Origin of the sequence: Citrobacter sp. RHBSTW-00017 (genome assembly GCF_013797615.1) — a bacterium.
In the GTDB taxonomy this organism is placed as follows: Bacteria; Pseudomonadota; Gammaproteobacteria; order Enterobacterales; family Enterobacteriaceae; genus Citrobacter; species Citrobacter braakii.
On record NZ_CP056899.1, the window covers coordinates 749731 to 865073 of the forward strand.

At 51.8% G+C, this 115343-nt stretch carries 114 protein-coding genes, 1 tRNA gene, 7 pseudogenes and 1 riboswitch (2 of these 123 only partly in view); of the genes and pseudogenes, 76 read left to right on the top strand and 46 right to left on the bottom strand.

The features are described from left to right. From HV037_RS03580 to HV037_RS03635, 12 genes are all read left to right on the top strand, one after another. Positions 1–146: the final stretch of a GTPase family protein gene (locus HV037_RS03580; RefSeq protein ID WP_103798308.1), read on the top strand. 718 nt of this gene lie to the left of the window's left edge; 146 of the gene's 864 nt are visible here — the last part of the coding sequence; its start codon lies off the left edge, out of view; the stop codon is at positions 144–146. A 91-nt stretch (positions 147–237) separates the two neighbouring features. Continuing rightward, a complete protein-coding gene (locus HV037_RS03585; RefSeq protein ID WP_172748778.1) occupies positions 238–1071 on the top strand; it encodes a DUF932 domain-containing protein in 834 nt (277 codons plus the stop codon). A gap of 201 nt (positions 1072–1272) precedes the next feature. Then, entirely contained in the window at positions 1273–1977 is a 705-nt protein-coding gene (locus HV037_RS03590; RefSeq protein WP_046495813.1) for a WYL domain-containing protein, read from the top strand. Then, positions 1974–2588, top strand: a complete 615-nt coding sequence (locus HV037_RS03595) for a hypothetical protein (protein WP_046495819.1) — start codon at positions 1974–1976, stop codon at positions 2586–2588. Before HV037_RS03590 ends, HV037_RS03595 begins: the two co-directional genes overlap by 4 nt. Before the next feature lie 88 nt (positions 2589–2676). Continuing rightward, complete coding sequence (locus HV037_RS03600) at positions 2677–3087, top strand: hypothetical protein (protein ID WP_046495825.1); 411 nt, start codon at positions 2677–2679, stop codon at positions 3085–3087. A gap of 77 nt (positions 3088–3164) precedes the next feature. Then, positions 3165–3401 carry a DUF905 domain-containing protein gene (locus HV037_RS03605; protein WP_046495830.1) on the top strand — a complete coding sequence of 79 codons (237 nt, stop codon included), beginning with the start codon at positions 3165–3167 and terminating at the stop codon, positions 3399–3401. A 78-nt stretch (positions 3402–3479) separates the two neighbouring features. Next, positions 3480–3938, top strand: a complete 459-nt coding sequence (locus HV037_RS03610; RefSeq protein WP_046495834.1) for an antirestriction protein — start codon at positions 3480–3482, stop codon at positions 3936–3938. A gap of 15 nt (positions 3939–3953) precedes the next feature. Further along, a complete protein-coding gene (locus HV037_RS03615; protein WP_046495838.1) occupies positions 3954–4430 on the top strand; it encodes a RadC family protein in 477 nt (158 codons plus the stop codon). Positions 4431–4438: 8 nt separating this feature from the next. Continuing rightward, positions 4439–4660, top strand: coding sequence for a DUF987 domain-containing protein (locus HV037_RS03620; protein ID WP_000691995.1), 222 nt, complete (start codon positions 4439–4441; stop codon positions 4658–4660). A gap of 18 nt (positions 4661–4678) precedes the next feature. Further along, positions 4679–4996, top strand: a complete 318-nt coding sequence (locus tag HV037_RS03625) for a type IV toxin-antitoxin system YeeU family antitoxin (RefSeq protein WP_181545588.1) — start codon at positions 4679–4681, stop codon at positions 4994–4996. Between the two features lie 20 nt (positions 4997–5016). After that, positions 5017–5358, top strand: a complete 342-nt coding sequence (locus tag HV037_RS03630) for a TA system toxin CbtA family protein (RefSeq protein ID WP_048215514.1) — start codon at positions 5017–5019, stop codon at positions 5356–5358. Positions 5359–5473: 115 nt separating this feature from the next. After that, positions 5474–6307, top strand: coding sequence for a DUF4942 domain-containing protein (locus HV037_RS03635; protein WP_046495848.1), 834 nt, complete (start codon positions 5474–5476; stop codon positions 6305–6307). Between the two features lie 102 nt (positions 6308–6409). Here the strand turns inward: HV037_RS03635 and HV037_RS03640 are convergent. Then, positions 6410–6485: transfer RNA gene (locus HV037_RS03640), tRNA-Ile, on the bottom strand. Positions 6486–6610: 125 nt separating this feature from the next. Here HV037_RS03640 and mug point away from each other — a divergent pair. Further along, on the top strand, positions 6611–7117 hold the full coding sequence (gene mug, locus HV037_RS03645) for a G/U mismatch-specific DNA glycosylase (RefSeq protein WP_103284247.1): 507 nt from the start codon (positions 6611–6613) through the stop codon (positions 7115–7117). Positions 7118–7162: 45 nt separating this feature from the next. On the opposite strand, the gene rpoD is transcribed toward mug, so the two are convergent. The 3 genes from rpoD to rpsU all read right to left on the bottom strand — a co-directional run bounded on the left by rpoD (position 7163) and on the right by rpsU (position 11373). Then, entirely contained in the window at positions 7163–9007 is a 1845-nt protein-coding gene (rpoD, locus tag HV037_RS03650; protein ID WP_016154549.1) for an RNA polymerase sigma factor RpoD, read from the bottom strand. 164 nt (positions 9008–9171) lie between these two features. Then, a complete protein-coding gene (gene dnaG / locus HV037_RS03655; protein WP_103284246.1) occupies positions 9172–10917 on the bottom strand; it encodes a DNA primase in 1746 nt (581 codons plus the stop codon). A gap of 240 nt (positions 10918–11157) precedes the next feature. Continuing rightward, positions 11158–11373: a 30S ribosomal protein S21 gene (gene rpsU, locus HV037_RS03660; RefSeq protein ID WP_001144069.1), complete on the bottom strand. Its 216-nt coding sequence runs from the start codon at positions 11371–11373 to the stop codon at positions 11158–11160. 235 nt (positions 11374–11608) lie between these two features. Here rpsU and tsaD point away from each other — a divergent pair, with 235 nt between their 5' ends. After that, on the top strand, positions 11609–12622 hold the full coding sequence (gene tsaD, locus HV037_RS03665; RefSeq protein WP_049259813.1) for a tRNA (adenosine(37)-N6)-threonylcarbamoyltransferase complex transferase subunit TsaD: 1014 nt from the start codon (positions 11609–11611) through the stop codon (positions 12620–12622). Positions 12623–12670: 48 nt separating this feature from the next. On the opposite strand, the gene ureG is transcribed toward tsaD, so the two are convergent. The 10 genes from ureG to ttdA form a co-directional block, all read right to left on the bottom strand. Beyond that, on the bottom strand, positions 12671–13288 hold the full coding sequence (gene ureG / locus HV037_RS03670) for an urease accessory protein UreG (protein WP_016154547.1): 618 nt from the start codon (positions 13286–13288) through the stop codon (positions 12671–12673). Between the two features lie 9 nt (positions 13289–13297). After that, complete coding sequence (locus tag HV037_RS03675; protein ID WP_047358659.1) at positions 13298–13969, bottom strand: urease accessory protein UreF; 672 nt, start codon at positions 13967–13969, stop codon at positions 13298–13300. Continuing rightward, positions 13969–14427 (bottom strand): urease accessory protein UreE, encoded by a 459-nt coding sequence (gene ureE, locus HV037_RS03680; protein ID WP_103284245.1) that lies wholly within the window; start codon positions 14425–14427, stop codon positions 13969–13971. Before ureE ends, HV037_RS03675 begins: the two co-directional genes overlap by 1 nt. Before the next feature lie 9 nt (positions 14428–14436). Next, a complete protein-coding gene (ureC, locus tag HV037_RS03685) occupies positions 14437–16140 on the bottom strand; it encodes an urease subunit alpha (RefSeq protein WP_146053245.1) in 1704 nt (567 codons plus the stop codon). Continuing rightward, a complete protein-coding gene (locus HV037_RS03690; protein WP_016154543.1) occupies positions 16133–16453 on the bottom strand; it encodes an urease subunit beta in 321 nt (106 codons plus the stop codon). The genes ureC and HV037_RS03690 overlap by 8 nt, the downstream gene beginning before the upstream one ends. Positions 16454–16462: 9 nt before the next feature. Then, a complete protein-coding gene (locus tag HV037_RS03695) occupies positions 16463–16765 on the bottom strand; it encodes an urease subunit gamma (RefSeq protein ID WP_016154542.1) in 303 nt (100 codons plus the stop codon). Positions 16766–16775: 10 nt separating this feature from the next. Beyond that, positions 16776–17600: an urease accessory protein UreD gene (locus tag HV037_RS03700; protein ID WP_196808778.1), complete on the bottom strand. Its 825-nt coding sequence runs from the start codon at positions 17598–17600 to the stop codon at positions 16776–16778. A 123-nt stretch (positions 17601–17723) separates the two neighbouring features. Further along, positions 17724–19187 carry an anion permease gene (locus HV037_RS03705; RefSeq protein WP_181500187.1) on the bottom strand — a complete coding sequence of 488 codons (1464 nt, stop codon included), beginning with the start codon at positions 19185–19187 and terminating at the stop codon, positions 17724–17726. 48 nt (positions 19188–19235) lie between these two features. Continuing rightward, positions 19236–19841, bottom strand: a complete 606-nt coding sequence (ttdB, locus tag HV037_RS03710; RefSeq protein ID WP_016154539.1) for a L(+)-tartrate dehydratase subunit beta — start codon at positions 19839–19841, stop codon at positions 19236–19238. Then, positions 19838–20746 carry a L(+)-tartrate dehydratase subunit alpha gene (gene ttdA / locus HV037_RS03715; protein WP_047358656.1) on the bottom strand — a complete coding sequence of 303 codons (909 nt, stop codon included), beginning with the start codon at positions 20744–20746 and terminating at the stop codon, positions 19838–19840. Before ttdA ends, ttdB begins: the two co-directional genes overlap by 4 nt. A gap of 212 nt (positions 20747–20958) precedes the next feature. Between ttdA and HV037_RS03720 the strand changes: the two genes are divergently transcribed. After that, positions 20959–21900: a LysR family transcriptional regulator gene (locus HV037_RS03720; RefSeq protein WP_016157496.1), complete on the top strand. Its 942-nt coding sequence runs from the start codon at positions 20959–20961 to the stop codon at positions 21898–21900. Between the two features lie 31 nt (positions 21901–21931). Here HV037_RS03720 and plsY read toward each other — a convergent pair whose 3' ends face one another. Continuing rightward, entirely contained in the window at positions 21932–22549 is a 618-nt protein-coding gene (gene plsY / locus HV037_RS03725; RefSeq protein WP_016154536.1) for a glycerol-3-phosphate 1-O-acyltransferase PlsY, read from the bottom strand. 106 nt (positions 22550–22655) lie between these two features. Between plsY and folB the strand changes: the two genes are divergently transcribed. Both folB and bacA read left to right on the top strand, forming a co-directional pair. After that, positions 22656–23024: a bifunctional dihydroneopterin aldolase/7,8-dihydroneopterin epimerase gene (gene folB, locus HV037_RS03730; protein ID WP_003828442.1), complete on the top strand. Its 369-nt coding sequence runs from the start codon at positions 22656–22658 to the stop codon at positions 23022–23024. Between the two features lie 86 nt (positions 23025–23110). Further along, on the top strand, positions 23111–23929 hold the full coding sequence (gene bacA / locus HV037_RS03735) for an undecaprenyl-diphosphate phosphatase (RefSeq protein WP_016154535.1): 819 nt from the start codon (positions 23111–23113) through the stop codon (positions 23927–23929). Positions 23930–23981: 52 nt separating this feature from the next. Here the strand turns inward: bacA and HV037_RS03740 are convergent, their stop codons facing one another. Further along, on the bottom strand, positions 23982–25217 hold the full coding sequence (locus tag HV037_RS03740) for a multifunctional CCA addition/repair protein (protein ID WP_049041397.1): 1236 nt from the start codon (positions 25215–25217) through the stop codon (positions 23982–23984). Positions 25218–25278: 61 nt separating this feature from the next. After that, positions 25279–25899: a TIGR04211 family SH3 domain-containing protein gene (locus tag HV037_RS03745; RefSeq protein WP_016154533.1), complete on the bottom strand. Its 621-nt coding sequence runs from the start codon at positions 25897–25899 to the stop codon at positions 25279–25281. Between the two features lie 241 nt (positions 25900–26140). Here HV037_RS03745 and HV037_RS03750 point away from each other — a divergent pair, with 241 nt between their 5' ends. From HV037_RS03750 to glgS, 4 genes are all read left to right on the top strand, one after another. Then, positions 26141–27442 carry an inorganic triphosphatase gene (locus HV037_RS03750; protein WP_181500188.1) on the top strand — a complete coding sequence of 434 codons (1302 nt, stop codon included), beginning with the start codon at positions 26141–26143 and terminating at the stop codon, positions 27440–27442. A 125-nt stretch (positions 27443–27567) separates the two neighbouring features. After that, a complete protein-coding gene (glnE, locus tag HV037_RS03755) occupies positions 27568–30408 on the top strand; it encodes a bifunctional [glutamate--ammonia ligase]-adenylyl-L-tyrosine phosphorylase/[glutamate--ammonia-ligase] adenylyltransferase (RefSeq protein ID WP_049041399.1) in 2841 nt (946 codons plus the stop codon). Positions 30409–30467: 59 nt separating this feature from the next. Next, entirely contained in the window at positions 30468–31901 is a 1434-nt protein-coding gene (hldE, locus tag HV037_RS03760) for a bifunctional D-glycero-beta-D-manno-heptose-7-phosphate kinase/D-glycero-beta-D-manno-heptose 1-phosphate adenylyltransferase HldE (RefSeq protein WP_016157492.1), read from the top strand. A gap of 307 nt (positions 31902–32208) precedes the next feature. Next, the gene (glgS, locus tag HV037_RS03765) at positions 32209–32415 is read left to right on the top strand and encodes a cell surface composition regulator GlgS (protein WP_019077704.1); all 207 of its coding nucleotides are present in this window, start codon (positions 32209–32211) and stop codon (positions 32413–32415) included. Between the two features lie 34 nt (positions 32416–32449). Here glgS and ubiK read toward each other — a convergent pair whose 3' ends face one another. Next, positions 32450–32746, bottom strand: a complete 297-nt coding sequence (ubiK, locus tag HV037_RS03770) for a ubiquinone biosynthesis accessory factor UbiK (protein WP_003024618.1) — start codon at positions 32744–32746, stop codon at positions 32450–32452. Between the two features lie 132 nt (positions 32747–32878). Beyond that, positions 32879–33028: riboswitch (FMN riboswitch) on the top strand. Between the two features lie 106 nt (positions 33029–33134). On the opposite strand from ubiK, the gene ribB reads away from it, so the two are divergent. Continuing rightward, positions 33135–33788, top strand: coding sequence for a 3,4-dihydroxy-2-butanone-4-phosphate synthase (gene ribB / locus HV037_RS03775; protein ID WP_016154529.1), 654 nt, complete (start codon positions 33135–33137; stop codon positions 33786–33788). 83 nt (positions 33789–33871) lie between these two features. On the opposite strand, the gene dsbI is transcribed toward ribB, so the two are convergent. The 3 genes and pseudogenes from dsbI to HV037_RS03790 all read right to left on the bottom strand — a co-directional run. Beyond that, positions 33872–34549: a protein-disulfide oxidoreductase DsbI gene (gene dsbI, locus HV037_RS03780; RefSeq protein ID WP_103284243.1), complete on the bottom strand. Its 678-nt coding sequence runs from the start codon at positions 34547–34549 to the stop codon at positions 33872–33874. 14 nt (positions 34550–34563) lie between these two features. Next, positions 34564–35232, bottom strand: a complete 669-nt coding sequence (locus HV037_RS03785) for a thiol:disulfide interchange protein DsbA/DsbL (protein ID WP_019077701.1) — start codon at positions 35230–35232, stop codon at positions 34564–34566. A 23-nt stretch (positions 35233–35255) separates the two neighbouring features. Next, positions 35256–36755, bottom strand: a pseudogene (locus HV037_RS03790) (aryl-sulfate sulfotransferase); the annotation flags it as partial. 57 nt (positions 36756–36812) lie between these two features. Between HV037_RS03790 and HV037_RS03795 the strand changes: the two are divergent. Continuing rightward, a protein-coding gene (locus tag HV037_RS03795; protein ID WP_223274117.1) for an IS1 family transposase occupies positions 36813–37510 on the top strand; the annotation gives its coding sequence in 2 pieces (ribosomal slippage) (positions 36813–37062 and positions 37062–37510; 699 coding nt in all). A 13-nt stretch (positions 37511–37523) separates the two neighbouring features. Here the strand turns inward: HV037_RS03795 and HV037_RS03800 are convergent. Then, positions 37524–37829, bottom strand: a pseudogene (locus tag HV037_RS03800) (aryl-sulfate sulfotransferase N-terminal domain-containing protein); the annotation flags it as partial. Between the two features lie 397 nt (positions 37830–38226). Here HV037_RS03800 and HV037_RS03805 point away from each other — a divergent pair. After that, positions 38227–38403, top strand: coding sequence for a hypothetical protein (locus HV037_RS03805; protein ID WP_016154525.1), 177 nt, complete (start codon positions 38227–38229; stop codon positions 38401–38403). A gap of 65 nt (positions 38404–38468) precedes the next feature. Here HV037_RS03805 and zupT read toward each other — a convergent pair whose 3' ends face one another. Further along, the gene (gene zupT, locus HV037_RS03810) at positions 38469–39242 is read right to left on the bottom strand and encodes a zinc transporter ZupT (protein ID WP_016157488.1); all 774 of its coding nucleotides are present in this window, start codon (positions 39240–39242) and stop codon (positions 38469–38471) included. A gap of 147 nt (positions 39243–39389) precedes the next feature. Between zupT and ygiD the strand changes: the two genes are divergently transcribed. Then, positions 39390–40178, top strand: a complete 789-nt coding sequence (ygiD, locus tag HV037_RS03815) for a 4,5-DOPA dioxygenase extradiol (RefSeq protein ID WP_016154523.1) — start codon at positions 39390–39392, stop codon at positions 40176–40178. A gap of 87 nt (positions 40179–40265) precedes the next feature. On the opposite strand, the gene HV037_RS03820 is transcribed toward ygiD, so the two are convergent. The 3 genes from HV037_RS03820 to tolC all read right to left on the bottom strand — a co-directional run bounded on the left by HV037_RS03820 (position 40266) and on the right by tolC (position 43738). Continuing rightward, complete coding sequence (locus HV037_RS03820) at positions 40266–41426, bottom strand: glutathionylspermidine synthase family protein (protein ID WP_019077698.1); 1161 nt, start codon at positions 41424–41426, stop codon at positions 40266–40268. Between the two features lie 5 nt (positions 41427–41431). Further along, entirely contained in the window at positions 41432–42109 is a 678-nt protein-coding gene (locus tag HV037_RS03825) for a DUF1190 family protein (RefSeq protein ID WP_016154521.1), read from the bottom strand. Between the two features lie 147 nt (positions 42110–42256). Then, positions 42257–43738 (bottom strand): outer membrane channel protein TolC, encoded by a 1482-nt coding sequence (gene tolC / locus HV037_RS03830; protein WP_181022927.1) that lies wholly within the window; start codon positions 43736–43738, stop codon positions 42257–42259. 205 nt (positions 43739–43943) lie between these two features. Here tolC and nudF point away from each other — a divergent pair, with 205 nt between their 5' ends. Genes nudF through parE form a run of 5 tightly spaced genes read left to right on the top strand, consistent with a single transcriptional unit; the run spans position 43944 to position 48349 of the window. Next, a complete protein-coding gene (nudF, locus tag HV037_RS03835; protein ID WP_016154519.1) occupies positions 43944–44576 on the top strand; it encodes an ADP-ribose diphosphatase in 633 nt (210 codons plus the stop codon). Continuing rightward, entirely contained in the window at positions 44573–44995 is a 423-nt protein-coding gene (locus HV037_RS03840; protein ID WP_016154518.1) for a DUF1249 family protein, read from the top strand. Before nudF ends, HV037_RS03840 begins: the two co-directional genes overlap by 4 nt. Before the next feature lie 24 nt (positions 44996–45019). Then, positions 45020–45847, top strand: a complete 828-nt coding sequence (gene cpdA / locus HV037_RS03845) for a 3',5'-cyclic-AMP phosphodiesterase (protein ID WP_016154517.1) — start codon at positions 45020–45022, stop codon at positions 45845–45847. Continuing rightward, on the top strand, positions 45847–46428 hold the full coding sequence (yqiA, locus tag HV037_RS03850; RefSeq protein WP_003024575.1) for an esterase YqiA: 582 nt from the start codon (positions 45847–45849) through the stop codon (positions 46426–46428). Before cpdA ends, yqiA begins: the two co-directional genes overlap by 1 nt. Before the next feature lie 28 nt (positions 46429–46456). Next, positions 46457–48349 (top strand): DNA topoisomerase IV subunit B, encoded by a 1893-nt coding sequence (gene parE / locus HV037_RS03855; protein WP_003024571.1) that lies wholly within the window; start codon positions 46457–46459, stop codon positions 48347–48349. Positions 48350–48449: 100 nt separating this feature from the next. Here the strand turns inward: parE and HV037_RS03860 are convergent, their stop codons facing one another. The 4 genes from HV037_RS03860 to qseB form a co-directional block, all read right to left on the bottom strand. Next, positions 48450–48764, bottom strand: coding sequence for a putative quinol monooxygenase (locus tag HV037_RS03860; RefSeq protein ID WP_016154515.1), 315 nt, complete (start codon positions 48762–48764; stop codon positions 48450–48452). Between the two features lie 30 nt (positions 48765–48794). Beyond that, positions 48795–49376 (bottom strand): NAD(P)H-dependent oxidoreductase, encoded by a 582-nt coding sequence (locus HV037_RS03865; protein ID WP_075848578.1) that lies wholly within the window; start codon positions 49374–49376, stop codon positions 48795–48797. Between the two features lie 109 nt (positions 49377–49485). Continuing rightward, on the bottom strand, positions 49486–50835 hold the full coding sequence (gene qseC / locus HV037_RS03870) for a quorum sensing histidine kinase QseC (protein ID WP_103284241.1): 1350 nt from the start codon (positions 50833–50835) through the stop codon (positions 49486–49488). Continuing rightward, positions 50832–51491, bottom strand: a complete 660-nt coding sequence (qseB, locus tag HV037_RS03875; RefSeq protein WP_016157480.1) for a quorum sensing response regulator transcription factor QseB — start codon at positions 51489–51491, stop codon at positions 50832–50834. Before qseB ends, qseC begins: the two co-directional genes overlap by 4 nt. A 152-nt stretch (positions 51492–51643) precedes the next feature. On the opposite strand from qseB, the gene HV037_RS03880 reads away from it, so the two are divergent. The 4 genes from HV037_RS03880 to ftsP all read left to right on the top strand — a co-directional run bounded on the left by HV037_RS03880 (position 51644) and on the right by ftsP (position 56833). Beyond that, positions 51644–52039 carry a YgiW/YdeI family stress tolerance OB fold protein gene (locus HV037_RS03880; RefSeq protein WP_016154511.1) on the top strand — a complete coding sequence of 132 codons (396 nt, stop codon included), beginning with the start codon at positions 51644–51646 and terminating at the stop codon, positions 52037–52039. Between the two features lie 118 nt (positions 52040–52157). Beyond that, positions 52158–54416, top strand: coding sequence for a DNA topoisomerase IV subunit A (gene parC / locus HV037_RS03885; RefSeq protein ID WP_181545589.1), 2259 nt, complete (start codon positions 52158–52160; stop codon positions 54414–54416). A gap of 195 nt (positions 54417–54611) precedes the next feature. Further along, positions 54612–55349 (top strand): 1-acylglycerol-3-phosphate O-acyltransferase, encoded by a 738-nt coding sequence (gene plsC, locus HV037_RS03890; RefSeq protein ID WP_016154509.1) that lies wholly within the window; start codon positions 54612–54614, stop codon positions 55347–55349. Positions 55350–55420: 71 nt separating this feature from the next. Then, a complete protein-coding gene (gene ftsP / locus HV037_RS03895; protein WP_046276172.1) occupies positions 55421–56833 on the top strand; it encodes a cell division protein FtsP in 1413 nt (470 codons plus the stop codon). Positions 56834–56849: 16 nt separating this feature from the next. On the opposite strand, the gene HV037_RS03900 is transcribed toward ftsP, so the two are convergent. After that, complete coding sequence (locus HV037_RS03900) at positions 56850–58325, bottom strand: TrkH family potassium uptake protein (RefSeq protein WP_103284239.1); 1476 nt, start codon at positions 58323–58325, stop codon at positions 56850–56852. A 199-nt stretch (positions 58326–58524) separates the two neighbouring features. Between HV037_RS03900 and HV037_RS03905 the strand changes: the two genes are divergently transcribed. Further along, a complete protein-coding gene (locus HV037_RS03905) occupies positions 58525–60696 on the top strand; it encodes a YgiQ family radical SAM protein (RefSeq protein ID WP_003024532.1) in 2172 nt (723 codons plus the stop codon). 85 nt (positions 60697–60781) lie between these two features. On the opposite strand, the pseudogene HV037_RS03910 reads toward HV037_RS03905, so the two are convergent. The 3 genes and pseudogenes from HV037_RS03910 to yqhD form a co-directional block, all read right to left on the bottom strand. Further along, positions 60782–60962 (bottom strand): annotated as a pseudogene (locus HV037_RS03910) (hypothetical protein); the annotation flags it as partial. A gap of 48 nt (positions 60963–61010) precedes the next feature. Next, positions 61011–61838, bottom strand: a complete 828-nt coding sequence (gene dkgA, locus HV037_RS03915; RefSeq protein ID WP_016154506.1) for a 2,5-didehydrogluconate reductase DkgA — start codon at positions 61836–61838, stop codon at positions 61011–61013. Between the two features lie 306 nt (positions 61839–62144). Continuing rightward, a complete protein-coding gene (yqhD, locus tag HV037_RS03920; RefSeq protein WP_003838168.1) occupies positions 62145–63308 on the bottom strand; it encodes an alcohol dehydrogenase in 1164 nt (387 codons plus the stop codon). 194 nt (positions 63309–63502) lie between these two features. Here yqhD and HV037_RS03925 point away from each other — a divergent pair, with 194 nt between their 5' ends. After that, complete coding sequence (locus HV037_RS03925; RefSeq protein WP_029139662.1) at positions 63503–64402, top strand: AraC family transcriptional regulator; 900 nt, start codon at positions 63503–63505, stop codon at positions 64400–64402. A 77-nt stretch (positions 64403–64479) separates the two neighbouring features. Here HV037_RS03925 and yghB read toward each other — a convergent pair whose 3' ends face one another. Together yghB and metC are read right to left on the bottom strand one after the other, a co-directional pair. Beyond that, positions 64480–65139: a DedA family general envelope maintenance protein YghB gene (gene yghB / locus HV037_RS03930; RefSeq protein WP_016154504.1), complete on the bottom strand. Its 660-nt coding sequence runs from the start codon at positions 65137–65139 to the stop codon at positions 64480–64482. A gap of 131 nt (positions 65140–65270) precedes the next feature. Then, positions 65271–66458 (bottom strand): cystathionine beta-lyase, encoded by a 1188-nt coding sequence (gene metC / locus HV037_RS03935; RefSeq protein WP_016157474.1) that lies wholly within the window; start codon positions 66456–66458, stop codon positions 65271–65273. A gap of 250 nt (positions 66459–66708) precedes the next feature. Between metC and exbB the strand changes: the two genes are divergently transcribed. Together exbB and exbD are read left to right on the top strand one after the other, a co-directional pair. Beyond that, positions 66709–67443, top strand: coding sequence for a tol-pal system-associated acyl-CoA thioesterase (gene exbB, locus HV037_RS03940; protein WP_016154502.1), 735 nt, complete (start codon positions 66709–66711; stop codon positions 67441–67443). Between the two features lie 6 nt (positions 67444–67449). After that, entirely contained in the window at positions 67450–67875 is a 426-nt protein-coding gene (exbD, locus tag HV037_RS03945; protein ID WP_016154501.1) for a TonB system transport protein ExbD, read from the top strand. 71 nt (positions 67876–67946) lie between these two features. On the opposite strand, the gene HV037_RS03950 is transcribed toward exbD, so the two are convergent. Next, positions 67947–68354: a cytoplasmic protein gene (locus HV037_RS03950; RefSeq protein WP_103284238.1), complete on the bottom strand. Its 408-nt coding sequence runs from the start codon at positions 68352–68354 to the stop codon at positions 67947–67949. Between the two features lies 1 nt (position 68355). Next, complete coding sequence (locus HV037_RS03955) at positions 68356–68760, bottom strand: hypothetical protein (protein ID WP_103284237.1); 405 nt, start codon at positions 68758–68760, stop codon at positions 68356–68358. A 104-nt stretch (positions 68761–68864) separates the two neighbouring features. On the opposite strand from HV037_RS03955, the gene HV037_RS03960 reads away from it, so the two are divergent. After that, positions 68865–69368, top strand: coding sequence for an RNA helicase (locus tag HV037_RS03960; RefSeq protein WP_103284236.1), 504 nt, complete (start codon positions 68865–68867; stop codon positions 69366–69368). 68 nt (positions 69369–69436) lie between these two features. Here the strand turns inward: HV037_RS03960 and HV037_RS03965 are convergent, their stop codons facing one another. Then, positions 69437–70477 (bottom strand): aldo/keto reductase, encoded by a 1041-nt coding sequence (locus HV037_RS03965; protein ID WP_053388758.1) that lies wholly within the window; start codon positions 70475–70477, stop codon positions 69437–69439. A gap of 155 nt (positions 70478–70632) precedes the next feature. On the opposite strand from HV037_RS03965, the gene yghX reads away from it, so the two are divergent. From yghX to hybG, 11 genes are all read left to right on the top strand, one after another. Then, the gene (gene yghX, locus HV037_RS03970; RefSeq protein ID WP_049268743.1) at positions 70633–71520 is read left to right on the top strand and encodes a YghX family hydrolase; all 888 of its coding nucleotides are present in this window, start codon (positions 70633–70635) and stop codon (positions 71518–71520) included. A 214-nt stretch (positions 71521–71734) separates the two neighbouring features. Further along, the gene (locus HV037_RS03975) at positions 71735–73375 is read left to right on the top strand and encodes a methyl-accepting chemotaxis protein (RefSeq protein ID WP_103284235.1); all 1641 of its coding nucleotides are present in this window, start codon (positions 71735–71737) and stop codon (positions 73373–73375) included. An 85-nt stretch (positions 73376–73460) separates the two neighbouring features. Continuing rightward, complete coding sequence (locus HV037_RS03980) at positions 73461–73748, top strand: DUF2623 family protein (RefSeq protein WP_016154494.1); 288 nt, start codon at positions 73461–73463, stop codon at positions 73746–73748. 189 nt (positions 73749–73937) lie between these two features. Continuing rightward, positions 73938–75056 carry a hydrogenase 2 small subunit gene (hybO, locus tag HV037_RS03985; protein ID WP_016154493.1) on the top strand — a complete coding sequence of 373 codons (1119 nt, stop codon included), beginning with the start codon at positions 73938–73940 and terminating at the stop codon, positions 75054–75056. A 2-nt stretch (positions 75057–75058) separates the two neighbouring features. Beyond that, positions 75059–76045: a hydrogenase 2 operon protein HybA gene (hybA, locus tag HV037_RS03990; RefSeq protein ID WP_003828357.1), complete on the top strand. Its 987-nt coding sequence runs from the start codon at positions 75059–75061 to the stop codon at positions 76043–76045. Beyond that, positions 76035–77213: a Ni/Fe-hydrogenase cytochrome b subunit gene (gene hybB / locus HV037_RS03995; RefSeq protein ID WP_016154492.1), complete on the top strand. Its 1179-nt coding sequence runs from the start codon at positions 76035–76037 to the stop codon at positions 77211–77213. Before hybA ends, hybB begins: the two co-directional genes overlap by 11 nt. Beyond that, positions 77210–78913: a hydrogenase 2 large subunit gene (hybC, locus tag HV037_RS04000; RefSeq protein WP_003024476.1), complete on the top strand. Its 1704-nt coding sequence runs from the start codon at positions 77210–77212 to the stop codon at positions 78911–78913. The genes hybB and hybC overlap by 4 nt, the downstream gene beginning before the upstream one ends. After that, positions 78913–79407 (top strand): HyaD/HybD family hydrogenase maturation endopeptidase, encoded by a 495-nt coding sequence (locus HV037_RS04005; protein WP_016157468.1) that lies wholly within the window; start codon positions 78913–78915, stop codon positions 79405–79407. The genes hybC and HV037_RS04005 overlap by 1 nt, the downstream gene beginning before the upstream one ends. Further along, entirely contained in the window at positions 79400–79888 is a 489-nt protein-coding gene (hybE, locus tag HV037_RS04010; protein WP_016154490.1) for a hydrogenase-2 assembly chaperone, read from the top strand. The genes HV037_RS04005 and hybE overlap by 8 nt, the downstream gene beginning before the upstream one ends. Continuing rightward, positions 79881–80222 (top strand): hydrogenase maturation nickel metallochaperone HypA, encoded by a 342-nt coding sequence (gene hypA, locus HV037_RS04015; protein ID WP_049041438.1) that lies wholly within the window; start codon positions 79881–79883, stop codon positions 80220–80222. Before hybE ends, hypA begins: the two co-directional genes overlap by 8 nt. Before the next feature lie 30 nt (positions 80223–80252). Continuing rightward, positions 80253–80501: a hydrogenase maturation factor HybG gene (hybG, locus tag HV037_RS04020; protein WP_003024459.1), complete on the top strand. Its 249-nt coding sequence runs from the start codon at positions 80253–80255 to the stop codon at positions 80499–80501. 50 nt (positions 80502–80551) lie between these two features. Here hybG and yghU read toward each other — a convergent pair whose 3' ends face one another. Further along, complete coding sequence (gene yghU, locus HV037_RS04025; RefSeq protein WP_016154488.1) at positions 80552–81418, bottom strand: glutathione-dependent disulfide-bond oxidoreductase; 867 nt, start codon at positions 81416–81418, stop codon at positions 80552–80554. A 218-nt stretch (positions 81419–81636) separates the two neighbouring features. On the opposite strand from yghU, the gene HV037_RS04030 reads away from it, so the two are divergent. From HV037_RS04030 to HV037_RS04120, 20 genes and pseudogenes are all read left to right on the top strand, one after another. Next, the gene (locus HV037_RS04030; protein WP_103284234.1) at positions 81637–83925 is read left to right on the top strand and encodes an FdhF/YdeP family oxidoreductase; all 2289 of its coding nucleotides are present in this window, start codon (positions 81637–81639) and stop codon (positions 83923–83925) included. Positions 83926–84078: 153 nt separating this feature from the next. Next, positions 84079–85941, top strand: coding sequence for a bifunctional glutathionylspermidine amidase/synthase (gene gss / locus HV037_RS04035; RefSeq protein WP_103284233.1), 1863 nt, complete (start codon positions 84079–84081; stop codon positions 85939–85941). 471 nt (positions 85942–86412) lie between these two features. Further along, on the top strand, positions 86413–86910 hold the full coding sequence (tssB, locus tag HV037_RS04040; RefSeq protein WP_181500190.1) for a type VI secretion system contractile sheath small subunit: 498 nt from the start codon (positions 86413–86415) through the stop codon (positions 86908–86910). A gap of 65 nt (positions 86911–86975) precedes the next feature. Beyond that, a complete protein-coding gene (gene tssC / locus HV037_RS04045; protein ID WP_049041445.1) occupies positions 86976–88505 on the top strand; it encodes a type VI secretion system contractile sheath large subunit in 1530 nt (509 codons plus the stop codon). A 23-nt stretch (positions 88506–88528) separates the two neighbouring features. Next, positions 88529–89866: a type VI secretion system baseplate subunit TssK gene (gene tssK, locus HV037_RS04050; RefSeq protein WP_016157463.1), complete on the top strand. Its 1338-nt coding sequence runs from the start codon at positions 88529–88531 to the stop codon at positions 89864–89866. Positions 89867–89871: 5 nt separating this feature from the next. Continuing rightward, positions 89872–90513, top strand: coding sequence for a type VI secretion system protein TssL, short form (tssL, locus tag HV037_RS04055; RefSeq protein WP_016157462.1), 642 nt, complete (start codon positions 89872–89874; stop codon positions 90511–90513). Positions 90514–90516: 3 nt separating this feature from the next. After that, positions 90517–92181: an OmpA family protein gene (locus HV037_RS04060; protein ID WP_016157461.1), complete on the top strand. Its 1665-nt coding sequence runs from the start codon at positions 90517–90519 to the stop codon at positions 92179–92181. Positions 92182–92197: 16 nt separating this feature from the next. Next, positions 92198–92689 (top strand): type VI secretion system tube protein TssD, encoded by a 492-nt coding sequence (gene tssD, locus HV037_RS04065; protein WP_003024437.1) that lies wholly within the window; start codon positions 92198–92200, stop codon positions 92687–92689. Between the two features lie 161 nt (positions 92690–92850). Beyond that, a complete protein-coding gene (gene tssH / locus HV037_RS04070; protein WP_103284232.1) occupies positions 92851–95472 on the top strand; it encodes a type VI secretion system ATPase TssH in 2622 nt (873 codons plus the stop codon). An 86-nt stretch (positions 95473–95558) separates the two neighbouring features. After that, positions 95559–96205, top strand: a pseudogene (locus HV037_RS04075) (hypothetical protein). Between the two features lie 470 nt (positions 96206–96675). After that, entirely contained in the window at positions 96676–97368 is a 693-nt protein-coding gene (locus HV037_RS04080; protein ID WP_049268749.1) for a hypothetical protein, read from the top strand. Positions 97369–97374: 6 nt separating this feature from the next. Next, positions 97375–97776, top strand: coding sequence for a hypothetical protein (locus HV037_RS04085; RefSeq protein ID WP_016157455.1), 402 nt, complete (start codon positions 97375–97377; stop codon positions 97774–97776). Positions 97777–97831: 55 nt separating this feature from the next. Next, positions 97832–100225, top strand: coding sequence for a type VI secretion system Vgr family protein (vgrG, locus tag HV037_RS04090; RefSeq protein WP_103284231.1), 2394 nt, complete (start codon positions 97832–97834; stop codon positions 100223–100225). A 10-nt stretch (positions 100226–100235) separates the two neighbouring features. Continuing rightward, a complete protein-coding gene (locus HV037_RS04095; protein ID WP_249414958.1) occupies positions 100236–100787 on the top strand; it encodes a DUF4123 domain-containing protein in 552 nt (183 codons plus the stop codon). Between the two features lie 45 nt (positions 100788–100832). Next, complete coding sequence (locus HV037_RS04100) at positions 100833–101813, top strand: IS5-like element ISKpn26 family transposase (protein WP_000019445.1); 981 nt, start codon at positions 100833–100835, stop codon at positions 101811–101813. Continuing rightward, on the top strand, positions 101795–101974 hold the full coding sequence (locus HV037_RS24790; RefSeq protein ID WP_326926174.1) for a hypothetical protein: 180 nt from the start codon (positions 101795–101797) through the stop codon (positions 101972–101974). The genes HV037_RS04100 and HV037_RS24790 overlap by 19 nt, the downstream gene beginning before the upstream one ends. After that, positions 101913–102404, top strand: coding sequence for a hypothetical protein (locus HV037_RS04105; RefSeq protein WP_326926203.1), 492 nt, complete (start codon positions 101913–101915; stop codon positions 102402–102404). Before HV037_RS24790 ends, HV037_RS04105 begins: the two co-directional genes overlap by 62 nt. Positions 102405–102442: 38 nt before the next feature. Further along, the gene (locus HV037_RS04110; RefSeq protein WP_181500191.1) at positions 102443–105148 is read left to right on the top strand and encodes a T6SS effector BTH_I2691 family protein; all 2706 of its coding nucleotides are present in this window, start codon (positions 102443–102445) and stop codon (positions 105146–105148) included. 75 nt (positions 105149–105223) lie between these two features. Next, positions 105224–106258: a putative type VI secretion system effector gene (locus HV037_RS04115; protein ID WP_103284229.1), complete on the top strand. Its 1035-nt coding sequence runs from the start codon at positions 105224–105226 to the stop codon at positions 106256–106258. Between the two features lie 38 nt (positions 106259–106296). Beyond that, positions 106297–107241, top strand: coding sequence for a putative type VI secretion system effector (locus HV037_RS04120; RefSeq protein WP_103284228.1), 945 nt, complete (start codon positions 106297–106299; stop codon positions 107239–107241). 10 nt (positions 107242–107251) lie between these two features. On the opposite strand, the gene HV037_RS04125 is transcribed toward HV037_RS04120, so the two are convergent. Further along, positions 107252–107949 (bottom strand): IS1 family transposase gene (locus HV037_RS04125; RefSeq protein WP_223274117.1). Its coding sequence is split into 2 segments (ribosomal slippage): positions 107252–107700 and positions 107700–107949, totalling 699 coding nucleotides; the frame shifts between segments, so codons are not numbered across the junction. 55 nt (positions 107950–108004) lie between these two features. On the opposite strand from HV037_RS04125, the pseudogene HV037_RS04130 reads away from it, so the two are divergent. The 3 genes and pseudogenes from HV037_RS04130 to HV037_RS04140 form a co-directional block, all read left to right on the top strand. Then, a pseudogene (locus HV037_RS04130) lies at positions 108005–108172 on the top strand (type VI secretion system lipoprotein TssJ); the annotation flags it as partial. After that, positions 108172–108615 carry a type VI secretion system baseplate subunit TssE gene (gene tssE, locus HV037_RS04135; RefSeq protein ID WP_047414982.1) on the top strand — a complete coding sequence of 148 codons (444 nt, stop codon included), beginning with the start codon at positions 108172–108174 and terminating at the stop codon, positions 108613–108615. The pseudogene HV037_RS04130 and the gene tssE, both read left to right, overlap by 1 nt. A 1-nt stretch (position 108616) precedes the next feature. After that, on the top strand, positions 108617–109957 hold the full coding sequence (locus HV037_RS04140) for a VasL domain-containing protein (RefSeq protein WP_103284227.1): 1341 nt from the start codon (positions 108617–108619) through the stop codon (positions 109955–109957). A 159-nt stretch (positions 109958–110116) separates the two neighbouring features. On the opposite strand, the gene HV037_RS04145 is transcribed toward HV037_RS04140, so the two are convergent. The 3 genes from HV037_RS04145 to HV037_RS04155 are packed head-to-tail and all read right to left on the bottom strand — an operon-like array spanning position 110117 to position 111683. Further along, complete coding sequence (locus tag HV037_RS04145) at positions 110117–110653, bottom strand: redoxin domain-containing protein (protein ID WP_103284226.1); 537 nt, start codon at positions 110651–110653, stop codon at positions 110117–110119. A 41-nt stretch (positions 110654–110694) separates the two neighbouring features. Then, entirely contained in the window at positions 110695–111435 is a 741-nt protein-coding gene (locus HV037_RS04150; RefSeq protein ID WP_109018349.1) for a hypothetical protein, read from the bottom strand. 8 nt (positions 111436–111443) lie between these two features. Beyond that, positions 111444–111683 (bottom strand): hypothetical protein, encoded by a 240-nt coding sequence (locus tag HV037_RS04155; protein ID WP_016154483.1) that lies wholly within the window; start codon positions 111681–111683, stop codon positions 111444–111446. A gap of 465 nt (positions 111684–112148) precedes the next feature. Here HV037_RS04155 and HV037_RS04160 point away from each other — a divergent pair, with 465 nt between their 5' ends. The 3 genes and pseudogenes from HV037_RS04160 to HV037_RS04170 all read left to right on the top strand — a co-directional run. Then, the gene (locus tag HV037_RS04160; RefSeq protein WP_220131381.1) at positions 112149–113129 is read left to right on the top strand and encodes an IS5-like element IS5 family transposase; all 981 of its coding nucleotides are present in this window, start codon (positions 112149–112151) and stop codon (positions 113127–113129) included. A 650-nt stretch (positions 113130–113779) separates the two neighbouring features. Beyond that, positions 113780–113944: pseudogene (locus HV037_RS04165) on the top strand (IS3 family transposase); the annotation flags it as partial. Positions 113945–114109: 165 nt separating this feature from the next. Beyond that, a pseudogene (locus HV037_RS04170) lies at positions 114110–114274 on the top strand (VasL domain-containing protein); the annotation flags it as partial. 55 nt (positions 114275–114329) lie between these two features. Here HV037_RS04170 and HV037_RS04175 read toward each other — a convergent pair. Beyond that, positions 114330–114926, bottom strand: coding sequence for a dienelactone hydrolase family protein (locus HV037_RS04175; RefSeq protein WP_181545590.1), 597 nt, complete (start codon positions 114924–114926; stop codon positions 114330–114332). Positions 114927–114974: 48 nt separating this feature from the next. Continuing rightward, positions 114975–115343, bottom strand: the end of a protein-coding gene (locus HV037_RS04180; RefSeq protein WP_103284223.1) for a methyl-accepting chemotaxis protein. 708 nt of this gene lie beyond the right edge of the window; 369 of the gene's 1077 nt are visible here — the last part of the coding sequence; its start codon lies off the right edge, out of view — the gene reads right to left on this strand; it ends in the stop codon at positions 114975–114977.

Below are 115343 nucleotides of genomic sequence, written 5' to 3' on the forward strand. Positions count from 1 at the left end.
GTAGCGATTTTGGTGAAACCGTCGGTGCCGTACTCGATAGCATCAGTGCCTTTCCCCTGATACCCGCCCCGGTGCGGGCCGTCATTCAGGCCGTGCGCACCACCGTGGTGTCAGTGGCCCGCGCCGTCTGGGATTTCTTCTTCTGAGCGTTTAATTCTTACCTGTTACTCCCTGAGCCCTGTCGCCTGTGCGACGGGGCTTTCTTTTATTGTTTTTCCCGTTATGAGGAGTCTGCTTATGACCCGTCTGGCTTCGCGCTTTGGCGCAGCAAACCTTATCCGTCGTGATCGTCCGTTAACCCGTGAAGAGCTGTTTCGCGTGGTGCCCAGCGTGTTCAGTGAGGACAAACACGAATCCCGCAGTCAACGTTATACCTATATTCCGACCATCTCCCTGCTGGACAGCCTGCAACGGGAAGGCTTCCAGCCGTTCTTTGCCTGTCAGACCCGGGTGCGTGACCCGGGTCGTCGTGAACATACGAAGCATATGCTGCGCCTGCGTCGGGAGGGGCAGATCACCGGTAAACAGGTGCCGGAAATCATTCTTCTCAACTCCCATGATGGCACCAGCTCGTACCAGATGTTGCCAGGATTATTTAGAGCCGTGTGTCAGAACGGCCTCGTCTGCGGCGAGTCGTTTGGTGAGGTCAGGGTGCCGCACAAGGGGGACGTGGTGAGTCAGGTGATTGAAGGCGCGTATGAAGTGCTGGGCATTTTTGACCGGGTGGAGGAGAAGCGGGATGCGATGCAGTCGTTGCGGTTGCCGCCACCTGCGCAGCAGGCACTGGCAAAAGCCGCGCTTACGTATCGCTTTGGTGAGGACCACCAGCCTGTTACTGAATCGCAGATACTTTCCCCGCGCCGCTGGCAGGATGAGAGTAACGACCTGTGGACTACCTACCAGCGTATTCAGGAAAATCTGATTAAAGGCGGGCTCAGCGGACGTAGTGCAAAAGGCGGGCGAACGCATACCCGTGCCGTGCGCGGCATTGACGGCGACGTTAAGCTCAACCGGGCGCTATGGGTGATGGCGGAAGCTATGCTCTCCAGATTTGAGGCAAACGGATGTTAGCTCCGGCAGCATACGGACACCTCCTGTCCGTTCGTTGATCGATTTCCAGGCATTTTTTCCTCAAAAAGACGATGAAGCCGCATTCTGATTGCATTCATCCTGCAGAAAAAATACCGCTTCCGCTGTCCGTATCCTGTCCGACCCTCTCGTTACACTAATCACTTAATTTTCAGTCCATTAACAGGGTGGAGAACGCCTCTCATGTCTCAGTCTGAGCGCCGCCATGAGCGCCTCGCGGTCCGGCTGTCGCTGATTATCAGCCGTCTTGTGGCGGGAGAAACGCTGATCATACAGACACTGGCCGCCGAATTTGGCGTGTCAGTGCGCACATTGCGTCGGGATTTTCGCGAGCGTCTGGCCTATCTCGATCTGGAATTCCGTAACGGGCAATGTCGTCTGCTGTCCGGCAGCCGTCAGAGGGAGCTGACGGTGCAGACCTTTGTCCGTCAGTCCGGTGTGGAGGCGCTTTTTCCGGATATAGACAACCAACTGGTCAACTCTCTGTTGAGCGCCAGCGAGTCTCCTTGCCTTATCTGGCACAGCACCAACGTCAGGACGCAAGCACGGCCTGAAGTGTTTACGCGACTTATTCGCGCCATCACAGAACACCGTCGGGTAACGCTACTGGCAGAGGGTCATCGTTGCACTGGTCTGGCTCCCTATCGACTGGTGTGCAGCGACGGCTGCTGGTACCTGACCGGTGAACATGAGGGACATATAACGGTTTTCACGCTGGGTGATATTCACACGGTCACATTCAACCCTGCGCTTTTTGTCCCGGATACACAGGTACGTAACCTGTTGTCACACCCAGATTTTCTTCGGGTTTTACCTCACTTTCAAACTTTCCATTCACTTTTCGTTGTCGGTGACGACGGTTTTTCACCCTTTAAGGAGCAAAAATGAAATTACTCACTGCCACCACGCTGGCGCTCAGCCTGTGCGTCGGAACAGTTTTACCAGTAGCCGCTGAAAATATCGTGGGTACGGTTAAGGCCTGGCAGTACATGCAGGCAGATGGCTGGAAATCAGCTGATGGTCTGGACAACCATACCCTTAGCAACGCGCTGTATGGTGCCAGAGTGATCGATAATTATCCCTGGACCCGGCAATTCCTGCTACGTCAGGGATACAATGGAGGCTATTTTCTGGCCGATAAAAATACTAAAACGGTACGCAAACTGGCGCTCAAAACAGCCAGTGGTTCTTCCTCCGATTTGACATCTGTCTACCAGGGTGAGGGAAAGGCATGTGGTTTCGTTCTGATTGATACACAGGCTGCATTGCTTGACGAGGCGCAGCAGCGAGCGAGTGGAACTGATGACCCGGCAGAGACAGTGCGACTAGCCCGGACAAAATTTAAACCAAACACCCTGATGGTCGTGCCTGATAACTGCGTCAATCCCAAACAACAGGCCGCGCTGGAGGCTAAGCGTTCTCAAAAAGATAGGGAGCTGCAGCAATGGGTGGCAAAGCAGAGTATGGCTGAACTCTGCCGCCGAACCGGTAACTGTTGAGGATCTGGTTACAGATGTTTTAACCGCGCCAGATGGCTTGCAGGTATATCTGGCGCAATCCGGTTCGCATTTATTCAGGAAGAAGACCATGCTAAAAATAGTGACCTCTGTTATCCCGGCTTTAATTCTCTCGCTCGCGGCTTTCAGCGCCGGTGCCGCGCAACTTCCGGAAAGTCTGATGGATAAAGACAATCCCGGCCAGGAATACTGGTGCCAGGGTAATGACATCAACACTACAGTCTGCTCAATGGCCGATGTCAGTGATGACCGTAAGTTTGCCCTGATTCAGGACATGCCCGGTCCAGCCTGTGAAGATTTAAGTTTCGGGCTTATTGACCTGGTATTTAACACCGGACTTAACATCCCTTTTGACGGCGGCGACTGCAAAGGGGATGTGAAGGCCGGGTTTGTGCGTGGCACAAAAGATAATGCCCTGTATGTAAAGATTGTCCGGGGCAGCAAAACTTTGCGCTTGTATAAGGTGCAAACGGGTTTCTGACTGAATCCGCACAACAACACTCTCTCAAAGCCCCTGACGCGTCTGCGTCAGGGGCTTTGTCTTTAAAGGTTATCAGAATGTCTGAACTTCAATTACTGCCAACGGGACCTTTCACCCGACAGCAGGCCGAAGCTGTTACCAGCCGGTATCAAAACATCTCTATTGAAGATGACCAGCGCAGTCACTTCCGCCTGGTGGTTCGTGACGCTGAAGGTCGAATGGTCTGGCGGGCGTGGTGTTTTGAACCTGATGCCGGTGAAGGACTTAACCGCTATATCCGGCAGTATGGCATCCTCAGAGCATCCTCCTGCTGACCACACCCATTCATCATTCCTGCATACCCCCATACGCCAGCCATCGTCGCTGGCGTTTTTTATTGACGGAGAATATCCATGACGACAGAAACTCAATGCGAATTGATATCCGCTAATGAACCTCAATTAGACCTTACTGCAACACCAGTACCTGACGAACAACGCATCCGCTTCTGGCCACTGCACTTTGGCGCTATCCCGCAGTGGATAACGCTGGAACCCCGTATTTTCGCCTGGATGGATCGCTTCTGTTCGACCTACAGCGGTGGTATCTGGTCCTTTTACACCCTCAGCAATGGCGGGGCGTTTATGGCTCCCGAGTCTGACAATGATGAGATATGGCGTCTGTTTAATTGCCTGAACGGCAACGATGCCCAAATGAGTGCAGAAGCCGCAGGTATTGCTGTCTGCCTGATTGCGTACAGCCATCACGCCTGTCGCACCCAATGCGATGCCATGACTGAACACTATTACCGCCTGCGGGACTACGCCCTGCAGCATCCAGAGGCCCACGCCATTCTGCGTATTATCGACTGACCGAAGGAGCAACAGATGAAACAGCTTTCCTTTTTACCCGGCGAGATGACGCCACAGGACCGGCGTCTCATTCAGCGGGCGCTCAGGGCTCTGGACCGCCACCTGCATGAGCCCGGCGTGGCCTTCACCTCTACCCACGCCGTACGTGAATGGCTGCGACTGCATATGGCCGCGCTTGAGCGGGAAGAGTTCCGTGTGTTGTATCTGGACAACCAGAATCAGTTGATTGCCCATGAGACGCTCTTCACAGGCACGATTAACCGTACCGAGGTGCATCCCCGGGAAGTGGTAAAACGTGCCCTATACTTCAACGCGGCGGCGGTGATACTCGCGCACAACCATCCCTCTGGTGAGACAACACCCAGCCAGGCTGACAAAACCCTCACGCAGCGACTGGTGCAGGTGCTTCAGCTGGTGGATATCCGCGTCCCTGACCACTTGATTGTCGGCGGCAGGCAAATCTATTCGTTCGCAGAACACGGTCTGCTGTGAGGTATGACATGAAAATTATCAGTAAACGCCGGGCAATGACGATATACCGCCAGCATCCTGAGTCCCGAATCTTTCGCTACTGCACCGGAAAATATCAGTGGCACGGTAGCGTCTGCCATTACACCGGCAGGGACGTTCCGGATATCACAGGAGTCCTGGCTGTGTACGCCGAACGCCGCCAGGACCGCAACGGGCCTTATGCCTGCCTGATGAGCATCACCCTAAACTGACAATAGTGGAGAACTGTAATGAGCAACATCACTTGGGGCTTGCAGCGCGATATCACGCCGCTCCTGGGAACACGTCTGGTGCAGGAGGGCAACCGGCTGCACTACCTAGCTGACCGGGCCAGTATCACCGGTAAGTTCAGTGACGCCGAATGCCAGAAGCTGGATGAAACATTCCCGCACTTTATCAGCCAGATGGAATCGATGCTGACCTCCGGTGAACTGAATCCCCTACACGTTCATTGCGTCACCCTGTACCACACCGGTTTTACCTGCGAAGCCGACACCCTCGGCAGTTGCGGCTACGTATACATCGCCATTTACCCCACTAAGCGCTAATTACTTTCACGAGAGCAAGCATGAAACCTCAATCTGCAGCAACTTCGCGGGCGGTAAAACCCTGCCTGTCACCCGTGGCTATCTGGCAAATTCTACTGACACGCCTGCTGGAACAACACTACGGCCTGACCCTGAACGACACGCCGTTCAGGGATGAATCCGTTATACAGGAACATATCGATGCAGGTATCACGCTGGCCAATGCCGTTAACTTTCTGGTGGAAAAATACGAGCTTGTTCGTATCGATCGCAGAAGGTTTAGTTGGCAGGAACAATCACCTTATCTTCGGGCAGCAGATATTCTGCGAGCACGGCAGGCAACTGGCTTGTTGCGGCAAAGCCGTAACAACGTAGTACGGTGAATATTGCGTACAACCTTCCTGATTTAAATTTCTGAGCTTTCTCCCTTGTTTACATATTGCATAATGCGCCTGCCATTACCCGGCGGGCGCGTTTGCTTTTTAAGGACAAAATGTCATGCAAACTAAAGCTGAAGTATTAACCGATCATAGCGAGCTGATTTGCTCGACCAGTATTGAACGCATAGTGACTGGCCGCGATGCCGCACTGAAACAGATAGAACAACTCATTCAGCAGCTTGATGCCATTTCACGGCTAACCTCAGAAATTGGCGGTGGCACAGCGCAAGACTGGGCGATGAAGGCCGGGCACCGTTACGATAGCTGGATGACCGAAAAGGTAGACAAAGCGCTGCCTTCCGTTACCCGCAATATTGACCGTAGTATCTGGCGAGACTTGATGTTGAAGTCTGGCATGATGGCCTTGATGGATGCTCAGGCCCGTGACCAGTGGCATAAGAACCTGGAGGAGGGGGATCTGCCCGCCATCAGCGAGGCAAATATCCTCAGTACTTTTGAGCAGCTACATCTGAACAAAATGGATGTGTTTGAGCGTGGCATTATCAATGTCTTCAAAGGGCTGTCGTGGGATTACAAAACCAATAGTCCCTGCAGCTTTGGTAAAAAGATCATCGTCAACAATCTGGTGACGCATAGCCGCTGGGGATTTAGTTTGAACTGGGGATGGCGGCGGGATCAATTAGCGGACCTGGAACGAATGTTATTTCTGCTGGATGGTAAACCGATACCCGATAACCGTGGCGATGTTACTACTCGATTGATGGAACATATTCGGGATAACCCTTCGAAGGATATTTACGAAGATGATTTTTTCAGTATACGTTACTTCCAGAAAGGAACCGCGCACATCACTTTTAAACGTATCGACCTGACAGAAAAGATGAATGATATCGTGGCGAAGCACTATCCGGGGATGCTGGCAGCGAGATGAAGAGGGCAGGGAGGCAATTCCTTACCTGACCCATTACCTGACCCGATTCGTATAAAACGAAAAAGGAGTCAGATGATTTCTCATCTAACTCCTTGTTTTATTTGGTGGCCCCTGTTGGGTTTGAACCAACGACCAAGCGATTATGAGTCGCCTGCTCTAACCACTGAGCTAAGGGGCCGTGGCGGTGGATTATAAAGTAACTCCGCGTTGCAATCCAGACATAAGCGTACGGATGCTGTTTTTATAAACAATGTATTTTCAGTCCGTTATACTTGTTCCTCTGATGTATTGATGGGAGTAATTATGGTTAAGGACATACTGGTGCCGGGGCTGCGGGTGGTGTTTTGCGGCATCAATCCGGGGTTGTCTTCCGCAGGTACAGGATTCCCCTTTGCACATCCCGCTAATCGCTTCTGGAAGGTCATCCATCAGGCGGGATTTACCGATCGCCAGCTCAAACCCGAAGAGGCACAACACCTGCTGGACTTCCGTTGCGGCGTGACTAAATTTGTCGACAGACCGACGGTGCAAGCCAATGAAGTGAAGTTACAGGAGATGCGCAACGGCGGTCGTAAGCTCATTGAGAAAATAGAAGAGTATCAGCCCGCCGCACTCGCAATCCTTGGGAAGCAGGCATTTGAGCAGGGCCTCAGCCAGCGTGGGGCGCAGTGGGGAAAACAAACGCTGACTATTGGCGCGACGCAAATATGGGTTTTGCCGAATCCCAGCGGGTTAAGCCGGATTACGTTGGATAAACTGGTGGAGGCGTATCGGGAAGTGAATGACGCCCTGGCCAGGCGGGGACTATAAAGAAAAACGCCACCTTGCGGTGGCGTTTATGCTTATGCGGCGAGATTAATCGTCGAGGAAGCTACGCAGCACTTCAGAGCGGCTCGGGTGGCGCAGTTTACGCAGCGCTTTCGCTTCGATCTGACGGATACGTTCGCGGGTAACGTCGAACTGTTTACCGACTTCTTCCAGCGTGTGGTCGGTATTCATATCGATACCGAAACGCATACGCAGAACTTTCGCTTCACGGGCGGTCAGGCCAGCCAGAACGTCGTGCGTTGCGGCACGCAGGCTCTCGGTGGTAGCAGAATCCAGCGGCAGCTCGAGGGTGGTATCCTCGATGAAATCACCCAGATGCGAATCTTCATCGTCGCCGATCGGCGTTTCCATGGAGATAGGCTCTTTAGCGATCTTCAGCACTTTACGGATCTTGTCTTCCGGCATCAGCATGCGTTCAGCCAGCTCTTCCGGCGTCGGCTCGCGGCCCATCTCTTGCAGCATCTGACGGGAGATACGGTTGAGCTTGTTGATGGTCTCAATCATATGTACCGGGATACGGATGGTACGTGCCTGATCCGCGATCGAGCGGGTGATCGCCTGACGGATCCACCAGGTTGCATAGGTAGAGAACTTGTAACCACGACGGTATTCAAACTTATCAACCGCTTTCATCAGACCGATGTTACCTTCCTGAATCAAATCCAGGAACTGCAGACCACGGTTGGTGTATTTCTTGGCGATAGAGATAACCAGACGTAAGTTCGCTTCAACCATCTCTTTTTTCGCACGGCGGGCTTTCGCTTCACCGATGGACATGCGACGGTTGATGTCTTTAACCTGCTCGATGGTCAGGCCGGTTTCTTCTTCAATCTGCTGCAGTTTCTGCAGTCCGCGGTGAACGTCATCTGCCACGTCGTGCAGTTTTTCAGACCACGGTTTGTTCATCGCGATTGCCGCGTTGAACCAGGTTTCGCTGGTTTCGTTGCCAGTGAACAGGGTGATGAAGTTTTTCTTCGGCATTTTGCACTGCTCAACGCAGAGCTTCATGATCAGACGTTCCTGAGTACGCACGCGGTCCATCATGACGCGCATGCTGTTTACCAGGTAGTCGAACTGCTTCGGCACCAGGCGGAACTGTTTGAACACTTCAGACAGCTTCTGAATTTCTTCCTGTGCGGCAGCATGGCTGCGGCCTTTCGCTTTGATGGTGTCGCGAGTGATTTCGTACTGAGTACGCAGTTCACCGAATTTTTCACGCGCTAATTCAGGGTCGATGCTGTTGTCGTCATCGCTGCTGTCGTCGTCATCTTCTTCATCTTCGTCTGCATCGTCATCCATCTCTTCCTGAGAGAGTTCAGAACCGACGTGTGTCGCCGTTGGCGCCATGTCTTCTTCCGCGTTCGGATCGACAAAGCCGGTGATCAGATCGGAAAGACGCGCTTCTTCAGCTTCTACACGATCGTATTGCTCAAGCAGGTAGGTGATGGCTTCCGGGTATTCGGCAACGGAGCATTGAACCTGGTTAATCCCGTCTTCGATGCGTTTAGCGATGTCGATTTCGCCTTCACGGGTTAACAGTTCAACGGTACCCATTTCACGCATGTACATGCGGACCGGGTCAGTTGTACGACCGATTTCGGACTCAACGCTGGACAGAACCTGGGCAGCCGCTTCTTCCGCGTCTTCATCGGTGCTGTTGGAGGTTTCAGCAAGCAGCAGATCATCGGCATCAGGTGCTTCTTCCATCACCTGAATACCCATGTCATTGATCATTTGGATGATGTCTTCGATTTGATCTGAATCGACGATATCTTCCGGCAGATGGTCATTGACCTCGGCATAGGTCAGATAGCCTTGCTCCTTACCACGTTGGACAAGTAGCTTCAGCTGTGACTGCGGGTTTTGCTCCATAAGACGGTATCCACACTTAATTCGTTTGATTGGTGTTGGGCGGTAAAACCGCCAACGGCAAAACGAGGGCATACTTATATTTTGCCGCTGCCTCTCCGTGCGGCTGTCGGGGGCTTCCCGAGCGATATTCGGCAGTTAAGCCGTTAAATACTTTTGTCTTTCTGTTATTTCTTGGCCAGTTCCTGGTTCAGCGTCCAGAGTTCCCGGCGTTCTTCGCTGCTTAAACCGTGTGTGCGCTCACGAGCTATCAACTCTTCCTGGCGCAGCTCAAGCATCGAATCAAACATATGGTTGAGTGAGTCGGTGAAGGTTTTTTCTGCGATATCTTTATCTGCTATATCGTCCCACATCGACAGTTTTTCAAGGGTCGCAGCATCATTTGTGCCACGATAGTGTTCTAAAAGTTGTCCGGTGGTCAGACCTGGCTGAGCCAGACAAGTGTTGACCAGTTCTCTGAATAAGCCAAGTCCAGGCAGTTTATTGCTATCCAGTGCGCCTAACGGCGGAACCAGCGGGGCGAGACCCGGGTTCTGTACCAGCAACCCTATAAGTATACGCATGGTCGTACGTTTTAGCTGTGGAACAGGGCGGGAAGCCCCATTTTCTGCCAGTTTTGGCATTAAACGTTCAAGCTGACTGTCATCCAGAATGCCGAGCTTGTTTCCCAACTCCTGTCGCAGATAAATGCGTAACGTTTCGCCTGGTACCTGAGTAATCAGCGGTAATGCCAGCGTGCTGAGCTGTGCGCGTCCGTCCGGGGTACTCAAATCCACCTGCGGCAACAGGCTGTTAAATAAAAACGCGGAGAGCGGCAGCGCCTGCTCCATCCGGGCTTCAAAGGCCTCTTTCCCTTCTTTACGCACCAGCGTATCGGGGTCTTCGCCGTCAGGTAAAAACATAAAGCGTAGCTGGCGTCCGTCTGTCATATAGGGCAGTGCGGTTTCCAGCGCGCGCCATGCTGCGTCGCGTCCGGCACGGTCACCGTCGTAACAGCAAATTACGTTGTTCGTCGCGCGGAACAACAACTGGATGTGATCGGCGGTGGTTGACGTCCCAAGGGATGCCACTGCGTAGTTAATGCCGTATTGCGCCAGCGCCACCACATCCATATAGCCTTCTACCACTAACAGGCGCTGCGGATCGGCGTTATCCTGCTGGGCTTCATAAAGGCCATACAGCTGGCGACCTTTATGGAAAATATCGGTTTCCGGGGAGTTGAGATACTTCGGCAGGGCATCGCCCAGCACGCGTCCACCAAAACCAATGACTCGACCACGTTTGTCGCGGATGGGGAACATCACCCGTTCGCGGAAGCGATCGTAACTGCGTCCCTGATCGTTGGTGACCAACATTCCCGCATCGACCAGCGATTTACGATTCTCAGCATTGCTGCCAAACCGTTTCAGGACGTTGTCCCAGCCGGGGGGCGCAAAACCAATAGCAAAACGGGTGATCACGTCGCTACTTAATCCTCGCTTTTCCAGGTACTGGCGCGCGGGGGTAGCGGCGGGTTGCATCAAAGACTGTTGATAAAAAGTGTTCAGGCCGTCCATCAATTGATAAAGGCTTTGCCGTTGATGGCGCTCTATCTGACTAGGGCCACTGCCTGCTTCATAGGGCACTTCAAGGTTGTGCATTGCGGCCAGTTCTTCGACGGTTTCCACAAACTCGAGCTTGTCGTAGTTCATGAGAAAGTCGACGGCGTTGCCATGTGCGCCACACCCAAAGCAGTGATAAAACTGTTTCTCACCGTTTACGGTGAAAGAGGGGGTTTTTTCGTTATGGAACGGACAGCACGCGTGATAATTTTTGCCCTGCTTCTTCAGCTTTACCCGCGCGTCGATGAGATCGACAATGTCGGTTCTTGCCAGCAGGTCATTTATAAATACGCGTGGAATTCGTCCAGCCATATGCCCCGTTTATTTTTTTATGACTTATATACACAAAATCATTCAAGATGCATCAAGACGGCAAGGGAGCGAATCCTCAGGAGCGTACATCAGTACGTGACTGGAGGGAACGACTGCAGCCAACGCAGAGGCAGCTTGAATGATGACGCGTATAAACGAAAACAAGCCGCGCATTCCTTCCGGAAGCACGGCCTTACAACTACAACTCTGTCTGAATTGAGAGCCTTGGCTCTCAATGGATTAGTACAGACGAGTACGGCGTGCGTTTTCGCGAGCCAGTTTCTTCGCGTGACGTTTCACAGCAGAAGCTTTAGCGCGCTTACGTTCAGTAGTCGGTTTTTCATAGAACTCACGACGACGAACTTCCGCCAGAACACCTGCTTTTTCGCATGAACGCTTGAAGCGACGCAGTGCTACGTCGAACGGCTCGTTTTCACGTACTTTAATTACCGGCATGTAACTCTCACCTTTATAAATTCGGTTTGCCGCTGGCATCAACGCCAGCTTATTTCAAAATGGTGCGGAATTTTACTGCAATTGCTGCTGCTTTGTAAAGCACCGACGCGATTTTGAAAGGGACTTTTATAAGGATAAGGAGTATACACGAGCGGAACTCCTGGGGCGAACAAAGTTTTACATCAACCCGCATTGGTCCTACACTGCGCGGTAATAGAGCGAGGTAAAACAAGTCATGCGTGTACTGGGTATTGAAACATCCTGCGATGAAACCGGCATCGCCATTTACGACGATGAAAAAGGTCTTTTAGCCAACCAATTGTATAGTCAGGTGAAATTACACGCTGACTACGGCGGCGTAGTGCCAGAACTGGCCTCGCGCGATCACGTACGTAAAACCGTACCGCTGATCCAGGCCGCGCTGAAAGAAGCGGGACTGACGGCAAAAGAGATTGATGCGGTGGCGTATACCGCAGGTCCTGGTCTGGTTGGCGCGCTGCTGGTCGGCGCAACCGTAGGACGTTCGCTGGCGTTCGCCTGGGGCGTACCGGCAATTCCTGTGCACCATATGGAAGGGCATCTGCTGGCGCCGATGCTGGAAGATAATCCCCCTGCTTTCCCGTTCGTTGCGCTGCTGGTTTCCGGCGGTCACACGCAGCTGATCAGCGTCACCGGTATTGGGCAGTATGAATTACTGGGTGAATCGATAGATGATGCCGCTGGTGAAGCGTTCGATAAAACGGCCAAGCTGCTGGGGCTGGATTATCCTGGCGGCCCAATGCTGTCAAAGCTTGCATCGCAAGGCGTTGAAAAACGCTTTGTCTTCCCGCGCCCGATGACCGACCGTCCGGGTCTGGATTTCAGCTTCTCCGGCCTGAAAACCTTCGCCGCGAATACCATTCGTAATAATGAAAATGACGATCAGACGCGTGCAGATATCGCTCGTGCGTTTGAAGATGCTGTGGTTGATACGCTGATGATCAAGTGTAAACGCGCGCTGGATCAAACCGGTTTTAAACGTCTGGTGATGGCGGGGGGCGTGAGCGCTAACCGTACGCTGCGCGCAAAACTGGCCGAGATGATGCAAAAACGTCGTGGCGAAGTGTTTTACGCACGTCCGGAATTTTGCACCGATAACGGGGCGATGATCGCCTACGCGGGCATGGTGCGTTTTAGAGCGGGTGCAACGGCGGATCTTGGCGTGACCGTGCGTCCTCGCTGGCCGCTGGCGGAATTACCGGCGGCATAAGCACATAATATTGTAGGCCCGGTAAGCGTAGCGCCACCGGGCAACTCTCTACTCCCGCAGCATCCCTTTCTCTTCCAGAAACGCGATAATTTTTTCCAGACCCTCTCCGGATTTTAAATTACTAAACGTCCACGGACGCTCGCCGCGCATGCGTAGGGTATCGCGCTCCATCACCTCCAGCGAGGCGCCCACGTAAGGGGCCAGATCGGTTTTATTGATCACCAGAAAATCAGATTTGGTGATCCCCGGGCCACCCTTACGCGGGATCTTCTCACCTTCGGCAACGTCGATCACATAGATCGTCAGATCCGCTAATTCCGGGCTGAAGGTGGCGCTCAGGTTATCGCCGCCGCTTTCCACAAAAATCAGATCCAGATTGCCGAATTTCTCGCTCAGCGCCTCTACGGCGGCCAGATTCATCGACGCATCTTCACGGATAGCGGTGTGCGGGCAACCGCCGGTTTCCACGCCGACGATCCTGTCTGGCTCCAGTGCGCCTGCTTCGGTGAGAATGCGCTGATCTTCTTTGGTATAGATATCGTTGGTTACCACCGCCAGTTGATAGCTGCTGCGCATGGATTTGCATAACGCTTCCAGCAGCGCCGTTTTGCCGGAGCCAACCGGGCCGCCAACGCCCACGCGCAGGGGATGCTTGTTGTTACTCATTTTTTCTCCTCAGGAGCGGAATAATCGGGAATATTGGGTTTCATGCCGGGCAGATGCGATGGCCGCCAACGGGGTTGCTGAGCCGAGGCTGGCGTCAGGACACGCCAGCGCCTGTGCCAGACCTTGTGCATACCGGTTGCAGAGCGCAATGATCAAACGCTGGGCCGCCTGCTGCCCAAATGGAACCAGTTTGACGCCAGCCATCACTGCGCTCTCAATCCAGCTGTAGCCGAGGCTTAATGCCAGCTCCGTCAGGGGGATTTTCCAGCGCACGCCCAGCCAGGCCATACCGCAGAGTTGGCTGTCGACAAAGAGCGCGCGCCACTCCCGCGAGCAATCTGCTTCCCAGTCGGTGACCAGCCGCGTAAACGCCGCGCCCCGACTGCGTTCTTCATCCCGTAGTTCGCGGGTTTCCCGACAGGCCAACAGGTAAGCGATCCAGCGGCGTGCTGCAGCGAGATCGTCTTGCTCGCAGGCGCGATACAGTCTCGCCAGTAGCGGTAGGTCGACGGTAAAGAAGTTCTGCTCCATCTGCTGGATTTGCCAGTCAGAGAAGTCATCGGCGCTTTTCACCCAGCCGATTTCAACCGCCCACTCCAGACCCTGGGACCAGGTAAACGACCCCACCGGGAGAGCGCTGCTGGCGAGCTGCATCAGACGCAGCTGTTGGATGTTATGCATCAGTGCGCATGGGCGTGATGATGCCCGTGTGATTCACTGGCATAAGCGCCTGCTTCCGGTTCAAACGGTAGTTGAGCAAACGTCACCTCCAGGCTGAACTGGCGCAACATGGCGTCCAGCACATGATCGTGATGGTAGCGCAACTCATCCGGCAGAATTTGCAGCGGAACGTGGCGATTGCCGAGGTGATAACAGGCTTTGGCGAGCAGGAAAGGATCGGCGCAGCGCACCACGGAAACTGACTCCGGCGCGGCGATCACTTCGATCACCTCGCTGCCATCTTCGTTGGTCAGCAGGTCACCACTGCGTAACAGCAAACCGCGCGGAAGCATTAGCCCGGCTTCGCGACCGTCGTTCAGCGTCACTCTGGCACGGCTTTTTACTCGAATATCAATGGGTAGCGTGACGCTTGCGGTGACGCGGTGGGCGTGGTCAAGGCGTTGGGTCAGGTAGATCATCGTCACTCCTCAAAACAGGAAATAGCGTTGCGCCATCGGCAAAACGTCTGCCGGTTCGCTGGTGATAAGTTCGCCATCAATGCGCACCTCATAAGTCTGAGCATCGACGGTGATATTGGGTTGCAGGCCGTTGTGGATCATGTCGGCCTTTTTCACCGTCCGACAGCCTTTGACGACGGCGATGGCGCTTTGCAAATTGAGCTGCTGCGGGATGTTTTGCGCGTTAGCGGCCTGCGAAATAAAGGTCAGCCGAGTACGATGCCGCGCCGCGCCAAGTGCACCGAACATCATGCGGTAATGCACCGGCTGCGGGGTGGGGATCGAGGCGTTGATATCGCCCATCGGCGCACAGGCGATCATCCCGCCCTTTACGATCGTCGCTGGTTTTACGCCAAAAAAGGCTGGGGACCACAGCACCAGATCGGCCAGTTTGCCAGGCTCAACGGAGCCAACTTCGTGGGCGATGCCGTGGGTTAGCGCCGGGTTGATGGTGTATTTGGCGACGTAGCGTTTAACGCGCTGGTTGTCGTTGTCGCCTGTTTCTTCTGCCAGCGGACCACGCTGAACCTTCATGCGGTGCGCCACCTGCCAGGTGCGCAGGATCACTTCGCCCACGCGCCCCATCGCCTGTGAATCGGACGAGGTCAGGGAAAACGCGCCAATGTCATGCAGCACATCTTCGGCAGCGATCGTTTCCCGGCGAATGCGTGATTCGGCAAAGGCCACGTCTTCGGCGATATCCGGATCGAGGTGGTGGCAAACCATCAGCATGTCGAGATGCTCGTCGATGGTGTTGACGGTATAGGGCAGCGTCGGGTTAGTGGAGGAGGGCAGAATATTCGGATGCGCGCAGGCGGTGATGATATCTGGCGCATGGCCGCCGCCCGCGCCTTCGGTGTGGAAGGTATGAATGGTGCGATCGCCAATCGCCGCCAGCGTATCTTCAACGAAACCGGACTCATTGAGCGTATCGCTGTGCAGTGCCACCTGGATATCCATCTCCTCTGCTACTTCCAGGGAACAGTTGATGGCGGCTGGCGTGGCGCCCCAATCTTCATGGATTTTCAGGCCAATGGCGCCCGCGGTGATTTGCTCGCGCAGGGCGTCAGGATTTGAGCCGTTGCCTTTACCCAGCAAACCGATGTTAACCGGCAAGGCGTCTGCTGCCTGCAGCATGCGCGCGATGTACCACGGACCCGGCGTGCAGGTGGTGGCGTTAGTTCCTGCTGCCGGGCCGGTGCCGCCGCCGATCATCGTCGTTACGCCGGAAACCAGCGCCTCCTGTGCCTGCTGTGGGCAGATCCAGTGAATATGCGTATCCACGCCGCCCGCGGTGACGATCTTGCCTTCCCCGGCGATGACTTCAGTTCCCACGCCTATCGGGATCGTGACGTCGGGCTGAATATCGGGATTACCCGCTTTGCCGATGGCGAAGATCCTGGCGTCCTTGATGCCGATATCCGCTTTCACGATCCCCCAGTGATCGACGATCAGGGCGTTGGTTATCACCAGATCCACACACACTTGCGCGCGCATTTGTCCCTGACCCATGCCGTCGCGGATCACTTTCCCGCCGCCGAATTTGACCTCTTCGCCGTAGGTGGTGAAGTCTTTTTCCACCTCAATCCACAGGTCGGTATCAGCCAGACGTACCTTATCGCCGGTGGTTGGGCCAAACATGTCGGCGTACGCCTGCCGTGAAATTTCACTCATCATTTGCCTCCAGTGCGCCCATCACTTCGCTGCGAAAACCCACGATCCTTTGTGCGCCAGCGACGCGCACCAGTTCGACTTCGCGTTTTTGTCCCGGCTCAAAACGTACCGCCGTACCCGCAGGAATGTTTAGACGAAAGCCGCGTGCAGCACGCCTGTCAAAGCGCAGCGCCGGGTTCACCTCGGAAAAGTGATAGTGCGAGCCCACCTGGATGGGTCTGTCGCCATGATTTTCCACCACGATCGTACAGGTTTCTCGCCCCTGATTGAGCGCGATATTGCCTTTGGCTATCTGATATTCACCAGGGATCATTGCCGCTCCTTAAACGATCGGGTTGTGGACGGTGACCAGCTTTGATCCGTCCGGAAACGTCGCTTCAACCTGAATATCTGGGATCATCTCCGGAACGCCTTCCATCACCTGATCGCGGCGCAGGACGTGACGCCCGTCTTCCATCAGCGAGGCCACGGTTTGACCATCGCGTGCCCCTTCCATGATGAAAGCGCTAATTAGCGCCACCGATTCCGGATAGTTCAGCTTCAGCCCGCGGGCCAGGCGACGTTCTGCCACCAGCGCGGCGGTAAACAGCAACAGCTTGTCTTTTTCTCTGGGGGTTAGTTCCATATGGGGTCTCTTAGGTTTGCCAGATTCGCGGTAGTACGGGCGGTTTGTGTGTCAAAAGCGGGCGCAGAAATTGCCAAATGTCACGCATAACGCGCTGAACAATCAGGTTGTCGTCGGCAAGAAAGCGGATCGTCAGCAGTGAGTCGTTAAGCGTTGCCCCGGCGTAATCGCCAAGCGGCGTCAGCCGCTCGCGCGTGCCTTCCAGCATGTTTTCAGTGGCCGGATAACACAGCAACGTGCCTACCCAGGGATGGTGCGCGACGCCGCTCAGCTCCCCCTTCTGCAACTGCAAGCGCTCTATCAGCAGCGGCTGCCCATTTCGCCACACTTCCAGACGGTTTTGCAGCGTGCCGTGGCTGAAGGACTCCTGCATAACTGGTCGCCCGAGACACAGCAGATCCCAGGCCAGCAGTCGACTCTCTGACGCGATGTGAAAGACGGACTGGATAGTGGCGTTGGCGCCAGGAAAGAGGATCGTATCCTGGGGGAGCCACTCCAGCGTGGCGTGCGGGGCGAGCGTGAAATGTTGGCGCAGCAACGCCTGCGGCCCACCGCTGCGATAAAACTTTCCCGCGCCGGGCTGGGTGATTAACACATGACTGTTTTCGTTGAGAGTTACGGCAATGTGTAGTTCATCCCCGCCGACGATCCCCGCGGGTGGATGAAGCAAATAGAGGTGGCAGACGTCCTCTTCCGGGTAAAACGGACGCTGAACCGTCAATGGACCATGATGACGCGCCGAGGCGAGCACCGTGTTGTGCCCAGTGCGGGTGAAATGCAGATCCAGTTCGGCCTGCCAGCCCCGTGTGAGTGTCTCGTGCGCAACCGTGTCCAGAGCGTTTCCCTTATCAGCATGAGGGTGTTTGCATACAAAAAAGTATGCCTCAGCACATCGGGAAATCGATCATATGAGAAGCTTATGGATAAAGGGGCGACAATATGCCGCCCCAATGGGGTTTTACAGTAAAACGAGGGGCATCCAGACCAGACCGGTAATCACCAGCAGCACAAGGAAAATCAGGCCAAAAATAGCACCGAGTCGCCAGTAATCCACCGTAGGCAAATAGCCGCTGCCGTAGTAGATAGGGCTAGGACCGGTGGCATACGGGGTCAGAATGCTGCCGAGACCAATGGCTGCGCCGACCATCAGGCAGAAGACCGGAAGTGGAATTTCCGGCATTGCCAGTGCGGCGGCAATCATCATCGGCGCCAGGGCGGAGGTATACGCCGTGGCGCTGGCAAAGAAGTAGCGCAGCAAATAGAACACCACAATGAGCGCCACCATCACCATCATCGGCGAATAACCGCTCAACCCGTTTGCCAGCAGCTTGCCGAACCAGGTAATAAAACCGGTGTTATTGAGCCCGGCCGCCAGCGTTATCAGCGAGGCCAGCCAGAAAAAGACGTTCCACGCGGCTTTATTACTGACGATGTCATCCCAGCTAATGATGCGCAGTACCAGCATCAACGCCACTACGCTGTATCCGACCATCGCGGCGTCAATGTAATCGCCGCCGAAGATCCACAGCTCCAGTGCGCCGACCATCAGCACCAACATCTTTTTCTCGCGTGCGCAGAGCGGTCCCATTGCTTTTAGCTCTGTATCCGCCCAGCGCGGAACCTGATCGCCGGATTTCAGTACCGGTGGATACAACACGTACGCCAGCCAGGGCACAATCAGCACCAGTAAAATACTCAGCGGCAGCATGCCTAAGAACCAGTCTCCCCAGCTCAGCGCCGTGTGGGACGCGCCTTTCATCAGGCCGATTAACAGCAGGTTCGGCGCCATCGCCGTTAAGAAAATGGCGCTGGTGACGCAGTCGGCGACAATGCCCATCCACATAATGTACGAGCCAATGGAGCGAGAACTGGCGCTATTGGGCTGCGAGTTATACAGCGGCGGCAGGTTGCGGATAATCGGGTAGATTATTCCGGCCCCGCGCGCGGAGTTGGACGGCGTGACGGGAGCGAGGATAAGTTCAGAGAACATCACCGCATAGCCGAGAAACAGCGTCCGGTGCCCCATCTTTTTCACCAGCATCAGCGCGATACGTCGACCGAGCCCGGTTTTCTCATAGCCGGTACCAAACATAAAGGCCGCGAAGATAAGCCAGATTACCGAGTTTGAAAAACCTGATACCGCCCATGACAGCGATTTGGCGGTAAATTTAAAACCGTCCTGCGCGAGTTGCTCCGGGCTGAACAGCAGCCACGGAGAAAGGACGGCGATGATCGAAATGCCAATCATCGCTACCACCGCGCCCGGTACAGGTTCCAGAATAAGGCCCACAATCACACCGGTAAAGACGGCAAAATAGAGCCAGGTGTGGCTCTCAAGGCCGTTGGGGACGGGCAGTACAGCAATAATGGCGATAACCACCAGCGGAGCCAGGTATCGCCACCAACCAGCTAAAGGTGCCATTGTTGTATCCCTACGAAAAGGGAGAGGCGCAGCGCCTCTCCGGGAGGGTTATTTGATGTAGTGCACGTGCTCGCAGATTTCATCGACGATAGGATCGCGACGTTCAGCAAACAGTTTTTTGTTTTCGGCGATCAGGTTATTGCCGTGGGTATCGATGGAAACGATCAGCGGGCCGAACTCTTTAACCCGACATACCCACAGGGATTCCGGCATGCCAAGTTCGGTCCAGTGTACCTCTTCGATCTCTTCAACCTGGGTTGCCGCCACGACCGCACAGCCTGCCGGGAAGATTACGTGCAGCGCTTTAAACTGCTTGCAGCCTGCTTCCGTTAGCGGTCCCATGCCGCCCTTGCCGACCACCAGTTTGACGCCCGTCTGCTCGATAAAGTCTTTCTCAAACGCTTCCATACGCATGCTGGTGGTTGGGCCAACGGAGACCATCTCCCATTTTTCACCGTTCTTACGTACGATGGGCCCCGCGTGGAAAATGGCTTTGCCGTTCAGGTCATAAGGAATCGGGCGCTTCAGTTCGATCAGGCGGCGGTGACACACGTCACGGCAGGTCACCAGCGTACCGGTCAGGTAGATGACATCGCCAACGCGAATGTCGGCCAGATCTTCGGCTTTGATCGGGGTTGTGAGGATCTTTTTCATAACGCGCTCCGGGTGTGAGACAGGTTTTCGAAGGAGAGGTCAGCATGAACCAACAGCGTGCCGCGACGGTGTGCCCAGCAGCCGGTAGAAACGGCAACGCCGATAGTCGACGGATGGCGTGCGGCGGATTCGATATGCACGCCCATCACCGAGCTATTCCCGGTCAACCCTTGCGGGCCAATGCCCAGACGGTTCAGCCCTTCTTCCAGACGCAGTTCCAGTTCGGCCGCTTTTGGATTCGGATGACGTGATCCGATAGGACGTAGCACCGCTTTACGAGAAAGGACGGCGGCGGTTTCCACGGAGGTGGCAATACCTACGCCCACCAGCACTGGCGGGCAAGCGTTGACTGCCAACGTGGAGATATTTTCGAAGACAAATTTCACCACGCCCTCGTAGCCTTCAGAAGGCATTAACACTTTTGAACGTCCCGGCAGCGTACAACCGCCGCCTGCCATGTAGACTTCGATTTCCGCGTCGTCGTTATCAGGGATGATGTCCCAGGTGACCCACGGCACACCGGTACCGGTATTTTTGCCGGTATTCACTTCGTCAAAAATCTCGACCGCGTTATGGCGCAGCGGCGCTTTTACCGTGGCGTCTTCAACGGCCTGTTTCAGGATGCTTTGCAGTTCGCCCAGCAGCGGAAAACGGGAGCCGACCTTCACAAAGAACATAATCTCGCCGGTGTCCTGACAGGCCGGACGGTTCAGGTCGATAGCTTTCTGCATGTTGTCAAACATGGTGTGGTAGATGATTTTACCCATCGGCGAAGTTTCGCCTTCACGCAGCTGTGTTAATTTATCTACGACGTCGTCAGGCATGCGGGTAGAAATCATGGCGGTAAAATCGGCGACAATGTTTGTCAGCGTAGTTATCGCATTTTGGTTATTTTGATTGCTCATCTTGTTAACTCCAGTTCTTTTATTTATCTGGAAATAAATTCTCCGCCACAAACTACCACTAAAAATGTGGGTTTATATTATTTGCCACTGTGAATATCCAATTAACAGATCGTGAATGATGTTCAGATAAGCAATAAAAATTGCGCAAAGGCAGGGTTTAATACGCATGAGGGAATTACACTGCGGTTAACAACTTTACGGATATACCTATCATGTTGAACACGTATCCCCTCGCGAAAGACCTGCAGGTCCTGGTTGAAATTGTTCATAGCGGCAGCTTCAGTGCCGCCGCCGCGGCGCTGGGCCAAACACCCGCGTTTGTGACGAAACGCATTCAGATCCTTGAGTCCACGCTGGGGACGACGCTGCTAAGCCGCTCCGCGCGCGGCGTGATACTCACGGAGAGTGGTCAACGTTGTTATGAACATGCGCAGGCTATTCTTGCGGGCTATCAGCATCTGGTCGATGACGTCACGCAACTCAAAACGCGCCCGGCAGGGATGATTCGTATCGGCTGTAGCTTTGGCTTTGGGCGCAGTTATATTGCACCGGCTATTACCGAACTGATGCATAGCTATCCTGAATTACAGGTGCATTTTGAACTTTATGATCGGCAAATTGATTTGGCGCAGGATAATATCGATTTGGATATTCGTATTAATGACGAGATTCCGGATTATTATATTGCGCATTTGTTAACGAAAAATAGAAGAATATTATGTGCAGCGCCGACGTATTTACAAAAATACGGTGAGCCGACAACGCTGCAGGAATTAAGTCGTCATGATTGCCTGGTCACTAAAGAACGCGATATGACCCACGGGGTGTGGGAGCTGGATAACGGCCAGGAGAAAAAGTCGGTCAAGGTGGCGGGACATCTTTCCTCTAACAGCGGCGAGATTGTGTTGCAGTGGGCGCTACAGGGAAAAGGGATTATGCTGCGTTCCGAATGGGACCTGCAGCCGTTTCTGGCAAGCGGTGAACTGGTGCGCGTGCTGCCGGACTATGCGCAAAGCGCCAATATCTGGGCGGTTTATCAGGAGCCGCTGTATCGCAGCGTGAAGCTTCGGGTGTGCGTGGAGTTTCTGGCGACGTGGTGCCAGCACCGATTAGGCAAACCGGTGGAAGGGTATCACATTCCCCACGCCGGATAAGACGCTGTGGCGTCGCTATCCGACATTAAAATCACTCTGGGTCTCTTTCGCGTTTTTTCTTCAGCTTGGTCCAGATCTTTGGCTCCTGACGACGCCACAGACGCTGAATGTTGTCATGGTGGCGTAGCAGAATTAAGCACGACAGCATGGACACCGGGAAAGTGAACTGGGGATTGAACCACCAGACGTAAAAGGGGGCGATCAGCGCGCTGACGATAGCGCCTAATGATGAATAGCCGCTTAATAAGACGGTCAGCAGCCAGGTTCCGGCCATCACGCCGGTTAAGTCCCAACCAATCGGCGCAATTGCGCCAAAGGCGGTGGCAACGCCTTTCCCACCTTTAAAGCCGAAGAAGACCGGCCAAATGTGACCCAGACAGGCGGCGATCGCGATCAATCCCAGCCAGAAGGGGCTAATGCCTAGCGCATAGGCACCCCAGACGGGTAACATACCTTTCAGGACGTCGAAAATCAGCACCGCGACGGCGGCTCCTTTGCCACCGATGCGCAATACGTTTGTCGCGCCCGGATTCCCAGATCCGCTGTCACGCGGGTCCGGTAATCCAGCAAGGCGGCATACCAGAATAGCACTGGAAATTGAGCCACAGAGGTACGCGAAGATAATCATTCCAGGCGCGATTGCACTCATAAGCTGTTCCGTTTTGAAAATGTCGTGTAAAACGCTACTTCTGTGGATAATACGCATATTTCGCCGGAAGTGGTATCCGGGTTAGCCAAAAAGCAGGCAGGTCGTGATGGATATTGTATTTATAGAGCAACTTTCTGTAATCACCACTATTGGTGTTTACGACTGGGAACAAACGATCGAACAACAGTTGGTGTTCGATATCGAAATGGCGTGGGACAACCGTAAATCGGCTAAAAGCGATGATGTGGCTGATTGCCTGAGCTATGCTGATATTGCTCAAACGGTTGTTAATCATGTGGAAGGCGGGCGCTTTGCGCTGGTCGAACGCGTGGCGGAAGAGGTGGCGGATCTGCTGCTGAGCCGTTTTAATTCTCCATGGGTGCGGATCAAACTCAGTAAACCTGGCGCGGTAGCCCGTGCGGCGAACGTCGGGGTTATCATTGAGCGTGGCAATAATCTGAAAGAAAATAATTAAAATAATAATATCTAAACCAAACGGGTATAAAAGGGTCTTTATGTCGGCTCGTTTTCGCCGTGGTTTATCTATCTAGAGGTTCATTAATGAGTGATATGCACTCGCTGCTGGTGGCGGCAATTTTGGGTGTGGTCGAAGGATTGACGGAGTTTTTACCCGTTTCCAGTACCGGCCATATGATTATTGTTGGCCACTTGTTGGGTTTTGAGGGAGACACCGCAAAAACATTTGAGGTGGTAATCCAGTTGGGCTCTATCCTGGCGGTCGTGGTGATGTTCTGGCGACGTCTGTTTGGCCTGATTGGCATTCACTTCGGTAAGGTCCCACATGAAGGCACTGGCAAAGGTCGGCTGACGCTGGGCCATATCCTGTTGGGGATGGTTCCTGCCGTCGTACTGGGACTGATTTTCCACGACATCATCAAATCGCTGTTTAACCCGATCAACGTGATGTATGCGCTGGTGGTAGGGGGCGTGCTGCTGATTGCCGCAGAATGCCTGAAGCCGAAAGAGCCGCGTGCGCCGGGTCTGGATGATATGACCTATCGCCAGGCGTTTATGATTGGCTGTTTCCAGTGTCTGGCGCTGTGGCCGGGTTTTTCTCGTTCCGGGGCGACGATTTCTGGCGGTATGCTGATGGGAGTAAGCCGTTACGCGGCCTCCGAATTCTCCTTCCTGCTGGCCGTGCCGATGATGATGGGCGCAACGGCGCTGGATCTCTACAAAAGCTGGACGTTCCTCAGCGCATCAGATATTCCGATGTTTGCAGTTGGTTTCGTGACGGCGTTTATCGTGGCGTTGGTGGCGATCAAAACCTTCCTGCAGCTGATTAAGCGCATCTCGTTTATTCCGTTTGCGATTTACCGCTTTATTGTGGCGGCAGCCGTTTACGTCGTGTTCTTCTGATTTTGCTAGCTTGCCGGATAGCGGCGTTAAAGCTTATCCGGCAATGCTCTGTCTACGCTTTTGGGCAACGTTGTTCTTTCCAGGCGGTCACCGCCGCGATCCGACGCCGGGTCAGTTCCTCGCGAATTGCCTGACCTTTGAATCCCGCCTCAACGACGTCTTTCGTTGGTACCGCCTGCGCAACCTGCCAGGCTTCACGCAACAGCCTGCCTTGCGGATAATCCGCCGCTTCAAAACCGGTCCGCCCACGCACGTCGGCCTCGCTGGTCAGGGCGATTTGCTCCACGCGCTGCGGTTTGCGCCAGGCATCGATGGAATCAAACAGCTTAACGATGGTTTTCGGCTGCAGGATCGGGAAGGTATGAATGAGGTCGTGAAACTCGGCTACCAGTTTGGCTAAATCACGGATGTCATTCGGCACGCGCAGGCGTTGGCACAGTTGCTCGACCAGCTTCACGCCAGCCGGACCGTGACCGTGGTGGCGTGGCCACAGTGCTTTTGGCGTCAATGCCTTGCCAAGATCGTGGCACAGCGTGGCGAAACGCACGTCGACCTCCGGACTTAACATGGCCGCCATCGACAGCGTCATCAGCGTGTGAATACCGGTATCAATTTCCGGGTGCCATTGCGCGGGCGCGGGAACGCCAAACAGAGCATCTACTTCCGGAAACAGGACGTGCAGTGCGCCGCAGTCGCGCAGGACCTGAAAAAATACCTGTGGGTTGCGGGTGGTTAAAGCACCTTCTGTTTCTTTCCACACCCGCTCTGGCGTCAGGTGTTCCAGTTCCCCTGCGGCGTTCATATCGCGCATCAGCGTCATGGTTTCTTCAGCGATACGAAAACCGAGGTGCGCATAGCGGGCAGCAAAGCGCGCCACGCGCAGCACGCGCAATGGATCTTCGCTAAAGGCGGGGGACACATGGCGTAGCAGACGGTTTTCCAGATCGTCGCGTCCGTTATACGGATCGATAATCTCGCCGTCGTCATCGCGGGCCATTGCGTTGATGGTCAGATCGCGACGCTGAAGATCGGCCTCCAGCGTCACATCCGGCGCGGCGTAGCAGGTGAATCCGGTATACCCCGAGCCTGATTTGCGTTCGGTACGCGCCAGCGCATACTCTTCCCGGGTTTGCGGATGCAGAAACACGGGAAAATCGCGCCCTACCTGCTGGTAGCCCGCGTCGAGCATCTCTTGCGGCGTGGCGCCGACAACAACCCAATCTTTATCTTTAATCGGTAGCCCTAATAACGCATCCCGAACAGCACCACCGACCAGATAAATCTTCACGCCACTTTCCTTTTGAAATTATGATCCCTTAATCATATGTCAGTGCGGCGGAGAAGGCGATTCAGTTCATCCAGCGATCTTTGCGTTTACGGCTGGGGATCATGTGTGGCAGAACCAAGCCGAGCAACAAACCAAGACCCAGCACGCCGCCGCCGTACATAAACCACTGCATGATGATGGTGCGCTGTTTGTCATCAAGCTGAAGGTTGGCTGCGCTGACCTTCTTTTGCGCCACGATAAGCTCGTTCCTCAGCTTCTGGTTTTCTTGTTTCAGCCCGTCGATTACGCTGTCGCTTTGCGACACTTTTTGCTGCATATCGGCGGTGCGCTGATTCCACGTGGTGTCGATATTATTGAGCTTATCGGTCAAGGTCTTAACCTGGTTTTCCAGATCGGGAACGCGGGTACGCAGGCTCGGCGTACTGTTCAGCTCTTTCAGTGGGATCCAGGCGGTACGTCCGGTGCTGTCTTTCACCTGGGCGTAGTTAGTGTTGGCATCGGTCTGTAATAGCGTGACTTCCTCGCCGGCGTTAACCGTACCCACGAGGCGATAATTATCTCCCGGACCGCTGCGGACCCAGGTGTTCAGTTCGTCAGAAACATAGCGCTTTTCTTCGGCATGAGAGACTGCAGTGGCGCTAAGTGCGAGTAAAGTTAATCCAATCAGGCGTAATTTTGGCATCAGGCTGTCGTTATTGTCATAGAAAGTGGAACGATAGTAGTGGCATCAGTGTCTCTACGCAAAGCATTCGACATCAATCGGAATCATCTGTGTCCTTTTTGCCACCACTCGAAACTTTTACGCCCGTCAAATTGCTCGTTGCATGGCAATTTGGCGCAAAATACTATCTACTGACCATAAAGAACGAGCTTAGTTCGCAGTCAGTTTTCTCAACTGTGACATAACCCATAAGTACAAGACCATGGCCCAGGAAATCGAATTAAAATTTATCGTCAATAGTGACGCTGTAGATGCGCTACGTGAACGTCTGAATACGCTGGGGGGAGAGCATCATGCGCCCAGCCAGTTGCTGAATATCTACTACGAAACGCCCGATGCGTGGCTGCGTGGTCACGATATGGGGCTGCGTATTCGCGGTGAGAACGGTCATTACGAAATGACCATGAAAATTGCCGGACGAGTGACGGGTGGCCTGCATCAGCGGCCGGAGTTTAACGTTGCGCTGAACGCGCCAGAGTTGGATCTCTCCCTGTTTCCAACGGAAGTCTGGCCTGATGGCGAACTGCCCGCTGAACTTGCCTCTCAGGTACAGCCGCTCTTCAGCACCGATTTTTACCGTGAGAAATGGCACCTTGATATCGACGGTAGCCGCATTGAAATGGCCCTCGATCTCGGGGAAGTGAAAGCGGGCGAGTTGGCTGAACCTATCTGTGAGCTTGAACTGGAGCTGTTAAGCGGCGATACCCGAGCAGTATTGAAGCTGGCAAACCAGCTGGTATCGCAAACCGGTTTACGCCAGGGCAGCCTGAGTAAAGCGGCGCGCGGCTATCATCTGGCTCAGGGGAATGCACCGCGTGAACTCAAACCGACGCGCATTTTGAAGGATCCGGCAAAAGCGAGTATTGAGCAAGGGCTGGAAGCGGCGCTGGAGCTGGCATTATCACAGTGGCAGTACCATGAAGAGCTGTGGGTGCGCGGCGTCAAAGGGGCGAAAGCCGAGGTGCTGGCTGCGATGGGCCTGGTGCGTCACATTCTGATGCTGTTTGGCGGTAATGTGCCGCGAAAAGCGAGTGCTCACTTACGTGATTTGCTGACCCAGTCGGAAGCGATCATTGCGTCTGACGTTTCTGCCGTTTCCGCGGTTTACAGCACGCAAACGGCGATGGCCAAGCTGGCGCTGACCGAATGGCTGGTGACCAAAGGGTGGCAGCCGTTCCTTGATGCGAAGGCGCAGGGTAAAATAGCCGACTCCTTTAAGCGTTTCTCAGATACCCATCTCTCGCGCCATGCCGCTGAACTGAAAACAGCTTTTGCTCAGCCGCTGGGCGATCAGTACGCCGATCAACTTCCGCGCCTGACGCGCAATATTGATAGCATGCTGATGCTGGCGGGATACTACGACGAAAATGTCGCATCGGAATGGATCGCCACCTGGCAGGGTTTACGTCACGCCATTGCGGCTAACCAATACATTGAAATTGAACACTTCCGCAACGAGGCGATTGCTTTGGAACCGTTCTGGCTGCACAGCGGAAAACGATAATCAGGGTGAGGCCGGGATGCCTGATGGCGCTGCGCTTATCAGGCCTACGCGATGGGCGGAAGCGTCATGCAGGCTGGATAAGGCAACATGCCGCTGCCCGGTACTATTCAAAGGATAATCCATAAATGAAGCAGCTCTCTTCACCGTTACAGCAGTACTGGCCGACCGTTGTTGAGCGGCTGCCAGCAGCAATATCTGAGTCCTCGCTTAGCATTCAGGCGAAGTCAGTGCTTACATTCAGTGATTTTTTTCGCGACAGCATTATTGCCTATCCCGAATGGCTGGTCGAACTGGAAAGCACGCCACCCGGGGCGGATGAATGGCAACACTATGCTGATTGGTTACAGCAAGCATTGGTCGACGTTAGCGACGAAAACACGCTGATGCGTGAGCTGCGCCTGTTTCGCCGTCGCATCATGGTGCGTATCGCCTGGGCGCATACGCTGTCGCTGGTGACGGAAGAGAGTATCTTGCAGCAGCTAAGCCATTTGGCTGAAACGTTGATCGTCGCCGCGCGTGACTGGTTATACGCCGCCTGCTGTCGTGAATGGGGTACGCCCTGTAATCCACAAGGTGTTGCGCAACCGCTGCTGATTTTAGGCATGGGGAAACTGGGCGGCGGCGAACTGAATTTTTCCTCTGATATCGATCTGATTTTTGCCTGGCCGGAGCACGGCAGTACGCAGGGTGGACGTCGCGAGCTGGATAACGCCCAGTTCTTCACCCGTATGGGCCAGCGGCTCATCAAAGTGCTGGATCAGCCCACAATGGATGGATTTGTCTATCGGGTTGATATGCGTTTACGCCCGTTTGGCGACAGCGGCCCGCTGGTGCTGAGCTTCTCCGCGCTGGAGGATTATTACCAGGAACAAGGGCGCGACTGGGAACGCTATGCAATGGTCAAAGCCCGCATTATGGGCGATTGCGACGGTACTTACGTCAGTGAGCTTCGCGCTATGCTGCGGCCTTTTGTTTTCCGCCGCTATATTGATTTCAGCGTGATCCAGTCTCTGCGTAACATGAAAGGAATGATTGCCCGCGAAGTGCGCCGCCGTGGTCTGAAAGACAACATTAAGTTGGGCGCGGGTGGTATTCGTGAAATCGAATTTATCGTGCAGGTATTCCAGCTTATTCGCGGTGGGCGCGAGCCGTCATTGCAATCCCGCTCGCTGTTACCCACGCTCAGCGCCATCAATGCGTTGCACCTGCTGTCAGACACCGACGCGGAACAACTGCGCGCAGCCTATCTCTATTTACGTCGTCTGGAGAACCTGCTGCAAAGTATCAATGATGAGCAGACCCAGACGTTGCCAGGCGATGAACTGAACCGCGCGCGGCTGGCGTGGGGGATGAACGTCGATGACTGGCAGCAGCTAACCGATGTGCTGGCCAGTCATATGGACAACGTGCGCCGGGTGTTTAACGAGTTGATTGGCGATGACGAAGCAGAAACCCAGGAAGAGTCGCTCTCAGAACAGTGGCGTGAACTGTGGCAGGACGCATTACAGGAAGATGACACCACGCCGGTGCTGACGCATCTGGCGGATGACGATCGCCGGCGCGTGCTGTCTCTGATTGCCGATTTTCGCAAAGAGCTGGATAAACGCACCATTGGCCCACGCGGACGCCAGGTGCTGGATCACTTAATGCCGCATCTGCTGAGCGATGTCTGTTCGCGTGACGACGCCTCAGTCCCGCTGTCGCGCATCACACCGCTGCTGGTAGGCATAGTGACCCGTACGACCTATCTGGAGCTGCTGAGCGAATTCCCCGGAGCGCTTAAGCATCTGATTTCGTTATGTGCCGCTTCGCCGATGATCGCCAGCCAGCTGGCGCGGTATCCGCTGTTGCTCGATGAACTGCTGGATCCGAACACCTTGTATCAACCCACTGCGACGGATGCCTACCGTGATGAACTGCGTCAGTATTTGCTGCGCGTGCCGGAAGATGACGAAGAGCAGCAGTTGGAAGCGCTGCGTCAGTTTAAGCAAACGCAGTTGCTGCGCATTGCCGCGGCAGATATCGCTGGTACGCTGCCGGTGATGAAGGTGAGCGACCACTTAACCTGGCTGGCGGAAGCTATTATTGATGCGGTAGTCCAGCAGGCGTGGATGCAGATGGTCGCTCGCTACGGGCAACCCACTCATCTTGACGGGCGCGAGGGGCGCGGTTTTGCCGTCGTCGGGTATGGCAAACTGGGCGGCTGGGAGCTGGGCTACAGTTCGGATCTTGATTTGATCTTCCTGCATGACTGTCCTATGGACGTGATGACGGATGGTGAGCGTGAGATTGACGGGCGACAGTTCTATTTGCGTCTGTCGCAGCGCATTATGCACCTTTTCAGCACCCGCACCTCATCCGGTATTTTGTATGAAGTGGATGCGCGGTTGCGTCCGTCCGGCGCGGCGGGAATGCTGGTGACATCAACCGAGGCTTTCGCTGATTACCAGCGCAACGAAGCCTGGACGTGGGAGCATCAGGCGCTGGTGCGCGCTCGAGTGGTGTACGGCGACCCACGGTTGACCTCTCAGTTTGATGCGATTCGTCGCGATATCATGACCCTCGTCCGCGATGCGAAAACCTTGCAGACCGATGTGCGCGAAATGCGTGAGAAAATGCGGGCCCATTTGGGCAATAAGCATCGCGATCGTTTTGATATCAAAGCGGATGAAGGCGGCATCACCGACATTGAGTTTATTACGCAATACCTGGTGCTGCGCTATGCGCATGAAAAACCGAAGCTGACGCGCTGGTCGGATAACGTGCGCATTCTGGAGTTACTGGCGCAAAACGACATTATGGATGAGCAGGAAGCGCTGGCGCTTACCCGTGCTTATACGACGCTGCGTGATGAACTTCACCATCTTGCATTGCAGGAACTTCCGGGCCATGTGGCGCCGGAGCACTTCGACGCTGAACGTACGCTGGTGCGTGACAGCTGGCAGAAGTGGCTGGTTGCCGAGTGAAGTGTGCTATTATCGCGCGCAAATTTTAAGACCCTCAGAGAATCTCTCAGGAGACAGGAATGAAAGTAACGCTGCCAGAGTTTGAACGTGCAGGAGTCATGGTTGTCGGTGATGTGATGCTAGATCGCTACTGGTACGGTCCTACCAGCCGTATTTCACCTGAAGCGCCGGTTCCGGTGGTGAAGGTTGATACCATTGAAGAACGTCCCGGTGGCGCAGCAAACGTGGCGATGAACATTGCCTCTCTGGGAGCGAATTCGCGTCTGGTGGGCCTGACTGGGATTGACGACGCGGCGCGTGCGCTGAGCAAAACGCTGGCGGATGTGAACGTAAAATGTGACTTCGTTTCTGTGCCAACTCATCCGACGATCACCAAACTGCGCGTGCTTTCCCGCAACCAGCAACTGATTCGCCTGGATTTCGAAGAAGGTTTTGAAGGCGTGGATCCGCAGCCACTGCATGAGCGTATTAACCAGGCTCTGGGCTCCATTGGCGCTTTGGTGCTCTCCGATTACGCCAAAGGCGCGCTGGCAAGCGTGCAGCAGATGATTGCTCTGGCGCGTAAGGCTGGGGTGCCGGTGCTTATCGATCCGAAAGGGACCGATTTTGAACGCTATCGTGGCGCAACGCTGCTGACGCCGAATTTGTCTGAATTTGAAGCGGTGGTCGGTAAGTGCAAAAGCGAAGATGAACTGGTTGAGCGCGGCATGAAAGTGATTGCAGATTTCGACCTTTCCGCGCTGCTGATCACGCGTTCCGAACAGGGTATGACACTGCTGCAACCGGGCAAATCGCCACTGCATATGCCGACGCAGGCGCAGGAAGTGTATGACGTGACGGGGGCGGGCGATACGGTGATCGGCGTGCTGGCAGCGACGCTGGCGGCGGGGAACACTCTGGAAGAGGCGTGCTATTTTGCTAATGCCGCAGCGGGTGTTGTCGTCGGTAAACTGGGGACTTCCACCGTTTCCCCGATTGAACTGGAAAACGCCGTGCGCGGTCGGGCCGACACTGGCTTTGGCGTGATGAGCGAGTCTGAGCTGAAACAGGCCGTTGCCAGCGCCCGCAAGCGCGGTGAGAAAGTGGTGATGACCAACGGCGTGTTCGACATCCTACATGCTGGCCACGTTTCCTATCTGGCGAATGCGCGCAAGCTGGGCGATCGTCTGATCGTGGCGGTAAACAGCGATGCTTCGACCAAACGTCTGAAAGGCGAAACGCGTCCGGTCAACCCGCTGGAACAGCGCATGATCGTGCTGGGCGCGCTGGAAGCCGTCGACTGGGTGGTCTCTTTTGAAGAAGACACACCACAGCGTCTGATTGCCGGCATCCTGCCGGATCTGCTGGTAAAAGGCGGCGACTATAAGCCGGAAGATATTGCGGGCAGCAAAGAAGTGTGGGCGAATGGCGGTGAAGTGCTGGTGCTGAACTTTGAAGATGGCTGCTCAACGACCAATATCATCAAGAAGATCCAAAAAGACAGCGATAAATAACAAATGCTGGAAACGTATCGAACTTTTGGATGCGATACGTTTCTTGCTGTTGATGCTGCTGTTTTCTTCAACCCAGAGTAAAGGAATAAGGGGAGAGGGGATTTCTCCCCCCGATTTACTTTTACATGACGTTACAATAAGCGTGCGTCACGCTGACCTTAAATCCGACCCCTCTTAGATTTCGTGGGAAACTGTGAACCAGCGCAGTGGTTTTGCGCACAATATGTACAGAATAACTTCGCATCCAGGGAAATACTGAAATTAGAAAAAGCATATGGCCTTAACAGATATTCAATAACTGGAGGGTATGCTCATGAACAGCAATATGTATTCAATGAACAATTTCGATTTCCTGGCCCGTAGTTTTGCCAGGATGCAAGCTGAGGGCCATCCCGTAGATATCCAGGCGATAACTGGGAATATGGATGAAGAACATCGTAGCTGGTTTTGCAAACGCTATGCGCTGTACTGCCAGCAGGCGACGGAGGCCAGGAAGCTAGAACTGGAACACTAACAGAAAAAACGGGCCTTGCGGCCCGTTGTCGTTTTTACTCTTGCGGATCGACTGACGGGATCGCGGGAGCAGGTTTAACTTCTGCCGTTTTTTCACGCGATTCCAGCTCAGTCAGACGTTGCTCAAGTAGCGCCAGCTTTTCACGGGTACGCAGCAAAACCTGAGTCTGTACATCAAACTCTTCACGGCTTACCAGATCCAGACGGGTCAGCTGTGACTGCAGCGTTTGACGAATTTTCTTCTCGACGTCTTCGCCAAACTCGCGGATCCCTTTCGGCATCGACTCGTGAACCTGACGAGCAATCTGCTCAATTTTTTTCGGGTCAATCATTGTGGTTTCCCTGAACTGGTACGTGTTGTTGCCTATTGTAGTGCGAACTGGCACAGGCATAAACCAGAATTGTGTGAAGCTAAGACGAGCAAAGGCGTTGATGAAGGTAATCAATAGCGTTATAGTTAACCCGCTTATTCTCAGGGCGGGGCGAAATTCCCCACCGGCGGTAAATCAACTCAGGTTGAAAGCCCGCGAGCGCTTTGGGTGCAAACTCAAAGGTCAGCAGATCCGGTGTAATTCCGGGGCCGACGGTTAGAGTCCGGATGGGAGAGAGTAACGATCCAGTCGGGCATGGACCCGCTCACGTTATTTTTTTGCCGCTTAGACGGTACTCCTAAGACTGCCCTGATTCTGGTAACCATAATTTTAGTGAGGTTTTTTTACCATGAATCAGACGCTACTTTCCTCTTTTGGTACGCCTTTCGAACGTGTTGAACTTGCGCTGTCTGCGCTGCGTGAAGGACGCGGTGTGATGGTGCTTGACGACGAAGATCGTGAAAACGAAGGCGATATGATTTTCCCGGCAGAAACCATGACTGTTGAACAGATGGCTCTGACCATCCGTCACGGCAGCGGTATTGTATGCCTGTGCATCACTGAAGACCGACGCAAACAGCTCGATCTGCCAATGATGGTGGAAAATAACACCAGCGCTTACGGTACCGGTTTTACCGTCACCATTGAAGCCGCAGAAGGCGTGACCACCGGCGTTTCCGCTGCGGACCGTGTTACTACGGTGCGTGCGGCAATTCAGGATGGCGCTAAACCTTCCGATCTTAACCGTCCGGGGCACGTTTTCCCGCTGCGTGCTCAGGCAGGTGGCGTGTTGACCCGCGGTGGTCACACTGAAGCAACCATCGACCTGATGACGCTGGCAGGGTTTAAACCGGCAGGCGTGCTGTGCGAACTGACCAATGACGATGGCACCATGGCGCGTGCGCCAGAATGTATCGAATTTGCCGGCAAGCATAATATGGCGGTAGTTACTATTGAAGACCTGGTGGCTTACCGTCAGGCGCATGAGCGCAAAGCCAGCTAATCGCAAATTACCACGTTAGTCGCGGTAAGCATAAAAAACCGAAGCCATCTTCCAGGCTTCGGTTTTTTTGTTTCTTGCTCCGATTATTTGGTTCTCACCCGGTTTAATGCCCATGCGCCGCTCATAATGATGAGCAACAGTAAGCACAAACTAAAGGCCAACAAACAGGCCTGCGCCATGTTCATAAAATGCCAAGGCGGGATCAGATACCAGCCTTCTGACTGCTGGTACAGATCGACAAACCACTTTTGCGTACTGCTGAGCGCCACGCCGTCGGGAACGATGGGAGCGTCATAGCCGCAATCTCCTGTGGGTTTAAACCACTCCGGTGCCCAGTTGGCCAGAGGCAAATTGAAAGGGAATGTCGGATCGGTGGAACATCCCTGTACGCCAAACAGCGAATCCGGGTCCGGGTTATGTACAGCATAATGAATGCTGTTAAGTTTGATGGAGAACTTAATGCCCAGGATGCTGCCGTAAAATGCCGCGATACAACCGATGAGCTTCAGAACAACATTTTTGGGGTTGATTGCCGCAATCAATCCGCCAAAAACCATCACCAGCATGGCAAAACGAATGTAGACACATTGCTCGCAGGGGGCCATGTAGAGATAGATTTGGAAGAACGAGTGCGCCAGAATAATCAATCCACCCATTGCGCAAGCCATCAACAGCCACAGAAAGCGCTGTTCCTGCCATCTCACCAGGGTATCAACCGGTGTATTGCGTAAGTCTCGCCACGATCCTTTTATGAAAGCCATAGCCGGGTCCCTGTTTATTTTTTCGCGAGCTCTCTGACAAGCTCAGCCATGGAATCAATAGATTTGATATTTTTGGTGTAGATCAGGTATTTACCATTGACGACGTAAGCCGGAACGCCCTGGATTTTGGCGACATCATATGCTGCTTTCCATTTCTCCAGCGTTTGCTGGACGGCTGGATCCTTCAATGCCGCGTCAAAATCAGCCTGGCTCATGCCCGCTGCATCCAACCCTGTTTTGATGAATGAGGCGGGATCTTTACCCTCTGACCAGCGCTCTTTCTTATCGTGGTAGGCGGCGTAATAAGCGAACTTGGCTTTTTTAAACTGTGATTTGGCGTCAAACAATGAAATACCTGCAGCCATGTCCCTGGCAATCATTACGGCAAAGATTTCACTGGCCTGCTTACCGTATTCCCCTTTGGTTTCCAGATGAAACGGAGTGAAAGTAACGACATCGGCGACTTTGTCTGACACGGGCCCTGTCACGGCTTTATCATATTTGTAGCAAAATGGGCAGGCGTAACTGAATACTTTGATCAACGTCTTATCGGCATTGGGAATTGGTTTTTCCAGAACCATATAATCAGTGCCTTCAGTAAACGCTGATGCTGCAAACGGTGAGGCAAGCGCGGCGGTTAATACCACGCTTTTAAATAATGAAGTGATCCATTTAGATGACATAATTAATCCTTAATCTAATGTAATTATTTAAACATTTGGCGTGGATGAACCAGCAATGCACGGTAGTGAGTTTGATTTGGCTTATCGGACAGGACATTAATTTCGACTTTGACTTCTTTTGTTTTGTAGTCAATTTCGTTGATTTTGCCGATGGTTGGCTGTCCAACGTCAAATAAATTAATCGAACCACCAAAGCCAAACATGGTGTCGCGATCTTTTTGATATTCGATAACCGAGGTGATAGGGCTATAAAAATCATAACCGCGCTCTTTTCCGTACTCCCAAATTTGCTGGACGGTCCCTTTTTTCTCGTCAATTTTATATTCGACGAAACGGGAGTATTTCATTGTTGGTAACGCCGGTTGTTCGAGTCCGCGGCCATCGCCGTTGTCAAAAATGGTAAGCGTTCCTTTGCTGGAGAGCCATGCGGTGTGTTGAGTGTAGGTAAAATCGAAATCGGTATTCTCGCACTTGCCATTTTCATCACATTTCAGTGCGTTGCCTTTATCATCAACCGGTTTTAACAGCTTGCTTGCCAGCGTCTTATTCCAGCCTTTAGACGGTGCAAGGATCCACTTAACCTGTTTATCGCGACCGATTTTGACAACCCCCTGATGGCGGGAAGAGATAATGATGGCGTCGTCTTTGGCATCAAAGGCGATGGAGTTAACGTGCGCCCAGTTACGACCCGCACCCACGCCGAGGGCATCACCGTAGGGGGTATCTGGCTCCAGTTTTGCCTGCTGGCCGGCATGAGCGAGGTCCACGTTGACGCATACCGCGCCCGCATCCAACGCACCCAGCAGTGCATCACGCATCGGATCGAGAATTTTTGTCAGATCCCACACGTCAACAACACGACCGGATTTGTCGACTTCAATAATCTGGTCGCGGATAGTTTGTACGTGAATGCCATCTTCCTTACGATAATCACGTTTACCCACGCGAAGCAGTACGGTGCCGTTCACCGTTTCGACGGACTCATGCGATGCGTCGAGGAATCCGCGCGGCAGCTTATGGTCGGCCAGAATCTGGCCCATCATATCGAACTCATACCAGTGCTGGCCCTGTACGGCGGTGAAGGTGCCGCGCGGTGTCTCCCGTATCCCCATCAGGTAACCGCGCTTGTTGATATCCATGTCATGACCGTCATAGAAAGTGTCCTGATCCAGCCACCAACGATATTCGCCTTCCGTATCAACGACAAAGGTAAAGGGTGCGATATCAAAGGGTAATGCGCCACCGGCCGGACCAGCATCCAGGATACCGGCATTTTTATCTTTTTCACCATGCCAGTGGAATTCTGCGCCCTGCGCGGTAAAGGTGTGGGTATTCACCAGATAGAGACGGTCTTCAAAGCCAGGTGCGACCTTAATAACGTTTGTTTGCTGTAAATCGGAAATAGAACGGTTATCCATGTAGTGATTAACGATGGCAGATGTTTGCACCACGTAATCTTCCTTGATGGCCTTGCCATTTTCTTTATATTCAACGGTGACCTTATTAGCGAACTTTTGATAAAGGCGGTAATGGTGCCAACTTACTGATTTAGTGTATGATGGTGTTTTTGAGGTGCTCCAGTGGCTTCTGTTTCTATCAGCTGTCCCTCCTGTTCAGCTACTGAAGGCGTGGTGCGTAACGGTAAAAGCACTGCCGGACATCAGCGCTATCTCTGCTCTCACTGCCGTAAAACATGGCAGCTACAGTTCACTTACACCGCCTCTCAGCCCGGTACACACCAGAAAATTATTGATATGGCCATGAATGGCGTCGGATGTCGCGCCAGTGCACGCATTATGGGCGTTGGCCTCAACACGATTTTACGACACTTAAAAAACTCAGGCCGCAGTCGGTAAACTCACGCATACAACCGGGCAGTGACGTCATTGTTTGCGCGGAAATGGACGAACAGTGGGGTTACGTCGGCGCTAAATCACGCCAGCGCTGGTTGTTTTACGCGTATGACAGGATACGGAGGACGGTTGTGGCGCACGTATTCGGTGAACGCACGTTGGCCACGCTGGAGCGTCTTCTTGGCCTGCTGTCGGCCTTTGAGGTCGTGGTATGGATGACGGATGGCTGGCCGCTTTATGAATCACGCCTGAAGGGAGAACTGCACGTTATCAGCAAGCGATATACGCAGCGCATTGAGCGGCATAACCTGAATCTGAGGCAGCATCTGGCAAGGCTGGGCAGGAAGTCACTGTCGTTCTCAAAATCGGTGGAGCTGCATGACAAAGTCATCGGGCATTATCTGAACATAAAACACTATCAGTAAGTTGGAGTCATTACCGATAAAGGCCAAAAATAGGAACCCCATCGTAGGTGGCGAGGGATTCTTTGCCGACGGTATAGGTAATTGGGACTCCTTTTTCACCTTTACCATGAACGGTGACTTTAACATCCGAAATAACGTGACTATCTAATTCAACCAGTGCGGTAAGAGGGGCGTTTCCGTATGGGTCAACGACTATCGCACCCAATTTTCCTGCGGGCTGGGCTGGTTGGAAACCTGCGGCAAATGAATTCCCTGCGGCAAAGCCAAACGTCAGTGCAAGCGTTCCGGCTAGAAGTGTTTTTCGGTACTGTGTAAACATGGATATATCTCCTTATATTATCTTTAAATATAACAGTGCTGAATATATTATGTTTTTACGATGTGAATATAATAAAAAATGGTATTGCCGATGCTACTTTTATGGTGAATATATTAATATTGATGAGGTGTATTATTTTGCAGGCGCTAATTTTTATTATTTTTTGGATGGTATGAGTGCGTTATTTTAAGGGCAATATTTATTATTGCGCAGTGTGATCTTGTCGACATTGTTTTATTTTTTATAACGGTGTTAACTATTTGCATAGCTGCTGGTTTATATGATCGAAATCATATATTTGTTTTTGGAATATGCCACTATAGGAGTATGTCAGAATAAGGTTGTGTAAAATTTTAACGTTAAATGTTTAATGATGTTAAATTTTAAGGGTAAAAGAATGTTTATCGCCTGGTACTGGATTGTATTAATTGCACTCGTTGCAGTTGGTTATTATTGCCATATGAAGCGTTATTGTCGGGCATTTCGGCAAGACCGGGATGCATTACTCGAGGCGCGAAACAAACTCTTTCGTCGTTCTGGCGAAGATAACAGCGCGGTTAAGGAACAGGAATAGTCCTTCACGTTCTGCTATGGATGAGCGGATGCTGTAAATTAGCAGGGTGGCATCCGCCCTCTGAATTAGCCGATCCCCATGGACTGGAGGATGACAAGACTTAATCCCATCACCGACATTCCACAAAGTACCCCATAGCTGGGATTATTATTCGGATCGATCTCTTTTGCCAACGGCATTAGCTCATCGACGGACAGCGCTACCATAATTCCTGCGACTGCTGCCATTATTGCCGCCATCACTACCGGCGAGATCAGGCTCCCCAGAATTAACCACGCCAGTACGCCACCCAGGATTTCCGCCATGCCCGAGATCCCGGCCCAGAATATCGCCGTACGTTTGGAGCCCGTGGCTGCATAGACTGGACCCGCAACGGCTAATCCTTCAGGAATATTGTGTAATGCGACGGCAAGGGCAATACCAAAGCCCAGCTCGAGGTTGCTGCTGGCGGTAACAAACGTCGCTATCCCTTCCGGGAAGTTGTGCAGGCTAATGCCGAGCGTTAATAAAATCGCGGTACGTTTAATGGAGCCGGGCAGTGGCCGCGTGGTTTTCTGTACCAGATCCTGAGGGTGCGCGTGCGGCAATAGGCGGTCCAGGCCAAAGTATCCCAGTAAGCCAACGATAAACATTCCGTAGCCCAATACCGGCGACATGCCTTCAGCAGCCAGTGCGGCTGGGAGCATCTCCATCAGTGAGATCAGTAACATAATCCCTGCGGCGAAGCCTAACGAAAAGGCGAGTACGCGGTTGGAGGGTTTTTGCCCTAACACGCCGAGAAATGCGCCGATAAACGTGGCGGCGCCTGCCAGTAAAGTCAGAAGTAAAGGTACTGACATCGACAAATAAAACTCCTTATCAATCTGCTGTCCGGGTTGGATCGTCAAAATAACTGATGATCTTCATCATGGTTATCTGAGTTCTTCATCAGCCGAATAAGCGTATTGTGGTGGTATCAAAATGACTCCCTCAGTAAGGATATCATCATGTCTTCAACTCGTATGCCAGCATTGTTTTTGGGTCACGGTAGCCCGATGAATGTTCTGGAAGATAACGTTTATACCCGCGCCTGGCAGCAACTGGGGGAAACGTTGCCGCGCCCGAAAGCCATTGTGGTGGTCTCGGCGCATTGGTTCACTCGTGGCACGGGCGTGACGGCGATGGAAGCGCCGAAAACGATCCACGATTTTGGCGGTTTTCCGCAGGCGCTGTATGACACCCATTACCCGGCTCCTGGATCACCGGAACTGGCGCAGCATCTGGTTGACTTGCTGGCCCCGGTGCCCGTTACCTTAGACAAAGAGGCGTGGGGTTTTGACCACGGTTCATGGGGCGTGCTGATCAAGATGTACCCGCATGCGGATATTCCGATGGTGCAGCTGAGCATTGACAGTACCAAACCTGCGGCCTGGCATTTTGAAATTGGCCGCAAGCTGGCGGCACTGCGTGATGAGGGCATTATGCTGGTAGCCAGCGGTAACGTGGTGCATAACCTGCGCACTGCGCGTTGGCACGGAGAGAACACGCCATATCCGTGGGCGACCTCATTCAACGAATATGTTAAAGCAAACCTGACATGGCAGGGACCGGTTGAACAGCACCCGCTGGTGAACTATCTCGATCATGAAGGGGGATCGTTATCGAACCCGACACCGGATCACTATCTGCCGCTGCTGTATGTATTAGGTGCCTGGGACGGCAAAGAGCCGGTGACTATTCCTGTTGACGGGATTGAGATGGGAAGTTTGAGTATGTTGTCGGTGCAGGTCGGATGATAAATGCGCCCGATGGCACTGCGCTTATCGAGCCTACAGTTCGTGCTGTAGGCCGGGTAAGACGCAGCTACCACCCGGCACTCTCAGTCATTCGACAAAAATATGCGGATAGAAACGCGAGAGATCCTGCGTGATCAACGCGCGGTCTTCGCGAATGCCAATGCCAGCTGGTTGATCGTTGATTAGCCAGCTGCCGATCAACATATAGCTGTCGCCAAACTTCGGTAGCTGATGGAATTGCTGCACGATCATACCTTCTTCGCCGTACGGCCCTTCCACTGCTTCGATCGTTTTACCGTTTTCGATAATTGAAACGTTCGCGCCTTCACGTGAGAAGATCGGCTTTACGACGAATTTATCCATCTGAGGATAGTCATCTTCGGCGAAATACGCAGGCAGCAGATTCGGATGATCCGGGAACATTTCCCACAACAGCGGTAATAACGCTTTGTTAGAGATAATGCTCTTCCAGGCTGGTTCCAGCCAGCGAACGCCAGCGTCTTCCAGCTTAGTGGAGAACATTTCGCGCAGCATGAATTCCCACGGATAGAGCTTGAACAGGTTAGCTATGACCTGATCTTGCATATCCGTGAACTGACCCTTTTCACCAAGACCAATATCTTCGACATAGAGGAATTCAGTGGCGATTTCAGCTTCGGCAGCGCAATCCTGCAGATACTGGATCGTTCCGCGATCTTCCACCGTATCGCGACAACAGGTCAGATGTAGCAACTGAAAACCATACTGCTCACGCAGCTCGGCGAAACGCTCGATCAGCTTTTCCTGCAGACTGTTGAATTGATCGCTGCCTTCCGGCAGGTTGCCTGCATTGAGTTGGTCCTCCAGCCAGATCCACTGGAAAAACGCAGCTTCGTACAGAGAGGTTGGCGTATCGGCGTTGTTTTCTAACAGCTTAGGCTCGCCCGTGCCGTCCCACGCCAGATCGAGACGCGAATAGAGCGACGGCTGCTGTGTCAGCCAGGACTGGCGGACAAAGCCCCAGGTATGCTTCGGAATGCGAAACTTGGTCATCAGCTCATCGCTGGCGATGACCCTTTCCACCACTTTGAGACACATTTGATGCAGCTCTGCGGTGACCTCTTCCAGCTTTTCGACCTGAGCAAGCGTGAGCTTATAATACGCATCCTCACACCAGTACGGCTCGCCGTACATAGTGTGAAAGTTGAAACCGTATTCGGTGGCTTTATCGCGCCAGTCCGGGCGCTCAACAATACTGACTCTTTCCATGACGATCAGCCGCCCATTGAACGAGTGGTAGTACCGCTTGCGCTACGCTGCATGGTGCTCTGTTTAGCCACAGATTCGCCAAATCCGCCGCGGGTTACGGTAGAGGTGGTAGCCGGTTTCGGCGCCATGGCGGTTTTCGGTACGGTCATGGTGCGACCTGGCGTTGCGGCGCCGTAGTTTTTGCCGCCGGCATCCGTATATTTGCCGTATGCCGGGCTGGCCGGATTTTTCGAGCTGAACAGCGGCTGCTGAGCGCCCATACCGCCACCCATCATGCGGCCCATCATATAGCCTGCCATCAGCGGCATCCAAAAGCTGCCGCTGCTTTGATTCTGCGCCTGAGCCTGGCCTTCACCGGTCGGCGCCATGCCCGCTTGTGCAGGTGCCTGTTGGCACTGGCCTTCGCCGAATTCAGCGATACAGTCTTCGCGAGTGGCGTATTTTGGCGCGGTGCGTTCAGCTTCTTTCAGCGCATTGTTAAACGCGGTGGTACATTCGGCGCTTTTACCCGGATTAGCTGCAGAGCAGTCGTCCGCGTTCTGATAAAGCGAAACCGTTTCGTCACTCTTTTCACAGCCCGCGAGCATAAAAACAGCGGTAACTGCCAGAGCGACAGGAGTCAGGTGGCGCGCGCTCCAGCTTTTGCGGAACGAGGCGTGATGTATAGATTTTGTCCGTTTCATTTATGTCTTCCAGGACCCAGTGGTAACTCTGCTCAGAATAGAGGATGACTGGTCGAAATTGAAGCGGGAAGAGGCGAGAATGCGGAAGAAGGGGCGGATCTTTACGTTGCCTTACGTTCAGACGGGGCCGAAGCCCCGTCATCAGCATCAGTTACGGAACGGGTTGTTACCGTTGCTGCTGGTTGAACGTGCAGCCGTTGGTTGAGCCGCAGGCATATTGCCGTTGCTGTTAAAGTCATTCACAGCGGCATCTTGCTGCGGATTTTGCGGCGCTACGTTATCCGGAGAAGTCGGGATCGGTTTACCCAGCGTATTGTTCAGCGCCACCAGATCCTGCTCGTTCAGCGTACCGAGCGCAGATTTGACGTTAAGCTGGTTGATAAGATAGGTATAACGCGCATTCGCCAGTTGCTGCTTGGCGTTGTACAGCGTGGTGGTGGCATCCAACACATCCACGATGGTACGGGTACCTACGGAATAGCCTGCTTCCATCGCATCTAAAGAGCTTTGGGCAGAGACAACCGCTTGTTTGTACGCGTTAATGCTACTGATAGAAGCATTAATGTTGTTGAACGAAGAACGCACGGTTTGCACCACGCTGCGGTGCGCGCTTTCCAGTTGTTCGCTCGCGCCAACAAAGTTGTACTGCGCTTGTTTCACCTGCGAGTTAACCATCCCACCCTGGTACAGCGGCAGTGAGAAGTTCAGACCGATTTTGTTCTGGCCCATGTTGCTGTCGTCGTACTGAGAGCCGGTTGCACCACGGGTTTTAGATCCACTATAAGAAGTGTCAGAAACGCCGGTAGAGGCGGTCAAACCCAGCGTCGGTAAGTGACCATCCTGCGCCAGACGAATCTGTTCACGCGCCAGATCCTGGCTCAAACGCGCCTGCAATAATGAGAGGTTGCGGTTTTCTGCTTCTTTCAGCAGCGCGTTCACCGCCTGCGGTTTGTTGGTTTTAAAGCCATCAACGTTCAGCGAAGCCAGTTCCGGGTAGTAGTTACCGGTCACCTGGCGCAGCTGTTCTACCGCGTTGTCGAGATTGTTACGCGCGGTCACTTCGTTCGCCAGCACGGTGTCGTATTGTGAACGGGCGTTCTGTACGTCAGTGATGGCGACCAGGCCCACGTTAAAACGCTGTGTGGTCTGATCTAACTGACGATAGACCGCATCTTTCTGTGCCTGAGTGTAAGACAGCACGTCAATCGCGTTCAGTACGTTAAAATAAGCGGTAGCGGTATTCAGGATCAGCGTTTGCTGATCGGTCTGATACGTTACGTCCTGGATGCCTGCTGCTTTTTCTTGCAGCGTCAGGGCACGCCATTTAGACATGTCGAACAGCGTCTGAGTCAATTGTAATGACGCGCTGGTTGCGTTGGAGTTGACGCCATTTGCATCACGGTAGCCATTGCTGTAGGTGTAATCGGCACCTAAACCTAGTTGCGGCAGTAATGGGCTACGCGCTTCGTTAATTTTTTCGAATGCAGCATCGCGATCGGCGGCGGATTTACGCAATTCCGGGTTGCTCAGGCGTGCTTGCTGATAAACCTGCATCAGGTTTTCTGCCTGGCTCAAAGTAGTGAACCCCGACAGGCTCAGGCCGATAAGGATGGGGAGCAATTTCTTCATTTGCATTCCTTGTTGTGAAGCAGTATTTAGCGCTGATCAAATTGTAAAAATATTTGCTGATTCTAGCAGAATCCGCCACTTCAAAAAGTTGGCGTTACGTGCCATACGGCGTTAATTTGCATCAATTTAACACAAGGGCGTTCAAACATCAGTCAAACGACCTTGAAATTCACATTTTAATCACTATTGGTTTCAGGACAGCACAATGCGTAAACCAGACAACTTGCCAATGACTTTCACTAAAAATGATGTAGAAATTATTGCACGAGAAACGCTATACCGCGGTTTTTTTTCACTGGATCTTTATCGGTTCCGCCATCGCCTGTTTAACGGCGGTATGAGTGGTGAGGTAAAGCGCGAAATTTTTGAGCGCGGACACGCGGCAGTCTTGCTACCCTTTGACCCTGAGCGGGACGAAGTTGTTCTGGTCGAGCAGATCCGTATCGCGGCGTTTGATACCAGCGAAAGCCCGTGGCTTCTGGAAATGGTGGCCGGAATGATTGAAGAGGGCGAAACCGTTGAGGATGTGGCTCGTCGTGAAGCGATGGAAGAGGCCGGGCTGGAAGTTAAACGTACCAAGCCCGTTCTGAGCTATCTGGCAAGCCCTGGCGGCACCAGTGAGCGCCTGTCTATTTTAGTTGGCGAAGTGGACGCCACGACCGCGAGCGGGATCCACGGTCTGGCTGATGAAAACGAAGATATTCGTGTTCATGTGGTGAGCCGGGAGCAGGCTTATCAATGGGTTGAAGAGGGGAAAATCGACAACGCGGCTTCTGTCATCGCCTTGCAATGGTTACAGCTGCACTATCAAGAGTTAAAAACTGAGTGGAAAAAATGAAGCGTTACACACCTGACTTCCCTGAAATGATGCGCCTGTGCGAAACCAACTATTCGCAATTGCGCCGTCTGCTGCCGCGTAATGACGCAGCCGATGAAACAGTGAGCTATCAGGTCGCAAACGCACAATATCGGTTAACGATCGTTGAATCGACCCGATACACTACGCTTGTCGCGATCGAACAAACGGCACCCGCGGTCACTTACTGGAGCCTGCCGTCATTGACAGTCCGCCTGTATCATGACGCGAGGGTGGCTGAAGTGTGTTCGAGTCAGCAGATCTTTCGCTTCAAAGCGCGGTATGATTATCCAAATAAAAAGTTGCATCAACGCGACGAAAAGCATCAAATTAATCAGTTTCTGGCCGACTGGTTACGGTACTGTTTAGCACATGGAGCGATGGCGATTCCGGTTTATTAGCGTCGTGAAACCTAAGGACACCATTTGGAAAGCCTGTTAACCCTTCCTTTGGCTGGTGAGGCCAGAGTCAGGATCTTACAAATTACAGACACTCACCTGTTTGCCGAAAAGCATGAAACGCTGCTGGGTGTAAACACCTGGGACAGCTATCAATCCGTACTGGATGCAATACATGCAGAGTCGCCTGAATACGATCTGATCGTCGCGACTGGTGATTTGGCGCAGGACCAATCCGCTGCGGCCTATCAGCATTTTGCTGAGGGCATCGCAAGCTTTCGTGCGCCCTGCGTTTGGCTACCGGGCAATCACGATTTTCAGCCGGCAATGTACAGCGCGCTACAGGACGCGGGGATCTCACCCGCTAAACGCGTCTTTATTGGTGAACAGTGGCAAATCCTGTTGTTGGACAGCCAGGTGTTCGGCGTTCCCCACGGTGAATTAAGCGAATTTCAGCTCGAATGGCTGGAACGTAAACTTGCCGATGCGCCTGAGCGCAATACTTTGCTGCTTCTGCATCATCATCCTCTGCCAGCAGGCTGTAGCTGGCTCGATCAGCATAGCCTGCGTAATGCCGCAGAGCTGGATAACGTGCTGGTGAATTATCCTCGTGCCAAGTATTTGTTGTGCGGGCATATTCATCAGGAACTGGATTTGGACTGGAACGGACGCCGCCTGCTGGCGACGCCGTCGACCTGTGTGCAGTTTAAGCCACACTGTTCAAACTTCACGTTAGATACCATCAGCCCCGGCTGGCGGACGCTGGAGCTTTTTGCTGACGGGACGTTGCAGACTCAGGTACGCCGTCTGCAGGGTAATCGGTTCCACCCTGATACCGCTTCAGAAGGCTACTGATGTCTACGCTTCTTTATCTTCACGGATTTAATAGTTCTCCTCGTTCGGCGAAGGCATGTTTGCTGAAAAACTGGCTGGCGGAGCATCATCCGCACGTTGAGATGATCGTACCCCAGTTGCCACCGTATCCGGCCCAGGCCGCAGAGATGCTGGAATCGATCATTCTCGAACATGGCGGAGAGTCGCTGGGAATTGTCGGTTCCTCACTAGGAGGCTATTACGCCACCTGGCTGTCGCAATGTTTTATGCTGCCCGCGGTGGTGGTGAACCCTGCTGTCCGACCTTATGAACTGCTGGTCGACTATCTCGGTCAAAACGAGAACCCCTACACGGGGCAGCAATATGTGCTAGAGTCACGCCATATTTACGATCTTAAAGTCATGCAGATTGACCCGCTGGAAGCGCCGGATTTGATCTGGCTGCTTCAACAAACGGGCGATGAAGTGTTGGACTACCGCCAGGCGGTGGCGTATTACGCCTCCTGCCGCCAGACAGTTATTGAGGGCGGAAACCACGCATTCACGGGCTTCGAAGATTATTTCAACCCGATTGTCGATTTCCTTGGACTGCACAGTTTCTGACGATCAATTCGAATTGCTTATTTAAACCATGACGCAAACTTATAACGCTGATGCCATTGAGGTACTCACTGGGCTTGAGCCGGTACGCCGTCGCCCGGGGATGTACACCGATACAACCCGTCCGAACCATCTTGGACAGGAAGTGATTGATAACAGTGTGGATGAAGCACTGGCGGGCCACGCAAAACGCGTGGACGTGATTTTACATGCCGACCAGTCTCTGGAAGTTATTGATGATGGCCGCGGCATGCCGGTAGACATTCACCCTGAAGAGGGCGTTCCGGCGGTAGAGCTGATCCTCTGTCGTCTGCACGCAGGCGGTAAGTTCTCCAACAAAAACTATCAGTTCTCTGGTGGTTTACATGGGGTGGGGATCTCCGTGGTCAACGCCCTGTCGAAGCGTGTGGAAGTGAACGTGCGCCGCGACGGGCAGGTGTACAACATCGCGTTTGAGAACGGCGATAAGGTGCAAGATTTACAGGTTGTCGGTACCTGCGGTAAACGCAATACCGGAACCAGCGTGCACTTCTGGCCGGATGAAAGCTTCTTTGACAGCCCGCGTTTTTCCGTTTCGCGCTTAACGCACGTACTGAAAGCCAAAGCGGTGCTGTGCCCAGGCGTTGAGATCACCTTTAAGGACGAGGTCAATAACAGTGAACAGCGCTGGTGCTACCAGGATGGCCTGAATGACTATCTGAGCGAAGCGGTGAATGGCCTGCCGACGCTGCCGGAAAAACCGTTTATCGGTAATTTCAGCGGTGAAACAGAAACCGTGGACTGGGCGCTGCTCTGGCTGCCGGAAGGCGGCGAGCTGCTGACTGAAAGCTATGTGAACCTGATCCCAACCATGCAGGGCGGTACGCACGTTAACGGCCTGCGCCAGGGTCTGCTGGATGCAATGCGCGAGTTCTGTGAATACCGCAATATTCTGCCGCGCGGTGTGAAGCTGTCGGCGGAAGATATCTGGGATCGCTGTGCTTACGTGCTGTCGGTAAAAATGCAGGATCCGCAGTTTGCCGGACAAACCAAAGAGCGCCTCTCTTCGCGGCAGTGCGCGGCATTCGTCTCTGGCGTGGTGAAAGATGCTTTCAGCCTGTGGCTGAACCAGAACGTGCAATCAGCCGAACTGCTGGCTGAGATGGCGATTTCCAGCGCCCAGCGTCGTCTGCGGGCCGCGAAAAAAGTGGTGCGTAAAAAGTTGACCAGCGGTCCGGCGTTGCCGGGTAAACTGGCGGACTGTACCGCACAGGATCTTAATCGCACCGAACTGTTCCTCGTCGAAGGTGACTCGGCGGGCGGATCGGCTAAACAGGCGCGCGATCGTGAATATCAGGCGATCATGCCGCTGAAAGGTAAGATCCTCAACACCTGGGAAGTCTCTTCCGATGAAGTGTTGGCCTCGCAGGAAGTTCACGATATTTCGGTGGCGATCGGCATCGATCCGGACAGTGATGATCTGAGCCAGCTGCGCTACGGTAAGATCTGTATTCTGGCGGATGCGGATTCCGATGGTTTGCACATCGCCACGCTGCTGTGCGCGCTGTTTGTGAAACACTTCCGTACGCTGGTGAAACACGGTCACGTCTATGTGGCGCTGCCGCCGTTATACCGTATCGACCTCGGTAAAGAGGTGTATTACGCGCTGACGGAAGAAGAGAAAGCGGGCGTGCTGGAGCAGTTAAAACGCAAGAAAGGCAAGCCGAACGTGCAGCGCTTTAAAGGTCTGGGTGAAATGAACCCGATGCAGCTTCGCGAAACCACGCTGGATCCGAACACCCGCCGCCTGGTGCAGCTCATCATCGATGACGAAGACGATCAGCGTACCAACGCAATGATGGATATGCTGCTGGCCAAGAAGCGTTCTGAAGATCGCCGTAACTGGTTGCAGGAGAAAGGCGACCTGGCGGATCTCGAAGGGTAATTGACCGTGAATGCCTGGTGGCGCTGGGCTTACCAGGCCTGAGGATTGCAATATAAGCCGGATACGTCTGTTTATGGCGTTATCCGGCAAATCGACAATCTTAAATGCCAGACTCCAGAATACGAATACTCATGTCCAGCACGTCGCCTTTCACGGCTTCGCTATAGGCTTTCATATGCGGTGTCTGCAAATGCGCTTCAAGATGCGCAATGCTTTCCCACTGTTCAACCATCACGATTGAGTCCGGGGCTGTGGTCTGAAAACTGACGCCAGCAGCATGATCGACCATCGGCGCGTAGCCGTGGCAGCCTTCTTCTTTCAATACGGTTGGAACGATTTTAGCGAATTGATCCAGTACCGCCTGGCGGTGATGTTGACCTGGACGTGTACGGATTTCTGCAATAACGGTAAGCATGGTTAACTCCTTCTAATTCCAGGTTACCAGTTAACCAAAAATTTCGCTCAGATGCTTGCGATATTCTGCGATATAACGCGGGACGTCCGGCATTTTAATCACGTCATTGGTGATAAAGGTCGGCAGCGCTTCCATTCCCAGGAACTGGTTTGCTTTATGGAACGGGAGATAAACGCCATCAACGCCAACGCCATGGAAGAACTGATCTTTTTCAGTGAAAGCTTCTATCGGTGCGTTCCAGGTCAGTGACAGCATGTATTTTTTGCCCTGAATCAGCCCACCGGAGCCGTATTTTTTAGACGCATCTGAACGCGTGCGACCATCGCTGGCGTACAGCGTACCGTGACCTTCGGTAAACACGTCATCAATGTATTTTTTCACGGTCCACGGCGCACCCATCCACCAGCCAGGCATTTGCCAGATAACCACATCGGCCCAGACGAAGTTCTGTACTTCATCAGAAATGTCATAGTCGCTGTCGGCGCGCACGATTTTAACATCATGCCCGAGGTCGCGCAGAAGGCCATCCGCGACCTCGGTCAGGGTGTCGTTTAACTGACCGTTGGAGTGGGCGAATTTTTTCGCACCATTGATAATCAGAATGTTGCTCATTTTGTGTCCTCAGGGAAATACGTTTGAAGACGATTTTACCCCTACCAGCGACGCGGTGAAATTAGCAAAATGTGCAAAGTCTTTTGCTATTTGAGCAATAATAACGCAATTACCAACTGACCTTCGCTTCAAAGCCACCTTGCGGAGCGTTGCCAAACGAGGCTGACATTCCATGCAATATTGCGATACGGCGGACAATCGATAGGCCAAGACCGCTGCCGGTCACGCTTTGTCCCGGTGGACGATAAAAGCGTTCCCCGATGTGCGTCAGGACCTCTGGCGCAACGCCAGGACCATTATCCTTGACGCTAAAATTCCGGGCGTTGAGCGTCACTTCCACAATGCTACCCCGCGGGCTGTAGCGGATCGCATTATCCAGTAGATTTCGTACCATCAGGCTCAGCAACAGCGGCTGTCCTGTGCGCATGATGTTGTGCGCGTTAATCTGCAAACGCACGTCGATGTGCGCCTGCTGGGCTGGATGGTAGATATCCATCACCGCGGATTGCAAAAGCTCCTCCAGCGAGATTTCCGCCACATCCTGAAGATTGTCGAGGGAGTCGAGGCGTGAAAGCGTCAGTAACTGATCGACCAGTCGGGTGGCGCGTTCAATTCCCGCATGCAACTGTACCAGCGCTTTTTCCCGCGTTTGCGGGTCGTCGTCTGACAGTTGCACCACTTCTGTTTGTACTTTCAGCGCGGTCAACGGGCTGCGCAACTCGTGGGCAGCATCAGAAGTGAAGCGCCGTTCGCGGACCATCATGGAATGGGTGCGGGTAAACAACTGATTGAGCGATTCAACCAACGGGCGCACTTCGCTAGGTACACCTTTCGGATCGAGCGGCTCTTCCGATTCCGGTGAGCGCCAGCGCAGAGCCTGCGCCAGTTTTTTCAGCGGCCTGAGTTCACGGCTAATCATGACCACCAGGATTAGCAACATCAGCGGCAGCGCAATCAACCACGGTGTTAACTGGGCGGTGACGATCGACAGCGCCATATCCTCTCGATACTCCCACTCCTGGCCTACCACAATGCGGTATTTGCCGTCAGCGGAATTCAGCCACAGAAAACGCCATGCGTCGTTGTCCCCCTTGAGTTGGCCATCGGTAAAGCCTTCGCGGGTGTAGCTGTAGGGAATGTCCTGGCCGTTGTCGCCATCGTGCAATACCATTTTTCCGTCGATGGTGAAGATGGCAAACGTCAGCGCGTCGTCATCAATATGGCCGTGCTTGAGCTTCTTCGGCGTGCGAGCCATATTGCTTGAGGTGGTGACGTCGCTGATATCCAGCGTGCTAAGCCGCTTGGCGAACAACATCAGTTGGGTATCAAACAGCTCATCGACATTGTCGGTGGTCTGCTTCCAGGCTACAAAGCTCGAAACGGCCCAGGTTGCCGATGCCAGAATCAGAAAAATAAGCGTTAGCCTGATGCGCAGGCTGAGGTGTTGTGTGAGTTTCATGCGTCACCCAGGGTGTAGCCAATGCCATGCACGGTACGGATAAAGTCGCTGCCGAGCTTACGGCGTAAGTGATGGACGTGTACCTCAATCGCATTGCTGGAGACGTTTTCGTCCCAGGTATACAGTTTTTCTTCAATCAGTTTGCGGGGCAGGACGCGACCCTTATTGCGCATCAGCAGTTCCAGTAGAGCGAACTCTTTGGGTTTGAGAGACAAAGGCTCATCTGCCGCCGTGGCAACCAGCGCGCCGGGATCGAGCGTCACATGGCCATGGCGCAATATGTTGCTCGCCTGGCCGCTGGCACGGCGCACCAGTGCCTCCAGTCTGGCGGCAACTTCGATCAGCGCAAAGGGTTTGCACAGATAGTCATCCGCGCCGAGACGCAGACCCTCAACGCGTTCCGCCAGCGCGTCGCGAGCGGTCAGAATCAGCACTGGCTCCTGCTTCCCGTTGGCTCGCCATTCGCGCAAGATCTCCCGTCCGTCGATGCCTGGCAGCGTCAGGTCGAGGATCACCGCATCATAAGGGGCGCTGTAGAGCGCTTCTTTCCCCTGGCGACCCTCGGTAAACCAGTCGATGCTGAAACCCATTTTACTCAGACCTGTTTTCAGGCCGTCGCCGATCAACGTGTCATCTTCGATCAGTAAAATACGCATATGTTCTTCCCTGCAGCCGCTCTCATTAGCGTCAGTAAACCTTGTGACTACAGCCTCTGTACAGCAAAAAAAGTATCTTTTTTTGCCTTAAGAACTTGTTAAGGATTAACTTATTTAATAGTCGTAAACCAAAATGAAAGGGAGACATGACGATGAAAAAATTAGCTGCAATGGTTGCTGTAATGGCACTGTGTTCCGCACCTGTTCTGGCAGCGCAGCAGGGCGGTTTCTCTGGACCGACAACCACCACGCAAAGCCAAAATGGCGGATTTGTCGGCCCGAATGGTAGCAGCGCGACGGTAGAAAGCGCCAAATCACTGCGTGATGACACTTGGGTTACCCTGCGCGGGAACATCGTTGAGCGTATTTCCGACGACCTGTATGTGTTTAAAGATGCGACTGGCACGGTGAATGTGGATATCGACCACAAGCGCTGGAACGGCGTAACCGTCACACCGCAGGATGTGGTTGAAATCCAGGGTGAAGTGGATAAAGACTGGAACTCCGTTGAAATCGACGTGAAACAGATTACCAAAGTTGCCAAATAATCCCCATCAGGGCCGCACTCGTGGCCCTTTTCTTTGTGACTCAACACGCCAGATAGGGTAGTATCTGCGGCAATATTGCCCTTCAATAGAGGGGTACAAAGTTGAGGAACCACGATTAATGAGCGATATGGCAGAGCGCCTGGCGCTGCATGAATTCACGGAAACCGCCTATCTGAACTACTCCATGTACGTCATCATGGACAGGGCGTTGCCGTTTATTGGCGATGGTTTGAAACCCGTTCAGCGTCGCATCGTGTACGCGATGTCCGAACTGGGGCTGAATGCCAGCGCCAAATTTAAAAAATCCGCCCGTACCGTCGGTGACGTACTGGGTAAATACCACCCACACGGCGACAGAGCTTGTTATGAAGCGATGGTACTGATGGCGCAGCCGTTCTCTTACCGTTATCCGCTGGTCGACGGGCAGGGGAACTGGGGGGCGCCGGACGATCCGAAATCCTTCGCGGCGATGCGTTATACCGAATCCCGCCTGTCTAAATATGCGGAAGTTCTGCTGGGTGAACTCGGCCAGGGAACGTCGGACTGGGTGCCAAACTTCGACGGCACCATGCAGGAGCCGAAGATGCTGCCTGCGCGTCTGCCAAATATTCTGTTGAACGGCACGACCGGTATTGCCGTTGGTATGGCGACGGACATTCCGCCGCATAACCTGCGTGAAGTGGCGAAAGCGGCGATTACCCTGATTGAGCAACCGAAAACAACGTTGGATCAGTTGCTGGACATCGTGCAGGGGCCGGATTACCCGACCGAAGCGGAGATCATTACCTCGCGGTCGGAGATTCGTAAGATTTACGAAAACGGACGCGGCTCCGTACGTATGCGCGCGGTATGGACGAAAGAAGACGGCGCGGTGGTGATTTCCGCACTGCCGCATCAGGTTTCCGGGGCAAAAGTGCTGGAGCAGATCGCCGCTCAAATGCGCAATAAAAAGCTGCCGATGGTAGACGACCTGCGCGACGAATCGGATCACGAAAACCCGACCCGTCTGGTGATTGTCCCGCGCTCCAATCGTGTGGATATGGAGCAGGTGATGAACCACCTGTTTGCCACCACCGATCTGGAAAAAAGCTACCGCATCAATCTGAATATGATCGGTCTTGATGGTCGTCCGGCGGTGAAAAATCTGCTGGAGATCCTCACCGAATGGCTGGCGTTTCGCCGTGATACCGTACGTCGTCGCCTGAACTATCGTCTGGAAAAAGTGCTTAAACGCCTGCATATCCTTGAAGGTTTGCTGGTGGCGTTCCTCAACATTGACGAAGTGATCGAAATTATTCGTCATGAGGATGAACCTAAGCCCGAGCTGATGTCGCGGTTTGGCATTTCTGAAACCCAGGCTGAAGCCATTCTTGAGCTGAAATTGCGCCACCTTGCCAAACTCGAAGAGATGAAAATCCGCGGCGAGCAGGATGAGCTGGCGAAAGAGCGCGATCAGCTGCAAGGCATTCTGGCTTCTGAGCGTAAAATGAGTAACCTGCTGAAGAAAGAGCTGCAGGCTGATGCCGAGGCCTATGGCGACGAACGCCGCTCTCCGCTGCAGGAACGTGAAGAAGCGAAGGCGATGAGCGAGCACGACATGCTGCCGTCAGAGCCAGTGACCATTGTGCTGTCTCAGAGTGGTTGGGTGCGTAGCGCGAAAGGCCACGACATTGATGCGCCGGGATTAAGCTATAAAGCGGGCGACAGCTTTAAGTCTGCGGTGAAGGGTAAGAGCAACCAGCCAGTGGTGTTCGTGGACTCGACCGGACGCAGCTACGCCATCGACCCGATTACGCTGCCGTCGGCGCGTGGACAGGGTGAACCGCTGACCGGGAAGCTCACGCTGCCGCCGGGCGCGACGGTTGAGCACATGCTGATGGAAGGCGACGATCAGAAACTGCTGATGGCATCAGATGCGGGTTACGGTTTTGTCTGCACCTTCAACGACCTGGTAGCTCGTAACCGTGCTGGTAAGGCATTGATTACGCTGCCAGAAAATTCGCGCGTTATGCCGCCGGTTGTGATTGAAGATGAAACCGATATGCTGCTGGCAATCACCCAGGCCGGTCGCATGTTGATGTTCCCGGTAAGCGATTTGCCGCAATTGTCAAAAGGCAAAGGGAACAAGATTATCAATATCCCTTCAGCGGAAGCGGCGAAAGGTGAAGATGGCCTGGCGCAGCTCTACGTGTTGCCGCCACAAAGCACGCTGACTATCCACGTCGGTAAGCGCAAAATTAAACTGCGTCCTGAAGAGTTGCAGAAAGTGACCGGCGAGCGTGGCCGTCGCGGTACGCTAATGCGTGGTCTGCAGCGTATCGATCGCATTGACATTGACTCGCCTCGACGCGCCAGTCACGGCGACAGCGAAGAATAACGCTACCGTCCGGCTCTCCCTGTTTTAGCCCGGGGAGAGCCAACGTTAAAAATTCCCGTGAAACCGTTGTTTATTCGTGCGTTGCGATTAACAATACGCTTTTCCAGAGAGCCGCCCTTAACAAAGCCCTAACCTGATACTGCGTGATGAATCAGGTGACGTAAAATGCCAGGCTCTTAGGCCTCAGAGGTTGTTATGCTATATATTTTTCGTTTAATCATTACTGTTATTTACTGCGTTCTGGTCTGTATTTTCGGTTGCATATACTGTCTGTTCAGCCCACGAAATCCAAAACACGTCGCAACGTTCGGTCATATGTTTGGCCGCCTGGCTCCCCTTTATGGCCTGAAGGTTGAGTGCCGCATGCCGGCAGACGCGCAGAACTATGGTAATGCTATCTATATTTGTAATCATCAGAACAACTATGACATGGTTACCGCTGCGAATATTGTTCAGCCGCCGACGGTGACGGTAGGTAAAAAAAGCCTGTTGTGGATCCCATTCTTCGGGCTGCTGTACTGGTTAACCGGCAACCTGCTGATTGACAGAAACAACCGTACCAAAGCGCACAGCACCATTGCGGCGGTGGTGAATCATTTCAAAAAACGTCGTATTTCTATCTGGATGTTCCCGGAAGGAACGCGCAGCCGTGGTCGCGGTCTGCTGCCGTTTAAAACCGGCGCGTTTCATGCGGCGATTGCGGCGGGTGTCCCGGTTATTCCGGTGTGCGTTTCAACCACCTCGAATAAGATAAAACTCAACCGACTCAATAATGGTCTGGCGATTGTAGAGATGTTGCCGCCGGTAGATATTAGCCACTTTGGGAAAGATCAGGTTCGTGAACTGGCAGCGCATTGCCGTACGCTGATGGAACAAAAAATCGCAGAACTCGATAAAGAAGTTGCTGAGCGGGAAGCCGCCGGTAAGGTTTAATCCGCGCAATTCGGGTTTGTTACAGGAAAAGATTTCCTGCGTGTTAATCGCCAGTTTTTCATGGAGTTTATATGTCATTCAGTCGGCGTCAGTTCATTCAGGCATCGGGGATCGCACTGTGTGCAGGTGCTGTTCCGCTGAAGGCTAATGCTGCCGGTCAGCAACAACCGTTACCCGTACCTCCGCTGCTGGAGTCCCGTCGGGGGCAGCCGTTATTTATGACGCTGCAACGCGCCCACTGGTCCTTCACGCAAGGCACGCGCGCACCTGTCTGGGGGATTAACGGTCGCTACCTGGGACCGACGATCCGCGTCTGGAAAGGGGATGACGTCAAGCTTATCTACAGCAACCGTCTGACTGAAAATGTCTCGATGACTGTCGCTGGATTACAGGTGCCAGGCCCGCTGATGGGCGGCCCGGCGCGCATGATGTCCCCTAATGCAGACTGGGCACCAGTGCTGCCGATTCGTCAGAATGCCGCTACGCTGTGGTATCACGCCAATACGCCAAATCGTACTGCCCAGCAGGTTTATAACGGTCTTGCCGGAATGTGGCTGATTGAAGATGAAGTGAGTAAATCACTGTCTATTCCCAACCACTACGGCGTGGATGATTTTCCGATCATTATCCAGGACAAGCGTCTGGACAACTTTGGTACGCCGGAATATAGCGAACCCGGCAGCGGTGGTTTTGTCGGTGATACCCTGCTGGTCAACGGGGCGCAAAGCCCGTATGTCGAAGTCTCTCGCGGCTGGGTGCGTTTGCGTTTGCTGAACGCTTCAAACTCACGTCGTTACCAGTTGCAAATGAGCGATGGCCGCGCGCTGCATGTGATTTCCAGCGATCAGGGCTTTTTACCTGCGCCCGTTTCGGTGAAGCAGCTCTCGCTGGCGCCTGGCGAGCGCCGTGAGATCCTGGTGGATATGACTAACGGAAATGAGGTCTCTATCACCTGTGGTGAGGCGGCCAGCATTGTCGACAGGATCCGCGGATTCTTTGAGCCTTCCAGTATTCTCATCTCCACGCTGGTATTGACGCTGCGCCCGACCGGTCTCTTGCCGCTGGTGACCGACAGTCTGCCAATGCGCCTGCTGCCAACGGAAATCCTCAGTGGTTCACCGATTCGCAGCCGTGATATCAGTCTGGATGACGATCCCGGCATCAACGGTCAGCTGTGGGACGTCAACCGCATGGATATTACCGCTCAGCAGGGCTCCTGGGAGCGCTGGACGGTACGAGCGGATATGCCTCAGTCTTTCCATATCGAAGGCGTCTCGTTCCTGATCCGTAATGTGAATGGCGCAATGCCGTTCCCGGAAGACCGGGGCTGGAAAGATACCGTCTGGGTCGACGGCCAGGTTGAATTACTGGTCTACTACGGACAACCTTCCTGGGCTCATTTCCCGTTCTACTTTAACAGTCAGACGCTGGAAATGGCGGATCGTGGTTCGATCGGACAGATATTGGTGAACCCGGCGCCGTAATGCGCCGGAGTTTCCGTTACGCCCGCCAGAACATGCGCGAGAACAGGATCAGAATGGGGTAAATCTCCAGACGCCCCATGATCATGGCCGCGCACATCAGAAGTTTTGCCTCCTCGTTTAAAGTGCCAAACGTCGTTGCGGTGATGCCAAATCCCAGCCCCATGTTATTGATGCAGGCGGCAACGGTGGCGAATGAGGAGAAGAGATCGTAGCCCATCAGATTGAGCGCCCAGATAAAAAAGCTGGTAAATAAAACGTAGAGAAAGAAAAAGCTCCATACCGAACGCACTACTCGGTCGCTTACTACGTTATTGCCCACTTTGATATTCAGCAGGGCGCGAGGATGCGCGAGCTGGTGTAACTCCTGACGGCATTGCTTGAACATAATCAAAAAACGCAGCACCTTAATCCCCCCGCAGGTCGAGCCGACACAACCGCCGAAGAAACTGGCGCTGAGCAGCATGAATATCGTGTGCGAAGGCCACTGCGCATAATCCGCCGTCGACAGGCCATTATCTGTCAGCATCGAACTGGCCAGAAAAAAGGCATGCACCAGGCTGTCCGTTATCCCGTACATACCCGCCCGCCAGACCTGCCAGGTGGCGATCAGGGTGACAACCAGCGCAATAAGCAGAAAGAAACGCAGCTCGGCATTACGACGAAAGGGCTTAAAGGTACGTTTCACAATAGCTACGTACCAGAGGGTGAAGTTAAACGCAGACAGCAGTGAAAACAGTCCGGCGACTAACTCAATAGCGTGGCTGTTATAAAACCCGATGCTCTCGCTACGGGTGGAAAATCCGCCGAGAGAGACCGTCGACAGCCCGTGGCATAAGGCATCGAAAAACGACATCCCGGCAACCCAGTAGGCCAGAGTACAAATAAGGCCGAGAATGACGTAGGTCAGCCACAGCGTACGTGCGGTATCAGCAAGCCTTGGCGTGAGGCGTTCTTCTTTAAAGGGACCTGGCATTTCAGACTGATACAGCTTCATACCACCAATACCCAGCAGGGGTAATACCGCCACGGCAAGGACAATAACCCCCAGACCGCCAATAAAATTTAGCTGAGCCCGATAGTACAGATACGATTTCGGCAAGGCGCTGACGTCGTCAATCACCGTAGCGCCAGTGGTGGTTATCCCGGAAACCCCTTCGAACAGGGCATCGGCAAAGGAGAGATTTAAGCCATCGTCCATCCACATCGGCATGGCGCTGATAAACGAAAACAGCAGCCAGAACAGGACGATAATGACAAAGCCATCCCGGGTTCGTAGTTGAATACCTGCATGTTTGGTTGCCAGCCACGCTCCACCGCCGAGGGTAAAGAACGTCATAAATGTGCTGAAAAAGGCGAAAAAGCTCCGCTCTTTATTTAACAGAGCAATGCCCATCGGCGGCAGCATGGAGAAGCTGTAGAGAAGAACCAGAAATCCGCACAGGTGAACAACTACCCGTAACTGGGAAATATGCAGTGAATCGTTGAGTCGCAATGAAAAATCCCCCGCCGAAAAAGAGTTATCTCAGCTGGCCGGCATGGTGTTAATTATGAATGATAAAAATGGGCGTCGTAAAATTTAACAATTTAAATCACTTTCTACTTGTCCGACTCAGACTCCACTTCATTTCTTGCCGACATACAGCGTATAATCCCCGGCCTTTGATTATTTTTTTACCATTTTTGGAAGCACTATGAGCGCAATATCCCTGATCCAGCCGGACAGAGACCTTTTCTCCTGGCCGCAGTACTGGGCTGCCTGTTTTGGCCCGGCACCATTTTTGCCGATGTCACGCGACGAAATGGACCAACTTGGCTGGGATAGCTGCGACATCATTCTGGTTACCGGCGATGCATACGTCGATCATCCCAGCTTTGGCATGGCAATTTGCGGCCGTATGCTGGAAGCGCAGGGCTTTCGTGTTGGGATTATCGCCCAGCCGGAGTGGAACAACAAAGACGATTTTATGCGTTTGGGTAAACCGAACCTGTTCTTTGGTGTAACCGCAGGCAACATGGATTCGATGATCAACCGTTATACCGCCGATCGCCGACTGCGCCATGACGATGCTTATACGCCAGACAACGTGGCGGGCAAACGCCCGGACCGCGCGACGCTGGTCTATACCCAGCGCTGTAAGGAAGCATGGAAAGATGTGCCGGTTATTCTCGGCGGTATTGAGGCCAGCCTGCGCCGTACCGCGCACTACGACTACTGGTCTGATACCGTTCGTCGCTCCGTGCTGGTGGATTCAAAAGCCGACATGCTGATGTTCGGTAACGGCGAACGTCCGCTGGTGGAAGTGGCGCATCGTCTGGCGATGGGTGAAACTATCGATCAGATCCGCGACGTGCGTAACACCGCAATTATGGTTAAAGAAGCGCTGCCGGGCTGGAGTGGGGTGGATTCCACGCGTCTCGACACGCCGGGCAAAATTGACCCGATCCCGCATCCATACGGCGAGGATTTGCCGTGTGCCGACAACAAACCTGTCGCACCGAAAAAGCAGGAAGCGAAAGCGGTAACTGTACAGCCGCCGCGCCCGAAACCGTGGGAAAAAACCTACGTGCTGCTACCGTCCTTCGAAAAAGTGAAGGGCGATAAAGTGCTGTATGCACATGCGTCGCGCATCCTGCACCACGAAACCAACCCAGGCTGTGCGCGCGCGCTGATGCAGAAGCATGGCGATCGCTACATCTGGATCAACCCGCCAGCCATTCCGCTCTCTACCGAAGAAATGGACAGCGTCTTTGCGCTGCCGTACAAGCGCGTGCCGCATCCGGCGTATGGCGACAGCCGCATTCCGGCCTATGAGATGATCCGTTTCTCGATCAACATTATGCGTGGCTGTTTTGGCGGCTGCTCGTTCTGTTCGATCACCGAGCACGAAGGCCGCATTATCCAGAGCCGCTCTGAAGACTCGATCATCAATGAAATCGAAGCTATTCGCGACACCGTTCCGGGCTTTACCGGCGTGATTTCCGATCTCGGCGGCCCAACGGCGAACATGTATATGCTGCGCTGTAAGTCACCGCGTGCGGAGCAAACCTGCCGTCGTTTGTCATGCGTCTACCCGGATATCTGTCCGCATATGGATACCAACCACGAGCCGACGATTAACCTCTATCGCCGTGCGCGTGATTTGAAAGGCATTAAAAAGATCCTTATCGCTTCAGGTGTGCGCTATGACATCGCGGTTGAAGATCCGCGCTATATCAAAGAGCTGGCGACCCACCACGTGGGCGGCTATCTGAAGATTGCGCCAGAGCATACTGAAGAAGGCCCGCTGTCGAAGATGATGAAGCCGGGGATGGGCAGCTACGATCGCTTTAAGGAATTGTTCGACACCTACTCTAAACAGGCCGGTAAAGAGCAGTACCTGATCCCGTACTTTATTTCTGCGCATCCTGGGACGCGTGACGAGGATATGGTGAATCTGGCGCTGTGGCTGAAGCAACGTCGTTTCCGTCTGGATCAGGTGCAGAACTTCTATCCATCACCATTGGCGAACTCCACAACCATGTATTACACCGGGAAAAACCCGCTGGGTAAAATTGGTTACAAGAGTGAAGACGTGGTGGTGCCGAAAGGTGATAAACAGCGTCGTCTGCATAAAGCGCTGCTGCGTTACCACGACCCAGCCAACTGGCCGTTAATCCGCCAGGCGCTGGAAGATATGGGGAAAAAGCATCTGATCGGTGGTCGTCGCGAATGTCTGGTTCCGGCGCCTACGCTGGAAGAGATGCGCGAAGCGCGTCGCCAGAACCGTCATACCCGTCCGGCGTTGACCAAGCACACGCCTGTGGCGCATCAGCGCCAGACGCCCGCCGCCAACAAAAAACGTGGGAAAGTAGCTGGGCGCTAATCTGTCTTGCCCGGGAGTGAAATGTTTACCGGGCCTGAAAGACCGTCGGCCGGATAAGGTGCCATCTGGCAGAAGTGCTCAGTAATTATGCCTCACGAATTCTGGCCGCTAATGCGGCCAGTTTTGCATCATCCGCCCGTTCATGATCGTGTGACGACAGATATCCTTCATATTGCTCGAAAAATTGGTTCTGCTGCGATTCAATCGGCTTCCAGTGGGGCAGATCGCATGGGACTCAATTAGCTGTGCACGTGGTCTACGCCGAAATTCAAATCAGTAAAGGCCCGACGAGAGGTCGGGCAGGAGAGAAGGGGTTAACCGCCGAACTGGTCCGGGTCTGGTCCCAGACGTTTGCCCTGATCGAGCTTTGCGATTTCGCCTAATTCATCTTTATCCAGGCGGAAGTCCCAGACGTTAAAGTTTTCTGCGATACGCGCAGGGGTGACTGATTTCGGAATAACCACCAGGCCGCTATCCAGATGCCAGCGGATGACAATCTGCGCCGGTGATTTGCCATATTTCTCCGCGAGATCGCGGATAATCTTTTGATCAAAGACGTCTTTGCCGCCCTGCGCCAGCGGGCTCCAGGATTCGGTCTGGATTTTATGCGTTGCGTTCCAGGCGTGCAGTTGGCGCTGTTGCATAAGTGGGTGAAGTTCTATCTGGTTAATCACCGGAGGTACGCCGGTTTCATCCATCAGACGCTGGAGATGATTGATCTGAAAGTTACACACGCCGATGCTCTTAATCAGCCCTTCTTTTTGCAGATCGATCATGCTTTCCCACGCTTCAACGTAGTGGTCGATCGCCGGAACCGGCCAGTGCATCAGATAAAGATCGAGGTAATCGAGCTGGAGTTTCTCCATGCTTTCGAGCAAGGCTTCCCGAGGGCGTTTCTGGTCATCGTTCCACAGCTTGGTGGTGATGAATAACTCTTCCCGCGGTACGCCCGCATCGCGTATTGCTTTGCCGACACCTTCTTCGTTTTTGTACGCCGCAGCGGTATCAATTGAGCGATACCCCACTTCCAGCGCTTTGTGAATGGCAGTGATGACCTCTTCGTTACTTGCCTTCCAGACCCCCAGGCCCAGCTGCGGCATGACGTTACCATCCTGTAGTTTAATAATGGTTGGACCGGTCATAATTCCTCCCCTGAATTGAGTTTACCGAGGCAAGCCCCGGTAAGTTAGGTGTGACTTAAGTCTGGCCTATCCTCGTCATACTTCAAGCTGCATATGCGTTGGCTTTATTACGCGGCCCATCCATGAGCCTCGCCCTTTCAGGTCCGCTGCAAGCAGCGTTCAAATCTGCTCCCGGCAGGTTTGTCGTTTCACCCTCAGTCACTGACTTATGTAAGCTCCTGGGGATTCTCTCCTTTGCTGCCTTTATGCAACTCGAAATATTTAGAATAAAAATACCCAAAAATGAAAGGCGGAGGTGAAAAAACCTTAGCGGGCAGCTTCGTAAATCCGACGGCTGACCTCGAGCGTAATGTCCTGATGTTCGCCCAGTTTTGTACCGCCGTGCGCTTGCAGTTTTTCCAGTAGCGCTGGGATGGAGCTACCGTCCAGGCCGTAGTCAGACAGACGAGTCGGTACGCCCATTTGTTCGAAGAAAGCGCGGGTTGCGGCAATAGCGGCGTCGATGCGTTGGTCATCGGAACCTTCGGTGATATTCCAGATACGCTCTGCGTATTGCAGCAGTTTGGCACGTTTGGTATCGCGTTTTTCATTCCACAGCGCTGGCAGAACGATCGCCAATGTTTGAGCATGATCCAGACCGTGCATTGCGGTCAGTTCGTGGCCCAGCATATGCGTTGCCCAGTCCTGTGGTACGCCTGCGCCAATCAGACCGTTCAGCGCCTGGGTTGCCGCCCACATAACGTTCGCACGCACGTTGTAATTTTCCGGCTCCTGCAATGCTTTCGGGCCTTCTTCTACCAGCGTAAGCAGAATACCTTCAGCAAAGCGATCCTGAATTTTCCCGTCAACCGGATAAGTCACATACTGCTCAACGGTATGTACGAAGGCATCTACGACGCCGTTCGCAACCTGACGCGGCGGCAGGGTATAGGTGTAAACCGGATCCAGCACGGCAAATACCGGCTGCACAAATGGGGTCATAAAGGCCAGCTTATCGCCGGTGGTTTTACGCGAAATGACCGCGCCGGAGTTAGATTCAGAGCCGGTTGCTGGCAGGGTTAATACGGAGCCCATCGGGATAGCGCTTGTTACGTCGTTGCCGTGGGTTTCCAGAATGCGCCATGGATCGATGCCGTCAGCGTATTGTGCCGCAGCCGCGATGAATTTGGTGCCATCCAGCACCGAACCGCCGCCTACCGCCAGCAGGAACGTCACTTTCTCATCACGCACGATTTTTACCGCGTTCATCAGCGTTTCATAAGACGGGTTCGGCTCAATACCGCCAAACTCCAGCACGTCCAGGCCTTTCAGCGCATCCTGAACCTGTGCCAGGACACCGGTTTTTTTCACGCTACCGCCGCCATAGGTAACCAATACGCGAGCATCCTGAGGGATTTGATCGCGCAGCTCAGCAATCGCACCTTTACCAAACAGAATGCGGGTTGGGGTATGGAGATTAAAGTTGTTCATTGCTCGTTCCCTTATGTGGGTAAAAAAAGAGGGCAGGAGAGTGTCTGCCGGATGATGAACATTGTGGTCGTCAGCCGCGCTGCTCTCAATGCTCATTTCTGCCGATGTCTTGCCCATTTCTACAGACTGCTGGAGAAAACGGATAAATCTGCGCATTATGTCAGGGTTGCAAACCGATGATGAAATGGTGCTCTATGAACCGTGATGAGATCTGCCTTCTGCTGACAGATAAAATTAAGCAGCTGAAAAACAATGAAAATAAACTCAGCGAACTGCTGCCAGATGTCCGCCTGCTGCACGGCACTGAGCCGGCAGCGCGTACACCGGTAATGTATCAGCCAGGAATCATATTTCTCTTTTCGGGACATAAAATTGGTTATATCAATGAACGTGTATTTCGTTATGACGCCAACGAATACCTGTTGCTAACCGTACCGCTACCCTTTGAATGCGAAACGTATGCAACGCCGGAGGTTCCCCTGGCCGGTATCTACCTGAATGTCGATATTCTGCAATTGCAGGAGCTGTTGATGGACATTGGGGAAGATGAGCTGTTCCAGCCCGCCATGGCGGCCAGCGGGATCAACTCCGCGACGCTTTCTGACGAAATACTGTGCGCCGCTGAGCGCCTGCTGGATGTGATGGAGCGACCGCTGGATGCGCGTATTCTGGGGAAACAGATTATTCGCGAGATCCTCTACCATGTGCTGACCGGGCCGCGCGGCGGCGCATTACTGGCGCTGGTCAGTCGCCAGACGCATTTCAGTTTGATAAGCCGGGTGCTGAAGCGCATTGAAACCAAATACACCGAAAATCTCAATGTCGAACAGCTGGCGGCAGAAGCGAACATGAGCGTGTCGGCGTTTCATCATAATTTTAAAGCGGTGACCAGCACGTCGCCGCTGCAATACCTGAAGAGCTATCGTCTGCATAAAGCACGGATGATGATGATCCACGACGGGATGAAGGCCAGTGCGGCTGCCATGCGCGTCGGCTATGAGAGCGCATCGCAATTCAGTCGGGAATTCAAACGTTTCTTTGGCGTAACGCCGGGGGAGGATGCAGCCAGAATTCGAATGATGCAGGGGAGTTAAACTTGCTCAGCGCTGGCCTGATAAGCGAAACGTCATCAGGCGAAAATGCCGGGGGAACCCCGGCCTACGGTTAATACTCAGGCGCTACAGTATTTTTTTTTAATCACGACAAACAGGGTACCCAACAGACCCGCGGTTAACAGGGCAATCGGCAGGATCATTAAAAAGGTCATCACCTGATCTTCATGGCGTTTGACGAACGGGATCATGCTCAGCGCATAGCCAAAGCCGGTGACGACGGTGACCCACAGCAGACCGCTCAGCCAGTTAAAAAACTGGAACCGACGGTTTGGCAGGCCCGAAATTCCCGCCATTGTTGGCAGCAAGGTACGAACGAATGCCAGGAAACGCCCAGCCAGCAGTGCCATCAGCCCGTGTTGGTCAAACATGCAGGTAGCGCGCTGATGATATTTATCAGGTAATTGCGCCAGCCAGCCTTTTACCGTCCGCGTGTTGCCCAGCCAGCGTCCCTGAATGTAGCTCAGCCAGCAGCCCAGACTGGCTGCGGCAGTCAGAATAGCTATGGTAGGTATAAAACTCATCACGTCCTGAGCGATCAGCGCCCCTGCCAGCAATAACAGGCTGTCTCCGGGTAAAAAGGAGGCAGGCAGCAGGCCATTTTCTAAAAACAGTGTGGCGAACATTACGAAGTACACCACGCTCACAACGTGCGGATCCGCCAACGCGGCAAAATCGTGTTGCCAAAGCGCGGAGACAATATCTTGAATGACTACCATGGACTTTCCTGTGGAACAGCGTTTATGTGTGGATTGTACTCCTGAATTGTCCGGGATGCCTTGATCCCGGACGCAACAATTGCAGACTTTTCCACCAGAAGTGTCTGCATATATGTCCATCTATGGCAATTTTACTCGATTCGGGCAAATCCTGCGGCCAAATCGGCAATCAGATCGTCAACATTCTCTAAACCGATATGCAAACGGATGAGCGTTCCACTGAAGTCCACCTCGCCTTGCGGACGGATTGCCGCAATGTGTTCCGGCTGATTAGCGAGAATCAGCGACTCAAAACCGCCCCAGGAGTAGGCCATGCTGAACAGGCTGAAGTGGTCCAGATACGCGGCCAGCTCTTCATGATTTAGTTTCTTATTCAATACAAATGAGAACAGTCCGCTGCTGCCGGTGAAATCACGCTTCCAGAATTCGTGGCCTTTACTGCCGGGCAGCGCGGGGTGGTTCACGCGGGCGACCTGCGGATGGCTGGCCAGCCACTCGGCGACCTTTAAGCTGCTTTCATGATGTTGGCGCAGGCGAACGCTTAGCGTACGCAGTCCGCGGCTGGTCATATAGGCGGTATCGGCGTCCAGCATTTGCCCCATCAGATAGGCATTTTCGCGCAGTTGATCCCAGCAACGGGCATTAGCTACCGCAGTGCCGACCATGGCGTCGGAATGGCCAATCAGATATTTGGTACCAGCCTGAATAGAAATGTCGATGCCAAAATCCAGCGCTTTGAACAGCACCCCGGCAGCCCAGGTGTTATCAATTATGATGATCGCATCCGGCGCGACGCTTCTGACGGCGGCAACAATAGCAGGGACATCATGTACTTCCATGGTGACAGAGCCGGGAGATTCCAGAAATACGACTTTAGTGTTCGGCTGTATGTGCTTCACAATATCGGCACCAACCAGCGGATCGAACCATCCGGTGGACACGCCGAGTTTGCCGAGAATTTTGGTGCAGAAATCCTGGCTGGGTTCATAGGCGGTGTTGGTCATCAGCACATGATCCCCTTGTTCCACAAAGGCGAGGATGGTGTTGGCAACGGCCGCCGCGCCGCAGGGGAACAACGCGCAACCCGCGCCGCCTTCCAGTTCACACATTGCCTCCTGCAGGGAAAAATGCGTCAGGGTTCCGCGACGTCCATAGAAAAGCGCACCGTTAGCACGGTTGTGCGTAGCCTGCTTTTTGGCCTCTACGGTGTCAAACACTAGCGAAGAAGCGCGCTGGATCACGCTATTTACCGCGCCCAGCGTGTACTTTTTACTGCGTCCTGCGTGAACGAGTTTGGTTTCAAGTTGCTTATCTGCCATGTCGTCTTACCTGTTTTTATACGTCTGGATGTCTAAACTACCATGAATCAAAGATGACGCATCCTGCAGAACGGTCATACAGTAGAAAATAATCTCAAAATGCTTCTGGTGACTTTTTTACTGCGTAAGCGCAAGGAAAAGAAACCAAAGGTGCGGCAATATGTAAATAGTAATGAGAACGACTATCAATTCGACGTCGTTTTGATATCATTACGCTCAGATTTTGTGATTTGCGTCCTGGAGATACAGAGTGGGTAATAATTTGATGCAGACGGATCTTTCCGTCTGGGGTATGTATCAGCACGCCGATATCGTGGTTAAGTGCGTGATGATTGGGCTGATTTTGGCATCAGTGGTCACCTGGGCTATCTTCTTTAGTAAGAGCCTTGAGTTCTTTACTCAGAAACGCCGCCTTAAGCGTGAACAGCAATTGCTGGCGGACGCCCGCTCTTTAGACCAGGCAAATGAGATTGCTGCAGGATTTGATGGCAAAAGCCTGGGCGCACAGTTGATTTACGAAGCGCAGAACGAACTGGAATTGTCAGAAGGCAGCGACGACAACGAAGGTATTAAAGAGCGTACCGGCTTCCGTCTGGAGCGTCGTGTGGCGGCGGTAGGTCGTCATATGGGACGTGGTAACGGCTACCTGGCCACCATCGGGGCTATCTCTCCATTTGTGGGTCTGTTCGGTACCGTATGGGGCATCATGAATAGCTTCATCGGGATTGCACAAACCCAAACGACCAACCTGGCCGTTGTTGCGCCGGGTATCGCAGAAGCACTGTTAGCGACGGCGATCGGTCTGGTCGCGGCAATTCCTGCGGTCGTTATCTACAACATTTTCGCACGTCAGATTGGCAGCTATAAAGCGATGCTGGGCGATGTCGCGGCACAGGTGCTGTTGCTGCAAAGTCGCGATCTGGACCTGAACGCTAGCGCTTCTGCCCATCCGGTACGTGCAGCGCAGAAATTACGTGTAGGATAATGTTCCATGGCAATGAGCTTTAATGAAAACCTGGACGATAACGGTGAAATGCATGAAATCAACGTGACACCGTTTATCGATGTTATGTTGGTTTTATTGATCATCTTTATGGTGGCCGCACCGTTGGCAACGGTGGATGTGAAGGTGAATCTCCCGGCTTCCACCAGCACGCCGCAGCCGCGTCCGGAAAAACCGGTTTACCTGTCTGTTAAAGCCGATAAGAGTATGTTTATTGGCAACAATCAGGTGACGGATGACACCATGATTAGCGAATTAAATACGCTGACCGATGGGAAGAAAGACACCACGATTTTCTTCCGTGCGGATAAAACCGTCGATTATGAAACCATGATGAAAGTTATGGATACGCTGCATCAGGCGGGTTTCCTGAAGATTGGTCTGGTCGGTGAAGAGACCGTGAAAGCGAAGTAATCCTGATTGCCGGGTAATGGTTGTTGCCTTACCCGGCCTTCCTCTCCTGATTCAGCTCTCCCCAGACGCCCTTATCTGTCCTCTTCCAGTGCGACTGCCGTTATCCTGGTGGGTTCGTAGTTCCCTTCAGACAGTTTACGCGTCAGGCGTAAGGTGGCTGTTTCTCGCTTGAGTATATGCTGGTATGTGCTCTCCAGCCGGGCCATGATTTTGTCCCGTAGTTCTGGTTGCTGCTCCATAATGGCTTCAATCGCGGCGCCATAGATCTCTTCTTTAGCCTGTAGCGCATAAATTTCGCGACGATTTTGCCATTTCATCCGCACCAGCGCGGCGGGAATAGAGACCATCTCCTGGGCAACGCTTTCCAACGTCGCATTTTTATTGGCAATCAATACGGCTAAATTTTGCTTTAAGACAAACTCATCGCTTTTATGGTCATCTAAAGCCAAATAAACATTATTATCCTCAACATCTTTCATTTTATTTCTCTTCCAGAGAATAAAAAATAGGATCGCTGGTCTCACGCGTAATTAAATTAAGCCAAATTTTATTGCCCTGTTCATTTACGCTGGCTGTTTTTGTCGATAAAATTTTACTTAATTCTTGAGCGTTAATGTCGCCTTCCGCTTGTAGTGAATTGAGCAGGCGAGTGAAGGACTCAATTTTTGCGGCACGAAACAGGCGCTCTTTTAAATGGCGATCGCACTCTTCAAATAACATATTGCGCGCCTGGCCGTTAGCTGTAGAGCTAATCAAAATTTCGGGGTCGTAATCGCTTAATGTTCTCTTTCCCTGAGTCAAATTTTCACTATTATCTGTGGGACTGGTATTAGTAGATGAGCTGGATAAGTGAAAACGCGAGGGAACAAGATGCTCGGGAAGCATGTTGAAATATCCTTTGATGCCAATGATATGTTGTTCTAAATAAACCAGGCTGCGTTGACAATAGCATGGCGTAATTTTAAAATCAAAAAAAATGGAGCCAGTATATGAACAGTATATTTTATTCTGTTATTACCCTGCTATTGCTTACCTGCGGGGTACTTTTGTTGATGCGCAGTGCAAATAAAAACCGATATGCAGAAAATGGGCACTCTAAAAACCAGCCGGAAATGCTGAGTAAAGAAGAGGGGGAAGATCATTTTTCGGTACTGATGAATTCGATTACCCCAGTATGGTATTGGCGCGTTAATCACGAATATATCGATTTTATCCACTCAACGATCAAGCGGATGACAATGGTGGAGCTAAATGAGACGCCAGGGCTATTTGATGCACAGCGGCGTTGTAGCGATCTCAACTCTGCGGTGTATAAATATTACGACAATATAAAAAAGCGCTGTCTGAGCGGTGAGAAAGTCCCGCATGCCGATCTGGATGTGCTTAACTTACGCCAGTGCTTCAGGGAGTTCAGTCTGGAGGCTTATCCTGCGCTTGTCGCGCTGGTGTGGCCGGAATTTCAACGTCCAGAGATCAAAGCGGAAGAGGTGTGAAGGGATTGGCTGGCCCTGTTACGTGCCGGGGAGGCTAACGCCGCTTCCCGGCACAGGGTTACAAACGGCTATTTGTCAGATGAGGCCTGCCACAGGTTCAGCTTACCATCCGCGACATGCTTATCGATCTGCGCCAGTTCTTCGGCGCTGAACGTCAGGTTAGCCAATGACTGAACGTTCTCCTCCAGTTGCTCCGGTCGGCTGGCGCCAATTAATACCGACGTTACCCGATTGTCTTTCAGCAGCCAGCTTAAGGCCATTTGCGCCATCGACTGTCCGCGCTGTTGCGCCATTTCATTGAGCAAACGCAGGCTGTTAAGGTTTTCTTCCGTCAGCATATTTTCCGTCAGCCCACGAACTTTTTTCCCTTCACGCTGCATGCGTGAACCTTCCGGAATGCCGTTGAGGTATTTCCCCGTCAGCAGCCCCTGGGCCAGCGGCGTAAATGCGATGCAGCCCATGCCGTTGGATTCCAGCGTATCCAGCAGACCGCTGCTGTCTACCCAACGGTTAAGCAGGTTGTAAGAAGGCTGGTGGATCAGCAGCGGAATTTTCCATTCCCGCATCAGCTCGGCCATTTTCTGCGTACGCTCCGGGGAATAGGATGAGATGCCGACATACAGCGCTTTACCGCTTTGCACCGCATGGGCCAGCGCTGAGGCGGTCTCTTCCATTGGCGTATTTTCGTCAACGCGGTGCGAGTAGAAGATATCGACATAGTCGAGGCCCATGCGTTTCAGGCTCTGGTCGAGGCTGGCGAGCAGGTATTTGCGCGAACCGCCAGAACCGTATGGGCCTGGCCACATGTCATAGCCTGCTTTGGTGGAGATGATCAGTTCATCACGATAGTGTGCAAAATCCTCGCGCAGTAATCGGCCAAAATTCTCTTCTGCGCTGCCCGGAGGCGGCCCGTAGTTATTGGCTAAATCAAAATGCGTGATGCCTAAATCAAATGCTTTACGCAGCAGAGCGCGCTGTGAATCCAGCGCCTGAACGTGCCCAAAACTGTGCCACAAACCCAGCGATAGTGCGGGTAAACGTAAACCGCTGCGCCCGCAGTAGCGATAGAGCATCTGCTCGTAACGTTCAGGATTGGCAAACCAGTCCATGAGATCTCCTTAGTGCAGGTGAATTTCGAAACAACGTTTCTATTCTAGCGGGTTCATGATGAATATCCCGTTCACCAGGTCACACTGGAATGAAAAACTGGGCAAAAACAGACCACTGTGCTTTGCTTAAAAAAACATCGATCCGGAGTGCTGCCATGTCGCGTCTAACTGCCAAAGACTTTCCGCAAGAATTGCTCGACTACTATGACTATTACGCTCATGGCAAAATAACGAAACGCGAGTTTCTCAATCTTGCTGCGAAATATGCAGTCGGTGGTATGACGGCGCTGGCATTATTCAATGTGTTGAAACCCAATTATGCCCTCGCAACGCAGGTGGAGTTCACCGATCCTGATATCCTGGCGGAATACATGACTTACCCTTCACCTGAAGGGCATGGTGATGTGCGTGGGTATCTGGTCAAACCTGCGAAAGCGACGGGGAAAGTTCCGGCGGTAGTGGTGGTGCATGAGAATCGTGGGCTGAATCCGTATATTGAGGATGTGGCACGGCGGGTGGCAAAGGCGGGCTATATTGCGCTCGCGCCTGATGGCTTAAGTTCAGTAGGGGGCTATCCTGGCAATGATGATAAAGGTCGGGAGTTGCAGCAGCAGGTTGACCCGGTAAAGCTGATGAACGACTTTTTTGCCGCCATTGAATTTATGCAGCGTTATTCAGGCGCGACGGGAAAGGTGGGTATCACCGGATTTTGCTACGGTGGCGGCGTATCGAATGCCGCAGCCGTTGCTTTTCCTGAACTGGCCTGCGCAGTGCCTTTTTATGGGCGTCAGGTTCCTGCATCAGATGTCCCTAAAATAAAAGCGCCTTTATTACTGCACTATGCGCAATTAGATACCCGAATTAATGAGGGATGGCCCGCCTATGAAGCGGCGCTCAAAGCCAATAAGAAAGTCTATGAGGCATATATCTATCCCGGCGTTAATCATGGTTTTCATAATGACTCCACACCGCGTTATGATAATGCTGCCGCTGATTTGGCCTGGGAGCGTACTCTTGCATGGTTTAACAAATATTTACGATAGAAAACAAGGGATTATTTAATGCTTCAGGTTAATTATCTGAATAATAATGCTAGCTAATTTCATTAGCATTCATGTTGATATAGTGTAAATAATATTGGATGCACTTAAGAAAGTAAAAAAATAAAGAATGCATTATATCTTCTCTGTTGCCTGCCGATAACAAGGATAAGTATCGCCTGATGGCGAATTCCTCATCAACGGCAAGGAAATTATTATGCGTTTGCTGAAAAACTTCACTATTCGTATTGTCATGTTGGCAATACTGGGACTTTTTTGCCTGCTCTGGTCGGGCGTGGGTTTATTCAGTCTTCATTCTTTATCAAAAATATCTGAAGGCAATGATATTGACCGTCATCTTGTCCATCAGATGACGGTCCTCAGTCAGGGGAACGATCAGTATTTTCGCTTCGTAACGCGCTTAAGTCGCGCCATGGATGTCAAAATGAGCGGCGGAACGCCTGATTTTGCACCAGCGCAGCAGTCCCTGGAGAATATGAGCAAAAAACTCCAGGAGATGAAAACGTTGTCTCCGGGGCCTATGGATCCGGACGTTGCCGCGGCGGTACTGACGAAGTGGCAGGCGCTGCTGGATAACGGGGTGATTCCGCAAATGCAACTGGCGCAGCAGGGCACGCTTACGGCCTTTGCGGAGCATGCCAGCACCGTTACGCCAGCGCTAAGCCGTGAATTTGGCGCCAGTGCCGAACGTTTTAACGCCACGGCAGGTGAGCGGCTTGATACCACGCGTGTCATGGTCGATGGCAAAACGTCTATCATCCGGACGCTAATTATTACCGCCGTGATCCTCGGTATTGCTCTCCTGTTCTTCACAGATCGTTACCTCGTCGCCATGATGGTGAAACCCCTGGGACGTATCCGCCAGCAGTTCCAGCAGATTGCTCAGGGCGATCTCAGCCATCCAATCGAAGATTTTGGCCGTAACTGCGTGGGCCAACTGGTGCCGTTATTGTGCGCGATGCAGGACAGCCTGCGCGAAGCCGTCAGTACAATTCGCTCAGGTAGTGACAACATCTGGCGAGGGGCTACGGAAATTTCCACCGGCAATAACGATCTCTCATCGCGTACTGAGGAGCAGGCTGCGGCGCTGGAAGAGACCGCTGCCAGCATGGAGCAACTGACCGCAACGGTAAAACTGAACGCCGAAAACGCGCGTGAAGCCAGCCAGCTTGCCGATACGGCGACAGAGACGGCAGGTAAAGGGAGCAGCCTGGTTTCAGAAGTGGTTGAGACGATGGACGGCATTGCCGCCAGCTCTAAACAGATCGCGGAAATTACGTCGGTTATTAATAGCATTGCCTTCCAGACCAATATTCTGGCGCTGAACGCGGCAGTTGAAGCTGCCAGAGCAGGTGAGCAGGGGCGTGGTTTTGCCGTTGTTGCCGGTGAGGTGCGTAACCTTGCCAGCCGTAGCGCCGGGGCGGCGAAAGAGATTGAGACGCTGATTGGCGAATCGTCGCGTCGCGTCGATCAGGGCGCTCGACTGGTTAAAGAGACGGGATTAACCATGGAGGCGATTCTGCGCGGAGCCACCGAAGTGACCGTTATCATGAAGCAAATTGCTTCTGCCTCAGAAGAACAGAATAAGGGCATTTCGCAGGTGAGCGTGGCGATCACGCAGATGGACAGCGTAACGCAACAGAACGCCGCGCTGGTAGAGCAAGTTTCCGCCGCAGCTGTGGCGCTTGAACGGCAAACGGAAGAGCTGCAACGCTCGGTACAACAGTTCCGTCTTTCAGCAAACGATGTGCAGTACGCCGCCGCCAGTACCGCTTCCCCTTCAGTAGACAGCAAAACGTCTGCGGCCGCTAAAAAGGATGAATGGGTGTCCTTTTAAGCGGGCATAAAAAAGTACGTGATACCTCTGGTCTTTGCTTAAAAAATCGCTATATAATTTATTATATAGCGATTGGAGATTATGCATGGACAACCATTTTGGAAAAGGCTTGATGGCCGGATTAAACGCGTCAAGTGCGGATAGCGCACGCACGGCGGCCAATTTTTGTGCTGATTATAAACGCGGTTTTGTGCTGGGGTTTTCTCATCGAATGTTTGAAAAAACGGGCGATCGACAGCTCAGCGCGTGGGAAGCGGGGATCCTCACGCGTCGCTATGGGCTGGATAAAGAGATGGTTATGGATTTCTTTAAAGAGAACCAGTCCAGTACAACAATTCGTTTTTTCATGGCTGGCTATCGTCTCGAAGCTTGATCCGAAAGGGGTATTATCTTGCTTTAATTAATTACACTATTGACCTACGCATTCGTTTTGTTGCTCCGCCGAAGTATTATAATGCACATAACCATATAAAAAGTGTGGTAAATGGCGCGCCGATCGCAATATGCAACATGCGAAAGGTGCAAAATAAAAGCCAGGTCTTCGCAACGGAATAACTATAAAATGACTGGAGATAACTCTCTCATCAATTCGAACGGCATCAATCGCCGTGATTTCATGAAGCTTTGTGCAGCACTGGCCGCTACCATGGGGCTCAGTAGCAAAGCCGCCGCAGAAATGGCCGAATCAGTTTCTCGTCCTCAGCGTCCACCGGTTATCTGGATTGGTGCGCAGGAGTGTACGGGTTGTACTGAATCGCTACTTCGCGCGACACACCCTACAGTGGAAAACCTCGTTCTGGAGACAATCTCTCTGGAATACCATGAGGTACTCTCTGCCGCCTTCGGCCACCAGGTCGAAGAGAATAAACATAACGCTCTGGAGAAGTACAAAGGGCAATATGTTTTGGTTGTAGATGGTTCTATCCCACTGAAAGACAATGGTATTTACTGCATGGTTGCCGGTGAGCCGATCGTAGATCACATCCGCCGGGCCGCAGAAGGCGCTGCCGCTATCATTGCCATCGGCTCTTGTGCCGCGTGGGGTGGTGTTGCTGCTGCTGGCGTTAACCCAACGGGTGCCGTCGGCTTGCAGGAAGTTCTGCCAGGCAAAACCATCATCAACATCCCCGGCTGTCCTCCGAACCCGCACAACTTCCTTGCAACGGTCGCGCATATCATCACTTACGGTAAGCCGCCGAAGCTGGATACCAAAAACCGTCCTACATTTGCCTATGGTCGTTTGATTCACGAACACTGCGAACGTCGCCCGCACTTCGATGCAGGTCGTTTTGCTAAAGAGTTTGGCGATGAAGGTCACCGTGAAGGATGGTGCCTCTACCATCTGGGCTGTAAAGGACCAGAAACCTACGGCAACTGCTCAACGCTGCAATTCTGCGATGTTGGCGGCGTGTGGCCGGTGGCTATCGGTCACCCTTGCTACGGCTGTAACGAAGAAGGTGTCGGTTTCCATAAAGGTATTCACCAGCTTGCTCATGTGGAAAACCAAACACCGCGTTCCGAGAAACCTGACGTCAATATGAAAGAAGGCGGCAATATTTCTGCCGGGGCGATTGGGCTGCTTGGTGGCGTAGTAGGACTGGTTGCCGGTGTCAGCGTGATGGCGGTTCGTGAACTGGGGCGTCAGCAGAAGAAAGATAACGCTGACTCACGGGGAGAATAACCGTGAACAGACGTAACTTTATTAAAGCAGCCTCCAGCGGGGCATTGCTGTTGGGCGCTGCGCCGTCCATCAGCCATGCGGCTGCAGAAAACCGTCCGCCGATCCCTGGTTCTCTTGGGATGCTCTATGACTCGACGCTGTGCGTAGGCTGCCAGGCCTGTGTCACCAAGTGTCAGGATATCAACTTCCCGGCGCGTAACCCGGAAGGCGAGCAGACCTGGTCGAACAACGACAAACTGTCACCGTATACCAATAACATCATCCAGGTGTGGCGTAGCGGAACAGGCGTCAACAAAGACCAGGAAGAAAACGGCTACGCATACATTAAGAAGCAGTGCATGCACTGTGTCGATCCGAACTGCGTCTCCGTTTGCCCGGTCTCCGCGCTGAAGAAAGATCCGAAAACCGGCATCGTCCACTATGACAAAGATGTTTGCACGGGCTGTCGTTACTGCATGGTCGCCTGCCCGTACAATGTGCCTAAGTATGACTACAACAACCCGTTTGGTGCGCTTCACAAATGTGAACTGTGTAACCAGAAAGGTGTTGAGCGTCTGGATAAAGGCGGTTTACCGGGTTGTGTTGAAGTGTGCCCTGCCGGTGCGGTGATTTTTGGTACGCGTGAAGAGCTGATGGCTGAGGCGAAAAAACGTCTCGCGCTGAAGCCTGGCAGCGAATACCACTATCCGCGTCAGACGGTGAAAGCAGGCGATACCTATCTGCATACGGTACCGAAGTATTACCCCCATCTGTACGGCGAGAAAGAGGGTGGTGGTACACAGGTTATGGTACTGACGGGCGTTCCTTACGAGGATTTGGATCTGCCGAAACTGGATGATCTTTCAACCGGTGCGCGTTCCGAACATGTTCAACATTCCTTGTACAAGGGCATGATATTACCCCTGGCTGCGCTGGCGGGCTTAACCGTGCTGGTTCGTCGTAACACGAAAAACGACCATCACGATGGAGGAGACGATCATGAGTCATGATCCTAAACCGCTGGGCGGAAAAATAATCAGCAAACCGGTCATTATTTTTGGGCCGCTTATCGTCCTGTGTATGCTCCTGATCGTGAAACGTCTGGTCTTCGGATTGGGCTCAGTCTCCGATCTGAACGGCGGTTTCCCATGGGGTGTATGGATCGCGTTTGACCTGCTGATTGGTACCGGCTTCGCGTGCGGTGGCTGGGCTCTGGCGTGGGCGGTGTATGTTTTCAACAGAGGACAATACCATCCACTGGTACGTCCGGCGCTGTTGGCGAGCCTGTTTGGCTACTCGCTGGGTGGTCTGTCGATCACCATTGACGTCGGTCGTTACTGGAACCTGCCGTATTTCTACATTCCGGGCCACTTCAACGTGAACTCGGTACTGTTCGAAACGGCGGTCTGCATGACCATCTATATCGGCATCATGGCGCTGGAATTTGCTCCGGCTCTGTTTGAACGTCTGGGGTGGAAAGTCTCTCTCAAACGTTTGAATAAAGTGATGTTCTTTATTATTGCCCTTGGCGCTCTGCTGCCAACTATGCACCAGTCTTCAATGGGTTCATTGATGATTTCTGCGGGCTATAAAGTGCATCCGCTATGGCAAGCTTATGAAATGTTGCCGCTTTTCTCCGTATTAACCGCTTTTATTATGGGCTTCTCGATCGTCATCTTTGAAGGCTCGTTGGTACAAGCCGGGCTGAAAGGTAATGGTCCGGACGAGAAAAGTTTGTTCATCAAGCTGACGAATACCATCAGTGTGCTGTTGGCGATTTTCGTGGTCCTGCGCTTTGGCGAACTGATCTATCGCGACAAGCTGTCCTATGCGTTCTCAGGCGATCTTTACTCCCTGATGTTCTGGATTGAAGTCGTGCTGATGGTCTTCCCGCTGGTGGTGCTGCGCGTCACTAAGCTGCGTAACGACTCGCGCATGCTGTATCTGTCTGCGCTGAGCGCATTGCTGGGTTGTGCGACATGGCGTCTGTCCTATTCGCTGGTCGCGTTCAATCCTGGTGGTGGCTACCACTACTTCCCGACCTGGGAAGAACTGTTGATTTCTATTGGTTTTGTGGCTATTGAGATTTGTGCATACATCGTACTCATTCGTCTACTGCCGATACTTCCTCCTTTAAAACAAAACGATCAAAATCGTCATGAGGCGAGCAAAGCATGAGCCAGAGAATTACTATTGATCCGGTAACCCGTATTGAGGGTCATTTACGCATCGACTGCGAAATCGAAAATGGCGTGGTATCTAAAGCATGGGCTTCCGGTACCATGTGGCGCGGCATGGAAGAGATCGTGAAAAACCGCGATCCGCGCGATGCCTGGATGATTGTGCAGCGTATCTGTGGCGTTTGTACTACCACTCACGCTATCTCTTCCGTTCGTGCAGCAGAAAGCGCGCTGAATATTGATGTTCCGGTGAACGCACAGTATATCCGTAACATCATTCTGGCCGCGCACACCACGCATGACCACATTGTTCACTTCTATCAGCTCTCTGCGCTGGACTGGGTGGATATCACCTCTGCACTGAAAGCAGATCCAGCGAAAGCGTCTGCCATGCTGAACGGCGTGTCCTCCTGGCACCTGAACAGCGCAGAAGAGTTCACTAAGGTTCAGAACAAGATCAAAGACCTTGTTGCCAGCGGTCAGTTAGGCATTTTTGCCAACGGTTGCTGGGGTCACCCGGCGATGCAGCTGCCGCCAGAAGTGAACCTGATTGCGGTCGCTCACTACCTGCAGGCGCTGGAATGCCAGCGTGATGCTAACCGTGTTGTGGCGCTGTTGGGCGGTAAAACGCCGCACATTCAGAACCTGGCGGTAGGCGGGGTTGCTAACCCAATTAACCTCGACGGCCTTGGCGTGCTGAACCTTGAGCGCCTGATGTATATCAAGTCCTTTATCGATAAGCTGAGCGACTTCGTTGAGCAGGTTTACAAGGTTGATACCGCAGTTATTGCTGCGTTCTACCCTGAGTGGCTGGAACGTGGTCAAGGTGCGGTTAACTATCTGAGCGCACCGGAATTCCCGACTGACGGTAAAAACGGCAGCTTCCTGTTCCCGGGTGGTTACATCACCAATGAAGATCTGTCGACCTATCGTCCGATCACCTCTCACTCCGATGAGTACCTGATCAAAGGGATTCAGGAGAGTGCGAAACACGCGTGGTACAAAGACGAAGCGCCGCAGGCTCCGTGGGAAGGCACAACGGTTCCTGATTACACTGGTTGGTCAGATGACGGCAAGTACTCCTGGGTTAAAGCACCGACCTTCTACGGTAAAACGGTTGAAGTGGGTCCGCTGGCCAACATGCTGTGTAAACTGGCGGCCAAACGCGAGTCTACCCATGCCAAGCTGAATGAAATCATCGCGATTTACACCAAGCTGACCGGTAAAACTATCGAAGTGTCACAGCTGCACTCTACGTTGGGCCGTATTATTGGCCGTACCGTTCACTGCTGTGAACTGCAGAACGTTCTGCAGGATCAGTACAACGCGCTGATTGTGAACATCGGCAAAGGCGACCACACCACCTTCGTGAAACCGGATATCCCGGCAACGGGTGAATTTAAAGGTGTCGGTTTCCTCGAAGCGCCGCGCGGTATGCTGTCTCACTGGATGGTGATCAAAGATGGCATTATCAGCAACTACCAGGCGGTTGTACCGTCAACCTGGAACTCTGGCCCACGTAACTTTAATGATGAAGTGGGACCGTATGAGCGCTCGCTGGTAGGTACGCCGATTGCCGATCCAAACAAACCGCTGGAAGTGGTTCGTACCATTCACTCCTTCGACCCTTGTATGTCATGTGCGGTGCATGTGGTGGACGTTGATGGGAACGAAGTGGTCTCAGTTAAGGTTCTGTAATGCGGATATTAGTCTTAGGGGTCGGCAATATTTTGCTGACCGACGAAGCCATCGGGGTACGTATCGTTGAGGCATTAGAACAACGGTACGTCCTGCCAGACTTTGTTGATGTTCTGGACGGTGGTACGGCTGGGATGGAGCTTCTCGGTGATATGGCGAACAGAGATCATCTGATCATTGCTGACGCCATTGTGTCGAAGAAAAACACGCCAGGAACGATGATGGTCCTGCGGGATGAAGAGATCCCGGCGCTGTTTACCAACAAAATCTCACCGCACCAGCTTGGTCTGGCCGACGTATTGTCGGCCCTGCGTTTCACCGGCGAGTTTCCGAAAAAGCTGACGTTAGTCGGTGTTATTCCGGAATCGCTGGAGCCGCATATCGGACTAACGCCAACGGTTGAAGCGATGATTGAACCTGCGCTTGAGCAGGTTCTTGCCGCGCTTCGCGAATCAGGTGTTGAAGCGATCCCGCGGGAGGCGGCTCATGTCTGAGGAGTTTGTCGGTTTTCAGACGGCCCCGAAGATGCAAATTCAGGCAGCGTTTGAAGAGGTTGCCCGGCGTTCAATGCACGATCTCTCTTTCCTGCATCCGAACATGCCGGTATATGTCTCTGAATTTACGCTGTTTGAAGGACAGTGGACGGGGTGTGTTATCACGCCCTGGATGCTCAGCGCACTGATTTTCCCCGGACCGGACCAGATCTGGCCAGTGCGTAAAGTCAGCGAAAAAATCGGACTGCGTCTGCCGTATGGCGAGATGACCTTTACCGTTGGTGAACTGGAGGGCGTATCGCAATACCTTTCCTGCTCACTGATGTCGCCGCTTTCGCACAGTATGTCGGCGCAAGAAGGCATGCGTCTGACTGACGATTGCGCGCGAATGCTGTTATCGCTGCCAGTTAGCGATCCGAATGCGCCGCAGCTTAATCGCCGCGCGTTGCTGCTGGGTCGTCGGAACTGCGAAAATGCATGAGCTGTCCCTTTGTCAGAGCGCGGTTGAGATTGTTCAACAGCAGGCAGAGCAGCACGGTGTCAAACGTGTAACCGGTGTTTGGCTGGAAATCGGGGCGCTCTCCTGCGTTGAAGAGAGCGCCGTTCGTTTCAGTTTCGACATCGTCTGTCAGGGGACGCTGGCTCAGGGTTGTGAGCTGCATATTGATTACAAGCCAGCCCAGGCATGGTGCTGGGATTGCAGTCAGGTTGTGGAAATCACCCAGCATGATGCGCAGTGTCCACAATGTCAGGGCGATCGCCTGCGGGTTGATGCTGGCGATTCACTGAAAGTGAAAAGTATGGAAGTCGAATAACCCATAGGTTGCTATGGGGCGGAGTCAGATATGTGTATTGGAGTCCCTGGTCAGGTTCTGGCCGTTGGTGAAGATATTCACCAACTTGCGCAGGTTGAAGTGTGCGGCATCAAACGTGATGTCAATATTGCCCTGATTTGTGAAGGTGATACAGCTGAGCTGGTCGGGCAATGGGTGCTGGTGCACGTAGGGTTCGCCATGAGCATCATTGATGAAGATGAAGCTAAAGCCACGTTAGACGCACTTCGCCGCATGGAGTACGACGTCACCAGCGCGTGACAAATCCTGAATGAAATTGCCGGATAGCGGTTGCCATCCGGCAATTTATTTTAGTTCTGGCGCTTATCTTCGGTTTGAGTATCGAAGTCGCTGGCGTCATGGCGTTCATGAAGCTGCTCGTTCAGCGGTCCGTTAGTGCGGTTTACAATACGACCACGCTTAACCGCCGGACGCGCTGCAATCTCTTTTGCCCAGCGTTGTACGTGCTTGTAGCTTCCTGCGTCAAGGAACTCTGCTGCGTCGTAGACGTTGCCCAGAACCACATTGCCAAACCATGGCCAGACCGCCATATCGGCAATGGTGTATTCATCTCCGGCCACAAACTGATGTTGCGCCAATTGTTTATCCAGCACGTCGAGTAAGCGTTTGGCTTCCATGGTGAAGCGATTGATAGCGTACTCAATTTTAACCGGAGCATAGTTATAGAAGTGGCCAAAGCCTCCGCCGAGGAACGGTGCTGCGCCTTGTAACCAGAACAACCAGTTCAGCGTTTCGGTGCGTTTTGCCAAATCCTGCGGCAGGAAATAACCATATTTTTCCGCCAGATAGAGCAGGATTGCGCCAGATTCGAATACGCGAACCGGTGGGTTTTGCGAGTGATCGCGTAGCGCCGGGATCTTCGAGTTCGGATTCACCTCAACAAAGCCGCTGGAAAACTGATCGCCATCGCCAATGCGGATAATCCAGGCATCGTATTCCGCGCCCTTCACCCCCTGCGCCAGCAACTCCTCCAGCATAATCGTCACTTTCTGCCCGTTTGGCGTACCCAGCGAATAGAGCTGCAGCGGATGTTTGCCAACCGGCAGCGTTTTCTCGTGGGTGGCTCCGGAAACCGGGCGGTTGATATTGGCGAATGCGCCCCCGTTCGATTTTTCCCACGTCCAGACTTTCGCGGGCTGATAGGTATTGTCTGACATATTGACCTGCCTTCTGAGTGGTTGTGTTGATGCAGTGTAGCAGTTAGGTAGAACTCAATTTAACAGATTGGGACTTTATGTCGCTTTGTGCTGAAAGGGGAAGATAAATCTAACCCGTTCATTGTACTCGCTCCGTACTCCATGAAGAGGAAATCAATGTTGGACGGAAATTGCTACCGTATTCACCATTAAAAATTGGCGGTGAATAAGCAGTAATAATGAAAAATGGTGTTCCAGGAGTAAGCGGTTATCAGGGCCCGGCGGGTGGGTGGGGCGCGGTAAAAGCCGTCACTGCTTCGGTGTTTTCGCAAAAGGCTGTCGCCCGCGACATTATCGCGATGTTCAAAATGAACCAGGTGAAAGGGTTCGACTGTCCGGGCTGTGCGTGGCCGGACCCAGGGCACCGTGCGCCAATGGAGCTGTGCGAAAATGGCGTTAAGGCGGTCTCCTGGGAGACAACCAGTAAAAAAGCGTCACCGGAATTTTTCAGCCGTCACCCGGTTTCCACACTCTGGCACTACAGCGATTATGAGCTGGAAAATATCGGTCGTTTGACGCATCCGATGAAATACGATGCAGCATCAGATACCTGGCAGGCGGTGGATTGGGATATCGCCTTCCAGGAGATAGGCGAGCGTCTGCGCAGCTATGATTCACCCCAGCAGGTTGAGTTTTACACCTCCGGCAGAACGTCAAATGAAGCGGCGTTCCTGTATCAGCTTTTTGCCCGCGAATATGGCAGCAGCAACTTTCCTGATTGCTCAAACATGTGCCACAGACCGACCAGCGCAGGGCTTACGCCGGCCATTGGCCTTGGAAAAGGGACCGTTGAACTTGACGATTTTGACCATTGCGATCTGGTGATTTGTATCGGGCATAACCCTGGCACAAATCATCCACGTATGCTGACCACCTTACGCGACGTTGCCAAACGCGGGGCTAAAATTATCTCTATCAATCCGCTGAACGAAAGGGGGCTTGAGCGCTTTAGTTTCCCGCAAAGCCCGAAAGAGATGTTCACCGGTCAGTCGACGCAGCTAAGCAACGACTACTACCAGGTAAAAATGGGCGGTGACGCCTCGCTGCTGAAAGGCATCATGAAGGCGCTGATCGAAATGGATGAAGCGCGGATCTTACTGGATCAGCAACCGACACTCGATCATGCGTTTATCGATGAGCATACCGCTGGATATGCAGCGCTGTATGATGACTTACGTCAGCATAACTGGGCGGAGCTGGAACAGGACTCGGGCCTGACGCGCAGTCAGATGGAAGACCTGGCGCACAGCTACAGTAAATCTCGTGCCACTATTATTTGTTACGGGCTGGGTATCACCCAGCATAAAAACGGTACTGAGAACGTCCAGCAACTGGTAAACCTGCTGCTGCTGAAAGGCAATATGGGTAAGCCTGGGGCGGGGATCTGCCCGTTGCGCGGTCATTCTAACGTGCAGGGCGACCGTTCCGTGGGGATCAACGAAGCGGCATCCGAAGACTTCCTGCAACGCCTTGAGACGCATTTTTCTATCCGTGTGCCGCGTACACATGGCCGCTCCAGCGTGGAGAGTATTCGGGCCATCGAACGGGGAGAGGCAAAAGCGCTCATTTGCATGGGTGGCAATCTGGCGGTGGCGATGCCGCAGCCGCAGCGTACCTTTGCGGCGATGAAAAATTTGGATCTGCAGGTCCATGTTGCGACCAAGCTGAACAGATCGCATTTGCTGCTGGCAAAGCATAATTATCTGCTGCCTGCATTAGGTCGAACGGAGCGCGACATTCAGGCGACGGGGATCCAGTCGGTGACCGTCGAAGACTCGATGTCGATGGTCCACGCTTCCTGCGGCGCGCTGAAGCCAGCTTCCCGCTGGTTAAAATCGGAACCCGCGATTGTGGCGGGCATGGCACACGCCACTCTGCCGCTTTCGCCGATCAACTGGGAAGCGTTAACCGGGGACTACGCGCTGATCCGTGACGCCATTGAAGCCGTGATCCCGGCGTTCCACGATTACAATGCCCGTATTGCCGAGCCGGGCGGATTTCGTATGGATACGCCCGCTTCGCGCCGTGAATGGCGTACGGCGAATGGCAAAGCCAACTTTATTGTCAGCCATCAGCGGGCGGTAGAGCGAGAAAATCAGCCTGCCGATGCACTGGTTCTGGCGACGCTACGCAGCCACGATCAATACAACACCACTATTTATGGTATGAACGATCGCTACCGTGGCATTACCGGTCGTCGGGATGTGGTGTTTTTAAGCGCTGAAGAAGCGGCGACTCGCGATCTGAGCCAGGGAGATGTGGTCAACGTTCAGGCGCTGGACGACAGCGGCCAGCCCTGTGCGGATCGTATTATGTGCGGCTTGACGGTGGTGATTTACAACATGGCGCTGGGCTCAATTGGCGCTTATCTGCCAGAAGCGAATGTCCTGCTTTCGCTGGATGCGGTGGACACACAAAGTTTGACTCCGGCGTATAAAAGCGTACCGGTCACCGTGACAAAAGCGTAGTTCCTGCTGCGAATTTTTCGCCTCTGAGCGCCAGCCGCTGCGTTGAGGTGTATGATGATGTCGACCTCTGTCCGGTTAGTGTCGCAGAGCAGGCAATCAGAGCGAAAAATTCACGCCAACCTGCTCAGGCTGTATTGTTTTGAGGTAAGGTGCATGAGCAAAGGAACGACCAGTCAGGATGCCCCATTCGGGACATTATTGGGCTACGCCCCAGGCGGCGTAGCAATCTACTCTTCAGATTACAGCTCCCTCGACCCACGGGACTACGACGATGATGCGGCATTTCGCAGCTATATCGACGACGAATACATGGGCCACAAATGGCAGTGCGTAGAGTTCGCACGCCGCTTTCTCTTCCTTAATTATGGCGTGGTCTTCACCGATGTAGGCATGGCCTGGGAGATCTTTTCCTTACGCTTTCTGCGCGAAGTGGTGAATGACAATATCCTGCCGTTACAGGCATTTCCGAATGGTTCGCCCCGCGCGCCGGTAGCCGGTGCTCTGCTTATCTGGCAAAAAGGCGGTGAGTTTAACGATACCGGCCATGTGGCGGTCGTCACCCAGTTGCTGGAAAACAAAATCCGTATTGCCGAACAGAACGTGCTCCATACGCCGTTGCCTCCCGGACAGCAGTGGACCCGCGAACTGGAGATGGTGGTTGAAAACGGTTGTTACACCTTGCGTGATACCTTTGACGACACCACCATCCTTGGCTGGATGATCCAGACCGATGATACCCGTGACAGCCTGCCGCAGCCGGAGATCGCCAATGACTCGCTGAAAATTGGCGGCGCGCGACTGGAAGATAACGGGCAGTTTGACGGTAAATGGCTTGATGAACAGGATCCGCTGCAGAAAGCCTACGTGCTGGCGAACGGCCACGTGATTAATAAGGATCCGCATCAGTACTTCACCATTACCGAGAGTGCAGAGCAGGAGCTGATCAAAGCCACCAACGAGCTGCACCTGATGTATCTGCACGCGACCGACAAAGTGCTGAAAGATGACAACCTGTTGGCGCTGTTCGATATCCCGAAAATCCTCTGGCCGCGTCTGCGCCTTTCCTGGCAGCGTCGTCGGCATCATATGATTACGGGACGTATGGATTTCTGTATGGATGAACGCGGACTGAAGGTGTATGAGTACAACGCCGATTCCGCATCGTGCCATACCGAAGCTGGTTTGATCCTCGAAAGATGGGCCGAGCAGGGCTATACAGGACAGGGACACAACCCAGCTGAAGGATTGATCAACGAACTGGCGGGGGCCTGGAAGCACAGCCGCGCGCGTCCTTTTGTCCACATCATGCAGGATAAAGATATAGAGGAAAACTACCACGCTCAGTTTATGCAGCAGGCGCTACGTCAGGCCGGGTTTGACAGTAAAATTCTGCGTGGCCTCGATGAGCTACGTTGGGATGACGCCGGTCAGCTGATTGACGGGGACGGTCGTCTGGTGAACTGCGTCTGGAAAACCTGGGCGTGGGAAACCGCGATTGAGCAGGTGCGAGAGGTCAGTGAAACGGAGTACGCTGCGGTACCAATTCGTACCGGGCATACGAATCAGGAAGTGCGTTTAATCGACGTGTTGCTGCGCCCGGAAGTGCTGGTCTTTGAACCTCTGTGGACGGTGATCCCTGGTAATAAAGCGATTCTGCCGATCCTGTGGCAACTGTTCCCACACCACCGCTATCTGCTTGATACTGATTTCACTGTTAATGAAGAGCTGGCGCAAACCGGTTATGCAGTGAAACCTATTGCAGGACGTTGTGGCAGCAACATCGATCTGGTGAGCCATCAGGAAGAGTTACTGGATAAAACCAGCGGAAAGTTTGCCGAGCAGAAGAACATTTATCAGCAGCTTTGGTGTCTGCCAAAAATTGCCGGTAAATATATTCAGGTTTGTACCTTCACCGTAGGCGGTAACTATGGGGGGACCTGCCTGCGCGGCGATGAGTCGCTGGTGATTAAAAAAGAGAGCGATATCGAGCCGCTGATTGTGGTGAAGGAAGAGTAATATTTTTGCGTGTTCTTGATTGAAATGCGAAAAGCCGGAGTATATCTCCGGCTTTTTTCTGTTTGTAGTTAAATTGACGCTGATTATATATTTAAATAAGTTACATGGAATATAGATATAATGGTAATTATTACTTTAATTAATATTTTATAGCTCAAAAACATTCTTTTTATGAATGTTTTCAACGTTAATTAATTTCCTCCGTTTGTATTAGATAATATACTTTCTTGATTTTGTTTTTAGATGAATAATACTAATGTATTATTTGGTGTATTAGTGATATTGATCATATTTTATCTCAGGTAATATGTCGGATTACGTTAGCATACTAATTATAATCGTTAATTGTCATTAACAGTTGTTGTTGACTGCCCGCAGAAATGACGATGTAAGAAACACGTTGAGCGATTGGAAAATGCTCCGTTAGGAAATGTAAAATATCGGCAGGAACCGCCGGTCTGAGAGGGACGTATGGGTGACAGTTTTCAGAATGAAGTGCCGACGGCACGTGTTAATATTAAGTTAGATTTACATACCGGAGGCGTTCAGAAAAAGGTTGAATTGCCGTTAAAACTTTTGGCTGTAGGTGATTTCAGTAATGGTAGAGAACAACGACCATTATCCGAGCGCGAAAAGGTTGATATTAATAAAAATAATTTCAATGATGAGTTAGCTAAGTTCGCACCAGTAGTAAATATGAGTGTTAAAAATACGTTAGCTGGTGAAGACAGAACTGACGATATTAACCTTACCTTTAAAAATATCCGCGATTTTGAACCTGAACAGGTCGCACGAAATATCCCACAATTACGCGTTCTGTTGGCTATGCGTAACTTACTGCGCGACCTGAAATCTAACTTACTCGATAACGCTGCTTTTCGTCGCGAGCTGGAAATCATCCTCAAAAATCCAGCCCTGAGTCAGGAACTGCGTGATGAACTGGCAACCATGATGCCAGAAGAGATTTAACGTTATACAGGGTTTCCTCCGCTTAATTGGCAGGAATAGTAAAGGATCATAAAAGGAATATGTTGATGTCTGTTCAGGAACATACCTCTTCAGTCGCGACCACCACGACCAGTGAACGCAGCGTTTATCAATCCCTCTTTGACAAAATTAATCTTTCCCCGGTTTCGACATTAAAAAATGTAGATGCATGGCAGAGCGATGAAGCGCTTTCTGATGCCGCTCCGGCTGAACGCGTGACCGCCGCTATTCAGGTTCTGGTCTCTTGCCTGGCGGATGCTGCGCAGCCAGTAGAGCGCCTGGATAAAACGCTGCTGGATGAGCAGATTGCTCGTCTGGACAAGCAGATTAGCGACCAGGTTAATGAAGTTATGCACCATGCTGAATTTCAAAAACAAGAATCGCTCTGGCGTGGTGTGCACTCGATGATCACCGGTATCGATTTTCGCCAAAATGTCCGTGTAGAAATGATGGATATCAGCAAGGATGCGCTGCGTGATGATTTTGACGACGCGCCGGAACTTATCCAAAGCGGTTTGTATCGACATGTTTATATTGAAGAATATGATCAGCCTGGCGGCGAACCCATTGCGGCAATGATTTCAGCATACGAATTTGATAACAGCCCACAGGATATTGCACTGCTGCGCAATATTTCGGGTGTGTCGGCTGCCTGTCATATGCCGTTCATTGGTTCCGTTGGGCCGAAATTCTTCCTGAAGGAAAATATGGAAGAAGTCGCGGCCATAAAAGATATCAATGATTATTTCGAACGAGCTGAATACATCAAGTGGAAAGCATTCCGTGATAGCGACGATTCACGCTATATCGGACTAACTATGCCACGTGTACTGGGTCGCCTGCCGTATGGTCCTGATACCGTGCCGGTACGTTGTTTTAACTATGTTGAAGAAGTTAAGGGCCCGGATCATGAAAAATATCTGTGGACCAGCGCCTCTTTCTCTTTCGCTGTGAACATGGTGAAAAGTTTTATCAAGAATGGCTGGTGCGTCCAGATCCGTGGACCACAGGCGGGTGGTGCGGTTAAAGACTTGCCTATCCATCTGTACGATCTGGGGACAGGCAATCAGGTGAAGATCCCGTCTGAGGTGATGATTCCGGAAACCCGGGAGTTTGAATTCGCCAACCTCGGCTTTATTCCGCTTTCTTATTATAAGAATCGTGATTACGCCTGCTTTTTTTCTGCTAACTCGGCTCAAAAACCTGCGCTGTTTGATACAGCGGAAGCGACGGCTAACAGCCGGATTAACTCACGTCTACCGTATATCTTCCTGCTTTCCCGTATCGCTCACTACCTGAAAATCCTGCAGCGAGAAAATATAGGTACGACCAAAGATCGCCGTCTGCTTGAACTTGAACTGAACAACTGGCTGCGCAGTCTGGTAACCGAAATGACCGATCCTGGCGATGACTTGCAGGCTTCACACCCGCTTCGTGACGGGCGTGTTGTGGTGGAGGATATTGAGGATAACCCAGGCTTCTTCCGCGTGCGCCTGTATGCCATTCCGCATTTTCAGGTTGAAGGTATGGACGTCAGTTTGTCGTTAGTTTCACAAATGCCTAAGTCGAAATCTTAACGACACAATGCACAGGAGGTGCGATGAAGATCTATCGCCCGTTATGGAGCGAGGGGGCCTTTCTGGCTCCCCAGCAGTTTCAGCAACAGACACGTTGGGATGCCTATGTAGCCGACGTTGTGGCTCATATGTCACTTTCATCACCGTGGGGCGTCATCAGCGCGGAGTTTGATGAAAGTGCGCTAACGGTTTCCCGTTTGAATCCCGTTAATCTGGTTGTGCGTTTTCCTGACGGTACGTTAGTGGATACAGGTATTTCAGATAACCTGCCTCCGGCGTGTGATTTATCGCATCTTACTGGTTACAGCAGCGTTGATATCGTCCTGGCGTTGCCGCTGCTTTCGGCTAATGGCGGCAATCTTTCGTCAGGCAACGGCGTTAGCCGTCCGTGTCGCTGGCAGCAGGAATGGCTGCCAGTGCAGGATCTCTCTGGCCAGGAACGGACTGATATGGCAGTGCTGCGGCATGCTATCACCCTCCGGTATGCCCACGATGATAACAGCGCTTATCTGACCTGTCCGGTAGCTTGCCTGACTCGTAATGCTCAGGGGCAATGGGAGCTGGGACGCGATTTTTTACCGCCATCGCTTTCACTCTCAGCCAGCCCCTTATTAATCAATTCTCTCAGTGATTTGGTGCATCGTATCCAGGCCCGTTGTCGCCGTCTGATGGCCTTGCGTCGTGAAAGTAACGAACGAATGGCAGATTTTGCGGTAGCAGATGTTTCGTTGTTTTGGCTGCTAAATGCGCTTAATAGCTCAGAGCCTGTACTGAGAGAAATGCTGCAAAACCCAGGCCGTCATCCCGAACTTTTGTGGCGTGAACTGGCGCGGTTAGCGGGCAGCCTGCTGACCTTTTCATTAGAAAATGATGTCAGCGTTGTGCCGCCATACCAGCACGCAAATCCGCAGCAAGTATTCCCTCCACTGTTTGCATTGCTGGTGGAACTGCTGGAAGCCAGCCTGCCATCTCGTGTTGTCGCTATTGAGCTGACGCAGGAGAGACAGTTCTGGAATGGTGCACTGTCGGATGTTCGACTGCGTGAAGGCGCTGATTTTTACCTGTCCGTTCGTTCAGATCTCCCTGCGCATGTCCTACTGACGCAATTTCCACAGCTCTGTAAAGCGGGGAGCAGGGCAGACGTGTCTGATGTAGTCAATGTAGCACTCAGCGGAATTCCGTTAAAACCGCTGACGCATGTACCCGCAGCCATCCCGTTACGACTGGAAAATCAATACTTTGCTCTTGAGGTTAATCATCCAGCAGCTCAGGCCATGCTGGACGCTGGTAATTGCGCCTTCTATGTGCCGGGAACGCTGGGAGAGATCCAACTCGAGTTATTCGCCGTATTAAGGGATTGAAATAAATGAATAAGGATATTGATCAGGTGTTCTGGCCTACCTGGCTTGCTGTAAGCCAACTACGTGGCGGGTTGGAAGTCGACGATGGGGCTGCTTTTTATCGCCGGGCCTGCCAATGGGTTGATTCTGCGCGTAATGCATTGCGTGACCTGGGGTACAGCGAGCACAGCGTTGAACATATGCTCTACACCCAATGTGCGTTACTGGATGAAAGCGTGTTGAACCGTAACCGGCAGGATAGCGGTTATATCACCTGGCTTGCGACACCCTTACAGGCACGCTATTTCAATACCACCAATGCCGGGGAAGAACTCTGGGAGCGCATCCGTACCGTACTGCGCGAGCCCGTTCCTGATACCGCCGTATTAACCTGCTTTTATCGCGCAATCACGCTTGGTTTTGTGGGTCGCTATCGTGAGCAGGGTGATGAACGTCGTGAAGATGTTCTTGAAGCGCTGTCAACTCAGGCGATGCCTTTTAAGTTAAAACACGATTCACCAGTAATCATGCGGGCGTCCGGCTTCTCTGGCGGTAAGCGCCGCTGGTGGCTGGCATGGATTGTTGGCGTGCTGGCGTTGGGGGCTTTGTGGCTAACATTTTCTCATGTCTTACAAGGGCAGATTGCTCAGCTGATTGGGCAGGGTTAAGACATGGCCCAGTTGCGAGGGATCGTTAACTATGTGCTGGCGGCCGTACTGGCTTTGCTGTTGGTCTGGGGATTCAGCCCAGTAAGTGCGGGTATCCGGGGCGGCCTTACCGTCATTGTTTTATTGCTTTCCATTCCAGGGATCGTTTATGGCTGGCGTCTGTATGGTCGGTTGAAGCCTGAGCATTCTGCTCATGAAGTTGCGCTCCCTCCGGAGAGTTTCAGTGGGCCTGTCGTGCTGGTGTGTGGCGACAATGAGCCATTGTTTGCCGGACGTAGCGATTCTTGCGAGAGTTCGCAGGGCTGGTATTTATCTGTCCAGTCCCCGGAACATTTTATTGCTCTGGTTCGTCAGATAGCTGTGCAGCGCCCGGGGCTTCTAATGCGCGTGTCCGTGATGCTGGCATTGACCCCAGAACGGCATAAAGATGAAGATGCGCTTAAGCATATGCTACTCAGTTGGCGGCGTGTGGTAACCCAGAGTCGGCGTTGGTTATCAGGTATACCGCCGTTTTGGTTGTGCTGTTGGCTGAATTCTCCTCAATGTAATGAGACTGTACGTTGGTTTATTCGAACCCCTCAGGATGCAGAGGTGCAGTCAGCTACGGGATTAGACGACTTTGCACCTTTCTCTTCGGAAGAGCGACCGGCTCGCCACTCTCATCTAACACATGCAGTGTGGTTAGATAATTTACTGGGCTGGCTGAAGAAGGTGCAAGGCGATACCGAACGCCATGCTCCGCCTCTTTTCTCTGCTTTACGGGTTGTGTGTTTCACCTCATTAGCGGTTTACGAAAATAATCTGTGGCAACGGCATATCACTGTTCAAACAACGCTTTCTCCTGCGGCATCAGCAGCGCCCGTACTGCTGCCTTTTCCTGATTTAGCATTGCCTTTTTTATCCCGCCGCCGGGCACTGACAGCATTTCAACGAACGCTGGGCGTAAGCGGTCTGCTATGCGGCATTTTTGTCGGGCTGGCGATGACGTGCAGCTTTATCAATAACCAACATCTCATCAGGATCACAAACGATCATCTGATGTTATACCGCCATCTTACTGGCAATCCTGCCGAGCCAAAGATTCAGGCCCAGGAACAGCTTCGTCGTGATGCACAGCGGCTTGATCGCTGGTATCAGCGTGGTGAGCCCCTTTCTCTTTCAATGGGATTGTATCAGGGGATGAGATTGATCCCGCCTTTGCAGGCCGCCATCAGCGACTGGCTGCCAACTGAAAAACCGAAAGTGACCTCCCCGCATACCGTTCGACTGGACAGTATGTCGCTGTTTGATACGGGCGAATGGGCGTTAAAAGCGGGTTCAACAAAAGTACTCATTCGAGCTTTGGTCAATATCAAAGCCAAGCCCGGTTGGCTGATAGTCATCGCCGGACATACCGATGATGTGGGTGACGATAAATCTAATCAGCAGCTCTCTCTCAAACGCGCGGAATCTGTTCGCGACTGGATGCGTGATACCGGTGACGTCGCGGAGAGCTGTTTTGCTGTTCAGGGTTACGGCGAATTACGTCCCTACAAAACCAACGATACGCCGGAGGGGAGGGCTGCCAACCGCCGTGTAGAGATCAGTCTGGTACCGCAGGCTGATGCCTGTCGGGTGTCGGGCATGAAGGAACCGTCACCGCAAGGCGGTGACGCATTAACGAAGTAAAAATGGAGAAAGAGTTATGGCAATTCCAGTCTACCTTTGGCTGAAAGACGACGGCGGTGCGGATATTAAGGGCTCTGTTGATGTGAAAGACCGTGTGGGCAGTATCGAAGTAGTGGCTCAGGAACATAACCTGTACATCCCTACCGATAACAACACCGGTAAGTTGACCGGGACGCGCATCCATACCCCGTTTCTTTTCACTAAGGAAATCGATGCTTCCAGCCCGTATCTGTACAAGGCTGTAACCACTGGTCAGACCCTGCGTCAGGCAGAGTTCAAATGGTATCGCATCAATGATGCTGGTCAGGAAGTGGAATACTTCAACACCACTCTGCACAACGTGAAAGTGGTGAAAGTAAATCCTGTGATGTACGACATCAAAGATCCGGCTAAAGAGAAGCATAACCACCTGGAACAGATTGAACTGCGCTACGAGAAGATCGTCTGGACGTATAAGGATGGCAACATTATCCATTCTGACGCCTGGAACGAGCGTACCACCGCATAACGCACTAACGGATGAGGATTTCCTCATCCGTTTTTTTATGCCCTCTGCTGAGTATCCGGCACGGGGATTTAGCAGAGAGTATCAACGTCACTATTACCTTATGGGCATTGGGTTACGGCCACGGGCGGTAGCGTGCCTGAATACAGGGAGTCAGGAAGCAAATGGAACACCAGTCAGCAGTGTTATTACGACGTCTCAACCCCTATTGTGCTCAGGCGCTTGAAGCGGCGGCATCGTTATGCCAAACGCGTGCGCATGCAGAAATCACTCCCGAACACTGGTTACTGAAGCTATTGGAACAGGGGGAGGGAGATATTACTGTCATTGCACGTCGTTATGAATGGGATATCGACAATCTCTGGCAGTCGCTGCTGGCGCATCTGGATGTTCAGCCTCGTTCCGTAAAAAGCCGCCCGCAGTTGTCTGATGTACTCCTCTCTTTAATGCAACAAGCGTGGCTGTGTGCAGCAACGGATGAAAATTCGCAGATACGTGGTGTGCATCTGCTGATGGCGCTGGTGGGAAAGCCTTCGCTACTGAAGTGTGACGGCCTGTGGCCTCTTCTGAGCGCAGGACATACTCAACTGGAACGGCTCCTGCCGCTATTAAATGTTCAGTCGGATGAACGTCCTGAAAGACAGCAAGAGGCCGCTCTGGCGCAGTTTACCTCTGATGATGAACCGGGTCGAAATCTGGCCCAGTCGACTTTGTCGCCCGCATTACAAGGTGTGCTCGATAAATTTACATTAGACGTGACCGCGAAAGCGCGTGCCGGTGATATCGATCCGGTATTTGGTCGTGATAATGAAATTCGGCAAATGGTGGATGTGCTATCTCGTCGTCGAAAAAACAATCCAATTCTGGTTGGGGAACCCGGCGTCGGCAAGACCGCTTTGGTGGAGGGACTGGCGCTGCGTATTGCTGAAGGTAACGTGCCGGATAGCCTGAAAACAGTAACCTTACGAACGCTGGATCTTGGGCTGTTGCAGGCAGGTGCTGGAGTGAAAGGTGAGTTTGAGCAGCGTTTAAAAAATATCATTGATGCCGTTCAGCAATCGCCAACTCCTGTTCTGCTCTTTATCGATGAAGCACACACCATCATTGGGGCCGGTAATCAGGCGGGGGGAGCTGATGCAGCCAACCTGCTAAAACCCGCTCTGGCCAGAGGTGAATTGCGAACCATCGCAGCGACCACATGGAGCGAATATAAACAGTATTTTGAGCGAGATGCTGCGCTGGAGCGGCGTTTTCAGATGGTTAAAGTGGATGAACCGGATGATGACACTGCCTGTTTAATGCTGCGTGGTCTGAAATCACGCTATGCAGAACACCATGGCGTTCACATCACCGACGAAGCGGTTAAAGCTGCTGTTCTGCTCTCTCGCCGCTATCTTACCGGGCGGCAATTACCCGACAAAGCCGTCGACCTGCTGGATACCGCAGGTGCAAGAGTACGGATGTGCCTTGATACCGTTCCTGAACCCCTTACGCGCTTGAAGTCGGAGATCACCGCGCTTGAAATTGAAAAACAGGCGTTGCTTGCAGACCTCGCAGTAGGAAATGGTCAGCATGATGAAAGGCTGGCCAGCATTGAACAGCATGAAAATCGCCTGCTTGTCGAGCTTGATGAACTGGAAACCCAGTATGGCCAGGAAATAGCGCTCACTGAGCAACTGCTGACCAGCCGCCGTGATATTTCTCGTCAGGCGGAAACGATTGAATTGCAGCAACAGCTTAGTGTGCTTCAGCAGGGCCATCCTTTACTGTTTCCGGATGTAGACGCGCGTACAGTTGCTACGGTGATCGCCGACTGGACCGGTGTACCGTTGTCTTCACTAATGAAGGACTCCCAGACAGACTTGCTGACGCTTGAAACCCAGATGGGAAACCGCGTTGTCGGGCAGGATTACGCGCTAAATACTATCGCACAGCGGTTGCGGGCATCAAAAACAGGACTTACGCCGGAAAACGGCCCACAGGGTGTTTTTCTGCTAACTGGACCAAGCGGAACCGGGAAAACGGAGACGGCGCTGGCCCTGGCTGACATTCTCTTTGGCGGTGAAAAGTCGCTGATCACGATTAATCTGTCTGAGTATCAGGAGTCGCACACCGTGAGCCAACTCAAGGGCTCACCTCCGGGGTATGTGGGTTATGGTCAGGGAGGGATCCTGACTGAAGCAGTGCGAAAACGCCCCTATAGCGTGGTATTGCTGGATGAAGTAGAAAAAGCGCATCGCGACGTCATAAACCTGTTTTACCAGGTATTTGACCGCGGTTTCATGCGAGATGGTGAAGGCCGAGAAATTGATTTTCGCAACACCGTTATTTTGATGACTTCCAATCTTGGCGGCGACGCTGTGATGCAGATGCTGGAAGAACAGCCGGAAACCACGGAGTCCGATCTGCACGAGCTGCTGCGCCCCCTCTTGCGCGATCATTTCCAGCCGGCGCTACTGGCTCGCTTCCAGACTATTATCTACCATCCGCTCAGTGAACCTGCGTTACGTACGATTGTACAAATGAAACTGGATCAAGTTAGACAGCGATTACTGCGTCACTACGGCATCACTACGACGATATCTGAGAACCTTTTTGATGCCCTGACAGCCGCTTGCCTGCTACCGGATACGGGGGCGAGGAATATTGATAGCCTGCTGAATCAACAAATCTTGCCAGTGCTCAGCCAGCAGTTGTTAACGTATCTTTCCCGGCAGCAAAAACCTCAGCAGCTCACTTTGAGTTGGAGTGATGAAGAGGGAATTGAATTGATAATTGATAATTGATAACGAGTGAAAAATAAAACCCAGAGATAAGACTAATGCTGGGTTTTATATTGTACTGGGATATGCGTTGCGCAACAGGACTAAATATGGATGGTGCTAAAGAGCTTGCCAAAGATATGCTCGAAGCTATTAACATTGATGACTCTGGATTTATAGCTGCTTTGACAAAAGGGCTTATATCATTTCCGGTGAGTATGGGATATCTGGCCTATGATTTTATGGATACAGAACATCACAGAGCGAATGCTGATGACAAATACAGGTTTGCCAGACTTATTAATAAAGTGGGGTTTAATAAGGAGTTGATAGGTCAGGTTGTTGGGGTTTTTATTAATGATTTTTCTTCTCGACTGGATTTTTCTTTAATGGTGGAAAAAATAGTTGGGGATAGTGCCGGAAGGATGATTTTTTCAGAGCTAACTGGCGTTAAAATTGGGTATGTTATTTCTAATCGGTTGGTCACGGCATTTTTTTCAGGTGCTTGTATAGGCTCGCTTCTTACGTTGGGAGCGGAGGTATCCAGGGCAATCTATACATCTCGCTATCTTGCTGCAAGGAGTCCTGGCCATTACCAAAAATTGAAAGATATGGGAGACCTGGATCTGCTTTATTTTCTGATAGAAGATCTTGTTTCACCTTTTGAAAAAGCAATTGAGCTTCACAATACAAATGAGGTTTTTTTAATGAGGTTTGCCAATGTTTTCTGGAAGGTCTGGGAAGTTTAGAGAAATAGTAATATATTTAATGTATTATTTTTCATATCTGATGGGTAATCTATTATGCATGTTTGGCATTGCCTTTTCTATTTGGTTTTTTTTGTTTCTAACGATGCGTTTCGATATTTATGGGGCGCGGGAAATATTTTATTGATTGTTTTAGGGTATTTTATGATGAGATTTGGCTGGCCTCATGTGCGTAGTAATTGGGATGATTATCTGTGATTTTTTAGTTAATGGGAAATTGTGTTGGTCAGTATTATTATGGTTTTATAAGTACGTAAATATATTTAATTAAATGGAGTTAACTCTATGAATATGGAACTAACAACATCACGGCCCACGCTTAACCGCTACAGCTTAACGATTCCTTCATGCCCGCATGCACTGGATGTGGTGCGTTTTGAGGGGCTGGAGCAGTTAAGCGTTCTCTACCATTATTCTGTCCGATCTACTTGTAGTATTGAGTTTGAGTTAAGAGCTAATAATGAGTAAACGTAACGATATTATTGAACCTTCTGAGTGGACATCGACTCGTAAAACAGGGCTTGTTTATAGCGAAATATTGGGATGGATAGATATAGGCCATGCACAGGGAAGTGATATCAAAAACCTGATGATAGATATAAAACGAGGTGAATCAGGCTGTGATGGTTATTATGAAGTCACTTATAGCCAAAAAATGTTTGTATACCATCGCCAGTTTGGTACAGGAAAGTTTGTTAAGTGGCGTATCAAACAAGGTTTATCTGCATGTGAGAAAAACAGCGTTGCGTTGGCCATGATGATGACGACGGCGCGCGTGTTTGAAAGTTTGCAAGCTAATTGGTGTTTTAGTTGGTATACCGACAGTGGTTTTAGCGGAGAGGATCTTACCTCTGATCTTTTAGGCTTCTACAGGGCAATTCTTCCCTCAGACTACCAGTCAAGACTAAGGTTAGTCAGTAAAGAGCGAGCACTGAATCGATGGGATTTTTATGGGCCGATAGGCAATTATAAGAATAAAGGATTTTTACCATTACTGTTTCCAGACCCGTCTGATAATTGTGCTGTTCATAAACCCTATAAAGGGAGTTTGCCTTCGTTTATGACATGGGTGCAGCCGTGGAGTGATTTCACTTCTGGTCGGGTACAAGTGATCAGCGGGGATGGCGGTTATTATTCATTTTTGTCGAGGTGAATGGTAATGAGCTACTATAAAATATTACTGGTGACTATTGCTTTGATTTCCTTGTCACCTCTTTTAATACCTTGGCCAGATAAATTAGAATATCGGGAAAGTGATTTTTTTGATTACTATTTCTACACAGATGTTGATATCAAGCAGGCCCCAAGGATCTCAAATAATTATTATTTCGAATATATTTCTCCTGAGGGAAGTACTCGGGAAACAAATCTTATTATTTTTCACGGTGGTGATGCAGAAGTTATTCGTAATTATCTAACAGGTCTTGGTTTTCATCTTTATGATTATAGTGATAATGGTAGGGAAGAGCTTTGGATATCTAGCGATAATCTTCGATTTACTTTTTCCATTGTCACAAATAAGAAAGCGGATATAGTTGTTTTAATAAAGACAATGCGTTGAGAGTAACTTTTACTTTCTGAAAATAGCTCTTTATAAAATTACAAGGGTTAAATATATGGGAATGTCCGAATCACTGGGTGGTAGGATGTCATTTATATCTGAAAATACGTTAAACCGTTATCAATTGTATATCCCTTCATGCAAGTCTGTACTGGATGTTATTAATTTTAGTGGTACGGAGGAAATGAGTTCGCTGTATCGATATGTAGTTCATTTTTCCAGCAATGATAAAGACATTGCAGCAGAGTCGATACTTAGAAAATCGACTACATTGACCATGGGAATAGGGAGGTTAAGTGAGTTAACTGCCCGAAAAGTGGTACATGGTATTGTGACATCTTTCCATCGTATAAGTGGTTCAAAAGACCAGGCAACCTATCAGTTAATCATTGAACCTTTTGTCGCGTTGTTGAAAAATCAATTTCGCACGCACCGTTTTTTTATAAATATGTCAGTTCCGGACGTTGTTAGTCAAATTTTACAGGAGCATGGTTTAAAAGACTGGGAATATAATTTTGATTTGGCAATGGAATATCCAAAACGAGAGCAAATTAATCAGTATCACGAAAGCGATCTGGTTTTTATTGAACGTTTGCTCTCTGAAGTGGGAATATTCTTCTTCTTCAGGCTTCAGCCTGATGCTGGTACTGAAGTGATCTATTTTGCTGATAAACAAAGCGCATGGGAGTTTGGCAAAACATTACCGCTGAATAGTCCCTCCGGAATGAATGACAATGGTATCGACTCAGTCTGGGATATTCAGTTCCACCAGTCTGCGGTGCAGGCATCGGTTACTGCTGGGGACTATAACCATCGTCAGGCACAGAAAATATTATTTTCTGCACAAGCCGATATGACTTACGGTGACGGTGACGGGGTGACTTACGGGGATGTTTACCACTATCGCCCGCGCCATCTTGAAACGGGTGATAAGGTATCTCCATCGCCTGAGACAGGGAATTTTTGGGCTCGTCTGGAACATGAGCGTTATCTCTCCTCACAAGCCACAATCACTGGATTATCAACCGATGTAAGCCTCAGCCCGGCTCAGGTCCTGAATATTACGGAATCCACACCTGTCCCAACGCTTCCTGCCAGTGTGTGTAACAGCTTGCTTGTTACGGCGGTTTCATTCAGCGCAAGCCGAAAGGAAGCACTACAAGTGGTGTTGATGGCGACCGTTTACAGTGAAACGCGCTGTTGGAGACCTCCACTAAAACCGCGGCCAGTGATTAGCGGCACGCTAATGGCACGTGTTTCAAGCCCGAAAAAGAATGATGAATATGCTCATTTGAATCAGAGCGGGCTTTATTGGGTTAAGTTTGATGCGGATCGTGATGATAAACAACAGGGCTACGAAAGTATGCCAGTACGCCTTGCCAAACCCTATGGCGGCGACACCTACGGTATTCACTTCCCGCTGATACAGGGTACAGAAGTGGCGGTGGCGTTCCATGAAGGGGATCCGGACCGGCCCTACATCGCCCATGCGCTGCATGACTCCCGACATCCTGACCACGTGACGGAGGCAAACCACACCCGCAACGTCATCCGCACGCCCGCCAATAACAAACTGCGCATGGAGGACAAACGGGGCGAGGAGCACATCAAGCTCAGCACTGAGTACGGCGGGAAGACGCAGCTGAACCTGGGGCATAACGTGGATGTGCAGCGCGCGATGCGGGGAGAGGGCTTTGAACTACGTACAGACCAGTGGGGAGCTATTCGGGCAGGGAAGGGGATTTTTATCAGCGCCGATCGTCAGGAATTAGCTGGAGGTTTGCAGTTAGATATGCATGAAGCAGTAGCGAACTTACAAGCTGCGCTTCAGGATGCGAAAGGTATTCATTCTGCGGCAGAAAAAGCGAAAGCAGAACTGGCTGATATCGAGAGGCAAAAAGCATTGTTGATGGAGTCTATGACAGACCTCAAGAAACAGGCTTTACTTTTTTCTGCTCCTGCCGGTATCGCTCAGGTGACTCCCGCCAGTATCCAACTCTCATCAGGTGAGAATATCATTGTAACCTCTGGAGCGGACGCGGATGTCAGTGTCGCTAAAAAATTCCGCCTTGGTGTGAAAGAAACAATAAGTCTTTTCGCTCAGTGGATGGGGATTAAAATTTTTGCCAGCAAAGGAAAAGTGGAGATTCAGGCTCAGGGAGATGCAATGGATCTCATGGCAAAGAAAATGTTGAGTATAGCCAGCAAAGATGAGCAGGTGATTATTACCGCAGCGACAGAGTTAGTACTCAGTTGTGGCGGTGCATATATCAGGCTTAAAGATGGTGAAATAGAAGTAGGGGCGCCAGGCAATGTTCGCGTAAAGAGTATTGGAATTCAGAAAATGGCTCCTGCAACATTGAATGCTAGCATAGAGTTACCGGATCCTTGCGCCACCGCCATTGATGCTGCTGGTGGTACGCAAAGCCCTACCGTGACGCTGGGTTAATGGAGGGCAAATGAAGGAATCTTTAATAACTTATGATTACTCCTTACCGGCAATGCAAAAACGAGGGGATGACATTGGTGAACAAATATTTAATCATTTTATAACGTTAAATAGAAATTGCATATTAATGATTGATACTGCAATTATAAGACTGAGGAATAAAGATTCGTCATTCTATGATAAAATAAAAAGTAGGGATGTTGTAAGGGTACCTGTTGCTACTCGTTATCTATCAGCTGAATTTGAACCCTGTTTGGTTTCACTGGATTTATCTTTACCTGCTGATTGTAATATACTACATGAAAGTATTATGCAGGCCCTGAAAGAGATAGAACCTAATGAGATACTGCTGGGTAAGGGCAGGATGATTTGTGGTTGGCTTACTTGTGCAGATAATATTATAAATCTCGCTGATTACCTGGGAAAAGTCGCTATCCAACAGCGTGATGGCAAAGATGTATTGCTTCGGTATTATGACCCCGCAATTATAATCTCTCTTTTTTCCATCCTGGATGATTGGCAACAACGACGTTTGTTAGGGAAGGTGCGAACAAGTTCCTGATATGAGATCATCATATTCATCCGGAGCGCATCCCAGAGGGACATCATGAGCCATCAACTCACCTTCGCCGATAGTGAATTCAGCACTAAGCGCCGTCAGACCCGAAAAGAGATTTTCCTCTCCCGCATGGAGCAGATTCTGCCATGGCAGAATATGACCGCTGTCATCGAGCCGTTTTATCCCAAGGCGGGCAATGGCCGACGGCCCTATCCGCTGGAGACCATGCTGCGTATTCACTGCATGCAGCATTGGTACAACCTGAGCGACGGTGCCATGGAAGATGCCCTGTACGAAATCGCCTCCATGCGCCTGTTTGCCCGATTATCCCTGGATAGCGCCCTGCCGGATCGCACCACCATCATGAATTTCCGCCACCTGCTCGAGCAGCATCAACTGGCCCGTCAATTGTTCAAGACCATCAATCGCTGGCTGGCCGAAGCAGGCGTCATGATGACCCAAGGCACTTTGGTGGATGCCACCATCATTGAGGCACCCAGCTCTACCAAGAACAAAGAGCAGCAACGCGATCCGGAGATGCATCAGACCAAGAAAGGCAATCAGTGGCACTTTGGCATGAAGGCCCACATTGGTGTCGATGCCAAGAGTGGCCTGACCCACAGCCTGGTCACCACCGCGGCCAACGAGCATGACCTCAATCAGCTGGGTAATCTGCTTCATGGAGAGGAGCAATTTGTCTCAGCCGATGCCGGCTACCAAGGAGCGCCACAGCGCGAGGAGCTGGCCGAGGTGGATGTGGACTGGCTGATCGCCGAGCGTCCCGGCAAGGTAAAAACCTTGAAGCAGCATCCGCGCAAGAACAAAACGGCCATCAACATCGAATACATGAAAGCCAGCATCCGTGCCAGGGTGGAGCACCCGTTTCGCATCATCAAGCGGCAGTTCGGCTTCGTGAAAGCCAGATACAAGGGGCTGCTGAAAAACGATAACCAACTGGCGATGTTATTCACCCTGGCCAACCTGTTTCGGGTGGACCAAATGATACGTCAGTGGGAGAGATCTCAGTAAAAACCGGAAATAACGCCAGAAATGGTGGAAAAAATAGCCTAAATAGGCTGATTCGATGTGTTTGCGGGAAAAAAATCGGCCCAGATCCGCGAAATTTTAATCAGCGAGTCAGCTTGGGAAGAAATGACCTGCTTATTCGCACCTTCCTTAGGACCAGTTGAAGTGTGGAGTTTTATTGATGGAGATGGACAGTTTATCAATAAATTAAATAAATCTAATAATCAAGTTCGACTTTCATATACTTTATCGCTGAGTGCTGACAATTGGCGTGATATAAATTTTGTAGGGATAAAGAATAAGATCATTTGTAATTATCGCTTAGCGCATTTGAGTAGTGAACGATTTTCGGAAGTAGAGGTGTTTAAGGTATTAAGAAATTCACTTAAAAAAGCCGAGTTGTGTGCTTTCTTTGATATAGAAGATCTTATTAAATGGGGTGAGTGTTCAATTAATGTAGCTCCGGAATTTTATAACCATAGCGTTATTAAAAAACTGCTTGAAATAAATAGACGAAGTGAAAGAGGAAATTTTATTCAAATCACGTCCCATGTCACAGAACAGCAATGGAATGAAATTCGTGAAGAGCATTAATTAAGAACTTTACAGTTAGAATATGCAGGAGAACAGGGATGAAAAATCATAAATGTGACTGTATGTCACAGGGACCGGCATTACTACCCGTACGCTATGCGGTGATTCCTGAATATATTAAAGAACCGTTACCGGAGTGGGCAACACCAGGAGTATCGGCTTACCCGGTGGAAAACGAAAATTACCACTATGCGCTGCGCGCAATGCGCAGAGGATATATCTATATCTACTATCCGTATCTGACGGACTGGGAGGCGTGGTCGGTATGTGATGACGGCAGTTTGTGGAAACAGCTTTCGGCGAAAAATGTCCTGGAGAAAGCAGAGCCTGACTGTCGGCAGGGAACCTACAGTAATGGCGGAAAGGATTTTCTGACGCTGCCCTATGAAGTTCTGGAGAATGACATCTGGATAGCATTCACGCAGTGTCCGTGGACGGAAAATACGCTGGAGCGTTACGCGAGCGATGGCGTGCAACGGCAGAGCAGAATGCAGTGCGTGAGTTCATCGAACTGGAGGGCGCCACAGGCTTCACAGCAAATAACGGAGGCAACCACAGCGAATCTTGTCAGTGTTCTGGATTACATTCCGGCGCAGGGCAGCATGCTGAGCCCGGGAATGCGGTTACCTTATGGCACCCATAATAAAATACGCGTCAGCCAGTGCGTGAATGAACGCTATGCAATAGTCAAAGAGCCGGGGCCGCAGGAGACATTGTACCCGTGGAAGAGTGGAGTGGTCGGAAACACAGTCCGGCAGATGAAGGAACGGGGTGTGAAGCCAGACGGTTCCCCGGTCACACCGTTGCTGATGGCGCTGCATGATGCAACAGGGATAACGCATGAGCTGACGGGATGGACAAACGATGTCCTGGCGATGGCGAAGATATTCGGTGATGAACGCGCCCTGGAGTTCTGTACCCAGAATCTGATAAACGGTGTTAAGGAGATTATAAAAAAGAGTGCTGAGCAGAATGTGGAAGAGCAGCTCGCGGCATTGGGTGGTTCACTTTCAACATCTCGCGATATTGATTACGCATATGGAATGTATGTCTGGAACGAGGGACGGAAAGGCAATACGGATGTTTTAAGCCGGGAAGAATTTGAGCGTCAGGCGAAGAAAAGACAGGAGCAGAATCTGAAAAGGTCGCGGGTGGCAAATAACCTGCGCAGATATAAAAGAAAGATAAAGCAAGAGAGCCTGGATTCGTTTATTAATTGTAGTGAGGTCCTGACACAAAAAATAGATAAACAACTCGAAGTGATAATTGCTTTCCGCTGTCAATGGCTTAAATCTCCATGTTTTATTCGTACACTGCAGGACTTTTATTCTGATCTTTCACAGGATAATTTGCACTTTCGTGAAATTGCGGCTTTTGCGATGTCTGGGTTAGGTGCGGCGAAATCTGGTGTGAGTTTACTCGATGACTGGATAAAAGATTACTCAACTGCTGATGAAAATAACCTTGTCTGGCGTACACATTTTTATAATGCACCTGAGTTAATGACTGTTGCCGAACCCTTGCTTGCCAGAGTACGCAAAGGAGTGAGTCAGCAGGTCACAGAACAAAGTTTATTAGCATTTTTTGAGTCAAAATCCGGCGACCTGGTTAAATTATTCGAAGGATTTAGTAAAGCAACAGCTGCGCTGGATGAGCCACTTGGAAATGATCCAGTCTGGTCAAAGCGGGTGTTGTATCAAGTTGACCAACATATGGCAACGCTGGGTTCACGATTATTCTCGGTTTCGGGTGTGGGACCAAAATTGGACACCATAAACGATCTTGTCGTTAAAACGCTCTGTTCTCTTTCAGCAGGTAAAACAATAGCTGAAATAAAATCTTTCTCTAGTAAATATTTTGGCTGGGCGACTGAGCGTAGTTACTATGTAAACGAAATTCTCTTTGTTAATCCTCAGAAAAACAGAGTGTCAGGGCGCTTAAAAGTCGCTCAGGTGCGGTTCTCTGATCTGGAAAAGGCGACTGCGGAATTCAGCATCAAGGGAGCGAAAAAAAATGCTTATCGTGCGACAAGTATCAATTTCCTGGTGCTCTTTTTTAATATGGCGGAGCTATATAACCAGGCAGATCATTTTAAACGTGATGACTTTTCCAGTTATGCCAAACTGGTCGCTGCAGGATTCGCCACCACGGGAGGTGCGGTTGATATTGTCAGTAAGATGATGGATGTAATAAAAAAAGATGATAAATCGTTTCCGAAACTGAAATGGGTGGGGGCCAGTTGTGCAATGCTTAATGCCATTGCATCGTTGGGGGCTGATTTTTCAGATATCTATCTATTGAAAGATGAAAGATCAATAAGTAAACGGTGGGCATATGGAATATTATATTTTGGGAAAATACTTAATGATATAACGACCATTATTTCACTCAGCGGCAAAGTTATGCCTGCTTTAATGTCAAAATTTGGCTGGAGTACGGCTGTCGGCAGTATGGAGGTGTGGCTGGGACGCGCAGCGACACCTACGGTTTATGCGCTGGGTATTGAGTGGATTGGTGTCTTCTCATCCTGGCAGTTCGCTTTGTTACTGGTGGTAGTGGATTATGCCCTGAAAGAGTATTTTTTTGAAGATGAAATTCAAATCTGGCTGCAGAACACCCTGTTTGGCAAAAAATTTTCGAAAGATATTGATAGCTTCTCTGAACAAAAAAAAGCAGAACTTATAGTGAAATGTGGAGAATCGCTGATGGAATGCGTACGTAAAATAGAATCTACCAGTAAATAGAATTGAATTATATTTTCAAATAAATCCATTGAATAAATTTCGGAATGGTCATATTACATATTGTAAGAATAAATTATGAAAAAAGAACTGAAATTCTCGGACGGGTTGCGAAGAAGTCTGGAAGGCAGCAATAAAAAATATCCGCTTCATAACTATCTGCAGCAAAAAAGTGAGCTGGCGCGAACGCAGGAAATTCTGCGCAATATCGAGGCCAAAAATGAAAAAGGAAAATGGCTGGCACATTTTCGCCTGAAAGAGAAAGAGCTGCTGGAGGCGCTGAAAAACGCCCCGCCGGACCCGGTGCTGCCGCCTCCGGCACCGCTGATTAAAGTTCGGGGCGTCATAGAAAAACTGACGCAGCGGCGGGTGGTGCAGCATTTCGACGTTCTGTCCTATCCGGAAGGAAACGCCTACTACACCCGGTATAAAAAGAAGATGGCGGCGTCGGCGGTGGTCTGGGCGGCCAGCGGCTCGGGAGGGACAGCTTCGGCCCTGCTGCAGGACTATGACAGGCCGCTGTGCGGGGCCTGGTATCTGACCGGGCGTATTAACGGCAGACGTTTTTCGGGCTGGCTGGGATGTCACTGGTGCTATGAAGGGGAGGAGGTGGAACTGCTGGCGGCACCGGTCGGCGAGGAGTATCTGGTGTATGCCATCCACAGGCCGGAGGAGCAGTCCCTGTGCATGACGCCGGGGTGTTACCGGGGAAAGAATCAGGCGCGCCGGGCGGCAGTGCGTATCCCGTTGCGGATTTGCTATCTGAGCCTGGCAATAGTAACTCCTGCAGTTATACATATTCATAATGGATGGGAGGCATTTTCTGACCCGGAATTTTACATGATGTTGGCTGTGTTTTGTCTTATGTCATTGGGGTTGTGTCTGCTTCCCGCAGCCTGGTCAATTTACAAACACAAGCCGTTACCGGAAGAAACATTGTCAGAGGAGATATTCACCCTGCTGGGCTGGGAAAACGTGGCGGATATTAACCTGGAAACTCTACATAAACGGCGAAAAAAAGAGTGGAGGCGAACAGAGATCCCGCCAAATCCTCTGCGCAAAGGTACGCCCTTTGATCATTCAGGAGGGACATTTTGTTTTTTTTATTATTAATAAGGATGCTGAATGGTTCTTAACGGTCTGGATAAATTATGAAAAAAGAACTGAAATTCTCGGACGGGTTGCGAAGAAGTCTGGAAGGCAGCAATAAAAAATATCCGCTTCATAACTATCTGCAGCAAAAAAGTGAGCTGGCGCGAACGCAGGAAATTCTGCGCAATATCGAGGCCAAAAATGAAAAAGGAAAATGGCTGGCACATTTTCGCCTGAAAGAGAAAGAGCTGCTGGAGGCGCTGAAAAACGCCCCGCCGGACCCGGTGCTGCCGCCTCCGGCACCGCTGATTAAAGTTCGGGGCGTCATAGAAAAACTGACGCAGCGGCGGGTGGTGCAGCATTTCGACGTTCTGTCCTATCCGGAAGGAAACGCCTACTACACCCGGTATAAAAAGAAGATGGCGGCGTCGGCGGTGGTCTGGGCGGCCAGCGGCTCGGGAGGGACAGCTTCGGCCCTGCTGCAGGACTATGACAGGCCGCTGTGCGGGGCCTGGTATCTGACCGGGCGCATTAACGGCAGACGTTTTTCGGGCTGGCTGGGGTATCACTGGTGCTATGAAGGGGAGGAGGTGGAACTGCTGGCAGCGCCGGTCGGTGAGGAGTATCTGGTGTATGCCATCCACAAGCCGGAGGAGCAGTCCCTGTGCATGACGCCGGGGTGTTACCGGGGAAAGAATCAGGCGCGCCGGGCGGCAGTGCGTATCCCGTTGCGGGTTTGCTATCTGTGCCTGGCCGTTGTCCTCATAACATTGCTGTGTAGCGATGGTATGGCATCATTTTACGATCCTATGTTCTATATATTTATAGCAGGCACAATAGTTTTTCTGCTGGTGATGTGCCTGCTTCCCGCGGCCTGGTCAATTTACAAACACAAGCCGTTACCGGAAGAAACGCTGTCAGAGGAGATATTCACCCTGCTGGGCTGGGAAAACGTGGCGGATATTAACCTGGAAACTCTACATAAACGGCGAAAAAAAGGGTAATGACTCCAACTTACTGATAGTGTTTTATGTTCAGATAATGCCCGATGACTTTGTCATGCAGCTCCACCGATTTTGAGAACGACAGTGACTTCCTGCCCAGCCTTGCCAGATGCTGCCTCAGATTCAGGTTATGCCGCTCAATGCGCTGCGTATATCGCTTGCTGATAACGTGCAGTTCTCCCTTCAGGCGTGATTCATAAAGCGGCCAGCCATCCGTCATCCATACCACGACCTCAAAGGCCGACAGCAGGCCAAGAAGACGCTCCAGCGTGGCCAACGTGCGTTCACCGAATACGTGCGCCACAACCGTCCTCCGTATCCTGTCATACGCGTAAAACAACCAGCGCTGGCGTGATTTAGCGCCGACGTAACCCCACTGTTCGTCCATTTCCGCGCAAACAATGACGTCACTGCCCGGTTGTATGCGTGAGTTTACCGACTGCGGCCTGAGTTTTTTAAGTGTCGTAAAATCGTGTTGAGGCCAACGCCCATAATGCGTGCACTGGCGCGACATCCGACGCCATTCATGGCCATATCAATAATTTTCTGGTGTGTACCGGGCTGAGAGGCGGTGTAAGTGAACTGTAGCTGCCATGTTTTACGGCAGTGAGAGCAGAGATAGCGCTGATGTCCGGCAGTGCTTTTACCGTTACGCACCACGCCTTCAGTAGCTGAACAGGAGGGACAGCTGATAGAAACAGAAGCCACTGGAGCACCTCAAAAACACCATCATACACTAAATCAGTAAGTTGGCACCATTACCGAAAAGGAAGCGCAATATGTTGCCGTGGCGGGGATGTTTATTTCTCCCGAACAGTCTGAAGATTCATGGCGCGTGGTATTACGCCGTGAAGATCTCGATCCTGATAAGGCGCGTGTGCTTGAATTAAATACCCGGACTCTGGCACTCCTGGCGCAGGAGGATGAGTAATGGTCAAGCAGCCGTCTCTTTATGACATCTTACTGGGTAATTTTTCCGGTGGTTTCCCTTTGCACTCAGTCAGTGAAAACACGCAGGTCATCTTATCCGTCCTGGATAATATGCAGCGCATTTTGAATACTCGTGCCGGTAGCCTCAAACATTTACCCGATTACGGTCTGCCGGATATGACCAAAATCCTCCAGGGAATGCCAGGTACGGCACATCAGCTTATCAGCACGCTTTCTCAGGTTTTGTTGAAGTATGAACCGCGGCTAAAAGGTATTCAGGTAACGATGCAGGAGCAGGAAACTCCGGGGCATTTGCGTTATTCCATTGATGCTGAACTGCAAGACCTTGGCATTGTTCGCTATGGTACTGATTTTACCCCTGAGGGGCGGGTTCTTATCCGTCACCTTAAGAGGCAGGGTTGGCTTGAGACTGGAGTGTACTGACATGGATAAGTATCGCATCAGCACCGGTGGTGACCCGCGTGCTTTCACGGAGTTCGGATTGTTACGCTATGAAATCAGCAAGCTGACTCACCCCGCGCGCCCGGACGTTGACTGGCAAAAAGTTGAACAGTTAAGCCTGGCATTGTTTCGTCATAACGGCGTCGAACTGCAAACACTGTCCTGGTACACCGTCGCCAGAATACGGAATGCGGGACTGGTGGGACTTGCCGAATGCGCGGAACTCCTGGAGGCCTTACTGACGCACCACTGGAATGCAATATGGCCACAGCAAACTCATGCCCGCGTTGAGATGTTGGCATGGCTCTCAGCCCGTTTACAGCAAGAATTGCGTACGCTAACGCTGTCATATACTGATTTATCCATGGTGTATCGGGTTGAACAGAGTTTAAAACATGCCTGCGAAGTGCTGCAACGGCTTGAGTTGAAAGCGCTTAGTAAACTGGAGGCTGTCGTGACCTGGATGCACAATGCAGCTTTGCGTCTGGAGAAATCCGAACCCGATTCGGGATCGGCCATTGTGATGATACCGGCTTCAGATGCAACAAATAACGTTGTGACGTCTTTGCCACAACTGGTCTTTGTGGTTAATGAGCCAGCGTCGTCCGGGCAATCGAGCGCAGCGGTTTTAGCGACCAAAATCGATCATGGAACCCGACGCATGTGGCTGGGGTTTGCTATCGGTGTCATGGTTACAGCAGTGGTGAGTACCGGCGCTTTTCTTGCTATCAACCCTATGCGAGCCGACGGATATGAACTGGTTAAGCCATTGCCACAGGTGCCGACGCCTGAACAATTGTCCACATTGAAGCAGTCCTCAGATTTGCAGGGGAAGAAGCAAGATATAATTGCTGCAACGCAAGAGCAATTGGACGTTTTACATCGCTTGTCACCTTTGTGGTCGCGGGAATACGCTGCATCATTAGCGCAGCAGTTAGTCACTCTGTGGCCGGAAGAATCGCAGACGACAGTAATCGCGAGCAGCTTACAGAAACAGTTAACTACGGAAGCGTTGCCGGAAAGTGCTCTGCAAAACTGGCATCATGCCCAGCAGGGGCTGGAAGCGTTAACCGCCCAGCTAAATGCGCTTGATGAACGCAAGGGTAAATATCTGACGGGGTCGGAGTTGAAATCAGCCATTTTCACTATCCGCCGCCAGCTTGACCAAACGCCGCCGACAGAAGAATTGTTGCGTCAAATCGATGAGGAATTAAAAAAACAGGGGAGTGTGTCACCCGCTTTGTATCAGCAGCTCGATATACGGCTTAACCAGCTTCTTAATCGTTATACGCTGCTGAAACAAAATGCCATTCGAGGGCGGTAGCACTGGAAATAAGCCAGCCAAAGATCATCAACTGATTCAGTTGGTTATATAAAATTGGTTGATGATCTCCGCTATAAAATCATGAAAAATTAATAATATTTATCAGGAATTATCACTGAGTGCCCTAAAAGGTTAACGCCAGGATCTCTATCGGGACCTCTATAGTGCACACTGCCCATCACTGCACCCTGATGCCATAGACGCGTCCTCGGAAACAGACAACGACTCATTTAATAACGCCCCGATTTCTGCTCCCAGCGCGAGGTCGTCTACCTGACCAAAATATTGCTGGCGTAGGTATCCCTGCTGATCAATTAACGTCAACGTAGGTGTACCGCGCATAGCGTAGGACAGCATGGTCTGGGGGACATCATTGTCAGGAGACGGCATATCCACCCCGACGGGGAAAGGGATGCGGTATTCTGATAGAAAGGTTTCCAGTGCCTGTGCGGTCATTACCTCATGATGCTCAAAAACCGTATGTAGGCCAATAACGGCCACCTTATCCGGTGGAAAAGTGGCGTACACACGTGAAACCTGCGGCAGTCCATGGGAAACACAGCCAGGACACAGCATCTGAAATGATTCCATTACCACGACCTTGCCGCGCAATGATTCCAGGGTTATCGGCTGTGATGTATTAAACCAGCGTTCAATTGTCAATGCTGGTGCTCGCGGATGGCGAATGATATTCATGTTAGCTCCAGAACCCGCACTGTGGTGCGGGTTAATTTCCGTTACTGGTTTACTTTCCCCGGCAGCGTCAGCTTGCCAGAGGCCACTTTAAATACATCCTCGACGCAAAGTAGCGGCGCATGAACGGATGCATTAACTCGTAGCCCGGCAGTTACGCCATCAAACTGGCTGGCAGTGACCACGCCAATATTATCGAACGGAACTTTCACTTCTACAGTTTCACCTGTCAGCGTAGGATTCCAGCCCGGACTGTCCAACAGTACCGGCAAGCCAGGCCAGGTTTTTGGCAGCCTGGGTTTTTGTCCCTCAGGAATATCAACTACGGCCAGTGCGCCAGGCCCGCAGACCTCGTTAGGCTTCAGCACCACCCAATGGGTATGCCACAGATCGCCATCATTGTTGCGGTTACCATCGCCATTTTCATCATACAGCGGCGTATCATCCAGATCAGGATGGGATGTTACCGCCAGTGCCAGGATACCGGCCTTATGTTCAAATCCCACTTCATACGGATCGATCGTTGTCGGCCAGACATAAGAGAAAATTTCCGTTCCCGCCAGCTTACCTGTTACTGCAGGCTTACTTTTACCTGCCTTGCCGGAAACTGCCATATGGAAGGTGGCAACATTCCCTTCGGTAGTGACTTTCGTGTGCACAATATCAAACTCAGCCAATACAGCCTTGTCGGCGCTGGTTTTAATACCGCCCTGATGAGGCTCATTGCCATGTGCACTGGCAGAGGTGGCGATAGCCATTGCTAATACAATCGCAATACGTTTCATTTTTATCCTTAAAGCAGATCTTTAATAAACGCACCAAAGTTGATGTGAAGCGGGATACCGCCATCCAGTACCAGGGCTGGAACAGATTGCACACCAGCTTCGATGGCCTCATTCAGTCGGGTTTTATCATTTCCGAGATGAACGATTTCTACCGTGTATTGAGCGGGATCGAGTGCCAGTGCGATTTGGTGTTCTGCATCTACGCATACCGGGCAACCTGCATGAAAGAAAACGGCTGTTTTACTCATGATGACTTTCCTTGTGTAATATCAAATGGTATCGAATCGATACCATTTGATATTACACACACACACACACTGAAAATATTGTCAATATGGTTTTGAATCGATACTATTGATGACAGTAAATCCCTATCGTTAGAAAGTCTGGACGTTTGTTTATCCAGCACGTATCCCGGCAAGCAGAGGCAGGTAACTGTGACACTCTTTGATATTCTTGAACGCCTGGTGAGCCTGCAAATGGGCAGCTTTTATCGCCATCCGCAACTGAAAGGACTCCCCACAACATGGGTTCAGATTCTTTTCTATTTAACGCGATGCAATGGTTATTCCAATACGCCCGCTGCAACCACGGAATACCTCGGGCTGACTAAAGGCACGGTATCGCAGTCCCTGAATAAACTAGGGAAGGTGCGAACAAGTCCCTGATATGAGATCATGTTTGTCATCTGGAGCCATGGAACAGGGTTCATCATGAGTCATCAACTTACCTTCGCCGACAGTGAATTCAGCAGTAAGCGCCGTCAGACCAGAAAAGAGATTTTCTTGTCCCGCATGGAGCAGATTCTGCCATGGCAAAACATGGTGGAAGTCATCGAGCCGTTTTACCCCAAGGCTGGTAATGGCCGGCGACCTTATCCGCTGGAAACCATGCTACGCATTCACTGCATGCAGCATTGGTACAACCTGAGCGATGGCGCGATGGAAGATGCTCTGTACGAAATCGCCTCCATGCGTCTGTTTGCCCGGTTATCCCTGGATAGCGCCTTGCCGGACCGCACCACCATCATGAATTTCCGCCACCTGCTGGAGCAGCATCAACTGGCCCGCCAATTGTTCAAGACCATCAATCGCTGGCTGGCCGAAGCAGGCGTCATGATGACTCGAGGCACCTTGGTCGATGCCACCATCATTGAGGCACCCAGCTCGACCAAGAACAAAGAGCAGCAACGCGATCCGGAGATGCATCAGACCAAGAAAGGCAATCAGTGGCACTTTGGCATGAAGGCCCACATTGGTGTCGATGCCAAGAGTGGCCTGACCCACAGCCTGGTCACCACCGCGGCCAACGAGCATGACCTCAATCAGCTGGGTAATCTGCTGCATGGAGAGGAGCAATTTGTCTCAGCCGATGCCGGCTACCAAGGGGCGCCACAGCGCGAGGAGCTGGCCGAGGTGGATGTGGACTGGCTGATCGCCGAGCGCCCCGGCAAGGTAAGAACCTTGAAACAGCATCCACGCAAGAACAAAACGGCCATCAACATCGAATACATGAAAGCCAGCATCCGGGCCAAGGTGGAGCACCCATTTCGCATCATCAAGCGACAGTTCGGCTTCGTGAAAGCCAGATACAAGGGGTTGCTGAAAAACGATAACCAACTGGCGATGTTATTCACGCTGGCCAACCTGTTTCGGGCGGACCAAATGATACGTCAGTGGGAGAGATCTCACTAAAAACTGGGGATAACGCCTTAAATGGCGAAGAAACGGTCTAAATAGGCTGATTCAAGGCATTTACGGGAGAAAAAATCGGCTCAAACATGAAGAAATGAAATGACTGAGTCAGCCGAGAAGAATTTCCCCGCTTATTCGCACCTTCCCTAGAGCGTGAAGGTTGGATTAGAAGAGAAAATGACGGTAAGGATAAACGGGTTGTCCATCTGATTCTGACATCCAAAGCGAGTGAAGTGATGCATAGCATCATGCAGGAGACACTGCAGGAGCCGTGGGATTCATTAGCTTTTTCTGAGGAACAGCTGAAAACAGTTTTTCTGGCCCATCTTCGGAGTATGCAGAAAAATCAGGAGGCCAGAATGTTTGGTGAGTGCCGTTTTTGCCGTTTTCATCAGTCGATAAATGGGCATCCCTGGTGTGGTCTAACAGAAGAGCCGATTCCCATGGAAAGTATCACATTAATTTGTCGTGAATTTGAGGAGCCGGAAAATAGTTGCAGCGTTAGCGCTCAGAATGAGAGAAAGGGCTAGATACTGGCTTTTGAACGGGTAAAGTGCGGACATAAAAAAATCCAGAAAATGGTATGCGCATTCTCTGGATTTTGTAGTGGAACACTGAATTTGGCCACCTGAACAGAGGTGATATGCTCACTCTGCCACGTGTTCGGGGTTCATCGCAGCAGTTAACCCCCCTGAAAAACCAGACGGCAGACGGGCTGTATTACGCCGTCAGGTTCTGGCGTTGCATAACATCAACCATGTTTTGCTGGCGCAAGAAGTATCGTGACCATGGCAACGCTGAGAGGCTTCCGGATGAGGGCAAGCTGATTGCACCGATTGAATTTCTTGTGACTGGCGATTTGTCATCGTGTATGGCGCTTTCCTTACCCGTGCCAGACTCCCGGAGTCTGCTTCAGTGTTTAACACGCAGCAATTTACTAAGCAGAATAAATATGAATGATTTAACCCTGCATTATTATGACGCTGAAAACGCCACCGACAGAAGAATTGTTGCGTCAAATCGATGAGGAATTAAAAAAACAGGGGAGTGTATCACCCGCTTTGTATCAGCAGCTCGATATGCGGCTTAACCAGCTTCTTAATCGTTATACGCTGCTGAAACAAAATGCCATTCGAGGGCGGTAGCACTGGAAATAAGCCAGCCAAAGACCATCAAATGAGTCAGACGTTTTATATTAACTTAGTTAATGATCTTCGTTATAAAATCATGCGAAAGAGTCAGCGCTTTCGCTGATTCAGGCGGATTGTATGCCTTATTATAAGGATCGCAAAATCCGTGACGGCTGTTGAGTATATGAAACGATACTAGTGGATACTGACGGAGTTTATGCTGGAGAAAGTAAGGATCATAGGCTTCTTCATATTTCGCCTGGATAACCAGTGTTGGGCTGTTGGGCATTATATCAGTATAATCACGTATACGGCTTCCGTAGAAACTGACGATACCATCGCAATGTGTATTCTCCGAACAAAGCCATGCTAATGTCCCTCCAACACTGAATCCGACGATTATTATTTTTTTATAATGATCACGTATTCTTATCAGTAAATCGAAGATCATTGATGTATCGAATCCGCAGAACTTCATGAAATAATCGTATGCCTGGCTATGTTGATCGTATGAGAAAGGTTCTTCGCGGTTCAAAAGATTGGGGCAATATACATCAAGTCCTGTATTGTGCAGTTCTTTACATACTTGCTTGATATGATTATTCAATCCATAAATTTCATGTAAAACTATCACAGCATTTTCATTTTTAGATAATAGAGTATACATCAACTGTCTCCCGTAGTTTTTAACTATCTATTCTAATAATAAAGTTTGTCAAGGGTCATCACCGGGCGTAAATTTTACAACCTCTCTGAAAATCTCGTTGCCAAGAATCTCGAGCTGATTCATTACCTCATCACTGGCCTGTTCCATTCTTTTTAACGCCAGGGACATATGCTCATGGTCGCCAGAAATCGAATACTCGATTGCAAGAACGCCGGAGTTATGTAACATCTGGTGAGGGTCCTCCAGATTTTTAAATCCCGTTAAATGAGCGAAACATCTTCCAGTATCACCGTAATACCATTTCCCCAATCTGCACTGACTATATGATGTCAACGTATCATCTAATTTATTCTCGGTAAGTTTTTTATATAGATCTATTTTCCAGATAACATGATCCATTTTAATGATACTTAAAAA

What these genes read in the sequence shown, in the direction of transcription:
- HV037_RS03585 (WP_172748778.1), top strand. Translation starts at nt 238, where the DNA reads ATGACCCGTCTGGCTTCGCGCTTTGGCGCAGCAAACCTTATCCGTCGT.
- HV037_RS03590 (WP_046495813.1), top strand. Translation starts at nt 1,273, where the DNA reads ATGTCTCAGTCTGAGCGCCGCCATGAGCGCCTCGCGGTCCGGCTGTCG.
- HV037_RS03595 (WP_046495819.1), top strand. Translation starts at nt 1,974, where the DNA reads ATGAAATTACTCACTGCCACCACGCTGGCGCTCAGCCTGTGCGTCGGA.
- HV037_RS03600 (WP_046495825.1), top strand. Translation starts at nt 2,677, where the DNA reads ATGCTAAAAATAGTGACCTCTGTTATCCCGGCTTTAATTCTCTCGCTC.
- HV037_RS03605 (WP_046495830.1), top strand. Translation starts at nt 3,165, where the DNA reads ATGTCTGAACTTCAATTACTGCCAACGGGACCTTTCACCCGACAGCAG.
- HV037_RS03610 (WP_046495834.1), top strand. Translation starts at nt 3,480, where the DNA reads ATGACGACAGAAACTCAATGCGAATTGATATCCGCTAATGAACCTCAA.
- HV037_RS03615 (WP_046495838.1), top strand. Translation starts at nt 3,954, where the DNA reads ATGAAACAGCTTTCCTTTTTACCCGGCGAGATGACGCCACAGGACCGG.
- HV037_RS03620 (WP_000691995.1), top strand. Translation starts at nt 4,439, where the DNA reads ATGAAAATTATCAGTAAACGCCGGGCAATGACGATATACCGCCAGCAT.
- HV037_RS03625 (WP_181545588.1), top strand. Translation starts at nt 4,679, where the DNA reads ATGAGCAACATCACTTGGGGCTTGCAGCGCGATATCACGCCGCTCCTG.
- HV037_RS03630 (WP_048215514.1), top strand. Translation starts at nt 5,017, where the DNA reads ATGAAACCTCAATCTGCAGCAACTTCGCGGGCGGTAAAACCCTGCCTG.
- HV037_RS03635 (WP_046495848.1), top strand. Translation starts at nt 5,474, where the DNA reads ATGCAAACTAAAGCTGAAGTATTAACCGATCATAGCGAGCTGATTTGC.
- mug (WP_103284247.1), top strand. Translation starts at nt 6,611, where the DNA reads ATGGTTAAGGACATACTGGTGCCGGGGCTGCGGGTGGTGTTTTGCGGC.
- rpoD (WP_016154549.1), bottom strand. Translation starts at nt 9,007, where the DNA reads ATGGAGCAAAACCCGCAGTCACAGCTGAAGCTACTTGTCCAACGTGGT.
- dnaG (WP_103284246.1), bottom strand. Translation starts at nt 10,917, where the DNA reads ATGGCTGGACGAATTCCACGCGTATTTATAAATGACCTGCTGGCAAGA.
- rpsU (WP_001144069.1), bottom strand. Translation starts at nt 11,373, where the DNA reads ATGCCGGTAATTAAAGTACGTGAAAACGAGCCGTTCGACGTAGCACTG.
- tsaD (WP_049259813.1), top strand. Translation starts at nt 11,609, where the DNA reads ATGCGTGTACTGGGTATTGAAACATCCTGCGATGAAACCGGCATCGCC.
- ureG (WP_016154547.1), bottom strand. Translation starts at nt 13,288, where the DNA reads ATGAGTAACAACAAGCATCCCCTGCGCGTGGGCGTTGGCGGCCCGGTT.
- HV037_RS03675 (WP_047358659.1), bottom strand. Translation starts at nt 13,969, where the DNA reads ATGCATAACATCCAACAGCTGCGTCTGATGCAGCTCGCCAGCAGCGCT.
- ureE (WP_103284245.1), bottom strand. Translation starts at nt 14,427, where the DNA reads ATGATCTACCTGACCCAACGCCTTGACCACGCCCACCGCGTCACCGCA.
- ureC (WP_146053245.1), bottom strand. Translation starts at nt 16,140, where the DNA reads ATGAGTGAAATTTCACGGCAGGCGTACGCCGACATGTTTGGCCCAACC.
- HV037_RS03690 (WP_016154543.1), bottom strand. Translation starts at nt 16,453, where the DNA reads ATGATCCCTGGTGAATATCAGATAGCCAAAGGCAATATCGCGCTCAAT.
- HV037_RS03695 (WP_016154542.1), bottom strand. Translation starts at nt 16,765, where the DNA reads ATGGAACTAACCCCCAGAGAAAAAGACAAGCTGTTGCTGTTTACCGCC.
- HV037_RS03705 (WP_181500187.1), bottom strand. Translation starts at nt 19,187, where the DNA reads ATGGCACCTTTAGCTGGTTGGTGGCGATACCTGGCTCCGCTGGTGGTT.
- ttdB (WP_016154539.1), bottom strand. Translation starts at nt 19,841, where the DNA reads ATGAAAAAGATCCTCACAACCCCGATCAAAGCCGAAGATCTGGCCGAC.
- ttdA (WP_047358656.1), bottom strand. Translation starts at nt 20,746, where the DNA reads ATGAGCAATCAAAATAACCAAAATGCGATAACTACGCTGACAAACATT.
- HV037_RS03720 (WP_016157496.1), top strand. Translation starts at nt 20,959, where the DNA reads ATGTTGAACACGTATCCCCTCGCGAAAGACCTGCAGGTCCTGGTTGAA.
- plsY (WP_016154536.1), bottom strand. Translation starts at nt 22,549, where the DNA reads ATGAGTGCAATCGCGCCTGGAATGATTATCTTCGCGTACCTCTGTGGC.
- folB (WP_003828442.1), top strand. Translation starts at nt 22,656, where the DNA reads ATGGATATTGTATTTATAGAGCAACTTTCTGTAATCACCACTATTGGT.
- bacA (WP_016154535.1), top strand. Translation starts at nt 23,111, where the DNA reads ATGAGTGATATGCACTCGCTGCTGGTGGCGGCAATTTTGGGTGTGGTC.
- HV037_RS03745 (WP_016154533.1), bottom strand. Translation starts at nt 25,899, where the DNA reads ATGCCAAAATTACGCCTGATTGGATTAACTTTACTCGCACTTAGCGCC.
- HV037_RS03750 (WP_181500188.1), top strand. Translation starts at nt 26,141, where the DNA reads ATGGCCCAGGAAATCGAATTAAAATTTATCGTCAATAGTGACGCTGTA.
- glnE (WP_049041399.1), top strand. Translation starts at nt 27,568, where the DNA reads ATGAAGCAGCTCTCTTCACCGTTACAGCAGTACTGGCCGACCGTTGTT.
- hldE (WP_016157492.1), top strand. Translation starts at nt 30,468, where the DNA reads ATGAAAGTAACGCTGCCAGAGTTTGAACGTGCAGGAGTCATGGTTGTC.
- glgS (WP_019077704.1), top strand. Translation starts at nt 32,209, where the DNA reads ATGCTCATGAACAGCAATATGTATTCAATGAACAATTTCGATTTCCTG.
- ubiK (WP_003024618.1), bottom strand. Translation starts at nt 32,746, where the DNA reads ATGATTGACCCGAAAAAAATTGAGCAGATTGCTCGTCAGGTTCACGAG.
- ribB (WP_016154529.1), top strand. Translation starts at nt 33,135, where the DNA reads ATGAATCAGACGCTACTTTCCTCTTTTGGTACGCCTTTCGAACGTGTT.
- dsbI (WP_103284243.1), bottom strand. Translation starts at nt 34,549, where the DNA reads ATGGCTTTCATAAAAGGATCGTGGCGAGACTTACGCAATACACCGGTT.
- HV037_RS03785 (WP_019077701.1), bottom strand. Translation starts at nt 35,232, where the DNA reads ATGTCATCTAAATGGATCACTTCATTATTTAAAAGCGTGGTATTAACC.
- HV037_RS03805 (WP_016154525.1), top strand. Translation starts at nt 38,227, where the DNA reads ATGTTTATCGCCTGGTACTGGATTGTATTAATTGCACTCGTTGCAGTT.
- zupT (WP_016157488.1), bottom strand. Translation starts at nt 39,242, where the DNA reads ATGTCAGTACCTTTACTTCTGACTTTACTGGCAGGCGCCGCCACGTTT.
- ygiD (WP_016154523.1), top strand. Translation starts at nt 39,390, where the DNA reads ATGTCTTCAACTCGTATGCCAGCATTGTTTTTGGGTCACGGTAGCCCG.
- HV037_RS03820 (WP_019077698.1), bottom strand. Translation starts at nt 41,426, where the DNA reads ATGGAAAGAGTCAGTATTGTTGAGCGCCCGGACTGGCGCGATAAAGCC.
- HV037_RS03825 (WP_016154521.1), bottom strand. Translation starts at nt 42,109, where the DNA reads ATGAAACGGACAAAATCTATACATCACGCCTCGTTCCGCAAAAGCTGG.
- tolC (WP_181022927.1), bottom strand. Translation starts at nt 43,738, where the DNA reads ATGAAGAAATTGCTCCCCATCCTTATCGGCCTGAGCCTGTCGGGGTTC.
- nudF (WP_016154519.1), top strand. Translation starts at nt 43,944, where the DNA reads ATGCGTAAACCAGACAACTTGCCAATGACTTTCACTAAAAATGATGTA.
- HV037_RS03840 (WP_016154518.1), top strand. Translation starts at nt 44,573, where the DNA reads ATGAAGCGTTACACACCTGACTTCCCTGAAATGATGCGCCTGTGCGAA.
- yqiA (WP_003024575.1), top strand. Translation starts at nt 45,847, where the DNA reads ATGTCTACGCTTCTTTATCTTCACGGATTTAATAGTTCTCCTCGTTCG.
- parE (WP_003024571.1), top strand. Translation starts at nt 46,457, where the DNA reads ATGACGCAAACTTATAACGCTGATGCCATTGAGGTACTCACTGGGCTT.
- HV037_RS03860 (WP_016154515.1), bottom strand. Translation starts at nt 48,764, where the DNA reads ATGCTTACCGTTATTGCAGAAATCCGTACACGTCCAGGTCAACATCAC.
- HV037_RS03865 (WP_075848578.1), bottom strand. Translation starts at nt 49,376, where the DNA reads ATGAGCAACATTCTGATTATCAATGGTGCGAAAAAATTCGCCCACTCC.
- qseC (WP_103284241.1), bottom strand. Translation starts at nt 50,835, where the DNA reads ATGAAACTCACACAACACCTCAGCCTGCGCATCAGGCTAACGCTTATT.
- qseB (WP_016157480.1), bottom strand. Translation starts at nt 51,491, where the DNA reads ATGCGTATTTTACTGATCGAAGATGACACGTTGATCGGCGACGGCCTG.
- HV037_RS03880 (WP_016154511.1), top strand. Translation starts at nt 51,644, where the DNA reads ATGAAAAAATTAGCTGCAATGGTTGCTGTAATGGCACTGTGTTCCGCA.
- parC (WP_181545589.1), top strand. Translation starts at nt 52,158, where the DNA reads ATGAGCGATATGGCAGAGCGCCTGGCGCTGCATGAATTCACGGAAACC.
- plsC (WP_016154509.1), top strand. Translation starts at nt 54,612, where the DNA reads ATGCTATATATTTTTCGTTTAATCATTACTGTTATTTACTGCGTTCTG.
- ftsP (WP_046276172.1), top strand. Translation starts at nt 55,421, where the DNA reads ATGTCATTCAGTCGGCGTCAGTTCATTCAGGCATCGGGGATCGCACTG.
- HV037_RS03905 (WP_003024532.1), top strand. Translation starts at nt 58,525, where the DNA reads ATGAGCGCAATATCCCTGATCCAGCCGGACAGAGACCTTTTCTCCTGG.
- dkgA (WP_016154506.1), bottom strand. Translation starts at nt 61,838, where the DNA reads ATGACCGGTCCAACCATTATTAAACTACAGGATGGTAACGTCATGCCG.
- yqhD (WP_003838168.1), bottom strand. Translation starts at nt 63,308, where the DNA reads ATGAACAACTTTAATCTCCATACCCCAACCCGCATTCTGTTTGGTAAA.
- HV037_RS03925 (WP_029139662.1), top strand. Translation starts at nt 63,503, where the DNA reads ATGAACCGTGATGAGATCTGCCTTCTGCTGACAGATAAAATTAAGCAG.
- yghB (WP_016154504.1), bottom strand. Translation starts at nt 65,139, where the DNA reads ATGGTAGTCATTCAAGATATTGTCTCCGCGCTTTGGCAACACGATTTT.
- metC (WP_016157474.1), bottom strand. Translation starts at nt 66,458, where the DNA reads ATGGCAGATAAGCAACTTGAAACCAAACTCGTTCACGCAGGACGCAGT.
- exbD (WP_016154501.1), top strand. Translation starts at nt 67,450, where the DNA reads ATGGCAATGAGCTTTAATGAAAACCTGGACGATAACGGTGAAATGCAT.
- HV037_RS03950 (WP_103284238.1), bottom strand. Translation starts at nt 68,354, where the DNA reads ATGAAAGATGTTGAGGATAATAATGTTTATTTGGCTTTAGATGACCAT.
- HV037_RS03955 (WP_103284237.1), bottom strand. Translation starts at nt 68,760, where the DNA reads ATGCTTCCCGAGCATCTTGTTCCCTCGCGTTTTCACTTATCCAGCTCA.
- HV037_RS03960 (WP_103284236.1), top strand. Translation starts at nt 68,865, where the DNA reads ATGAACAGTATATTTTATTCTGTTATTACCCTGCTATTGCTTACCTGC.
- HV037_RS03965 (WP_053388758.1), bottom strand. Translation starts at nt 70,477, where the DNA reads ATGGACTGGTTTGCCAATCCTGAACGTTACGAGCAGATGCTCTATCGC.
- yghX (WP_049268743.1), top strand. Translation starts at nt 70,633, where the DNA reads ATGTCGCGTCTAACTGCCAAAGACTTTCCGCAAGAATTGCTCGACTAC.
- HV037_RS03975 (WP_103284235.1), top strand. Translation starts at nt 71,735, where the DNA reads ATGCGTTTGCTGAAAAACTTCACTATTCGTATTGTCATGTTGGCAATA.
- HV037_RS03980 (WP_016154494.1), top strand. Translation starts at nt 73,461, where the DNA reads ATGGACAACCATTTTGGAAAAGGCTTGATGGCCGGATTAAACGCGTCA.
- hybO (WP_016154493.1), top strand. Translation starts at nt 73,938, where the DNA reads ATGACTGGAGATAACTCTCTCATCAATTCGAACGGCATCAATCGCCGT.
- hybB (WP_016154492.1), top strand. Translation starts at nt 76,035, where the DNA reads ATGAGTCATGATCCTAAACCGCTGGGCGGAAAAATAATCAGCAAACCG.
- hybC (WP_003024476.1), top strand. Translation starts at nt 77,210, where the DNA reads ATGAGCCAGAGAATTACTATTGATCCGGTAACCCGTATTGAGGGTCAT.
- HV037_RS04005 (WP_016157468.1), top strand. Translation starts at nt 78,913, where the DNA reads ATGCGGATATTAGTCTTAGGGGTCGGCAATATTTTGCTGACCGACGAA.
- hybE (WP_016154490.1), top strand. Translation starts at nt 79,400, where the DNA reads ATGTCTGAGGAGTTTGTCGGTTTTCAGACGGCCCCGAAGATGCAAATT.
- hypA (WP_049041438.1), top strand. Translation starts at nt 79,881, where the DNA reads ATGCATGAGCTGTCCCTTTGTCAGAGCGCGGTTGAGATTGTTCAACAG.
- hybG (WP_003024459.1), top strand. Translation starts at nt 80,253, where the DNA reads ATGTGTATTGGAGTCCCTGGTCAGGTTCTGGCCGTTGGTGAAGATATT.
- yghU (WP_016154488.1), bottom strand. Translation starts at nt 81,418, where the DNA reads ATGTCAGACAATACCTATCAGCCCGCGAAAGTCTGGACGTGGGAAAAA.
- HV037_RS04030 (WP_103284234.1), top strand. Translation starts at nt 81,637, where the DNA reads ATGAAAAATGGTGTTCCAGGAGTAAGCGGTTATCAGGGCCCGGCGGGT.
- gss (WP_103284233.1), top strand. Translation starts at nt 84,079, where the DNA reads ATGAGCAAAGGAACGACCAGTCAGGATGCCCCATTCGGGACATTATTG.
- tssB (WP_181500190.1), top strand. Translation starts at nt 86,413, where the DNA reads ATGGGTGACAGTTTTCAGAATGAAGTGCCGACGGCACGTGTTAATATT.
- tssC (WP_049041445.1), top strand. Translation starts at nt 86,976, where the DNA reads ATGTCTGTTCAGGAACATACCTCTTCAGTCGCGACCACCACGACCAGT.
- tssK (WP_016157463.1), top strand. Translation starts at nt 88,529, where the DNA reads ATGAAGATCTATCGCCCGTTATGGAGCGAGGGGGCCTTTCTGGCTCCC.
- tssL (WP_016157462.1), top strand. Translation starts at nt 89,872, where the DNA reads ATGAATAAGGATATTGATCAGGTGTTCTGGCCTACCTGGCTTGCTGTA.
- HV037_RS04060 (WP_016157461.1), top strand. Translation starts at nt 90,517, where the DNA reads ATGGCCCAGTTGCGAGGGATCGTTAACTATGTGCTGGCGGCCGTACTG.
- tssD (WP_003024437.1), top strand. Translation starts at nt 92,198, where the DNA reads ATGGCAATTCCAGTCTACCTTTGGCTGAAAGACGACGGCGGTGCGGAT.
- tssH (WP_103284232.1), top strand. Translation starts at nt 92,851, where the DNA reads ATGGAACACCAGTCAGCAGTGTTATTACGACGTCTCAACCCCTATTGT.
- HV037_RS04080 (WP_049268749.1), top strand. Translation starts at nt 96,676, where the DNA reads ATGAGTAAACGTAACGATATTATTGAACCTTCTGAGTGGACATCGACT.
- HV037_RS04085 (WP_016157455.1), top strand. Translation starts at nt 97,375, where the DNA reads ATGAGCTACTATAAAATATTACTGGTGACTATTGCTTTGATTTCCTTG.
- vgrG (WP_103284231.1), top strand. Translation starts at nt 97,832, where the DNA reads ATGGGAATGTCCGAATCACTGGGTGGTAGGATGTCATTTATATCTGAA.
- HV037_RS04095 (WP_249414958.1), top strand. Translation starts at nt 100,236, where the DNA reads ATGAAGGAATCTTTAATAACTTATGATTACTCCTTACCGGCAATGCAA.
- HV037_RS04100 (WP_000019445.1), top strand. Translation starts at nt 100,833, where the DNA reads ATGAGCCATCAACTCACCTTCGCCGATAGTGAATTCAGCACTAAGCGC.
- HV037_RS04110 (WP_181500191.1), top strand. Translation starts at nt 102,443, where the DNA reads ATGAAAAATCATAAATGTGACTGTATGTCACAGGGACCGGCATTACTA.
- HV037_RS04115 (WP_103284229.1), top strand. Translation starts at nt 105,224, where the DNA reads ATGAAAAAAGAACTGAAATTCTCGGACGGGTTGCGAAGAAGTCTGGAA.
- HV037_RS04120 (WP_103284228.1), top strand. Translation starts at nt 106,297, where the DNA reads ATGAAAAAAGAACTGAAATTCTCGGACGGGTTGCGAAGAAGTCTGGAA.
- tssE (WP_047414982.1), top strand. Translation starts at nt 108,172, where the DNA reads ATGGTCAAGCAGCCGTCTCTTTATGACATCTTACTGGGTAATTTTTCC.
- HV037_RS04140 (WP_103284227.1), top strand. Translation starts at nt 108,617, where the DNA reads ATGGATAAGTATCGCATCAGCACCGGTGGTGACCCGCGTGCTTTCACG.
- HV037_RS04145 (WP_103284226.1), bottom strand. Translation starts at nt 110,653, where the DNA reads ATGAATATCATTCGCCATCCGCGAGCACCAGCATTGACAATTGAACGC.
- HV037_RS04150 (WP_109018349.1), bottom strand. Translation starts at nt 111,435, where the DNA reads ATGAAACGTATTGCGATTGTATTAGCAATGGCTATCGCCACCTCTGCC.
- HV037_RS04155 (WP_016154483.1), bottom strand. Translation starts at nt 111,683, where the DNA reads ATGAGTAAAACAGCCGTTTTCTTTCATGCAGGTTGCCCGGTATGCGTA.
- HV037_RS04160 (WP_220131381.1), top strand. Translation starts at nt 112,149, where the DNA reads ATGAGTCATCAACTTACCTTCGCCGACAGTGAATTCAGCAGTAAGCGC.
- HV037_RS04175 (WP_181545590.1), bottom strand. Translation starts at nt 114,926, where the DNA reads ATGTATACTCTATTATCTAAAAATGAAAATGCTGTGATAGTTTTACAT.